The organism is Reichenbachiella agariperforans, assembly GCF_900142205.1.
GTDB lineage: Bacteria > Bacteroidota > Bacteroidia > Cytophagales > Cyclobacteriaceae > Reichenbachiella > Reichenbachiella agariperforans.
The window spans coordinates 1-115343 of sequence record NZ_FRAA01000008.1 but is presented as its reverse complement, the minus strand read 5'-3'; the positions used below and the strand labels follow the sequence as shown (position 1 = coordinate 115343).

Sequence of the window (115343 nt, the reverse complement as noted above, 5' to 3'; positions counted from 1 at the left end):
AGTTGGTCAAAAACCGATCTTTTGAATTTGACAAACCCTTGCGTGGGTGGACCGAACTCAAAGACAAGGGGCTCGGCGTTCGATTTTTACCTATCAACACTAACAATCCACGAAACACTAGGTTCATGCGTGTACAAATCGAGGATCAAGGTTCTGGAGCAGGACTGTTGAATGAAGGCTTTCGAGGAATGGGCCTCAAGGAGGGACTCCCTCATAATTTTAGCATTCAGGTCAGAGGGGGGGACGGTAAGGTCTCAGCCATCCGAATTGAATTATTGGACTCAAAAGGTGAAGTAATCGCTAATAGTCGAGTGGATGGCATCAATAACGAATGGCAAACCCTAACTACTTCATTGACCCCTTCTAAAACGGACGCAAAAGGTACGATGAAAATTTGGTTCGAAGGAGAAGGAACTGTTGACATAGACATGGTTTCCCTTTTCCCAACGGATACGTGGAAGGGAAGAAAAAATGGATTGAGAGCAGACCTAGTGCAATTGCTCGCCGATATGGATCCAGGGTTTTTGCGTTTCCCCGGTGGGTGTATCGTGGAGGGTTTCGATTTATCCCAGCGATATCAATGGAAAAATACAGTTGGGGATGTCGATGAACGGGTAGTGACCATCAACCGTTGGAATTTTGAGTTTGACCATAGACCTGCACCGGATTATTATCAAAGTTTTGGTGTTGGATTTTACGAATACTTCTTGTTGGCTGAGGACTTGGAGGCAGAACCTGTGCCCATTCTCAACTGTGGTATGGCTTGTCAGTTCAATACTGGAGAGTTGGTTCCGCTGGATCAATTGGATCCCTATATCCAAGATGCGCTTGACCTTATCGAATTTGCCAATGGATCAACGGACAGCAAATGGGGGAAATTGCGTGCCGATATGGGACACCCCGAACCATTTAACCTCAAGATGCTCGGTGTAGGAAACGAACAATGGGGTCCACAATATGTAGAAAGGTATGTGCCAATCGTCAACGCTGTTAAAGCAAAGTATCCCGAAATACAGATTATTGCAGCGACTGGGTCAGATGGGTCTATCTTCCCTAATGGCGAAGAGGAGATTGAGTACCTCTGGAAAGAATGGAAAAGGCTGAAACCAGAAATTGTGGATGAGCACTTTTATCGCAATCCTGATTGGTTTATGAAAAATGCGGATTGGTATGACAACTATGAGCGCACAGGTTCTAAACTTTTCGTAGGCGAATGGGCCGCACAAAGTGTAGGTGTAGCTAGCCCAGACAATAAGAACAACTGGGAGACTGCTCTTTCAGAAGCAGCATTCCTAACTGGTCTGGAGCGAAATGCCGATCTAGTTACGATGACCTCCTATGCGCCTCTTTTTGCTCATGCAGAAGGTTGGCAGTGGACACCAGATTTGATTTGGTTCGATAACCTCGATTCATATGGCACGGCCAACTACTACGTGCAGAAGATGTACGCTACCAATCCAGGTACACACGTGATTCCGCTCGAAAAAGACGGCAAACCAGTGACTGGACAGAATGGATTGTACGCTACTGCCACCAGAGATGAAAATGCTGGAGAGTTGATTATCAAAATCGTGAATACTGGCGAAGCAGCAGTTGAGGCCAGCTTTGATGTCGCAGGGGCTACTATAGGTACTGAAGTGACCGCTGAGGTGCTTTCTAGCAAAGAGCTAGAGGCTGTCAATACCCTGGATGAAGGGAATAAAATCAGTCCAAGAACAGAGAAGAAAACATTAGACTCTGAAAAATTGTCTTATCAACTTGAGCCATACTCTTTCACAGTTTTAAGAGTAGAAGCTAAATAAAGGTTTAAGACTACTCCTTTCACTCATTCAATTAGGGACAAAAGGAGTGATTAGTACTGTTTAATAATCAGGAGAAATATATAAAGTAATGAAAAAAGGAATAATCATGTTTGCGGCTTTGTTTGTTTTTGCGCTTGGTGTACAGGCCCAAAAAGCAACCGTCATCATCAATGCGGACCAAGGAGAACATACGATCAACAAAAATATCTACGGTCATTTTGCGGAGCATTTAGGTAGATGTATCTATGACGGGATTTATGTAGGTGATAGCTCAGCGATACCCAATACAGAAGGAGTCCGAACCGATATCATCGATGCACTGATCGAACTGAAAGTGCCGGTACTCAGATGGCCAGGTGGCTGTTTTGCGGATACTTACCACTGGATGGATGGGATCGGTGATCGTGCCGATCGACCGAGCATCGTCAACCAATGGTGGGGCGGTACTACAGAGGACAACAGTTTTGGTACACATGATTTCCTCAACCTATGTGAGCGCATCAATGCAGAGCCATATTTGGCGGGCAATGTAGGAAGTGGACAAGTAAAGGAATTGGCGGATTGGGTGCAGTATGTCAATCACACAGGAGGCAGCCCCATGTCTGACCTGAGAATAGAGCATGGTCGTACCGAGCCATGGAATGTAAAATACTGGGGGGTAGGCAATGAAATGTGGGGATGCGGTGGCAACATGGCACCTGAGTTCTATGCCAATTTATTCAGACAGTACAGTACATTCATGACGGATTGGTCCAACTCTGATGGACTATATAGAATCGCATCTGGTGCGAATGGAGCGGATTATAATTGGACAGAGGTGCTGATGCGTGACATCCCGAAACCACTCATCCAAGGAGTCGCCTTGCACTCATACTCGGTAATCGACTGGGGGAAAAAAGGCCCTGCCAAAGACTTCAGTGAAGAGCTGTATTTTGCTACGATGAAATCAGCACTCTTTATGGAGGAGTTAGTTACGAAGCATATTGCGATTATGGACAAGTATGATCCTGAGCAGAAAGTAGACTTGATCGTGGACGAGTGGGGTGGGTGGTATGATGCACCCGAAAGCCAAACAATGGGCGTATTGTATCAGCAAAATACGATGCGTGATGCCATGATAGCTGGAGCGACGCTCAATATCTTCAATAACCACGCCGATAGAATCAAAATGGCCAACCTCGCGCAGATCGTTAATGTACTACAAGCTGTGATCTTGACCAATGAAGAGAAACTGGTTTTGACACCTACCTACCACGTGATGAGAATGTACAATGTGCACCAAGACGCAACTTTGCTACCGATGGAGTTGACGACTGCTGATTATGAATACAAGGGAGAGAAACTGCCAGCTGTATCGGGTTCGGCCTCTGTAGATAGTGAGGGCGTGATGCATATTTCGTTGGTCAATATCGATTCGAAAGAGTCACAGGCAGTGAGCCTCAAATTACTCGGGACGAATAGTAAAAAAATGAGCGGTGAGATTTTGGCTTCTGACAAATTGCAGGACTACAATTCATTTGAAAATGGAACAGTAATTTCCCCCAAAAGCTTCAAAGGCTTCAAGAAAAAGGGAGACGAGTGGACTGTGACTTTGCCACCATTTTCGGTAGTGGTTTTGGAAGTGAAATAAACAGGAACGAAATCAGTGTAGGAGATGAAGGAGATCGTAAAGGACACGTTTTTAATTTTAGTAATAGTTTTGATCACATCACTGGGGGTATTTACCTCCTGTGATGATGACTCTTCTTCTGGGACGGGAATCAATGTGATTGATCCTGATCAAGATAGTTTAGACTCCAATTTGGGGGATGGCCCCATAGACTTTACACAGTTCAACGACACCTATGGCAGTATTGCCAGTACTGACAATGTATATGACTGGGCACATTACAATGTTCACGATCCGTCCATTATCGATAATGGTGACTTTTTCTACTGCTATACCACAGATGTGGCTTATGGCACATCTGTAAGACCTGGTCACCAGATCAGAAGGAGCAAGAATCTGGTGGAATGGGAGTTTGTAGGCTGGGTAGTTGGAGGTAACAACCCGAACGCACAAGGTGATACAGGTTATCCTCCACTCGGGCTCGATCATATTCATTCCAACGGTGGTGAACCTTTCGATAACTTGTGGGCACCCTATGCGATGAAAGTGGGCGGAGAGTATCGGGTGTATTACTCCATTTCATCAGAGGTGCCACGACTCAGTGCTATTGGTTTGATGGTGTCGGACAATCCGTATGGGCCGTTTGAAGAACGAGGACTCGTAGTGACTTCTCTGAACAATTCCACACGACAAACCAATGCTATTGATCCTACGGTCACGGTGTCTCCATCTGGAGCACACTGGTTCTACTACGGATCGGCATGGGATGGTATCTATCGTATCGAACTAGACCCATCTAGTGGATTGCCAAAGCAAACGGGAGATATAGGAACACGAGTGGCACAAAGAGCCTTTACTGGGAATAGCATCAATGGCAACATCGAAGGGCCCGAAATCATCCACAACGAGGAGTTTGGCAAGTATTACATGTTCATCTCCTACGACTGGTTGCAGACCAAATACAACGTCCGAGTTGGACGATCAGACAGTCCAGATGGCCCATTCTATGACATACTCGGTCGTGACATGAACGACGATGTGGATGATTTGCCAATGATTTTGGCTCCCTACCGTTTTCAGGGGCATTCGGGATGGCAAGGGGTGTCTCACCCCTCGGTATTCATTGACAAAGAATCCAAGGAATTTTACATGGGGCATCAGGGCAGACCTGGCATTGATAGCTATTATATGCTGTTGCATATTCGACAGATTCATTGGACAGAGGACGGTTGGCCGATGGTCAGTCCAGAGCGCTATGCAGCGGAAGAAGAAACTGCTGTGGACGAGAGCGAGATCGCAGGGGACTGGGAGCAGATCGTCATGAACTATCAAGTAGTACCAGGCTATGCAGACGAACAAACATCTCCAGATTTTCAGCAGGGTCTGAGTATAGTCATCCACTCGGACGGCACAGTGTCTGGTACATCTACTGGAACGTGGACTTACGAATCGCCTTGGTTGACATTTGACCTAGAGGGTGAGTCTGCTCCATTCAAACTCAAAGTGGAGCGTGGTAGAGATTGGGAAAATGAGGTCGATGAGACTATCCTTTTCACTGGATTGACTACCGAAGGCATAGCATATTGGGGTAAAAAAATAGTAAAGTAATGAAAAGTATAAAAGCAATCATCGTAGGGGTGGCCATGGGACTGTTGTGTTCGCCTGTATTTGCCCAAGGCATCTACGATATAGGCGTACACGATCCAGTGATGATCCAGGAGGGAGATACCTACTACCTCTATTGTACGGGGAGGGGGATCACCGTTTATTCGTCCAAAGACTTGAAGTCTTGGAAGCACGAACCCAAGGTCTTTGACGCCCCACCGCAGTGGGCTAAGGAAACCGTTACGGATTTTACAGGACATATTTGGGCACCAGATATTTCGTTTTATGACGGCAAGTACTACCTGTACTATTCGGTTTCTTCTTTTGCCAAAAACACATCGGCTATTGGCTTAGTTACCAATGTGACTTTGGATCCCAATAACCCCAACTACCAATGGGAAGATCAGGGAATGATCCTACAGTCTGTGCCTTACCGTGACATGTGGAACGCCATTGATCCCAATATCATTGTGGACGAAGAAGGCTATCCGTGGATGGCATTTGGTTCGTTTTGGGATGGAATGAAAGCTGTGAAACTGATACCTAACCGAACAGCTATCGCTGAACCACAGGAGTGGAAAACCATAGCTAGAAGAGAAAGAAGTTTCGAACTCGATGACAAAAATCCGGGAGATGCTGCCATAGAAGCTCCGTTCATCTTCCAGAAGGATACAAACTATTACCTCTTCGTGTCTTGGGACTACTGCTGTAGAGGAGAAAAGAGCACCTATAAAGTAGTAGTCGGGCGCTCCGATCAAGCCACAGGGCCCTTCGTAGACCGAGAAGGTACACCGATGAATGAAGGCGGAGGTATGCTCGTCGTGGAAGGAAATGACCGCTGGGCGGGGGTAGGGCACAACAGTACCTATACCTTCGGCGAGACAGACTACTTGGTGTTTCATGGCTATGACATGACCCAAGAGGGGCATCCCAAACTGATCATCAAAGAAATCGAATGGAGTGACGATGGATGGCCTAAACAAGTGAAACTAGAAGATTAAATGATGAAAGTGAGCGTACAAGTATTATGGTTGTTAGCAGGAGTGATTTCTCTGGCAGCTTGTGATTCGGGACAAACGAAAGAAAAACAAACAGAAGGAGTAAGGTCGGAGAGGGCAGGAAACCCCATTATACAAGAGGTTTTTACTGCGGACCCAGCTCCCTTTGTAGCTAATGATACCTTTTATATCTATACGGGACATGACCAACAGTCCGAAGGAGGAGAGGGGTTCTTGATGAACGACTGGTTGTTGTTCTCGTCGACAGATATGGTCAACTGGGAGCGCCATGGAGCCAAGTTGCGTACGACTGATTTTGCATGGGCCAATGGGCAAGCTTGGGCAGCGCATACCGAGCAAAAGAACGGGAAATACTACTGGTACGTGACGGTCGAGCATGCGACCATACCAGGCAAAGCTATTGGTGTGGCGGTAGCAGATCACCCTACCGGACCATGGGAGGATGCGATCGGTGAGGCACTGATCACCAATGATATGACCACTCAGACAGATATCTTTTGGGATGATATCGATCCAGCCGTTTTTGTCGATGAGAGTGGGAGTGCCTATATCTATTGGGGCAATACCGTGCTGAAATGGGCGAAACTCAAGGACAACATGATCGAGCTAGATGGCCCAGTACATACGATCTCTGTACCTGAGTTTACAGAAGCGCCGTGGGTTTTCAAGCGAGAGGACTTGTATTATTTGATTTATTCGGCACACTTTCCAGAAGAGATAGATTATGCCATGTCCGATAGTCCAGAGGGGCCTTGGGAGTATAAAGGCAATCTCAACGGTGCTTTGCCCAACTCTCCTACGCATCATGTAGGCGTGGAGGAGTACAAGGGCAACTGGTATTTTGTGTATCACACTGGACAGTTACCGACTGGAGGGGAGTTTCGTCGCAGTGTTTGTATTGATCGCCTTTACTTCAACGAAGACGGGACTATTAAGCCCGTGATAAAAACCGATAGTGGAGTAGGAATCATAGAATAAGGTATGGATCACAATGCCCGTGACTGATTAATACGCTCTGGCATTGTGATCCATTCTCAAAACAAAGCGTTAAGCCATACAATCTACGGGTCTAGAGTTTTTTATTGAATTAACACTTTCTTACTGAGCATTTTCTCGTTTGTTTCTAGTCGATAGTAGTACACGCCATGCGGTACTGATGCAAAATCATAGCTGATGCTGTGGTGACCTGATGTGCATGGCTTATTGAGGATTTGTGTTACTTCCTGTCCTGCGGTATTGTATAGTTTTAGTTTGACATGAGTGGCTTTGGGTAAGCTAAAATCAATTTGTCCGTAGCTGTCTACAGGGTTAGGATAGACTGTGCTGAGACTGTAGGTAGTGTTAGACTCGCTATGAAGGATAGGTGCATTAGCATCATACTCAAGTAAGCTTAACATTTTCTCTCCATAGCGTTTGCCCAGTTCTCGATATCCCGCAGCATCGAAGTGGATGTTGTCATCCTTATCCGAACAGCCACTAGAAGAGATGATGTGCGCATTAGGGATGATCTCAGGCAGTTGAGCGACTATTTTATTCATACTAGCTAAGCTACCCCCTTGATCTTCGTGTACCATTTCTCCAGCGAGTAGAGGGATAGCATTGGCTTCCATATCCAGATCTGATAGCAGGTCATCATATATTTTTTAACTTTAGTCGGCCATTGTGCATCGCCAGCGTTAGATTCTCCTTGATGCAGTAGAATACCTTTGATTACGCCTACTTCTTGCGCTTGTTTGGCTAGACTGAGTAGATGGTTATAAGGGTTACGGTCATAGCTGTCAAGTGCATTTTGAAACCAATCCTCTTTGTAGGTATCTAGATAGTCCTCATAGATGTCCTTATCGAATAATTCGATTCGACACCCACCTACAGCGACATTGACGACACCTACATTGATATGGGAGGGTAGAGATGCTATCAGCGTACGACCAAAGTAGTCTGCGGGTGATAGTCCATTCCAGCACCGGCACAATGGAGGGATCGCAGGGTACCATTCTGTGGCTTGCCGATTGATATTGGAACAATCGACTGCTTGCAAAACCTGAAAGCGGTTGTCTACGGTTTGATCTTGAGAACCTATCGTTCCCTGTCCCTCCATATTGGATTGACCAAAACATAGGTAGATATGAAAATTAGGGTCTTGTGCTTGTGATTGAACTGAGAAAGTGATCAGTCCTAAGGTCAATAATAAGTGTGTAATCTTTATTTTCATGCTTGTAATTTTAGTGGCTAAACTAGCTCTTTGCCTCAGGGGGGATAGGGGATGATTGTAACATATATAGGTTCTTCTGTTTTTAAGGTCTGGTGAAAGGGTTTGATTTGTCAGGGTAAACGCACCGAGACGATTTTAACTATCCCAAAGTGTGGATTAATTGGGGCTCATTTTTCTGTTCCTAGCCCTAAAATTTGGTGCTTTGAGCAGAGTGGGATATCATAACCTTATGAGAATGTATCGCAAATGTGTGGAGTGAGATGTTTTCTGAGAAAGAACTATAGAGTACACTGATTGTGTATACTGATAAATGTTAACGAATAATGAAAGAATCTAATATTCTGGATACGCCTAAGATGTATCCTCAACTGGAAGCAAAGTGCAAAGAGATGGGATTTACAATGCCATCGGATATTTATATTGGGACTTTGCTCAAGTCATTGGTAGCATCCAAACCAAAGTCCAATATTCTCGAATTGGGGACAGGCATTAGCCTATCGCTGGCTTGGATGATAGAGGGACTAGACGAGCAGTCTAGGTTGACGAGTATTGACAATGATCCCAGTCTCATCGAAGTAGCACAAGCGTTTTTTGGAGAAGATGAGCGATTAGATTTAGTATGTGCTGACGGTGCGCAATGGATCAAGCATTACGAGGGAGATAAGTTTGATTTGATCTTTGCGGACACATGGCCAGGTAAGTATTCTGAGTTACTAGAGACATTGAAACTTGTCAAAGTAGGAGGTTTTTATATCATCGATGACATGACTCCACAGCCTAACTGGCCAGCGGGACATGAGGAGAAGGCCATACACTTAACAAAATACCTCGAAGAAAGAGATGACTTTACCATTACCAAAATGAACTGGTCTACAGGAGTGATTCTTTGTACGAAGAGGTGCTGATTAATTGTGTGGCTTTCTATCCAAATTGCCACAGAGATGTACATTATGGATAGAAAATATTCGAACTAAGCAAAATAAAAAAGAGTATAAAAAAAGCGGTGATGCATAGAAAAGTAAAATATATCTGTGCGCTCTAGATTATCATGTTCAGCGAATGGTGAAGCAGGATTTTGATCCTATGGATACTTTCATCTCTACATGGATTCGGCTATACTTGTGTGATTATGACACTTTACAATGAATATGACCGATTATTGGTCGCAGTGGATTGCATTATTTTTGGATTTCATGGGGATCAACTGAAACTGCTATTGATCAAAAGGGATTTTGAGCCAGAGAAGGGGAAGTGGTCTTTGATGGGTGGTTTTGCCAAGAAGTCTGAGAGTTTGGATGATGCTGCTAGTCGTATTCTGATGAGTTTGACGGGGTTGCAAGAGGTTTTTTTAGAGCAACTTTATTGTTTCAATCAAGTCGATAGAGACCCTGTAGAGCGTACGATCAGTGTTACATATTATTCACTTATCAATATCGAGGATCATGACGAGGAATTGAGCAAACAGCACGATGCATCATGGTTTGATTTGGGTGAGATGCCCGACCTGATTTTTGATCACAATGAGATTGTAGACCGTGCCCACCAGCGGCTCAAATATAAAGCGGAGCACTATCCTGTAGGATTTGAACTCCTCCCACCTAAGTTTACCATGCCAGAGCTACAGTCATTGTACGAAGCGATCTTCGAGACGGAGATGGACAAGCGTAATTTTATCAAGCGCATCGATTCGCTCGGTATTTTGGTCAAACTCAACGAAAAGAAGCGTACAACGGGTAAGAAGGGGGCATTTCTATATCAGTTTGATGAAGATAAATACAAACAGCAAATGAAAACGGGAAACAAGTTTCAGATTAAGCCTTGATGGTCAGATGCATGACAGGTGTCCCGTCCTAAGTATTGAATCAAGATATTAGAGTATGAAAAATTGGAGTGTAGCGATAGGGCTAGTAGGGTTGACTTTTTTCGCGAATGCGCAAAAGAATAGCAACGAGATAGAAGTGTACTTTCTCGGAGGGCAGTCTAACATGGATGGCTATGGGTATATCAAAGACTTGCCTGATTCGTTGAAGCGAGCGCAAGACGGGATTTATATTTTTCATGGACACACTGTGCCGGATGATGAAGAAGGAGGTGGAATAGGGAGCTGGCAGGTGCTGAAGCCGGGGCATGGCACTGGGTTTACTGCTGATATGAAAAGGAATAAATATTCGGATCGTTTTGGGTTAGAATTGAGTTTTGCGATGACGATGCAGCAGGCTAAACCTGATAGAAGGATAGCGCTAATCAAATATTCGCGTGGAGGGACTTCTATTGATAGTTTGGCAGCAGATGTGTTTGGGTGCTGGGATCCAGACTATCATGGGGTGACTGGCATCAATCAGTATGATCACTTCCTAGCCACGATGCGTCACGCCATGGCTGATGGGGATATTGATGATGATGGAGTCAAAGATGTACTGGTGCCAAAGGGCATATTGTGGATGCAGGGGGAGAGCGATAGTAATTTGGAATCTTCTGCATACGCGTATTATGATAACCTAAAGCGGTTGATGGATTTGATTCGTGCGACGATGCTTACCGATGACTTACCTATCGTGATAGGAAAGATCTCTGATAGCAACGATGCTTCTAGAGGAGGTAAGGTTTGGAAGTATGGTGAGCTCGTTCAATATGCTCAGGAACAGTTCGTCAAGAAAGATGATCGAGCAGCCATTGTCAGAGAGACTAAACATTATGAGCACTCCGATCCATGGCATTATAAAAGTGTTAATTACATTCAGTTAGGCAATGCTTTCGCTGAGGCCATGTTGAAACTGGAGGAGTGATAGGTTGCGTGTTATCTAGAGGGGGGTATCTGGTTTTGGATGCTTTTTAAGCAAAATAGAAAGCGCTAGTATTGTCAATACAATCCATGTTGCTAACCCTGTATACAGATTGTTTTCAATAGGAAAGTAGGTAGATTGATTTTTAAAGAGTATTCCGAATAAGTTGTTACATCCTAGAATAATACCAATAGGATATATTACCCATAAGTTCAAACGTGCATTTTTGAGGTACAGGTTGTAGAACTTAGGGAGAATGAAAACCCCATACGCAAATACCTGTGGTATAAAAGGGATGTTTAGTACCAGTGTATTTCCGAGGTGAAAAACGCATAGTGCAAATAGCCATGTGTACCACGTTTTTCTTGATTTGAGTAAAAAATAAAGTCCTGCCATCTCGAATAAGGGGATAAAATGATCCGTGATTTCAACCAAGAAGATTGGAACATACTTGAAATATGGAGCCAATAAATGTACACGATCAGAGACGTAATACCCTTCGTAGTACCATCTTAAAATCCCATTGGTTGATGTATTGAAATCCATCCATGGTATTTTAGGAACGCCAGAAGTGAATAAGCCAAAAACGATAACGATAGCGTATAGAGCGATTGCTCTGTCATGTGTTTTCTTGGTGGTGTGTGTTTCGGGTCTGATGGCAATTTTGGCTCTCGAATTAGTAAAGGCTAATATTGGAAAAATTAGTGTCATCATGATTTCGTGGTCTATTTTTCCAAGATTATAGGCAAAACCATCCATGATCAACATGATAAAAAAGGCGACCATGGATGTCAAACGAGTACGGTAACCGATTGTAATGCAAACCATGCAAATCAGCATGGTGATATCCATGATATCAATGAACCAATCAGCTGGGAAATCTGAGAATATATTAAAGAAGTTCCATCGAGTATTTCTGTATAAGGCACTGGGTATGGATTTTAACCAACCCCAATAATGCTCTGAAAATAGTAGGCTATACAATCCAAACAGAATTCTAAAAACGCCTAGTCCATTTTGATTAAAATCAATATGGGTACTGATCAATATGCTATTGCGGGCTGTATGTGCTTTTCTGTCAATCCAGTGTATATATTTTTTCATCTATTACTGTTTGAGAAAAATCTTTGGAGTCTATTTTTAGTTTTCTTGCAATGATTACATTCTCAGAACAATGCTGTTCCTTGAGTTTTTGTCTCCACCAGTTTGTCACCTCTGTGTATTGATCAGTATGCTTGTCGTATGTGAAAAGCCCAAGGTCATTCATGATCATACCTCTCAAATCGTGGATTGGAGCAGGGAATATAAATCGCGTATGATTGAGTTCAATTTCGGTACCTGTTTTTGGATCTATACCGTATAGTTGTCTTTTTTCAAAAGTACATGTCCCATCTTTTCCAATATTTACTTTAGAGCCTGCTGCAGGCATGACCACAGAGGGGTAGATTTCTTTGCTGCTAAAAGCGATTTTAGCTAAAAAAGGAATGCCTAAAAGGAAAGCAAGGGCAGTAACTATAAAAAAGTATTTGTTTGTCGTAAGCTGGGACATGAGGCTACTATATCAAGATCTATTTCTCTTCCAGGTTTAATGTGTGCGAATTTACTATACCTACTTCAGTGTGTTTTCCGTCAGATGATTCGGTAACATACTCTAGTGCTATACCGTCTTTATATAGCTCGTAGACGACTTCCCAACTGTTTTTAGTACAGGTGATGCATTCTGCATTGTAGATGTCTAGTCGCAGTTTTATAGTATTGGATGGGAGTTTAACCATGGTAGGTTCTTTTTCTGTTTCTGGGTTTTTTCGGGTATCAAAATACAATTCGTCATTGACATAGATCAAGGCATAGTTGTTTATTTCATAGAAAATGATACTATACCCATCATCGGAAGGTAGCGGTGCGTCAGCTTTCTCTGTTCCTAATTTTTTAGGATTAGGGACACATGCGATGAGTGTAAAAATAACAATGAGGTATTGAAAAGTTCTTTTGAAAATATTCATGAGACTAGAAATTTTTGGAAAGGTTAAGGCTGATTGAAACGTTTGTTTTGTCATTATTTTCAACATAATACATGTTTTGACGAAAATTCATGCCGAAGTGCATTCCGACTAGATAATTTCCTATAAACTTTGAAAAAGTGCTTTCTAATGTCCATTCATGATCATGTCTGTTTTCATCCTTAATAGTGTCGTAGAAATAATCATCGTTAAAACGGATTCTTTGGGCAGTGAGTTGTAGTATACCTGTAGCAAATACGTATTGAGCATTGAAATAATCCGAAGAGGAGCCAGGACCTATACCAGCACCAAGGATTTGTCCTTTTTGGGTATACCCTTGTTTGACGATATGGTGAGCATACCATGTAGGAGTAGCACGGTATGCGTTACTTTTGGATTGATCTAAGGTCGCATGCTCATAGGTTAATTTGATCAAATCTTTGTTTTTCAAATCTATATATTTGCTAAAACCTAATGTATAGCCTCTTGAATGGTCAGGTTCTGTGCCGTATAGTTTTCCTCCAAAATCATTTTTTGCGAATTCTAGGTACGTTTCAAAACCTACCTCTCTAAAAAACCACCGCATGGTAATCGAACCCATTTGGTCGTACTCATCATTCACTCCATCGACCCCATCATTGTCATCAAAATTGGTAATGAAGACCAATAGATCAAGTGGAACAAAATCCTTGGCTTTTTTGTACAATACTCTATTGAAACCGAGATAAAGACTAGGTAAAAAACTGGGGTTATAGGAAGCAGAAAAACCCGACCAATAGCGATGATTCCATTGAGTGTCTTCGTCGAAATAGTCTGATTTCTTAAGGAGTCCGTAATATATTTTTCCTTCAAATCTTCCGATTTTTGTATTGACAGGTTTATGTGTGCCAATATCAATGTGAGGAATTCCAGAAGAATTATTACTAAGTAGAATAGGGTTTCTCTGTGCTGGACCCCAGACTATGTTTTGTGTAGATGCTCCGATCGTGAATGATTTGTAGACTAGACGTATATCAGTCTGTCCCAGATCAAACTCTGCAAAGCTTTGGTCTCCATATCTTTGGACATAATCAATGCGCTTGTTTGTAAATTGATAGTTGTATGGATTGTTGTCACTGGTCTGTGGAGCTAGCTCAAATGCAGAATTTTGTGAAAAGAATACAATAGGAGCAATAGTGAATTCTAGTAGCCCGTATTTTCCTGCCACGCCTCCTTGGATAGAGCCTGTGTAGCCTTTTCCCTTCCATAGTGCTCCATCATTGTAGCCATGTGCGTAGGTTGAGTTGTAGTGGTTTGTCAGTCGGGCTGGGAGTAGTGAGATTGATTTGTTTTTTTGTTGGTCTAATTGAAAGTTGTCTTTCCAAGGATTCCATGTGATAGAGTCTTTGTTGTATTGGGAGACTATCGTGGGGAAAATATTCATTCGGTTGGATATCCCTTCATTTTTGATTTCTAGAATCCGATAGTATTCTAGGTATTCACTATCAGGGTAGAGGACTTGCGCATGCAGAGTGTTGATGTGAACGATCAGCATGCATAGAGCGAAATAGATAGTGTATCGGTTCATATATGGAAAACTTTATGCGAAGTTAATCAGCTCACAAGGGATTGCAAGCATAGAGTTTATCTAAAGTTAATTTCTACCTAGTGGTTTGTTTACGTATGACACGCCTGTGTTTTTTGGATAAAAACATCATTATCTTCGCGTGGCGAATGGCTATATCATCGATGTTCTATCGAATGTTCAACATAATGGATTAAAATATGAATACCCCCAAAATAACAGTAGTAGTGCCGATTTATAATGTGTCTCAGTATTTAACCCAGTGTATTGACAGCATTGTAAATCAAACTTTGTCTGGCTTAGAGGTGATATTGGTCAACGATGATTCTCCTGATCCGCAGGATGATGTGATTTGTCAGGATTTTGCTAATCGATATGAACATGTGTTGTATGTGAAGCATGAAAAGAACAAGGGGTTAGGAGGTGCGCGCAATACGGGGATTGAACACGCGACAGCAGAGTATATTACATTCATAGATAGTGATGATTGGTTGGAACTCAATATGTTCGAAGAGTTATACAGTGCAGCTGTTAAATCGGATGCAGATATTGCACAATGTTTTTTCTATGAACATTCGGAGGGGAATGTACGGCTACAGCGTGTTAAAGGCTTCAGAAAGCAGGCTGATATTATGCATGCAATCAATGTACTGGCATGGAATAAGATTTATAAAACAAAGCTGTACAAGGATAACAATGTCTATTTTCCTGAGAAAATAGCGTCTCAGGATGTCGCGACAATGACGAGACTGTTATACTTTGTCGATAGTGTAGTTTTGGTGAGAAAGGGGCTGTACAACTATAGAATCAATCGCAAAGGGTCGCTGACATCTAACTATAAGAAGCTACTGACGGATTTGCCAGTTGTATTTCAGATTATTCAGGATTTTTTGGAGCAACATGGGAAGCTAGAGTCAGATAAGAAATTTCTCGAAAAGCGCGTACTTAAGAGTTTGGTTCATCATCTCAATAGAATGAAAAAGGATACAACTATCGCTGAATCTGAAAAAGACGCGTTGATTGCTGAACATATTCAGAATTCGCTAAAGTATTTGAGCCTGAGAGGAAAAGATGAAATCGTAAATCTAGATTCAGCTATTAAAAGACTGACGCGTTATCGAAACAAATTGTACGTTAGATTGTTTTTTACCTGGTAAGGACGGTGAAATGGCCGCTCTAGTTTTGGATCAGCTTGGTTAGTGTTTTGCATGTCTATTTTTCTGAGGCGACCATTCCTTCTTTCAATTCTATAATTTCGTCAGCTACATCAAAGTATTTTTCGTCGTGAGAGATCACGATTACAGTTTTTCCTTTTTCTTTTAAGAATGGAAGAATTTTGTGGTAGAATATTCCCTTGAAGTAGGGGTCTTGATTAGCCGCCCACTCATCAAAGACATAGATTTCTTTGTTGTCTAGCATGTTAGCGATGAGTGCTAGTCTGGATCGTTGGCCATAGGATAGTTTTGTAGAGCTAAATTGATCTCCGTCAATATGTACTTTTTCACCCATCTCTAGCAAAGAGATAAACTCGTTTGCATTAGAGCTGAGGTATTCTTTGTCTATGTGCGATAAATATTCAAACACATGTGAGTCTGCATAATATGCCGAGAACAAGTCTCGGTAACTAATCAAATTTTCTTGACTGATGGGCTCTTCATGGTACTTGATTATGCCATCTGTAGGGATATACAGGCCAGTTAGTATTTTAGAAAAGGTAGTTTTTCCACTTCCATTCCCTCCAATAATGAAGGTGATTTTGTTTTTCTGAAGCCTGAGGTTCAATGGACCAAAAGTGATTGGGTTTTCATGTTGCTGTTCTTGGTATTGGAATGATACCGAGTCAAATGTCAGGATGGGGCTATTCGATTCTATTGATTCAGGGATGTTTTTGTTAGATGAAATCTGATGTTGATCCACTGCTATTCCTAATTTATTGATTTGTTCTAGAGATACTGTAGCGGAGCTTTTCAACCTAAAGAACGCAGCAATTTTGGTAGTGAAAGGGATCAGAAATAGGATGGTTGGTAAGATAGCTTTGAAATGATCAAAATCAATAGGTAGTATCGTGACTCCTGCATACATGAGTAATCCCGAAAAGACAAAAACTAACAAGTCAGATAGTCTATCTGTAGTCTCTAAGAGAACTTTTCGTTTTACCTCGGCATTGTTCCAGTTTCGTAAATTGGAAGATATGACTAGTGAGATGTAGTCTTTTCTTCGAGCACCGTTCAGGGACAATTCCTTCAGGCCTGAGACCATGCTAGATAAATCTCGGTACAAGAAGTTATTGTACTTGGTAGCTCTACGGGTCAATTTCCTTACGAAAGGGAGGGTAGCGGCTATCATGATGATCTGAAGCACAAATGCTAACGTGAAGAAGAAAGTTAGCTGTCCATCTGATACGAACATTACATAGAGCGTAGCGATCACAGTGGTCATAGATACCAAAAACTGTGGGATACGATTGATGAACTCAGATAGAACCGTGATGTCTCGTGTAAGTACAGGTACGATTCGTTCGGAGGAAGCTTCTATATATTCATAGTCTGCACGTAGGATTTTTTCTGATAGCTGCTGGGTTAGTTTTCGAATAACGATGGATGTGATTTTGGCCAAGAAATATCCTGAGGCTATACCTAGAATTGTAGCAGCTAAACTATATGCTAGGATATAAAGAATGAATTCACTGTTGATATTATCTACTGAGTCCAGACCTGTCTTGAGCATCATTATTACTCTAGAGGTACAGAATCCAGATAGCACACCAGTAATTGCACCAGTTATAAACAGACCAATTCTAGTTTTGATTAACGGGAGAATTTTTTGCATTCTTATGTGTTTTGATTAATTCTAGTTATTGTTAGAATTAGAAAATCTTATCATATTCTTTTTTGATCTCGGTAGCGATTTGCTCTTTGGTCATGGCGGACAGATGCTTGCAAAATTTCGTGTTTCGTTTGCTAACGATAGACGAAGGTAAGTATCCGATGAGTTTGTCCAGTTTTGGATCTAGCATTACCCCTCTTAGTAGGACGTTTTGTGTTCTAGGGTGAATATCTGCTAAGTGTTTTAGCTTTCCTTGTCCTAGTTCGAGCCAAGTGTCAATGAATTCGTGAACCTCAGGACTGTTCTTCATAATATTGAAACCAGCATTAGGGAGTGCCCATCTCTTCATCTCCAGACTTAATTTCCAGTTGTGAGAAAAGTATATGCCTAGCCTGTCTGACCCATCTTTTTGGAAGAGAATTTTTTTGTCACCAGTCATATATTGAGTGATGAGACGCTCTAAACTGAGTTCTAGTTGATCCTTGTAGATTAATGTATCTGCATCCACCATCATCACGTACTCAGCATCTGATGTTTTGAAGTGATCTTGAATCATCTTGATCCTACTCCATGTGAATGCCATGTCAGGAATTAATTTTTCTCCGTAATGACAAAATTTATAACCGTGTATCTCACAATATTTTTTCCATATCGGAATAGAGTATTGTGTGTATATGTCAATATGCTCGGTCGAGAGCATGAGAATATCTATCATGATGTATTTGTTTAGTATTTGATACTTACTTTTTGAGCGTATGTTTCTAAAAGAAGTTTTTGAACGGCCATGTCATTCTGTTCATCCAAAAATTGAGACATATATTTCCTTCCATTTTGTGCAATCTCGGCGCAAAGTTGATCATTTTGCTTGGTCCATTCCAATATTTGTTCTAGATCCGATAGGTCATCCTTTAAGGGAAGGTAATGTACGTAGGGTTCTAATTTTTCTTCCATGATCCAAGACTGCCAATAGGGCTTGGGCATGATGGGGACGGAGTTGGATGAAAGTATCCACCGGAGGTTACTGGCTACATCGTTGCCTTCTAAACTAATGATGAATTTGTACTCAAGTTGTTTCTTGATTGTAACCTTTCCTCTTTTCCACTTTGTTAGTTCAGGTTTTTGTTTGGTGGTAGCAAAACCCACGTCATACTTATTGTAGTAGTTTTTGACAAAATCAACACGCTGTTCTTGACCAGTGGTAGCACCTCTCCATATTACGTTGTCTTTTTTCTCTCTCCATGAAAGGTCGTTGGCTTGGCTGGTGGTACATGGATCAGTTAATCTCAGTGACCTGAAGTTATAGATGACGCTGTGTTGGTCGGTAGCCCTTCTGGATTTTCGGATGGCTGGTATTTCTCCAGAAGAACCATGTTCACCGTAGTACAGTGGGTATTTAAAATCAACAGTCAATAGACCTGCTTTATCAAATGGGATGAAAAAATTCATTAGGGAATGCAAGTCTTTGTACCTCTTGTAAAAAGGGAGTACCCGTATATTTTTTATTCTTGGAAGATGAACAATGTGTTGGCAGTACCAGTGTGCAAAGCTGTTTTTATAATCATTATAAGATACCAGATTTAGTTCTATCTTAGACCATTTTGTTAGACTCTTATAATAATTGAAGTCTTTGATGTCAATCTCAAACGTTTTCAAGTTGTTTAGATAAAATTCAACTCTATCATCATGGGAAACCCACATGTCGGGTAGGGAGCCTGTCTTGTTCATAAGAGATTAATAAATCACGCAAAAGTATGAAAAACAAGAGACAATCGGCAGGAACTGTTGTCAATAGGGGGTGAAATAATTAGTTATGTTATAAGATGACTGACTTGTCAAATCAAGTAGGGGGCTTGTGTTTTCATGTAAAACAATATTAAATGCGTTTGGGGTAGATTATGTTTGCGCTTTATTTTAAATACAGCATAAATGAGCAGGATCGTTACCGAAACCATGAGGTTATTAACCTTGAGGAGTACAAATTCAAGTTATTGGATCAAAAGAATGAGTAACAAGCCAAGATCAAAGGCTGTTATATCTTTGTCAGTGTTACCTACTCGATTTAAAGGGCTGACGCCCACGCTCAATTCACTCACTGATCAGTCTGTCCTTCCCGAAAAAATCATTCTCAATTTACCGAAGGCTTTTGAGCGAGACAAGGCTGAGTACATCATTCCAGATTATGTGACTAATCACCCTTTGGTAGAGATTAATTGGATAGAAAAAGACATGGGCCCAGCCACTAAGCTACTACCTACACTTAATTTGTATGAAAACGAGCCTGAGAAATTAATTATCATAGTGGACGATGACCAGCTATATCCAAAGGGTATGGTTGAGAATTATATCAATCAATCTAAGAGCCTCCCCGATGCAGCAATGACTTTGTCTGGTTGGACTGTACCTAGCAGTTTTGATCATGGTGATAAAGTGCAATTGTACGGAGCAATTGTACGTATCTACCGCAAAGATACGTCTGTAGATGAACCCGTGCGTGTAGACTGCTTGCAAGGGGCTGCAAGTTTTGCTGTTAAGCCTAAATTATTTGATAGAGGGGTTTTTGATTTCGATAATGCACCTAGAGAAGCTTTTTTTGTAGATGATATTTGGGTAAGTGGGAATTTGTCCCGTTGTAAATCTCCAGTTTATGTGGTGCCAGCCCCGTTTCGTTACGGTCGATTCGTGTCATTGAGACAATCTGCAGAATTTGGTCTTTCGAGTACAGTCAATGCTGATAATACAAACAATAATAAGCTTTACCGGTATTTTCAAAAAGAGTGGTGGTCTCTAAATCAATAATTTAGTACTCAAATAGACAGTCTATACATGTTCACTTTAGTTGATTGTAATAATTTTTGGAGCCCATCTGGAGGGGGAGTACGGCGATATCATTTGGAAAAGATGGAGTACTTTAAAGATCGGGCTGATGTCAAGTACGTATTTGTCATGCACGATAGTGAGACCTATACTGAACAGATCGGTTCTAACGCATATATCGAACACCTGAAAGTGCCGAAGGTTTTTGGGAACTGGGAATACAGATACCTTACCAATAGTGATCGAATTGCTCCGTTGCTGGTCAAGCATGATCCTGACGCGATCGAGGTAGGCTCACCTTATATTATGCCAAGAATCGTAAATAATGTGGTCACGAAGCATCATTTGAAAGCAAGAGTGTATGGGTTTTGGCATGCAGATTTTCCAGTGACCTATGTGAAGCGGTTTTTGTCGGGATTGCCGTTTTCGTTGGATCAGAGAGGTGAAGAGTTGGCATGGGCATATGCCCGGAAAAACTACAACCGTATGACAGGGGTATTGGCGTCTAGTGAGATCATTCTTGACCGGATGAAATTGAATGGGATAGAAAATACACATTTCGTGCCTCTAGGAGTCAATGAAGTGTTGTTTAACCCTGATAAAAAGGATTTGTCTCTTGTTGAGGAGTTGAAAGCAGGAGATTCTAATCGCTTGGTGATGTTTTTTCCTCACCGATTTTGCAAGGAGAAGGGGTTAGATGTGCTATTAGATGCATACCCAATTCTTTGTGAGAAGTTGAATGTCGAGCCTACACTAGTGTTAGCAGGGATGGGACCAGATATCAAACGGGTACAATTGGCCGCTGAAAAATATGAGCATGTACATTTCAAAGGATTTATCCAGAGCAAAGAAGAAATGGCAACCTATTATGCTAGTGCGGATTTGGGATTTGCACTGAGTGCTTGGGAGACTTTTGGTTTGTCACTGGTGGAAGCGTTAAGTGCGGGACTACCGTTAATTGCTGCCGGTGATGGTGCAGCTAAAGAGCATATTGATCGATCTGGAGCGGGGTATGTGTTAGATACTGTGACACCAGAGAATCTTGCAGAGATGATCGTTGCTTTCGTGAATAGCTCTGAACGAGTCTCGTTCAAGGTTAAAGCAAGAGAATATGCCAAGCACCTCAATTGGAAGAATTGTTTTGACAAGCTACTGAGGATTTACCAAGAGTCATGAGAGGAAGAAAGTATAAAAAAATAGTCATGTCATTAGGGGTAATCCACCATTAAAGTGACACCATAGTAGAAGTCTTGAAAAGCCAGTTTGGTTTGATAGGCTGAAAAATTGGTTTGGTATTTGTCAGACTAATTGGAATTATCACCGTACATAGTACCTGAATGCAGAATATTAGAAAAAAAGTAGTGCTCTTCGCCGATGTGTTGGAAGAGGATTTTGATGGAGTTAGCGTTACTTTAAACAAGATAATTGCAAATTTCCCAAAGGATCGATTTGATCTTTTGATCGTAACGCCACATCCCCCAAAGGATATGAGCGGGATCGATTTCAAGATTTTGATATGCCCTTACATTGGTCTTCCGTTTCAGGAGGGGTATAGATTAGGCCTGCCAGGCAGAATGAAGGGGCTTAAGGCTGAGTTGGATAAATTTCAACCGGATGTGTTGCATTTTACTTCCCCGTCACTATTGGGTCGCTATGCCATCAAATATGCAAAGCGTAATAATATACCAGTGATGACTATCTATCACACGCATTACCCAACCTATTTCAAATATTACCTAGGGAAAATAGGAGATTTCTTTTTGGGTGGTTTGTTTAACCAAGGGATGGCGTGGTATTATAAGAACGCAAATTTGACTCTTGTACCGACAGGACCTGTTCGCAGGGATTTAGAAAAATTAGGAATCAAACGTGATACGATGGCAATATGGGGTCGTGCGATTCATGCCAACCGTTTCAATCCAGAGTTTTATAGAGAAGACTTTTTTAAAGATCGAGTACCTGAGGGTAATAAGACGGTGTTGTTTGTCAGTCGTCTGATCAAAGAAAAGAATGTAGCTGTTTTGGCAGATATGTATCAGCTGTTCGAAAGGAAGAACAAAAAGATCACTATGGTGATAACAGGAGAAGGTCCAGAGAGAGAATGGTTGGAAGAGAGAATGCCGAAGGCACTTTTTACGGGTAAGCTTCGTGGAGATGAATTGTCACAGACCTATGCGTCTGCGGATTTATTTTTCTTCCCATCTGCATCTGAGACTTTTGGTAACGTGGTGTTGGAAGCAATGGCATCTGGTACGCCAGTGGTAGCTGCTGACGCTTGTGGGCCCTCTGATATCGTCAAGAATGGCGTGACAGGATACTTAGCAGCTCCAGGTTCGCTTCGTGGTTTCTACAAGAGGATCTTGACTATACTAGGAGATGACCATCTTCGTGAGCGTATGAGTCGTCAGGCTTTTGAATATGCCAATGCCAAGACGATAGACAACCTGCATGCTGAACTCTGGCAGCACTATGACCGTGTGATCAAAGGGTATAATCTCTGTAAATCGAGACAAGAACAGGCACTAGCCGAAGAAATGGCACTGAGCTATGAGAAGTCCTAAAGGCTGGAAAATATAACTAAGACAAAATAGAAGAGCTGGGATCAATTTTCCAGCTCTTCTATTTTTAGTGCCAAATCTTCCCATGTTTCGGTGGCATCTTCTAGCTGTTTTTGTAATTTTTCATACTGAGCATTCAGTTTGTTTAGCTTATCGAGATCGTTGAAGTGGTCTGGATTGGCCATATCTACTTCTTGTTGCGCTTTCTCAGTTTCTAGCTTTTCTATTTTTGCTTCCACCGCAGATAGTTCTTTATTCAACTTAGAGAGTTGGACTTGATCCACATCCTTGGCTTTTTTCTTTTTCTCTTTTGGAGCAGTGTCTTGTTTCTTAGGGGCAGGAGTTGCTGCTTTAGGTTTTTGGTTTTGGCTTGCCCACCATTTGAATTCATCGTAGGTGCCAGGGTATTCTTTGATCTGTTGATCTTCGAGCCACCAGATTTTGTTGGCTACTTTACTTACAAAGTACCTGTCGTGAGATACGAGTATGAAAGTCCCCTCATATTGCTCTAGTGCCTGTATTAGTATATTGACCGACTGAATATCGAGGTGATTAGTCGGTTCGTCAAGTAGTAAAAAGTTGGCTTCTGAGATCAAGGTTTTTGCTAGGGCAACTCTTGATTTTTCTCCCCCAGATAAAACTTTAATCTTCTTGAATACATCTTCGTCTGAGAACAAAAAGCACCCCAGTACTCCTCTGAGTTCTTGTTCAGATTTTCCAGATCCAAATTGCTTTAGCTCTTCGAGAATTTCATTTTCGATGTTGAGAGACTCTAATTGATGTTGTGCAAAAAAGGCAGGATTGACGTTGAATCCAATTTTGGCCTCTCCTTCCATATTATCATCTCCATCAATCATCCGAAGGAGGGTGGATTTTCCTTTACCATTCGCACCGATAAGGGCGATTTTGTCACCTCTTTCGATGTTGGCACTAGCTTTTGTTAGAATATCAATATCGGGATAGGACTTGGATACTTCGTCCAAGGTGACGACATGTCGACCTGACTGCTTCCCAAAGTTGAACTTGAAGTTGATGGCTACATTGTCTTCGATGACGTCTTCGAGACGGTCCATTCTGTCTAGTGCTTTGACGCGTGACTGTACTTGTTTGGCTTTGGTAGCCTTAGCACGAAATCGCTCAACAAACTTCTCCGTTTGCTTGATTTGCTGTTGTTGGTTGAGGAAGGCGTTTTTTTGTAGCTCGTTTCGTAGCTCTTTCTCTTGTAGGTAGTTGGTGTAATTTCCAGGGTATGCGGTGAGTTTTTGTTGGCTCACCTCGACAATGGTATTGATGGTGTTGTTGAGGAACTCTCTATCGTGAGATACGACGATCACTGCTCCTTCGTAGTTTTTGAGATAATTTTCTATCCACTGAATCGAGGGGAGGTCGAGGTGGTTGGTGGGTTCGTCGAGCATGAGCAACGAAGGAGACTCTAGTAGTAGTTTGGCAAGGATGACACGCATGCGCCAGCCCCCAGAGAACTCTTTGAGTGGTCGCTGCAGATCCGATGTTTTAAATCCGATTCCTTCTAGCACCTCTTCGGCTTTGCTTTGCAGCGTGTAACCATCCTTTGTTTCGAACTCTTCCTGTAGTCTCGCTAGCCTGTCTACCAGTTTGTCCTCATAGTTGGTTTCCATGAGTTTGATTGTCCTATCTATCTCATGTTGGATGTCTATGACGTCCTGAAAGGCTTCCATTACGACGGATAGTATGGAGTCTTCGGACTGAAAGGAGAGCATATCTTGGTTGAGGAACCCTATGCTGCAGTCTTTTGATTTACTGATTTCACCTCCGTCTTTTTTGAGTTGATTGGTGATGAGTTTGAGGAGGGTGGATTTACCTGTGCCATTTAGTCCGATCAAACCAATTTTGTCTTTGGGTTTGATGTGTAGAGATGCTTCTTCGAATAGTGCGCGACTGCCTAAATAGTAGGATAAATTATTGATTGAAATCATGCCGCAAATATGATAAAGATGTTTGACCTATACGGTACTCAAACGGACTAATTGGGAATAGCTTGACTTGCTAGGACATAAAAAAGCCTCGGCAAATACTGCCAAGGCTCAAATTCATCAAGTAGGACAAGCCTTACTTCAATGCGATAGTTTTCTTCACGCTATACACGTCGTTAGATACTGTGTAAGCGTAGTTTCCTGCAGGGTAAGCAGATAGGTCGAATGCTTTGGCATATTTAGCACCTTCTACTTTCTTGTCAGAATAGATCAAAGCACCGTAATTGTCATAGATTCTTACTTTTACTTCTTCACCTTCTAGTTTGTCAAAGATCACGATTACTTTAGAATCAGCAGTCGCTTTAATCTGTACTTTAAGCTCAGGGCTCACTACTTTTTCAGATTTCTCAGCTTTTTCTCCAGCGAAAGCTAGTGAAGAGCATGCTACCATTAGGGTCAGGGCGATTGTTTTGATTGTCGTTTTCATCGTAGTAATATTTTGTTTGTTTGAATTTGATTACGATGCAATGATAGCACAGCCCTACAGCCTACTAAAGCGGAAATCGGTGAGCTTCAAGATTTTTCAGGTGAAGTTAAGCTTTTCTCTGATTGGTGTTTTGAGCAGATATCTGTGTTTTGTTTTTTTGAGATACCGCAAAGTGAGGTAGCAGGGCATTCTTGCGACCTAGTCGTAGAAAATCCCAACTTATATTTTGGCTATCCCGTCTAAAGGCTAAATTGTACACTCAATCTATGAAACCAAAAATGAAGAATCTAATCACCTACCTGCCCCTGTTAGCATGGCTGACGATAAGTAGTTCATGTGCATCAACTGAAACGGGTTCTGAACAACCTGCCGACGAGTCTGATACGATCGAAGAACCGACTGGACAACTGGCGACATTGAAGTTGCCAGAGGGTTTTCGAATCTCAGTGTATGCAGATGGAGTTGAGAATGCGAGATCAATGGCAGTCAGTCCAAGTGGGGTACTCTATGTAGGAACTAAGGATGCGGGCAAGGTCTATGCGATCAAAGATACAGATGGAGACGGTCAGGCAGATGAGGTGATCACGTTACTAGAGGGGCAGAATATGCCAAATGGGATAGCTTTTAGAGACGGTAGCCTATATGTCGCGGAGGTTGATCAACTGACCAGATATGACGATATAGAACAACAGCTGGATGCCTTAGGTGAGGGAACGGTGATTTATGACGATTACCCGTCGGACAAGCATCATGGCTGGAAGTATATTGCTTTTGGCCCGGATGGTAAACTCTACATACCTGTAGGTGCCCCCTGTAATATATGTGAGAGTAAGGACGAAATATACGCCTCCATCACCAGAATGAATCCTGATGGCTCGGATCGTGAAATTTACGCACATGGAGTGAGAAATTCAGTAGGTATCACGTGGGATTCTGCTGGTACACTTTGGTTTACTGATAATGGTCGTGATTTGCTCGGGGATGATATGCCTCCTTGTGAGCTAAACAAGGCGACCAAGCTGGGGCAGCATTTTGGGTATCCCTACTGTCATGGTGGAGATATTGCAGATCCTGAGTTTGGAGCTAAGTTCCCCTGTTCGGATTTTGTGATTCCAGCTCGTAAGTTAGGTGCGCATGTAGCACCGTTGGGATTGAAGTTTTATAATGGAGAGATGTTTCCTCAGGACTATCGTGGGTCTATCATTATCGCTGAACATGGCTCATGGAATCGCTCCAAAAAGGTAGGCTACAGACTCACTCAGGTCAAAGTTCAGGATGGGAAAGCGATTTCTTATGAGCCGTTCGTAGAGGGATGGTTGGATGTAGAGGAGCAGGAGGCATGGGGAAGACCTGTCGATGTATTAGTCCTTGACGATGGGAGTCTGTTGGTCTCGGACGATAAGGCAGGCAAGATTTACCGAATAAGCTACAGCGACTGATGGGACAAGTCAACCACGTGTCAGTGGAGATACAGGCTAGTTATCATACGCTCAATGAACTAACCAGAGACACCAAACATATTTGGCTGGTGTGTCATGGGTATGGACAGCTATCTGAGCATTTTATTGGTCACTTTGACGAGTTAGATGCTGAGACACATCATGTGATTGCGCTACAGGGCTTGTCTAAGTTCTATCTGCCAGGTCATAGGCAAGTGGGAGCGAGCTGGATGACTAAGGAGGATCGGGCAGTTGAGTTGACAAATCAACAAGCTTATTTTTCGTCAGTCATGTCTGTAGCATTAGATAGGCGTGAGGTTGCTGATTATCAAATTCATTTGTTGGGCTTCTCGCAGGGAGTGTCTGCGATATGTAGATTGGCTGCTCACTTGCAGCTGCCACTTGCATCTCTGATACTTTGGGCAGGGAGTTTTCCTCCAGAGTTGCAGGCTTCTGATTTTTCGTTTCTGTCTGGAGAGGAAAAAATATATGGAGTCTTGGGAGATAATGATCGATACTTTGATACTGATCTTTATGCGATTGAAATGGAGAAAGTAGCTATAGCCACTGGAATAGATCCCGAACTGATACCTTATCAAGGAGCGCATGAGTTGAATCCCCAGGTTTTGAACTCCATAGTGTCCAAGTTTTAATCCTACCGTCTATCAAAATGTTCTGGGTAAAACCTTATACCCTCTTTAGTTTGCACGAAGGAAAAAAATCAAAAGTTAGTTATGAAATACATCAAAGCGTTAATGATCCTGTTGGTGCCAGTCATGTCCCTGGCACAAGACCGATGGCAACAAAGAGTAGAATACAAAATGGAGATTGATATGGACGCTGCCTCCAACCGATTCACTGGAGATCAAACGCTGAAGTATTATAATAATTCGCCAGACACGTTGACTCGCGTATATTTTCATCTCTATTATAATGCCTTTCAGCCGGGTAGTATGATGGATGTACGCAGTAGAACTCTGCCTGACCCAGATCGCAGGGTGAAAGATAGAATCTACAAGCTCGAAGAGAATGAAATCGGCTATCACAAGATTGAGTCTCTCAAACAAAACGGGAAGAAACTAAGCTATACCATAGATGGTACGGTTATGATCGTAGATCTCAAGAAGCCCATATTACCTCGATCTACAGCAGAGTTTTCGATGAAGTTCGAGAGTCAGGTGCCGCTACAGATTAGAAGAACGGGTCGGGACAATGCCGAAGGTGTGCGCCTATCTATGGCACAGTGGTTTCCTAAAATCGCCGAATATGATAGAGCTGGTTGGCACACGCACCCATATATAGCCAGAGAGTTTTATAGCCCATGGGGAGATTATGATGTGAAGATCACGATTGACAGTGCCTATAACATAGGGGCTACTGGTGTGCTACAGAATACGAGTGAGGTAGGCAAAGGCTATGGTGCGGGACGTCCGACTGCTGAGAAGATGACCTATCACTTCAAAGCAGAAAACGTGCATGATTTTGTTTGGGCAGCTGATCCAGACTATCAACATGATGTGGTGGATATGAAAGAGGGACTACAGTTTCACTATTTTTATCAGGGAGATACCCTAGTGCAAGAGTGGAAGGATCTACAGGTCTATATGAAAAAGGCACTGCCATTCATCGAAGAGAATTTTGGAGAATATCCGTATCCTGTTTATTCGGTGATTCAAGGAGGCGATGGAGGAATGGAGTACCCGATGGCTACTTTGATCACTGGGCATAGAAGCGCTAGAAGTCTCGTAGGAGTGACTGTGCACGAGATGATGCATAGTTGGTATCAGATGATGTTAGCGACCAATGAGAGTTACTACTCTTGGATGGACGAAGGCTTTACAACCTATGCTTCTAATTTGGTGATGGACTATTTGTTCAACGAAAAATATCCAGCCATTAACCCTCATGGAGCAAATATGAGGGGCTATCGTCGATTGGTAGAAGCGGGTAAGGAAGAATCACTGACGACACATTCAGACTTTTTTAGTACGAATTGGGCCTATGGGACGGCGGCTTATTCCAAAGGAGCGATTACACTCCGTCAGTTGGAGTACGTCGTGGGATCGGAGAATCTACGTGCTGGACTCCTACAGTATTACAAAGAATGGAGATTTAAGCATCCTGATATGTTGGATTTTCAAAAGATCATAGAGAAACAAAGTGGGATTGAGTTGGATTGGTATTTTGATTTTTGGGTAAAAACTACCAAATCGATCGATTATGCGATCACTCAAGTCTATGCGTCAGCAGGAAAAACGAATATCCACCTCCAGCGGATCGGGGAGATGCCTATGCCTGTAGATGTGAAAGTCACTATGTTAGATGGTAGCGAACAATGGTATCACATAGCACTCGGACTCATGCGCGGTGCGAAACCTATCGCTAAGAATGCTGAACAGTTGACCAACTGGCCATGGGTCTACCCATATTATACTTTCTCAATCGACCTGCCATTGGCGCAGATCAAAAGCATACAGATCGATCCTGATGAGTTTACTGCCGATATGGATCCAGAGAACAATGCCTATCCTTTCAAGTCATCAACCGTCGAATTAAAAGGAGTTATTCAAGAATAAACACTAGATTTGACCTTTATCAAATCATAATATGACGTTAAAATTTAAAGAAGTTGGCATTCAAAGCCCCGTGCTAGAAAGTGTAGAGGCTATGGGTTATGAAACTACCACGCCAATACAAGAACAAGCAATTCCAATCATATTGAATGGAAAAGACCTGATCGCCTGCGCACAAACAGGGACAGGTAAGACTGCAGCATTTTTGTTGCCTACCATACAGCAGATTCAGGCTCAGGAAGATCACGGGTCTATCGATGCATTGGTCATCGTACCTACACGAGAGTTGGCAATACAGATCGATCAGCAGATACAGGGGTTAGGTTATTTTGTCAATATCAGTTCACTTGCTATCTATGGTGGTGGAGATGGTACTTCATGGGATGTCCAAAAGAAGGCTTTGGTCAATGGTGCTAACGTGATCATTGCCACGCCAGGTCGTTTGATTGCACACTTGAACCAAGAGTATGTAGACCTGTCTAAGGTGAAGCATTTTATCTTGGACGAAGCAGATCGTATGTTGGATATGGGATTCTATGATGATATCAAAAAGATCATGGAAGGTCTGCCAGCCAAAAGACAAAATTTAATGTTCTCAGCGACTATGCCTCCTAAAATGCGAAAGCTTGCTAAGGAAGTACTGAATGAACCAGAGGAATTGAATATTGCGATCTCTAAGCCAAGTGCTGCGATAGTGCAAGCTGCCTTCATGGTATATGATGGACAGAAATTGGACTTAATTAAACATCTACTCAAGGCAAAACCACTTGAGAGCGTGTTTGTCTTCCTCTCTAAAAAATCAGAAGTTGATAGAGCTGCTGCTGAGATCAAGAAGATAGGTATCAATGCAGAAGCAATCCATTCAGGTCTAGAGCAGTCTCGAAGGGAAGTTGTACTGCAGGAGTTTATCAATAAGAAAATTAATGTTCTCGTAGCGACTGACGTGATGAGCCGTGGGATCGACATCAAAGGGATCGACATGGTGATCAATTACAACGTGCCTGGAGATGCTGAGGATTATGTGCACCGTATCGGACGTACAGGACGAGCAGAGGCCAAGGGTATTGCATTTACCTTCGTCAATGAGGAGGATATGTTTAAGTTCAGCAAAATCGAGGAGCTGATAGAGAAGGATATTAGAAAAGTTCCGCTACCTGAGTATATAGGGGAGGGGCCAGAGTACAACCCAAAGGCGTCATCTAAATTCAGAGGAAGTTCACGTCCAAAGCGAGGTTTTAGTAAGAGAAAGTAGTTAATGCTAAAATAATTAGTTAATCACTTTGCTTGCTAAAAATAATAGGCTAATTTTATTATCAAATAGTGCTAGTAGTACAATTTGTATCTCATTAATTGATAATAAAATTAGTAATGGAAGAATATCATATCGGAGGAAACTATAAGCTGAAGCTATCCTCAAAGAAATTGAAGTCAGGAAAATGCCAAGTGAAGTTCCATGCCTCTTTGGAACAGAAGAAGAATATGTATGGCTATGTTCTAGCAGACTCTGGGGAGACATTGACCAATGTCGTACAGAAGATTTACATGCGCCTCGATCAAATACAGCACAACGGAAATACACATCATATCAACCTATATTCGATCGGTCGTGCCTGTAATAATGACAATGGTATTATTATGTTTGAGGCCTAAATTAGAAGTCACCGTATGGAAGTTGCTAAGCTGAACGAGAATATTAAATTTCTGAGAAAGAATTTTGGGTACACACAGGAGACCTTTGCCAATGCGATTGGTATCAAGCGGTCTTTGGTGGGAGCCTACGAAGAAGGGCGAGCAGATCCACGACTCAATAATTTGCTTCGTATGTCAGAGCTGTTTAATGTGAGTGTTGATACACTGATCAGCAAAGATGTGTCTAAGTTGTCTGACGAGGATTTATATATTACTGGTGATGGTGCAAAAATATTGTCTATAACAGTGGATAGTCAGGAGCGTGAAAATATCGAACTGATACCACAAAAGGCTTCTGCGGGTTATCTTAACGGTTATGCAGATCCAGATTATATCGAGTCATTGCCGAGGTTTCAGTTACCTATGCTCCCGAGCAACGCTACCTACAGAGCTTTTGAAATATCGGGCGATTCTATGCTTCCTTTGCAGCCTGGTACGATTATCATTGGTCAGTATTTGGAGCGTATTTCTGATATTAAGAATGGTAAAACCTATGTACTCCTGAGCAAGGAAGAGGGTGTCGTCTATAAGCGTGTCTTTAACTATGTCGATGAAAATGGTATGCTATTTCTCGTGTCAGATAATAAATCCTATTCTCCGTATCAAGTGGATGCTAAAAATATCATAGAGGTGTGGGAGTCCAAAGCATTTATCAGTATAGATTTTCCAGATCCTAGTTCGTCTACGCCAGAGATGAATATGACTGAACTTACTGCCATAGTTGCCAACCTGCAAAGCGAAATAGTGAAGCTAAAGGAAGACAAGTAACAGTGAGGGGTAAGATGGGCTCTATTATTACTAATCTTCCTGTGATAGATGAATGAATCGATAAGGGTGAAGTCGAATTAAAAGCCTATTTCAGCTTGACACATGAACAACAGTTCGTTGGCCTCTTCGTGATTGTTGATATAGGATGCGCTGCTCTGTAGTTTGAGTGTGTGGCCTGAGATGTACTTGGTCAAATTGAGTGTTACTATCTCTGAATCTGGAGCTATATCGATCCTTTCAGGTCTGTTGATGACGTATCGCCCAGCTATTTCAAACTTGTTTTTGAAAAGGTAACCTGTTGAGAAATTGAAGGCTTCTCCCATATAAAAGTAACGCTGTTCCCCGAATTCATCCTGACCGAAAGCTGCACCATTCACTAAACGTCTGTTGGCGTACTCCGACATGATACTAAATCCATGATACTTGAACATCAGGTCTGCATATATACTACTGATGTCTACATGCGTGTCTAGGAACCTTCCTAATTGACCTCTTTCACGGTTGTTGTTGTCATTGAAGTCGTAGGTGATACCTATGGATAGCTTTGGTTTAGGTTCTCTCATTAGATCTCCACCAAAGTAGTCACCTTTTTTTTGGAACTTTCCAAAGGGTAGAACTTCAGCTCTGACGGTGTATCCATATCCTTGAACATTAGAAGCAGTGATGTTTCGACCTTCTCCCATGGAGATGGATCCTATCTCTCTGATTATCCAGCCGTTCATTTCGTGTTCATGATGTAATTGGAGTCCCATGTCTCGATCCAGATTGTAAAATGCATTGAGTTCACTGCGCTCAGTAAACTGCATCGAGCCAGAGGATATGACTCTTTCTCGGTTACCAGGTAGTTTAGTTTGACCTGCCCAGAGTTCCCAGCCTTCCCTGAACTCCCATTTTAGTACTGCGTCAAGTACGATATTGGCTGCACCATTGTTTTCGTTGTAGAAGTTGCCTTGATCGCGATTAGAGAGTCCTAGTTCGATTTTGTATTGTATGCTTGGGTCGTACAAAAAACCCTTGAATTTGATTCGGTATCTTCTGATGAGGAAGTTGTCTGTATAGTTGCTATTCTCGAGATTCATGAGCCCAGAGTATCTGGACTGAAACCTAACATTGATTTGAGTGCTAAATGACGAGTCTTTAGCAGTGTATCTGATGCCATTTCCTAGTTTGTTGTCTGCAAATCTTTGCGAATATGCGGACGCACTGACACAAAGGAATAACATTCCTAAGATGTATAATCTCATTTTCTGAATTTTGATTAAGCTGCAAGGTTAGATATAATCGGTAACATTGACTTAATATTCAGGAAACATTTGCGTATTGTTACTCAATATGCTTCGCTTAGAAGATGTTGTTAATTTTAGAGTTTTCCTAAGAAAATAAGTGAGAGAGGGAGGATGAAAAATACGACCAATATGTAGAAAAAACCTATGATTTTATATCTCATGGTCATTGATCCGAATTTTTGTGCGTAGATGACAGGTATCTTTTTGATACCAGGGGTCAATAGGAATATAACTGTGCCTATCAGGTTGAAAAGGAAGTGCACCAAGGCGATATTCATAGCTGCTTCTGATTTGTTGACTGCAGCGATGAGGGCGGTAATTGTTGTGCCAATATTCGCCCCTACTATGTAGGGAAATATCTTCTCTAGTTTGATTTTTCCTGTGGCACCTAGTGGGACGATCACTGTAGTGGAGATAGAGCTTGACTGGATGACAGCTGTTAAGATAGCCCCTAAACTAAAGGCGTTGAAGTTGTTTTTGAAGAATACAGATTCGAACTTTTCCCTCATCGTACCAATCATTCGGTTACTGATTGTTTTGGACATAATCTTAATTGATCCAAACAAGCTAGCTGTTGAAAGTAGAATGAGTAAAGGTTTGAAACTAGTGATGCCTATTAAATAGCTATTGATATAATCAAATAAGCCAGAGTGTGTTACTGCTACGTCTGTTGCCGTTTTATTTTTGAAACCTACAAAATGAGTGATGTCTTGTGATAGCTCAGTTAATATGTGATAATTCCATTCGAGAGGGAAAAGGATCGTCACGGTTAGAATGTTAAAAAAATCATGCATGACGCCTGTCGCTATAGCATTTTTAAACTCCTTGTTGTTGGTGATGTAACTGAGCGATACGATGGTACTGGTTAGTGTGGTACCGATGTTAGCGCCCATGACCATAGGTACTGCATTTTGTAGTGGGAGACTGCCTGAGGCGACTATCGCTACGATTAGTGATGTACTGGTAGAACTACTCTGAATTACTGCAGTTATAAAAATCCCTATAAATAGGCTCACAAATGGGTTGGAAATGATGTCTAGCAACCTGATGACTGTGTCATTACCTATGATCTGAAATGTCTCTGTCATCAAGTCTAGCGACCAAAGAAAAATGGTCAAAGAAATTACTAGACTAAGTACAAACTTGATGATACCTTTGGGCGCATGTTCAGATGTTTTTATCATAAGGAAGCGCAAAATTAATATATATGTCGGTGCGCAATGTTAATAAATCATTAACTGTTCTATGGTGATTTTAGGTGATTACGGTGATATGTTAATATTTAAATAAAATGGTACGTGTGAATAATTCTTACATTTGCACGCGTTTGAAATAATCGAATATTTAAAAAGAGAAAGGTGGAATACGGCATTTTTGAGATTTTAAAGCTAATTGGAGCACTCGGGTTCTTTATCTATGGGATGAAGGTCATGAGTGAATCTATCCAAAAGGTGGCAGGGGATAAGTTGAGAGGGGTGATGAGTCTCATTACATCTAATCGTTTTAGTGGAGTGTTGACTGGTTTTTTGACGACTGCTATCATACAGTCATCGTCAGCGACTACCGTGATGGTCGTGAGTTTCGTGAATGCGGGGCTTTTGAAGTTACGTCAAGCGATTAGCGTCATTATGGGTGCTAATATTGGTACTACGATTACGGCTATTTTAATATTATTTCTTGGCTTTTCTAAGTTTAGCATATCTAATTATGCTTTGCCAATTATAGCACTGGGATTCCCTTTGTTGTTTGCGAAGCGAGCTGACCTAAAATATTGGGGTGAGTTTTTTATTGGTTTTGCACTTTTATTTATGGGATTGGATGAGTTGAAACATTCTGTGCCAGATTTGAAAAATAACCCTGAAATTCTAGAGTGGATTGCTAATCTAAATGAACTTGGATTTTTAGCGATTATCATAGCAGTGCTTATAGGTACAATTTTGACGGTAGTAGTTCAGTCGTCTAGTGCCGCTATGGCGATAACGCTGATCATGTGTGACAATGGATGGATTCCGTTTGATATGGCGGCTGCTATTGTTTTGGGTGAAAATATAGGGACTACCATCACGGCTAATCTAGCAGCACTGGTAGGTAACGTACATGCCAAACGAGCTGCACGGGCTCACTTTGTGTTCAATGCTGTGGGTGTAATTTGGATGCTCTTGATATTCAATGTCTATATCAATGCAGTAGATACCTTCATGACGATGACGGATCATGGATCGCCTTTGACCAATGTAGCGGATGTGAAATGGGGATTGACTTATTTTCACATGAGTTTCAATATCATTAATACCTTATTGATGATATGGTTTGTGCCCTACATAGAGAAGCTGGTGATCAAAATGGTGCCATCTAAAGAAGAGGAAGATGATGAGTTTCATTTGGAATTCATTGGTACGAGTTTGATGCAGACGTCTGAGATTTCTCTCCTAGAGGCTAGAAAGGAGTTAACGGTCTTTGGTAAAATCATTAAGAAAATGCATAAGCTGTCTGTAGAGTTAATCACCTCGGATAGCGAGAAAAAAATAGAAAAGCTACTCAAGAAAATTGAGAAGTATGAACAACGTACAGATGATCTAGAGCTAGAAATAGATGATTACCTAGTGAAAGTAGCCGAAGGAAGGCTATCTGCCGCATCGTCTGAGGAGATCCGTGCGATACTCAGCATCACTGGTGATTTGGAGCGTGTAGCCGATATTATCATGCGGATGTCTAAAGACGCTAGCAAAAAGGCAAAGCATAAACTGAACTTTTCGAAGGAACAATTCAAGAATCTTGAAGAGATTATCGGGTTGGTGGATAACGCCATAGATACGATGATGGATAATTTAAATATGTCCTATCGTGATGTAACACTGGATAGCGCGATGCTCATAGAAGAGGCGATTGATGTGAAAACGAAAAAATTGAACAAAGCATATTACAAGAAAATCGAAGAGAAAAACTATGATATACGTACAGGTGTGGCGTATAGGGATTTAGTTTTTGCTTGTGAGAAAATTGGTGATCACTTGATCAATGTGACAGAAAGTCTAGCAGACCTGAAAGCTGACGACTAATACCTAAAGCTACAAGTGAGGTGATAAAAAGGCTGTTTCGTGAGAGGCAGCCTTTTTATATTTTGTAGCGGATTTGAAATTTGATTTCAGATTTGATATGCCCGCTGATTTGTTCGTTGCTGGCACCTATGGATTCAGTTTTGGTGTCGTAGTGGTACCGCCCATATTTAGCCCATAGCGTTATTTTTTTGTGAGGACGATATTGTACGAGAATGTAGCTACGCGTACCCAAGCCTGAGTAGGCGGGAATGGAAAAGGCATAAAGTAGATCTCTTTCATAGACGTACTGTCGGTTTTCATAGTCTTCGGTATCGAATACCGCAAAACGTGTACTGATTTTGAATCGCGCTATTTTGATATTGACATCCTGAATGATGGAAATGCCTTCCGTTTTGTTTCCAGCCAAATTATAGGTGCTGTATTGAACTCTAGACTTGAGACCGAGATAGGTGTTGACATTGAAATCTAGGTTGGCAGCTAATGAGCGTTTAAGTCCTGCCGCTAGTTTTTTGAGCTGGGTTTCTTGTGTGATCGTCAGTTCTTTGGACTGCTGACGATACTGTAGATAGAGGTTGATTTTTCGGTTAGGAGAGTGTTGTGCTTTGACGAGGTATTCATAACCTGTACTAGGTGCTTCGGCTCGATATCTGAGCCATGGAAAATGGAACCTGTCGTAGAATGCAGAAAAAGTCCAGCGTTTGGATGGTGACAGATGGATGCCCCAGTACATACCAGTTTCGTTGATGGTGCGAGAGCTTTCACCAAAAGCATTGCCGTAGAAGGCATGGTAGTTTCTGTCATAGTGGCGATAGACGAAGCTCATGGAGAGTATGGGGGACAGGCTGCTCATCAATCCAGCGACATAGGCTTTTCCGCCAGATTTGGATAGAGCAGCTTCTCCGAACAGGAGCATGTTGTGCCAGTTGTAGTTCGCAAATACGCCCAAGTTATAGTTTTGCTGCCCCTTGAACTCGTGCTGGTTGTAGTTGGTAGGTGACTTGATCAAAGGGACGGAATACTGATTGTTGATGTAGGTGATTCCTCCTTGAAAATTCTTGTTGCCGATATCATTGTAGGTTAGATTGATCCCAAAGGTTTGCTCAGTGATTTGGTGACGTTTGTACCTTTCTGTATGGGTGCGGTGAAAACCTGTCTCTTGTATGCTCGACACGTATTCTTCATAGCTTTCTAGATCACCAGCAGGTTGAATACCTGCGTCTTTTCGCGTATGCGAGTAGAATGGACTGATATCGATGTGTTTGGCTAATGTGTACGTAAAGGCTGCACCTCTCATGAAACCAGACTCGAGTACAGAGCTGTACGGACGAATGCCTGAGTTGCCACGCTTGACAGTGGTAATGGTTTCAGCACCTTTGCCAGGGTTGAACCCTGCTCCGAGTATTAGCCCTTGCCCGAATTGCATCTGGTAGTCTCCCAAACTGATTTTTTTGAAGTTGCCTTTATTCTCTAGAAACAGGTGAAAGGAATAGTAATCAAACCCATACTGCTTTTGTTTATGATCCCAAATTATCTGTTCTCCAGCATCTTTTTCGAAGGTGAATCCGAGACTAAAATCTTTGGTATGTCGTGTCAAAAAACGTCCATAGATTTTGTATGGAGAACCGAGATACCTTCCAGAATCTTGGCGGATATAGCCTTTTTTGTTTTCCAGCGTCCTTTCGGTTCGTAGCAGGAGGTAGGTATTTTCTTCTTTTGCAATGCGTTGTATGAGATTTCCTTGTGTCGCATAGTCTCCTTTGGATCGGACGGTAATGAATGGACGTAGCTGGTCGATGGTTTGGGTGTCAAAATCATCTATGACCTGAAGTTCATAGATGGAGAGTAGTGGGCCATGGTGTGCGATGTAATCTGTGAGGTTGTTGATCTGGCGAATATTGAGTTGATAGAGGCTGTTCAATTCTGATTTGGTGGTGTTGTTGAGGTTGATAGGGTTGAGGTAGAGTTGATAGAGAGACTCGTAGAGATCGTCATAGTTGATGTCTTGATCGGGAACCTGAAACATATCTTCTACGAAAGTCTGTATATCGATCTCTGGCCGTTCGGGTTCTTGTGCCCAGACTGTAAGTGACAATCCCAATATCCATATCGTAGCAACGACTCGCTTCATTCTTTGCGTCTGATTTGGTAGGTGAAGGAGACTTGGTGGATGTTTCCTAGGTCAGGATGAATCCCAAAGGAATAGTCTGCTTTGAGGTGTTTGATATGAAAACCTAATCCGAAATTGCTGATAAAAGGTTCTGTTCGAAAACCCATGCGTAGGGCTAGCACTTTGATGATTTGGTATTCTAGACCTGTTCTTAGTGTGACAGGGTCGTCTAGGTTTTTCTCTACTTCGGCATTGAGCATGATGCTTTCATTGGGACGATAGCTTAGTCCTGTTTTCAGGTATGTCGGAACTAGTTCTTCTGTAGCGGTGGACAGTTCGGCTTGGTTGATGTTCGATATGTGCGCACCAAAATAGAGTTGTTCGCTGATCTTAGCTTTGCCTCCAAAGTCGATCATCATTTGGCTGCTGGTACCGCCATCTTCCACATAGTATTGAAAGTAGCTCATGTTGAGCCCGAGACTCACCAGCCCGAGTTGATAGCTGTAGCCGAGGTTGACGCGTTGTTCGTTTAGCAGGTCTCCTCCATAGCGATAGATACCTAAACCCAAAGTGCCGTTCCAGAGGGGGACAGTTGCTCCTATGGCGATGGTGGATAGTTCTGACAGGCCATATTGGTTTCTATAGGTGCCGAAGACAGATAGATTTTTGACTTCAGCTAGAGCACCTATGTTATTGAAGAGTGCCCATTCGTCAGTGATCGTGACACTAGCACCTGCTAGCGAAGTAGAACGTGCACCTATAGAGTAGTCCCCATTTTGAGCCAGAGTAGACACAGATAGGCATAGCAAGAGTAGCAGGATGAGCGGTTGGTTGGTTTTCATCAATATCTAATTTAGACTATATTCTCTTCTATTTCAAGGCTTAAAGTTTAGATATTTCACAATCTTTGCCGAGAATTACGAGTATATGAGCATAGCACTGAGTAACCTACGTACCCACAAATCTTACGTCTTGACTAATTATGGAGAGAAATTTGAGTTCTCAGTACAGGAGATTATGCCGTATGATGAATTTTTGCTCAAGGATGTCAATACCCTCGAAACTTACTACATGTCAGAGCTTATAGGTAGAGGGAAAGGGAAGGATTTTAGTATCTGGGAGCGGTAGGTTTTTAACCTGAGAATCTGCCACTAACGACCCACTCCTCTTCTAATACGGGTCGTAGATAGATATATGCCCAACAGTCTATCAATCCATGTGTTGTATAGATTGGAATTGAAACCCGTTCATAGTCGTTTTCTTGTGTAGGAGGGTGAGTTATCCCCTCATATTCATCTAGAGATTGTAGCACGTGAGCAATTTGGTTGGTTAGTTCATAGACTTGGCCATACACTTTATGTGATTGATCTATGGAGCGCTTAAGTCCTGGGTAAAAGTCTATTTTATAAATTTTTCCTTGAGCATAGCCTTCTGACACAAAACGTGAATTGCTTCGGAGTAGTGTGGCATAGGGGTTGTCATAAGTTTGCATCAATGTGCCGTAGACGAATAGGTAACAGGGGGAGCTAGGCTGAGTCATAGCGGTAAGCATTATAGTCCAGTATCAAAATTAATCAGGATTTTCGGATTTGATTAATTTGATTATTTTAGCTGTTTAGGAGTAGAAAAACCAATCAAAAAACAGAAACAATGGAGGTAAGAGGATCGGTCTTGATTAGTATAGACGAATTCATGAAAAGTGAACATGTAAGCCAATACGATGCATGGAAAAAACAACTTTCAAAGAATACGCTGCAACTACTGGATAAAGTAGGTCCGCAAAAGTGGTGTCCAGTGGAGGATGGGGTGATAGATCCAACGGTGCAGCTGTGCAAACTGTGTTATGATGATCCTAAAAAAGGAGCGTGGGAATCTGGACGATATAGCGCTAAAGTCTCACTTTCGGGTGTGTATAAAATATTTGTACTGGTGAGTACGCCTGCTTTTATGCTTAAGCGATCGAGTCGCGTGATGACGACTTTTTATAATCCCACTAACATTGAAGTGAAGAATACCACGGACAAATCTATGCTGTTGCACTTGACCGAACTGCCTGTCAACAACGAACTGCTTGAATACCGCATAGGTGGATGGATGGAAAAGGCACTGGAGATCTGTGGTTGTAAAAATCTACAATTTAATATCACGAGCTCATTGTCCAAAGGAGACAAATTCACGGCCTACGATATCAGTTGGGATTGATCGCAATTGCTCTTGTTGAAAATATAGACTTGAGAGGGAAGTTAGTTTTGTAGATACATTACATTTTATTTATCCCTGAACTCCCACTAGTTTTGCGCTCGGAAAAATAAAACTATGGCTGAGTCAGACAAGGAAATAGATAAGGAAGAGCTGGAGCGTTCGATCAAGATGCTCGAGACATTGAGTGAGCGAGGAGAGCTACTGGATGCCTTGCCAGAGGCATTGCGCGTAGATTTGCTCAAAGCTGCAGGCAAACTGTCCCGCCCTGATCGCAACGAATATCGTCTGAGAAAGAAACAAGCCAAGAAAGAAAAGCGCAAGCAGGTCGTAACCAACGACCGAAAAGCCAGGGCTCTATCAGGTATTCGCTCTGCACGGGAGACGCCAGTGTTTGAGGCGCCCAAACAACTGCTCTTGCAGAATATCCCTGCGACAGATGATCGGGTCTTGTCCTCTCCGCGCAATTGCTACGTCTGCAAGAAGGAATATACTAAGCTCCACCATTTCTATGATGCGATGTGTGAGGAGTGTGGGGATCTCAACTACATGAAGCGCTTCCAACGTGCCGATATGACAGGGCAGGTGGTGCTGATCACGGGATCACGACTGAAAATCGGTTACCACATCTGTCTGATGATGCTGCGTTCTGGCGCTACGGTGATCGCGACGACTCGCTTTCCTGTGGATTCGGCCAACCGATTTGCTAGGGAAGAGGACTACCACGACTGGAAGGAGAGGCTGCATATCCACGGGCTGGACTTGCGTCATATTCCTAGTGTAGAATTGTTCGCGAGCTACGTCGAGCAGAATTTTGACCGATTGGATGTCATTATCAACAATGCCGCGCAGACGGTACGACGACCGCCAGGGTTCTATAGCCATATGATGGAGAAGGAATTGCTGCCCTACGAACAACAGTCTAAAGAAGCTCAAGTGCTACTCAAAGATCATCATGCCTGCGTGCGGGATTTGACGGATTATGGCAAGGCGTTGGAAAACAACGATGGTGCCATGCCAGTGACTTGGCATGGACAGGAGCCCGGTGTAGGGATCCGTGCCTCAGCAAAGTTGTCACAGATACCGTACCGTTTTGACAATTCGCTCGAAGCAGCAGAGATATTCCCAGAAGGGGAACTGGATGCTGACCTCCAACAGGTCGATCTTCGCAAGACCAATAGCTGGCGCTTGCGACTAGGAGAGGTACAGACCGCCGAGATGCTCGAAGTACAGCTCGTCAATTCGGTAGCGCCTTTCGTACTGATCAATAACCTCATTGGCCTGATGCGCAAAGACTACACTGGACAAAAGCACATCATCAATGTCTCGGCGATGGAGGGTAAGTTTCATCGATTCAAGAAAGAAGATAGACACCCGCATACCAACATGGCCAAGGCAGCACTCAACATGATGACACATACGTCGGCGAGTGATTTCGCGAAAGATGGTATCTATATGAATGCTGTGGATACGGGTTGGGTGACCGATGAGGATCCTGTCGAGCTGGCGAAGAAGAAAGAAGAACTGCATGACTTTCAACCACCGCTAGATATCGTCGATGGTGCAGCACGTGTGGTGGATCCCTTGCTCGACGGTATCAACTCTGGCAAGCACTGGTGTGGCAAGTTTCTCAAGGATTATTTTCCGATTGACTGGTGATGCAGGGTCAACGCTACTACTACTTGATCGAACTCCAATATCTGGGGTTTCGCTACCATGGCTTCCAAAAGCAACCCAACGTCAAAACGGTGCAGTTGGTGCTAGAGAGGACGCTCAACTATGTCCTTGGACACAAAGATCACAAAGTCCTACCCTCTGGACGTACCGATGCGATGGTGTCTGCCAACCAAGCTTATATAGAGCTGTTTGTCAAGGAAGAACTCGACGAGCAAGTATTTCTCAAAGACTTCAATCATAACCTGCCATCTGATGTACGCGCGATGAGTATCGAACAGGTCGATGCGAAGTTCAATGTGATCCTCAATCCGAAGATCAAGGAGTACCTGTACTTGTTTTCTTTTGGAGAAAAGAACCATCCTTTTGCTGCGCCTTATATCTGCCACATCAATGATCACCTAGACATTGAGCAGATGAAAAAGGGGGCACAGTTGTTTCAGGGACGTCACAACTTCCAAAACTATGTCTACAAACCCTCTGAGATGACCGTGCTAGAGCGAGAGGTGGTGCAGTGCGAATTAGTCAACAACGACATCTATACCGCGAGTTTCTTTCCAAAGCAGAGCTATATGCTGCGTGTATGTGGCCCTGGTTTTATGCGTCATCAGGTGCGGCTGATGGCGGGTGCACTGATCAATCTGGGACGAGGTGTCCATACGATGGAGGAGTTGGAATTATCATTGACACAAAAACGAGAAGAACCCTTTACATTCATTGCACCAGCTTCTGGTTTGATATTGAATTCAATCAAGTTTTAATCGAAGGGCGAAAGTCTGTCTGTTCTGTAGACAGGCTCCTGAATTGCGTGATTCAGGTTAAAGACTTGTTATTTCATATCCGTCCGAAAGAGAATGCCTGCGATAGGTTTTGTGACAGAACGAAGTAATCACAAGTTGACCCTGATTCCTTTTTCATTGCTTTGGATGGCAGCTTCTATAATACGCAAGACGTCTAGTGCCTGCTCAGGTTTTACGATCAAAGGCTCTGTGCCATGGATGGCTGCTGCGATATTGTCATAATATGCGCTGTAGTTGCCAGGCAGTGACTCGATTCTGCCAGAGAAGTGAAGGTCATTGATGTCTGTATTGAGTTTGCCCCACTGCTTTTTGGGTTCGATTCCCCACGCTGAATCATTTGGTGATTTACCAGCTTTGAGATCATCTTCCTGTACGTCCATCCCCCATTTGAGGAATGATCCGAGTGTTCCATGGAGCGTATATCTAGGACCTTCCTCACGCACGAGGTAGCTGGCTTTGAGTGTAACGGAGAGCCCGTCGTATTTCAGGTTGAGCGTGTAGTAGTCGTCTGCTTTGCCATTGCTGCGTTGGATGCCAATTTCCGCAAAGACACTTTGGGGTGTCCCGAACAAATCATAAGCCTGGTCTGCCATGTGTGCACCGAGGTTGTAGAGGATTTCAGCTCCTGTGAGGGATTCTTCCTTCCACGTGTCAGATTTGAGGAAATTTCGGTAGCGGTCAAAGTGTGATTCGAAGCTGACGAGTCGTCCGAGCATTTCGTTTTGTACTACTTTTTTTACCGTGAGGTAGTCACTATCCCATCGCCTGTTTTGGAATACGCTAAGGATGCGTTTTTTCACTTTGGAAAGTGAAATAAGTTCTTCTGCTTCATGACTGTGTATGGTGAAAGGCTTTTCTACCACGACGTGTTTGCCAGCCAATAGGGCTTGTTTGCAAAAGTCAAAGTGTGTGGTGTCAGGCGTATTGACGATCACGAGTTCGATTGCAGGATCAGCGAGTAGTGCTTCGTAGCTTGTGACAATGTTGATGTCGGGATAGATGTCTTTGGAGCCTTTAGGGCTTCTTTCTACTATGGTGTGTAGATCAAAAGATGTGTTGGCTTGTAGGAGTGGGGCGTGAAATACGAGACCTGACATGCCAAAAGAAGCGATACCTGTTTTGATTTTTTCCATGGGCGTAAAGGTATAAAAAAGCTGTCTCAGTTAAGTATCTCACTACAGGTGTAAAATGTCTTACCGAGACAGCTTGAGTTTTGTGGAGCTCAAAAATCAGTTAAGGCTTTTTGAACTCATCTAATTTAGTTTTTCACTATCATTTTTGCGTACGTGCTGCGGCTAGTTTGTACTTGCATTACATAGCTACCTTGTGCTAGGTGGCTGATATTTAGTACGGAACTAGCGGACTGAGCTGCCATGTTGATTACTTCCATGCCCATTAGGTTGACGATACGGATTCTTTCGTCTCCACGAAAGTCTGGAATGTTGACCGTGATTTGGTGTGAAGCAGGGTTAGGGTAGACTTGTAGGTCGAACTCCTCCCCGAGATCAGTTGACAATGCTCTGGCACTGCTGTTGCATGAAACCGCTGTAGGGTTGACTCCAGTGATTTCTACATAGTCGATATTAACCAGTCCATTAGATCCGGTAGCTTCTAACCTAAGTGCTCCCACACCCATGTTGACAGTCGTGCTCACTGATATAGTCTGCCAAGTAGTCCAACTACCTGTCGATGTGAAATTAATGTTGCTCACCACTGTAGAACCATTCACGGATAGTTGTGCAGGACGATTAGAGGTACTAGCATATCTGAAGACAAAGGTATAGGTGCTGGTTGATCCAAAGTCTACGTTCCAGTCTATGCCCTTGCCTGTAACATTGTCTGTATTGGCAAAGCCGGCACCTGTAAACCCTCCATTGTTGGAGTCTACGCTGCCTTCCACCTCACAAAAACCAGTACCACCTTCTTGTATCGTGATGGTTGTATTGGTTCCGATTTGAGAGAAGTTGGCTGTGATATGTTTGTCTCCATCCATCACTACAGTCGCTGTAGTGCCTGTATAGCCACCACTCCAGTTGTTAAATTGCCACCCGCTAGCAGGAGTGGCAGTCATAGAGACTGATGTACCCGCAGTGAATGTGCCGTTGGCTGGACTCACTGATCCTTGTCCATTGATGGTAGTAGTCAAAGTGTAAACGGGATCTTCTGTGCTGCTTCCCAGCTCTATAGCGCCGATATCTAAAGTTCCATTGCCTGATACTCCAGGAGCAGAACAACCCGCATCTACCAATGAACTAGATGATTTCAAATTTAAAAAGCCATTGCCTGTAGGGTTTGCATATGATCCTGGAGATAATGTCTCGAAATCACTACTAGAGACTGATATTGTCCAGTTGGTATCTGTGTCGTCAAATGCATTGCAGCCTGTAGGTGCATCTCCGACGATTCGATCCGTATGGTTTCCGTCTAATGAGATACAGTTTCGGAAAGTGTGCGATGCATTGTCTCTCGTATGATAGTTGTAGTCTCCATTGTCATAAGATGTCAAATTGTAAAACTTGATATTTCCTATGTTTCCGTTATCGGTGAAGCCATGCTTGCCATTGCTATAGGCGATACATCTTCTTAGTTCGTGGTTGACTTGATGCGCTGACGAACCTAGCTTGAAACCGTTTTTATCTCCACCTCCGGAGGTATTTCCATCTGTCAGGGTACCGTTGTGGTGAGCGATACAGTCTTCGAACAAAATCACTCCGATAGGGCCAGTTTCTGATTTGGTATATAAATCCCAACCATCATCGATGTTGTGATGAGAGACACATCTACGGAAGATATTGCCAGTTCCTGAGGTTAATTTAGCTGCAAACCCGTCTGCATCTTCGCTATCACTGTCCGCATTGTCAAAGGCTTCACAATCAACGATCAGATTATTAGAAGGCCATTCGCTGATTTGATCAGCATCGGTATTGTATCTGCTGAGTTGCAGACCTGTGTCATGATTTTTTCTAAAGACACAATGCTCTATGGTGTTGTTGTTGCCAGATAGTAACATGCCATTGTCTCCTGCTTTTTCTATCGTCACACCTTTCCAGTGCCAGTAGTCACCATCTTGGACAATGCCTCGGTTAGAGGATACTTCTATGTCATCGAAGCTTAGTACAGGTACTTCGTTTTGATAGGCAAAGACATGAATGTTGTTGCCAGCAGTACCGTTTTTCTGAATCACAATGGATGAAGCGGTCATCACGTGCGTTCCTCCTCTGAGATAGATATATCCCCCTGCCGATACAGATGCGATGGCTTTTTGGAGGGTTTTGAATGGACTGGAGATAGTTCCAGCGTTGGAGTCATTTCCGTTGGTCGCTACATAGTAACCGTCACCAGTCTCTTCACTCTCTTCTGTAAAGGTTGCCGTGATGTTTTTGTCACTATTGACAGTGACTGATAGCGGGTTGCTATTGCCTGATCCATCACCACTCCATCCACTGAAGTAGTAGCCATTACTTGCTGATGCAGTCAAGGAAATGTTCGTTCCGTCTGCGAAAGTACCATCGCCAGAAACTGTACCTTGTCCAACTACTGACGTGCTGACTGTGTATGTGATATTAGAGGTGATAGGCGTAAAAGTAGCCGTGATCGACTTGTCAGCATTCATTGTGACGGTAGCTGTAGTGCCTGTATAGCCACCACTCCAACTATCAAACTCCCACCCACTATCTGGTGTAGCAGTTAGTGCTACGGTACTTCCTGCTTCGAAGTTTCCATTGGCTGGACTGACTGATCCTTGGCCATTGATGGTAGTGGTCAAGCTGTAGTATGTCGTGCCACCACCTGCATAGACTAGGCTCATGTAGTAAAGGTTGGCTGTATTGTCTTTGGTGAGGGTGTGGCTGCCACTAGCGAGTGTTACAGTTAAGACACCAGAAGATACACTTTGGCTCGTACCGTCTATCTTGAAATCTCCATTGAAAGTGTCGTTGAATACGAGTGTCAAGGTAGCTTCTTCTGTAGTCGTAAATGATATAGAAGTGCTAGACTCTATTTTTAAACACTGCGTCAGTGTCAATCCTCCATAGTTTACAGTTCCTTTAGAATCCGAAAGATTGCCCGAGATGCTATAAAATGAACTACTCGTGCCAGAAGTGGTGAAGTTATGGTCATAGTCTCCTGGATCAACGGGGTCAGTTGGTTCTTCTGGATCAGTTGGATCTTCAGGGTCTTCTGGATCCTCTGGGTCGATGATAGGTCCACCATTTTCCCCTTGAATTCCTTGAAGGTTAGTGTTGTAGCCTGATAGTGCTGATTTGAGCGCTGTATTCACCGCATAAGACGTGTCATCTACTGAGTTGTCAAAAGTAAAGTTAAAGTCTCCACCATTCATACGTCCTGCATATTGCATAACGGTAGTTTTGGCTGCCTCAGGTGTTTGGGCAGTATAGGTGTACATGATAGAAGTCGTGTTGAAGTTGTTGTGGGTGTTGCCACCTTCTGATGACTGTACCGAACTTGGCATGTCATCTGTGATATTATTCACGACATACGCATCAAAATCAACGGTCGAGTTTGGATAGTTGGGATCTCCGTAAGGAACAAAGCGTTTGTGTCCTACCATATAATTGTTAGCTGCTTTGATACTACCGCCATCCTCACTGGAGAAAGTAGCCATATCTCCTGCGTCATTTTGACCAGCATCCTCATCAAAGATGTCAGAGCCTTGCATAGAGGTTAGGATTGGATACTTACAGTTCCTAAAATAGTTGCCTTCTACGACGACCGAAGAACCTTTGGTTGACCCAACCCCATATTTGGAGTTTCCGTCATAGTAGTTGTTGTAGACATGTACGCTGTGATTTCTAATTCGTGGGTGGCGGCTGTCAGAGTGGTCATACCAGTTGTGATGGTAGGAGAGGTATTCAGGGTCTTCTGTGCCGTTACCTAATAGGTTTGATTTTCCAGTATCCCAAAAGTGGTTGTAAGAAAAGGTTACATATCCAGATCTCTTACTGTCTAGTGCACCGTCACCTTTGGCCTGATCTGAGTCTCCGCCAGCGTCACCATAGAAGAAGTCTACGTGATGCACCCAAACGTAGAAGTTGTTTTGCTGTAGACCAATATTGTCACCTTCACCGCTATTGCAGTTCATGGTGCCAATGTTTCGAAGCTCGATGTTATTGGCATTTTTGAGTCGAATACCCCAGCCATCTGCTGTAGCATCGTCACCTATTCCTTCTAGGGTTATGTAACCAGCATCGTTGTTTTTGTTTTCAATAACGATGTCTCCGTTGAGCATGTAGTCAAAGTCGGTAATTTGCCCTACCATTCGTATGATCAATGGTCTGTTGTCTTTGCCTTTCTTGAAACCTTCTAGGATGGTTTGTAACCCTACACAAGGGTTGCTAGTGGCACCTTCGACATCCAAGGAAATGGTGTTTTTGGTCTCCTCGGTGATGTACAAAATCACAGCACCGCTTTTGGGAGTCCCGTCAGCCTTGTAGGCTCCTGGTACTCTGCCGTTGTGAAATGCAAAACCCGTTCGGTCGTGCGCTAGTACTGAGAACGAACTGGATACTGCTCCTGACCCTTCTGATCCCGAAACAACAGGTGTTACTTTGATTGTGTAAGATCCCGCTTTGAGACCAGGAATGTCAGCACGCATATAACTACCATAGCTACGAATCAGCTGGTCGTCGATCTTTTGGTTGGTCACACCTCCACCGCTGTAGTAGACGTTGTAGCTTTCCGCACTGGATACAGGTAGCCACTTGACAGTAGCTGTTTCTAGCCATCCTTCAGCGCTTTGCAGCGTGATGGATTGGGCATAAGTGATGTAGGACAATAGCAGTGCTATTATCATTACAGGTAATCCTTTTTTCATAATAGTATTTAGTTTAATAGTAATAAATGAGGACAGTCAATCCTCTTGTCTTTCATAGTCTTTGAGAGGTATCGGTATGGACATAGTGATCCTGCCATCGTACCTGTCATGGTGATGTATTTTCAGTTGAACCTTATTGATTTTAGAAGCTAATGAAGGCTCTTTTGGTATTGATGCGTAGCATCGGTGTTTTTTTTTATCGCTTTAGCTAGCGCGGATGTAGGTGTTGAGTTCGCCTATTGCGCTTGATAGAGGATGTCCTCGGGGTTAATACATGTGGGTTCATATAAGATATATGTTTGGTTTCTTCTACTAATAGTTGTTAGCATGACAGTTAGCGGTTTGTAGGGTTCCTTTTGAACCTTCTTCCGTTAATTATTGAAACCGAATGCACTTCTACTTCTCTTTGCTACCTCACTAGGCACACAGTGTTATTGTTAGAGGTGAATTGAAAAATTATCTTAATGATTGGTCATGTTTAGGTAGGTGTCTATGCACCACCTGTCCTATAAGAAATTAGTCTCTTCACTTGTCATGCTATGAAAACCAAGGTAGAATTTCCTACCAAATTAGACATATCAATAATCGTCATTTACTATGCAATTATTGATAATCAGTAGGTTATATGAGTGTTTGAGCCTGTTTTTGATTTTGTCCTGTTTTATATTCTTAAAATTATATCTAAACATCAGATGTCTTACAGTAATGGGAGAGAGAGCGAGAAGCAGTAGAATTTTATATTGACTAAATAATTTTTATCTGAATAATACTTTCTCTCGGAGAAGAAAAAGGCCGGCAATTTATATTGTCGGCCCCAATAGTAATTAGTCAACTTAATCAATCATTTCTTTAATATGATTAGCGATCATTGACAGAGATCTGCTTAGTTCTCGAGTATGCAGTTTTAGAAAAGTATATCTGTTGTTTTGAAACTGCCATTAAATCTAATAAATCCTGTGATAAAAACATTTATTACCTAAGCAGTATTCATTTATTATCCATCAAAAATTGAGACATCTTGTAAATTGCGAATTGAATATGCATGTTTGGTTGCATTGGAATATGGTAAAGGACTTGATTAGTTAGAATGAAAATTACGAATTTATTGCTGTTGGCGGTGTTAGCTATTTTTTGTGCTTTTTCGTGTGAGGAGGATACAAAACTGACCGACAAACTCTCACACGTACTACATTATTCCAAGCCTGCGGACAAATGGACAGATGCTTTGCCTATAGGTAACGGTAGTTTTGGCGCCATGATCTATGGCAACCCATGGAGTGATACGATCAAACTGAACCACGACACCTTTTGGCGTGGAGGTCCCTCAGATTGGAACAATCCCGAAGCGAAGCAATATTTCCCTCAAGTCAAACAAGCCCTCAAGCAAGGAGAGCATGACCTTGCGGATAGTCTAGTACGCTACATGCAGGGCAAAGATACTGAGCCTTACCAGCCTTTAGCTGATTTGGTGATTCACTATGCTAAAGACAAGGTCACAGGCTATCAACGATCCTTAGATATTCAGAATGCACTGTATAGCCAAACCTATATGAAGGACGGGAGTTTGATGACCAGTAGAGCGATTGCTAGTTTTCCGCATGATGTCATCGCGTATGAGTTGAAAAGCGAAAAGGAGGGGGGTATATCCTTTGAGGCTGTATTGTCTAGCATAGTATTGAATAGGGTATTTGTAGAGGATGAAATCCTAAAAATTCGCTGCAAGGCTTGGAATGATAGCTCATGGGATAGAGAAGGGATGGAAGCCGAGGTATGGCTGAAAGTGATACATAAAGGCGGTGTATTGAGTTTTACAGATCATTCGGTACAGCTGGAAGGTGCGGATGAAGCCTTGCTGCTTCTTAGTTGTGGTACGAGTTTCAATGGTCGTTTTAAGTCGCCGGGATATGATGGAGTTGATCCAGCGCAGTTGGCCAAGGAGGACATGGATGGTGCGTCGGTTTTCAGTTTTGATGAATTGAATGCTGTACATGTCGCGGACTATCGTCGCATCTATGACCGTGTTCAGCTAGATGTTGCCCAGTCGGACTCGCTCAGTGTTAAGGACACTGATGAGCGTATAGATGCTTTTGCACAGTCGCAAGACCAAACCATGGTCGAGCTTTTGTTTAATTATGGTAGGTACTTGCTGTTGTCTTCTTCTCGTGAAGGTGGGCAGCCAGCCCATCTACAGGGGATTTGGTCAAAGTATATCTATCCACCTTGGCGTTCCAATTATACCATTAATATCAATACGGAGATGAATTACTGGCCAGCGGAGGTCACTAATATGACCGAGACCACAGCGCCATTGCTGTCATTTATTCATGATCTTGCAAAAAATGGAGAGAAGACCGCCGAACAAAACTATGGTCTAGATGGCTGGGTGGCGCATCACAACTCTGACCTGTGGGCACACACAGGGCCAGTAGCAGGTGATCCGATGTGGGCCAATTGGACGATGGGAGGTGCTTGGCTCATGTCTCATGTATTTGAGCATTATTACTATACAGGAGACAAGGCTTTTTTGAAATCTTACCTGCAAGAGATCAAAGGGGTAGCACAGTTTGTGATGGGGATGCTCGAACGAAACGGTGGGGGCTATCTAGAGCCTGCGATGGGTACTTCGCCAGAAAATCAATTTTACAGCACAACTGGCAAAGAAGTCAGCTTGACCAATGGCACTGCTATGGATATTACACTGACTCGTGAAATACTCGTGCGGTGTAGAGAAAGTCTAAAACTATTAGATCCTACGAATTCATTCATTAAGAAATTGGACAATACGATTGCGCAGTTGCGTCCGCTGAAGATAGGAAGCGATGGTACACTATTAGAATGGGACAAACCCTATCAGGAGAAAGATCCACATCACAGGCATGTATCGCACCTCTATGGTCTACACCCAGGCAATCAAATTAATCGCTGGGATACACCAGAGCTTTTTGAGGCATGTAAGCAATCTCTGATCAAGCGTGGAGATGAAGCGACGGGTTGGTCGATGGGATGGAAAATCAACCTATGGGCTAGACTGCTGGACGGAGATCATGCGCTCAAAATAATGAACAATCTCATCAAAACGGCTGATATCGAAGGGGAGAAATGGGACAGGCCAGGCCTGTATGGCAACCTGTTCGATGCGCACCCACCGTTTCAGATAGATGGCAATTTTGGTTTTACGGCTGGGGTAGCCGAGATGCTGATGCAGTCGCACACAGGTGCTATTCATGTATTGCCTGCCTTGCCTGCTGCTTGGCCACAGGGCAGTGTCAGCGGACTAAAAGCCCGTGGAGGGTTTGAAGTGGATTTGGTTTGGTCTGAAGGAAAGATCGAATCAGGAAAGATAAAGGCAAATCTAACAGGAGACTGTCAACTGCGCAGCGAATGGCCTTTGACCATGGAGGGAGCGAAGCGTGTCAAGACAGCCAATGACAACCCTTTGATGGTGACCATCAATCCCGCCAAACCTATTTTTATAGATGATTCTGATCTCAACGTAGTAGATGAAAAGAACTACTATGTGTACGAATGGCAGGCCGAAGCAGGAGAGGTCTATGCTTTTAGTGCCTCCGAATAATGATGAGTAACCTATATTGCGTATTCTTCAAAAGATGGATATTTTGACCCAGTCTAATAGATGAAGTACGCAGAGCAGATGATGAGAATTATAACTTTCTTGGTAATATGGTTAGTTCCTATGACTGCTGTAGCACAGTGGGAACAGGAACTTTCGTTCGAGCAGGTTAGTACGGAGCAAGGGTTGTCTTATAGTCAGGTCAACTGTGTGCTAGAAGACCGTTATGGTTTTATGTGGATTGGGACTGTATCTGGACTCAATCGTTATGACGGCTATCGCTTTGAAAATTTTTATCACAATCAGGAAGATCCTTATTCCCTCCCTAGCAATGCCATCATCTGGCTAGCCAATGGGCCTGATAGTACGGTATGGATCAGCTGTGGGGAAGGGTTGGCTATATATGATCCTGTCACTGACCATTTTGTCGATACCAGACCATGGTTGGATCGACTGGGTGTGGAAAGTGTGGATATATCTAAAGTTCACCATACACCAGGTCAAATTTGGTTTCTGCTTAACGGCAGGAGTTTGGTTCGCTATACTGAGGCTGATGATCAACTGGTGGAGCTGTCTGCATCGCCCTCTAGCTTGATCGAGTTGACGTCAGACAGTATTTCCGACATTAACTCTGATCAGAATGGCAATCTCTGGGTGATGTACAGTAGCGGCCGCATCGATGTGATAGATACTGAGATAGATAAAGTGACTCGAAAATTTGATTTGAGTAAACATACGCTCAGTAATGATTTCTCTCATTTTTTTATAGATAGAGATGATGATTTGTGGATTTATTCTGCAGGAGGAGCATTGGGGCTTTTGTATTTCAATACCACCGATGGGAAGCTAATAGAACTGAACGAGAAGATTCTTAGTAGCAATATCGTGCGCCAGGTTGTTCAAGATGAAAAGGGGTATATATGGATAGGGACGGATCATGGAGGAATCACTCTGGTCAATAAGTCCGACTGGACAACCAAGCGGTATAAGTATCAGGCTAACAATCCTGCAAGTTTAGGAAATAACAGTATCACGACGCTATATAGGAGTAGTCAAGGGATAATCTGGATAGGGAAAAGCCGAAAAGGGCTAAGTTACTTTAACGAAAATGCTGGAAAGTTTATACACTTTAAATACCCAAGCGATGACCTAGCCTACAATGATATACTGAGTCTAGCAGAAGATCAATCTGGTGATATTTGGTTAGGAACCAATGGTCAGGGGTTGATGGTTTTTGATCCCGAAACCAAAAAAATAGAACCCGCCAATGTCCTACGTTCGGATCAGTCGGCTAAACTGCCAGATGTGATAGTGAGTCTATACTATGGTAGTGATGAGTCGCTGTGGATTGGGACTTTTACCAAAGGACTGTACCGATACAAAAATGGGCGTTTGACTAACTATCGAGTTCAGAGCGGCAATGGGATATCCGATGATAATGTATGGAGTATATATGAGGGGTCTACTGGAGAATTGTGGCTAGGGACTTTGCTCAGTGGTATGGATCGTATGGATCCTACTACAGAAGAGTTCAAGAATTATAACATAGCGTCTGGGCTACCTGTCAACTACATAACCAGCATCACGGAAGACAAACAAAATCGTTTATGGATAGCTTCTGGACTGGGATTGAGTGTGTTGGATAAAGAAAACGAAGTATTCAAGAACTATGCATTATCCGATACAGTACCCCACGCTATCAGTAGCAACTCCGTCGTATGCCTGCTCTATGATAGCCACGGTGAGATATGGGTGGGCACACTAAATGGGCTGAATAGATACCTCCCTGAGGAGGATGGTTTTGAAGTCTACACGACAGAAGATGGTTTAGCTTCTGATATTATCATGTCGATTGTCGAAGATGACGAAGGAGGGCTCTGGGTAGGGACAGATCATGGTATTTCTAAAATTGAGCGAAGTAGCGATGGCATTGATGTGCAAAGCTATAGCGAGTCAGATGGGCTGCAAGGGAACTACTACAACGAAAGGGCCGCGATCAAGACGCAGGAGGGAATGTTGGCTTTTGGAGGACAAAATGGACTCAATGTTTTCGATCCCAAAAAGATCATCATCAATGACCGAGCACCTTTATTGGTTTTTACTGGATTTTCTCTCAATAGTCAATTGATCAAACCAACGCGTTTAGTAGAGGGAGATACACTTTTGTCCAAGAACTTGAATGAATTGGATCAAATCGATTTGAACTACGACCAAAACTCATTTGGTTTTGAGTTTGCAGCGCTAACATTTGACCAAGCGGGGGGTAATAACTATGAATATAAACTTGAGGGATTTGATGAGGAGTGGATGAGGGTGTCTGCGGATATTCGACGGGCTAACTATACCAATATCAATCCAGGAATCTATACTTTCAAAGTACGAGCATCCAATAGTCACAACGTATGGAGTGAGGACGATCTCGGTATGAAAGTGGTGATTCATCCACCGTTTTGGCGGACAGGATGGGCGTATGGAGTTTATATTTTGGTCTTGGTTGTCCTGCTGTATTTTACACGACGTGTGATTGTGGAGCGAGAGAGAGAAAAGGCTAAACTAGAGAACGAGCGTCTCGATGCGCAGCGTTTGCATGAACTCGATCTGATGAAACTCAAGTTTTTTACGAACATCAGTCACGAATTTCGTACACCCATATCGCTGGTATTGACTCCTATCGAACGGATGATCAAGAACCCTACCAACATACGGGAGGCGGATTTTCATGTGATTCAGCGCAATGCCAAGCGTCTCTTGACGCTGGTCAATCAGTTGTTGGACTTTAGGAAAATGGAGGCCAATCAGCACACCTTACATTATTCCTCTGGAGATTTGGTCAAGTTTGTGCAGGATGTCATCGATTCGTTTTCGGACCTATCCAAAGAAAACGAAATTCATTTGAGTTTTGAGAGTGACTTGCCACAGTTTTATTGCTCTTTCGACAAGGACAAGATGGACAAGATTCTGTTCAACCTCTTGTCCAATGCCTTCAAATTCACGCTAGAGGGGGGCAAGATAGTCGTGGCATTGGAGCAAAATGACAAAGGACATATCGTGGTGTCTGTGGCGGATACGGGGATTGGGATTCCGCTCGACAAGCAGGAAGCGGTGTTTGAGCGCTTCATCCAGAGTGAAATCAAACCCAATATGATCAACAGTGGCACAGGGATAGGTCTATCGATCACCAAGGAATTTGTGGAGTTGCATGGAGGGACGATCAGTGTCGAGAGCGAAAAGGATCACGGGAGTACTTTCTTCGTGGAGTTTCCATTCAAGCAATTGGATCAGGCACGGATAGAATCAGAGGAGGAAGAGAATCAGCCAAGAGAAAAAACGAAGCATGTAGAAGAGGAGTTTGAGGACAAGAAGAAACCACATGTTTTTTTGGTAGAGGACAATGCCGACTTTAGATTTTACATCAAAGACAACTTGAAGCAGCACTTCAATGTTTCTGAGTCGTTCAACGGCAAAGAGGCCTGGAAGTCCATCGTGACCCAGCACCCAGATATGGTCATCTCGGATGTGATGATGCCTGTGATGAATGGTCTTGACCTGTGCAAGAAGATCAAGAATGACCCACGTACTGCCAATATTCCGGTTATTCTCCTGACGGCCCAAACATCAGAAGAGCATAAGATCCAAGGTTTGGAAGCCGGTGCGATAGAATGTATCTCTAAGCCAGTCAATTTTGAGATATTGGTGAGTACGATCAGTAGTGCACTCAAATTTCAGAAGCGGGTCAATGAATCGAGTCAAAGGCTCACGGCCGAGCCGGACAAAATCGAAGTAGTGTCGCGCGATGAAAAACTGGTCAAGGATGCGCTAGAACTTGTAGAGAAAAACATGTCCAATTCTGAGTTTGGCGTGGAAGAACTAAGCCACGAACTGGGTTTCAGTCGAGGATACTTGTACCAGAAGATGCTCAAGATCACAGGTGAGACTCCTATGGATTTTATCCGAAACATCCGTATCAAGCGAGCCGCCGAACTCCTGAGCAAAAGCCAAATGACGGTATCTGAGGTTGCCTATGCCGTAGGGTACAACAACCCGAAGCTATTTAGCCGATACTTCAAGTCTGTCTATAAGAAGTACCCTTCGCAGTACACTGCCGAGGATTAACATATAGTCGCATGAGAAAGCTAGCGCTGTGATAATGTGACTACTGCGGCAAAGAGATGTCTTGCAAAGCACTCTAGGTATTGGATGGATTTTGATAAGTGCACTAAGACAAAATGTCACCTTTTTCTGAGTTTGTTCGATCGATCGGTCGAGGACTAGTTGTGTGAGGCTGGGATTGCATTGAGTCATGCTAGGGTTTTGTCGAAAACGCCGTTTGTGGCGAATGGAGTGGGTTTTTGAAGGCTCTTTTCAAACACGTGTGTTCAGCGCTTGAAACACCTGTGTTTGGCGCGTCAAACACAGGTGTTTGGATGGTCAATCACCTGTGTTTCAAGAGCCGTTCACCTGATGTCTTTTTACTCCCCACTTTTGGTGTTCAATTTTGACTCGTAGAACAAAAAAACACGAGACTTTTTGCTCTCCCACCTGTTGCAAAACTGTCATCTTGTCCGAAGTAGTGCTCTGCTGGTTTCTGATCTTGTTTTCCGTCAAATCCCCCTAGCCCCCTTTCTCCAAAGGGGAATATGGTTTGGTGTAGGGAGAGTTGTGCTTGTGGGAGGTTTTACTGGCAAAGCAGTCACTCACAGCAGCGGTCTACTCTCACCACCGCCGCAATCCCCCTTTAAGAGGGACATAGTGCGATGAATTATCCATTCACTCACTCTTCATCTGACTATATCTCTGTACCTGAGGAGACTATAGGGGTAGTATTTGTTTACCTCTTAGTGAACATTCGTTACCCTATCGGTGAAATAAATCGATTCAAACTGCGCTATAACAGGCTTTTATAAGGGGGATGACATTTTTGACCCTAGACGGATGCAAAGCATATACTATCTCGAAATGATGATCCACTAATATTGAAAAACCAATTTATGAAAGTGAATCGGTCAACATGATTTTCAATAAATAAAAGAAAGACTATGCTAAAAAATTACAAGCTTAAAGCAATTTGTTTGTGCCTTTTTGCGGTGATGTTTTTGGGTTCGAGCGCTAGCTTGATGGCTCAGAGTCAAATCGTGAAAGGGGTAGTTAGTTCCGGGTCGGATGGTGAGCCATTACCGGGAGTGACAGTGCTTCTCAAAGGCACTTCTACAGGTACCGTGACTGACCTGGATGGTAACTATAGTGTCAATGTGGGCGGAACGACAGATCCAGTGTTGGTATATTCCTTTATCGGTTTTGTCAAGAAAGAGACGGTTGTAGGGGGGCGTTCGGTATTGGATGTTTCATTAGACGAGGATGTGACGGCTCTAGACGAGGTAGTAGTTGTCGGATATGGTGTCCAGCAAAAGAAACTGGTCACTGGAGCGACTGGACAAGTCAAAGGAGATAAACTAACCAACCTGAGTAGTACCGATGCATTGAATGCCATGCAAGGTCAAGTGGCAGGGGTCAATATCGCTGCGACATCTGGACAGCCAGGAGAATCCATGAAAGTAACCATTCGTGGGGTGGGTACGATTGGCAATTCTGGCCCGCTCTACATCGTAGATGGGATACAAACGGGAGACATCTCTTACCTCAACAACTCTGACATAGCCAGTATCGATGTGTTGAAGGATGCTGCATCTGCCGCGATCTATGGTTCGCAAGCAGCCAATGGGGTAGTACTGATTACCACCAAAACGGGTAAGGCTGGAAAAGCACAGTGGACTTTCGATAGCTACTATGGCATCCAAGAGCCAGCCAATCAAATCCGCATGCTCAACAGCCAAGAATATGCAACCATCATGAACGAGGCAGCCATCAACTCTGGCAAGGTGCCTTATTTTAGTTCTGATTCGATTGCCAACATGGGCAGCGGTACCGACTGGATCGATGAGATGATCTATAACAATGCCATCACGCAAAACTATGCCTTGGGTGTATCGGGAGGAAATGAGACCTCTACGTATTCTATGTCTGGTGCGTACACAGGACAAGAGGGGATCATCGGCGGACCGGACGTGTCTAGTTATGAGCGGTTCTCTTTTAGAGTCAATAGTGATCACAAGTTCTTCAAGGATATTGTGACGGTGGGACAACACTTGACTTTCTCATACATGAAAAAGAATGGTATCTCGGTGGGCAACCAGTACAACAACTCCATGAGAGCAGCCTACAATACGAGCCCATTCTTGCCGATGTATGATGACAATGGCGATTACCTCAACAACTCGACGAGTTCGATGTATCAGGGACAAGCGTGGGACCCATGGTTTCCTGGAGAGAGCAACCCGTACGCATCGATGATGCTCAACAACCAAAATGACAACAACAACCAAAAGATGCTCGGAGACTTCTATGTCGAGATTGAGCCTATCGAGGGGTTGAAATTGAGAAGTAGATTTGGGTACGACTACTACGCTTCTGAAGATAGGTCATATAGTCCAGAGTACGAACTGTCCATCTATGCGCAGCGAACGTATGACGCAGCTTCTCAGAGTATGAGCAAAGGATTGGCCTTGACATGGGACAATACCCTTTCTTATGATTTTGAAGTAGGTGAACATGCCGTAACCGTCATGGGAGGTACCTATGCATGGATCAACAACGGGACTTGGATGAATGTGTCCAACTCTGGGCTGACGATTTCGGATTTGGATCATGCCTATATAGACAACACGACGAATACCGATTTGACGAGATTGTCGTATGGCGGTGCGCCAAACGATGAAGACAAACTACAGTCTTATTTTGGTAGGTTATCCTATGCATACAAGGACAAGTATCTTTTGAACGCCACGTTCAGAGCGGATGGTTCTTCCAAGTTTGCCAAAGACAACCGATGGGGGTATTTCCCTTCTGTGTCGGCAGGCTGGGTACTGTCAGAGGAGAGTTTTTGGACTCCAGTGGAAAACATGGTGAGCTTCATGAAATTGAGAGCGAGCTGGGGACAGGTAGGTAACCAGAATATCGATGCTTTCCAGTTCTTGGCTCCTGTGGATATCGGGCAAGCCAACTACTACTTTGGATCAGCTGATTTTGATGCAGCGGGCAACAGCGTAGGGGCTTATCCATCTAGACTATCCAATACCAATTTGAAATGGGAAGTGTCAGAGCAAATGGATTTTGGGTTTGATGCTTATTTATTGGACACTAGACTGGAAGTCAACTTGGACTGGTACAAGAAGACGACCAAGGATTGGTTGCTCGTCAAACCAGTATATGCGACAGCAGGTGCCGACGCACCTTTCTTCAATGGTGGTAATGTGACCAACCAAGGTCTCGAATTGGCTTTGACATGGAGTGATCAGATCGGAGAGGTCAATTATTTTATCTCTGCCAATGGAGCTAAAAACAAGAACGAAGTGTCTGAGGTCCCTACCGATGACGGGATCGTACATGGTTTGACCAATATGCTCTATGACAATGCAACAGAATTTTACAGAAGAGCAGAGAGTGGATACCCTATAGGATACTTCTGGGGCTATGAAACGGATGGTGTTTTCCAAAACGAAGGTGATGTGACCGCTCATACCAACAGTGAAGGTCAAATCATCCAGCCCAATGCAAAGCCAGGCGATTTGATCTACAAAGACCTCAACGATGACGGCAAAATTGATGACGCTGACAAAGACATGGTGGGCGATCCAAATCCGGATTTTACCTATAGCTTGTCTTTGGGTTTTGATTACAAAGGCTTTGACTTCTCTGTATTGGCGTATGGAGTAGCAGGCAATCAAATTGTACAATCTTACCGCAACCATGCGAATGGCTACTCCAACTATACCAAAGCGATCTTGGATAGATGGCATGGAGAAGGGACGTCTAATTCGACTCCACGTGTGACCGAGTCCAATGTCAACTACCAGTTCTCAGATGTTTTCGTCCAAAATGGGGATTTCCTTCGACTCAACAACATCACTTTAGGTTATGACTTTGCAAAACTCATCGACAACCCTGCCATAGGCAAACTGAGATTGTACGCTTCAGTATTGAATGCCTACACTTTCACAGCTTATGACGGCATGGATCCAGAAGTTGGGTATGGATTGGAAAACGGTTCGTCCGGTGTGGATTTAGGGTATTACCCAAGACCGAGAACATACTTGTTGGGCTTGAACTTTAACTTTTAATCTGAAAGAACATGAAGAAACTATATATATATATCATGGCCCTCGGGATCGCAGCGACAGCTTCTAGTTGTTCGGATAGCTTTCTCGATACAGAGCCGATTACGACGATTACGGACGCCAATTTTTATAAAACTGTAGAAGATGCCGATTTGGCTTTGGTGGGATGCTACGATGGCGTGCAGCAGATCTATGCCAATGGCGTGGCGTTTCCGGTAGCCTCAGAGGTGATGTCGGACAACTGCTTCGGAGCGACTGGCAACAACGACGCTCTCGGGTATCAAGTGATGGATGAGTTGGATCTAAGCAGATCTCCAGGAGAGGTCAACTTGCTAGATGCGACATGGGCAGCCTACTACAAGGCTATCTACAGAGTCAATGTCCTTTTGCAGAAAATGGATCAAATCGACTGGACAGGTCAAGAGGACTACAGAAATGTAGTGGAGGCGCAAGCCAGATTCTTGAGAGCCTACTCATACTTTGATATGGTGAGACTATGGGAGCGTGTACCGTTGGTGACAGAGCCTACGGACGAAAACGTGCCACAGTCAGAGCCTGATGCAATCTATGCGCAGATCACCGAGGACTTGCTCTACGCAGCAGAGTTTGGTAGTGAGACCGTAGAGGCAGGTAGAATCAACAAGTGGGTAGCCAAGGCTTACCTCGCGCGTGTCTACATGTTTTATACAGGGTACTATGGTGCTGCTGACCTAGTAGGTCAAGCGACCAAAGCAGAAGTGCTGCAGGGATTAGAGGATGTCATCAGCGAAGGAGCTTATGAGCTCGTGGCGGATTACAAGAATCTATGGCCAGCTGCTTCGTCTACGATCAATACCGCGGGCGATGGCTTGGAGACAACCTACGCAGGCAAGGACAATTCGGAGACCATATTTGCTATCAAGTACAACATCACTTCTGACTATGACGGCAATGTAGACGGCAACCAGTGGCTCGTGATGCTCGGTTTGAGAAGCCAGTCTTTTAGCCCTTATGGCAAAGGATGGGGTGCTTGTACGGTGCTACCAAGTTTGTATAACGCCTATGAAGCAGGGGATACTCGTAGAGAAGCTTCGATCATCGGGATCAACGAAGAAGCGTTGGATTTTGATAATTCAGATCAGCGTGAGTACACTGGCTATACCAACAAGAAGTACACGCCACTCGCCAACCCTGATGGGCAGGATGTGTCTGAGGCCAATGGATCGACCAATTTCCAGATAGGTCAGTACCAAGATTTTGTGGTGATGAGATATGCAGATGTCCTATTGATGGCAGCAGAACTTGGTTCTGGGAGTGCACAGAGCTATTTCGACCAAGTGAGAACTCGATCAGGTTTGGCAAGTAAGCCTGCAACAGTGACCAATATTTTGGAAGAGAGAAGGCTAGAGTTTGCTTTCGAAGGGATTCGGTATTGGGATTTGCTCAGACAAGGTGTCGATGCAGCGGCTAGTAAGCTTGCTTTCAGCGGAACGGTAGAAAACGGAGGAGTAGCTACTCCAAAAACGATAGCAGCTACCAACGTGCAGACCACTAGAGGTCTACTCATGATTCCACAAAATCAGATTACCAGATCAGCAGGTGTCTTGACACAAAATGAGGGTTGGAAATAATTGGAAGTACTAAACACATGAAGATTATGAAAAAAATTATAAATCAATATTTATTCGTCCTCTTGGCTGTTGGTGCGCTGTTGAGTTCTTGCCTCCAAGAAGACTATGTACTGGATGAGATCATGCCAGTAGAGGATCTACAGTTTTCGATCACTCAGAATCCTGAGGATCCGAACATGGTGATCCTGACCAGTGAGACACCTAATGTGACGCCCCTATGGACGACTCCTTCTGGACGGTCTACACGCGTGCAGGACACAGTGAAGATCGCTTTTGCAGGAGTTTATAAGTTCGTCTATGGTGTGCAAAGTGGTGGCGGATATGTCGCTGCAGATACGGTAGAGTTAGAATTGACTACCAATAACTTCGACTATATCAAAGACCCGCTTTGGGTGACTTTGTCTGGTGGTGTGGGCAATTCCAAGACCTGGTATTTGGATTTGGATGCCGAAGGGGTTTCCAAAGGATTCTTGGGGCCACTCTATTTCTACGGTACAGAAAACGGCTGGCTCTTGGAGAACGATGGCTGCTACGGAGCAGACTGTTGGAACTGGAACCCAGATTACCCGGGCAACTCTTGGTTGATGACAGCTGCTGATTTTGGGAGCATGACATTTGATTTGATCAATGGGCCAAATTTGACGGTAGACCACAAAACTCTGGGTCGACAAGAAGCGGGAACATACTTGCTCAATACGGAAAACAAGACGATGAGTACTTCAGACGCATTCATCTTGCATGATTCGGGTCGTGATGGACAGGTAGTCAATTGGGGAGACATTACGGTTTTTTCTTTGACAGAAGACAAGATGCAGCTAGGTGTCTTGAGAGATGAAGCCTTGTCTGGTGAAGGACCAGCAATGTTGGTGTACAATTTCGTGACCAAGGACTATTATGACAACTGGGTGCCAGAAGATCAACCAGATCCAGAGCCAACTTTGCCTGACGGTTGGGCAGATGATGTATCTGCCATTGTAAAAACAGAGATGAAATGGGTACTGTCTGCAGAGACACCTTTCAATTGGGCTGGATTAGATGGTGTCATGCTCAACTCGTGGAATTCTCCGTCGGATTATCCTGATTGGGCTGGTTTTGACGGATCACAGGCAGCAGGTTATGCTGACTTTTCATTGACCATGAACTCCAGCGACAACTCGATAGTCTACGTCGCACCAGATGGGTCAGAATCTACAGGGACATATACCTTGGACGAAAAGGGCATCTACACCTTCGATGGTGTGGCACCATCTTTTGATATTGTGTCTGGTGGGGTCAAGTTTGAAACTACGGCCGACAATCAATTGCGTATCATGTCTTTGGTCAAAGAAGACGATCAATTGGTTGCCATGTGGGTGGGAGCTTTGAACCCAGACAAACCAGAGTACCAGACCTATTTGCTTGAGTTGCAACTCGAAGAAGTTGATAGAGCGACTCAAATAAAGGATATTTTGACAGCACAATCATGGAAAATTGATTCAGACAGGACCTATGATGTGGCTACTTCTTGGGGAGCTGAGCAGGGGCCTATCATGTTTTCTGATTTTGCGACATGGGCTTGGAATCCACTTCCAAGCGAGCACTACTCGGCAGGTGAAGCATCGGTAGATTATGGTTCGATGACTTTCAATACTGACGGGACTGTGTCTGTGGTTCAAAGGAAGCGGGTCTATACGTTTGAGGATCCGGATGATGGGACCTCGGTGCGAGGGGGCCTGCCCGAAGACGGTGATGTCTTGTCGTCTGATACCGAGGAGACCCTGTCAGGTACATGGGTCTTGAATGCGGATGACAACAAGCTGACGTTGAGTATTCCGATGCTTCATCCATGGACTTGCGATTACGCAGTAGCTGATTGGGGCGCGACCAGTATCTATCGTGTCCAAAATGGTGTATTGATGCTACAAGTAATCCGTGACGCAGCGCTATCGGGCGAAAGTGCTGACACGATGACCTATGTTTTCGTACCCGAATAAATCAAAAACGAATACCCTATGGAAACCGTGACATTTGTCATGGTTTCCATTCTTAATTATTTCTCATTTTACAAGTCGAAAGATGGATTGTATGCTGATTATTGACAAAACTAAAATGCTTACCTACCTGTTATTATTCACTTTGTTTTTTTCTGGCACTGCGTGCAAAGAAGATTCTGCTGGCGAGGATATCGATGAGCCAGATGAGGTTACCTTGAGCATTGACCAAGACAGCTATGATTTTTCAGCTGACGGAGGGTCAGACAAGATCCTGATTACCAGCAATGCCAAATGGAAGCTGACCTACGAATCGGATGCTTTTTGCAAACCCACCATTCAATCTGCCATTGGTGACGCAGACGTCACCATCAATGCCACCGCCAATGAGACCACCGCAGCGCGCAGCATGGTCATGACCTTGACCAGCGAGGGAGCGGAGGATGTTGCCATCAGCATCAGCCAAGCAGCAGGCGAAGGAGAGCCCGTAGATCCAATAGAACCGGAAGGTCCAGACTACGTCGATCCTGACAACACAGACATGCGCGACCTTACCTCCATCCAACTGTCACAGCTCATGGGCATAGGTTGGAACTTGGGTAATTCTATGGAAGCCATCAATGCAGGCTCAACACCACCTACTGGAAGCGAAACTACCTGGGGAAATCCCGTAGTGACCAAAGAACTAATCGACGCAGTGAAAGCAGCTGGGTTCAATACCATCCGTGTACCGGTATCCTGGTCGCACATGCTTTCAGATCAATCAACCTACAAAATCAAAACCGAGTGGCTACAGCGAGTAGAAGAAGTAGCCAACTATGCACTGGACAATGAAATGTATGTCGTGATCAATGTCCACTGGGACGGTGGATGGATGGACCACCCTTTTTATTCGGAGCAAGATGCTATCAACGAGAAGCTCGCAGCTTTCTGGAAGCAAATTGCCGTTTACTTCCGAGATTATGATGACCATTTATTGTTTGCCGGTAGTAATGAGGTTCGCAATGAAGCGAATTACAACGCTCCAACAGCAGAAGAGGCAGAGGTACAGAATTCCTTTAATCAGACATTTTTGACTACTGTGAGGGCCACAGGAGGACGCAATACTTATCGCCACCTGATTGTTCAAGGCTTCAATACCAACATTGATCACACGGTCAATGAACTGACGATTCCAGACGATGAGACAGAAGATCGCATGATGGTAGAGGTGCATTACTATGACCCTTACAACTTTTCTCTAGACGAAAATGCCGCGAGTGGCAAACCACTATGGGGCGAGCCCTACAAAGACCAAACAGGTTATGTGGATACTTGGGGACAGGAAGACTGGGTAGAGGAGCAGTTTGGTAAGATGAAAACCAACTTCGTAGACAAAGGCTACCCTGTGCTACTAGGAGAATATGGTGCACTGTGGAGGGATGTGTCAGGTATCTCTGACCCGAACTATCCGAGTCAGTCTGAGCACGATGAGTCAAGGAAGTATTATCTCAACTACGTGACTAAAGCCGCTTTGGACAATGGGATTATCCCAGTCTATTGGGACAATGGACATACCGGAAACAACGGTTTTGCCTTATTCAACAGAAGTAGCACCGAAGTGTCCAACCAAAGTGCATTGGATGGCATCATCAGCGCAGGAGAGGAGTAAAGATTTTAACTAAAGCACCCAACCCAAATCAACTAACCCTCCAAGGGTTTCAAACCCTTGGAGGGTTGTTCTAGAAAATCATGATAAAAAAAAGGCACACACATTTCATAATAGTAGTTTTGATAGGCTTCCTGATGGCATCTTGCCACCAGGCCAAGTCTCCCAGAACTATCCTGTCTTTCAACGAAGACTGGAGTTTCTCACTGGCTGACAGTACGCTAGATGCGAGCAACCCGTCCTATGACGATGCAGACTGGAGAGTTCTCGATGTTCCACACGATTGGAGCATCGAAGGGGAGTTTTCCGAAGATCATCCAGCGACTGCTGGTGGGGGAGCTTTGCCCGGAGGGATCGGTTGGTACCGCAAGAGCTTCCAACTCGATGTTTCCCAAAAGGGAAAACAGGTATACGTGCAGTTCGACGGGATCTACATGGACAGTGAGGTGTGGATCAATGGTACTTACCTCGGCAAGCGCCCCTTTGGCTACATATCCTTCGAGTACGACCTGACACCTTATTTGAACTTCGGTTCGAAAGAAAATGTCCTAGCCGTCAAAGTCAACAATGCCAATCAGCCCAACTCTAGATGGTATTCGGGAAGTGGAATATATAGAAACACACGTTTGGTGATCACCGATGCGATCCATGTCACACAGTGGGGGACGTATGTGACTACTCCAGAGGTGACGAGTGAGTCTGCTACGGTGAGCTTGGAGACTACTGTGCTCAACCCAGGTACTCAACCGGCTGATGCGGAAGTGTACACTCTCATCAAGAATCAAAAGAATCAAGTAGTCGCCAATACCATGTCGTCTACCAAGTTGGTAGCGGGTAAGAATACCGTAGCACACAGTGTGACGATCAAGTCCCCAGAGCTGTGGAGCATAGACTCTCCCCATCTATACACGGTCGTGACCGAAATCAGAACAGGAGGGGAGCTCACGGATCACTACGAGACCCCTATGGGTGTGCGTACTTTTACTTTTGATCAGAAGAAAGGTTTCATTCTCAACGGCGAGTCAGTCAAAATCAAAGGTGTATGCATGCACCACGATTTGGGGAGCTTGGGTTCTGCCATCAACACGCGAGCGTTGGAGCGTCAGCTGGAGATTTTGCGGGGCATGGGCGTCAACGCCATCCGAACCTCGCACAACCCACCTGCACCAGAACTGCTCGGCCTTTGCGACCAGATGGGCTTCTTGGTGATGGACGAGTCATTTGATATGTGGAGCTTGAAAAAGTCACCTTATGACTATGCACAGTACTGGGACGAATGGCACAAAAGAGATTTGGAGGATTTCATCCAAAGAGATAGAAACCATCCCAGTATCATCATGTGGAGTACAGGCAATGAGATATTGGAGCAATGGGGAGATCAAGGGCCGATCATAGCCAAAGAGCTATACGATATCGTCAAAGCACTCGATGCGACCAGACCCATTACTGTGGGGATGAACCCACCGGTCAACATGACCAATGCAGGGGTCACGACACAGTTTGAAGTGAACTACAATTCCATTTCAAAATCAGATGGGATCGATGTGATAGGCTACAACTATGCGCACCAAACATACCCTCACCATCAAGCTAATTTTCCTGATAAGCCATTCATCGCTACAGAAACGACATCAGGGTTGATGACGAGAGGATATTATGACACACAGTCCGATACAGTCAAAAGATGGCCGATTCGTTGGGACATTCCATTCGATCAGGGCAATCCGGGCAATACTGTATCCGCGTATGACCAGGTCAGTGCTCCCTGGGGATCTACGCACGAGGAAACTTGGCAAGTGATCAAAAATGACCCGTCGTTGTCTGGGATGTTTATCTGGACGGGTTTTGACTACATCGGCGAACCGACCCCATACACATGGCCTTCGCGCAGTTCATATTTTGGAGTGATTGATTTGGCGGGATTCCCCAAAGACGTTTACTACATGTACCAGAGCGAATGGACCGATCAGGATGTCCTGCATGTTTACCCGCACTGGAACTGGACCGGTCGTGACTCGGTGGATGTGTGGGCGTACTACAACCATGCAGATGAGGTAGAGCTTTTCTTGGACGGAAAATCACTCGGTACAAAATCAAAAGAGGGCGAAGACCTCCATGTGATGTGGAGAGTAGCTTATGCGCCAGGGCAATTGAAGGCAGTTTCTAGAAAAGGTGGTCAAGAGGTTTTGACTCAAGTCATTGAAACAACCAATGAGGCAAGTCAAATCGCGCTCACCGCTGATCGACAGACCATCACTGCGGATGGCAAGGATTTGAGTTTCATCACGGTAGAGGTGCAAGACGACCAAGGCCGTACAGTGCCTGTGGCAACTGACCTCATCCAGTTTGCGGTTGCAGGCCAAGGCAAGATCGTCGGCGTGGACAATGGCGATCCGACGAGCCACTTGTCGATGAAAGGAAACAAAATGCGCGCCATGGCAGGAAAATGCTTGGTGATCGTCCAGTCGGGCAAGAGTGCAGGACAGATCACACTCACGGCCTCTGGTGAGGGATTGACGACTAGTTCACTAGTCATAGAAACGAAATAAGGAATAACAATAAGGGTAAATAAAGACTCGTGACATGAGTGAAAAAGGAAAAATGATGAAGAATATTTTGGTTTGGGGAGCACTGATCTGCGCGATATACGCCTGCGGAGAGACTTCCAAAAGCTATGAGCAAGTAGAAAACGGCGTAGTGGTATATCCTACAACGGGAAGTGCCAAAGGTCTCAAAGTGACTTTCGTGACCGACGATATCGTCAAGGTAGAAGCATCGGCCACTACGGCATTTGATACCACGACGAGTTTGGTCGCTGTGCCGGAGCAGGTGTCTGTACCGATTGACATCAAAGAAGCGGATGGCACGTTGACGCTAGCGACTGACGAACTCATCGTGACCATCAATCAAGCTACGGGGCAAGTGTCTTATGCAGATGCAGAGGGCAATCCGATCATGTCCGAACAGAACGAAGGCAGAGCTTTCGAAGCGATCACTGTCGAAGGCAAAGCGGGTTACACCATGAGTCAGAAGTTTGACTCACCGGAGGACGAGGGGATCTATGGTCTCGGACAGCACCAAGCCGACGAGATGAACTACAAGGGCAAGAATGAAGAGCTGTTCCAGTATAACACCAAGGTGTCGATTCCATTCGTGATGTCCACGGAGAACTACGGTATCTTGTGGGACAACTACTCATTGACGAGATATGGTGATGAAAGACCATACACGAACATCGATCAGTTCAAACTTTACGACAAGACAGGCAAAGAAGGTGGCTTGACGGCTACCTACTATGACGACCAAAATTCAGAACACGTATTCGTCGAAAGGGTAGAAGATATCATCGATTACGAGAACCTCACTACGGTAGAGAACTTCCCAAAGGACTTTCCTTTCGCGAATGCGAAAATCGTATGGGAAGGCCAAATCGAAGGAAGCGAAAGCGGTTTGTTTAGGTTCCTGTGCTACTACGCGGGATACACCAAACTATGGATCAACGGTGAGCTGCAGTTCGAGAAGTGGAGAACCGCTTGGAACCCATCGGTTGCCAAGTTCAGTGCAGACCTCAAAAAAGGAGAGAAGAACGACATCAAGCTGGAGTGGATTCCAGACGGAGGTGTATCATACATCGGGTTGAAAGCATTGTCTCCCGTAGACGAAGCGGCACAAAAGCAGATTGCATTCAGCTCAGAGATGGGACAGAACATTCGCTACTATTTCATGGCGGGTGACAACATGGATGACGTGATCAGCAAGTACCGCACCGTGACCGGCAAAGCGCAAGTGATGCCGAAGTGGTCGATGGGTTTCTGGCAAAGTAGAGAAAGATACAAGACGCAGGACGAATTGCTTGGTGCACTGGGCGAGTTCAGAAAACGTCACATTCCGATAGACAACATCGTGCTGGACTGGTCATACTGGCCTAAGACAGAGTGGGGTAGCCATGATTTTGATCTAGAGAGATTCCCAGACATCACTGGGATGATCGATAAGATTCACGAGCAAAATGCCAGAGTGATGATCTCTGTATGGCCTAAATTCTACCACAACACCGAGCACTACAAGCAGTTCGATGCGCAAGGTTGGATGTACAAACGTGCGGTGGAAGACAGCGTAAAGGACTGGATTTATCCGGGATACATTGGGTCGTTCTACGACGCATATTCGTCAGGAGCACGCAAGATGTTTTGGGATCAAATCCATGACAAGCTCTACACCAAAGGCTTTGATGCTTGGTGGATGGATGCATCCGAGCCAGATATCTTGTCCAATGCAAGCATCAAATACAGAAAGGAATTGTCAACTCCTACAGCGCTAGGGCCATCGACGGAGTATTTCAACGCCTACGCACTACAAAATGCGAAAGGCATCTACGAGGGGCAACGTTCGGTCAACAACGACGAAAGGGTGTTCATCTTGACTCGTTCGGGCTTTGCGGGTATCCAGAGATTCGGAGCAGTGACATGGAGTGGAGACATCGGTACACGATGGGAAGACATGAAGGCGCAGATCTCAGCAGGGATCAATTTTGCCATGTCGGGTTTGCCATATTGGACGATGGACGTGGGTGGATTCTGCGTGGAGAAACGCTACGAGAGAGCCACCGAAGGGAGCGAAGACATGAAAGAATGGAGAGAGCTCAACACGCGTTGGTTCCAGTTCGGTGCATTCGTGCCGTTGTTTAGAGTACACGGTCAGTACCCGTTCAGAGAGGTGTACAATCTCGCACCTGAGACGCATCCAGCCTACAAATCGATGCTGTACTACAACAAGCTGCGATACAAAATGATGCCGTATATCTACTCGCTGGCGGGTTGGACGTACACCAAGGACTACACGATCATGAGAGGCTTGGCGATGGATTTCTCGGCGGACAAGAAGGTCTATGATATTGGAGATCAGTTCATGTTTGGACCGTCATTGATGGCTTGTCCAGTCTATGCCTATGGCGCGAGAGACAGAGAAGTCTATTTGCCAAAATCAGCGGGATGGTACGATGCTTACTCAGGGGAGTATTACACAGGTGGACAGACAATCACGGCACAAGCGGAGTACGAAAGAATGCCGCTTTTCGCGAAAGCGGGATCGATCGTGACTTTCGGTCCTGAGATCGAGTACACGACACAGAAGCCAGCCGACCCGATCACGGTCGTGGTGTATGCCGGAGCGGATGCTTCGTTTGATCTATACGAGGATGAAGGAACGAACTACAACTACGAGTCGGGCAAGTTCACTTCCATCAACTTGAAATGGTCTGAGTCTACGAAGACCTTGACGATCGGTGAGCGCGAGGGCAGTTTTGACGGCATGCTGGAGAACAGGACTTTCCGTATCAAAGTGATCAACAAAGACAACAAAGGCAACATCGACGACTTGTCAGGATACGAGGAAGTGAAGTATTCGGGACAGCCTGTATCGGTGAAAGGATAAAAGAGGAGGGTAGAAGGTCCTCACTAAACCTGGCAGGTTTCGACCATTGAGCCAAATGAAGTTCTAAGTGCCTTGTTGCTGTAGAATGGCATAAACCTGTCGGGGTTTGAACTTGGTGAGATGCGAAAAGTGCCCTATGATGAAAATGACAACCCAATCAACCTATTTAAGTCATAAAGAAAAGTAACATGAAATTTGTTTTGTATTCATTGGTAATGGTTTTCTCATGCCTCTCCGCGCTTGGACAAAGCACGGAGACGGCACGGGAATCCCAAATTGACAGCCTCATCGCCTTGATGACGCTGGAGGAGAAGGTAGCGATGTGTCATGCACAGTCCAAATTCAGTTCGCCTGGAGTACCTAGACTCGGTATCCCCGAGATCTGGATGTCGGATGGGCCACACGGTGTGCGTGCTGAGATCAACTGGGACAACTGGGGCTATGCCGGCTGGACCAACGATTCGATCACTGCATTTCCGGCGCTGACGGCTCTGGCTTCTACCTTCAACCCGGAGCTATCTGCGGCCTATGGAGTGGCTGTGGGTGAGGAGGCGCGTTACCGCAAAAAGGACATACTCCTCGGGCCTGGCGTCAACATCTACCGTACGCCGCTCAACGGGCGAAACTTCGAATACATGGGCGAGGATCCTTATTTGGCCTCCCAAATGGTGGTGCCTTATATCCAAGGTGTACAACAAAATGGAGTAGCTGCCTGCGTCAAACACTATGCGCTCAACAACCAAGAACTATGGAGAGGACACATCAACGTCCACGTGAGCGACAGAGCCCTGCACGAGATCTATCTGCCAGCCTTCAAAGCAGCAGTGGTAGAGGGCGAAGCTTGGTCGATCATGGGGGCATACAATCAGTTTAGAGGGCAGCACTGCTGTCACAACGAGCTGTTGCTCAACGATATTTTGAAGACAGACTGGGGCTTTGATGGTGTAGTAGTTACCGACTGGGGTGGTGCACATGACACCAAACAGGCTGCCGAGTACGGTCTCGATATTGAGATGGGAACTTGGACTAACGGCCTGACAGCTTCCAAGGCGCTAGCCTATGACAATTACTTCCTGGCGAGCCCGTTTTTGAACCAGATCAAAGCAGGTGATTTGTCAGAGGATTTGGTGGATGACAAGGTGCGTAGAATCCTACGTCTGATGTATCGCACCAACATGGATGCGACCAAACCACTGGGCCGTGTCAACAATGCCGAGCATCACGCTGTGGCAAGACAAGTAGGGACCGAAGGGATCGTTTTGCTGAAAAATGAAGGAGACTTCTTCCCAATTGACCCCAATCAGAAACTGAAGATTGCCGTGATCGGTGAAAATGCCACTCGTCAGATGACGCTGGGTGGAGGCTCTTCGGAGCTGAAGGCGCAGTTTGAGATATCGCCTTTGCAGGGATTGCGTGAGCGCTATAGGGAGGCGGAGATCGTACACAGCATGGGGTATGCTTCGGGTGCGCCGGCTTATGGTCGTGCGTTGCCTTCTCCGTATGATGCGGACTCATTGAAAGCAGCTGCGCTAGCAGTGGCTAAGGATGCAGATGTCGTGTTGTTCTTTGGTGGGCTCAACAAGAACCACTACCAGGACTGTGAAGGCGGGGACCGTTTGCAGTATGGCTTGCCTTTCGGGCAGGACGAATTGCTCCACGAGTTGGCTGCTGTCAATGCCAACCTCGGGTTGGTCCTCATCAGTGGCAATGCAGTCGCCATGCCTTGGCTGCCAAAAGTGAAAGGCGTGATGCAAGGTTGGTACCTTGGCAGTATGGCTGGATATGCACTGGCTGACGTGATCAGTGGGGATGTCAATCCGTCGGGTAAGATGCCTTTTTCGATCCCGAAGCAGCTGAAAGACAACGCTGCGCATAGCTTTGGAGAGATGTCATACCCTGGTGACAGCATCGATCAGTATTACAAGGAGGATATTCTTGTGGGCTACAGATGGCACGATACCAAGAAGGTCACGCCGCAGTATGCTTTTGGGTACGGGTTGTCTTATACGGATTTCGCTGTGTCAGCGATCAAGACGGACCGGACAAAGTATCGTTTGACGGACGAAATCACGGTGTCTTATGCTGTCACGAATACCGGCAAAACTACAGGTGCAGAAGTGGTACAAGTCTATGTCGGAAAACCTAAATCCAAAGTCAATCGAGCCAAGAAGGAATTGAAAGGCTTTGATAAAATCACAGTAGAAGCAGGGCAGTCTGCAACAGGCTCGCTGACGATACCTGTGTCCGATTTGGCTTACTACGACGAGAAGAGCTCAGATTGGAAAGTAGAATCAGGTAGTTATGTGCTTTACATTGGGAATGCTTCGGATCAAATCCAAAGGGAAATAAAAGTACAGATTAAGTAAAGTGTAGTTCGTACACTTTACTTAATCTCACTATATTTATTGCTTGAAATTCTAAAACAAACAAAAGACTACAAGCATGTTTAAAAGAAAGATGATTGCATGGATGGCGATGATAGGATTGTTCTATTCTTGTCAGCCCTCTGTAGATACTACCTCCAACCAAGTCAGCAGCCCAGATGGCACGTTGGTACTGACGGTGGCACTATCCGAAACAGGGAATGCTAGCTACTCAGTAACCAAAGATGGCACTGCCGTCCTAGAGACATCCCAACTGGGTGTACGCAGACAGGATGGGGAATTTACTGCAGGACTGAAATTGACCGCTTCATCGGAGAGCAAATCGATCAAGGATAGTTATACGCTCAAAGTAGGGAAGAGACGAGACAACCAGTATCTTGCCAACCAAAAGGTTTTCACTTTCGCGAATGCACAGGATCAAATCATGGAAGTGATCTTCCAACTCTCAGATGATGGAGTGGCTTTTCGTTACCATTTTTTGGGAGAGACTGGAGAGCAGAAGTTCATCACGGACGAACTGACGACTTTCAATTTGCCAAACGATGCCCGTGCATGGTTGCAACCATGCGCAGATGCCAAGACGGGCTGGGCACAGTGCAATCCGTCTTATGAGGAAAATTACTTGATGGATATATCAGTGAATCAAGCCAGTCCTACCAAAGCAGGCTGGGTGTACCCTGCGTTGTTCAAGACAGGAGACAACTGGGTGATCATCTCCGAAGCAGGGCTGGACAAAAACTACTGTGCGACGAGACTCGAACCAAAATCTCCAGAAGGGGAATACAAGGTAGGTTTTCCACAAGATGCAGAGCAGATATTTGATGGGGAGTTGTATCCTGAGTCGACTTTGCCATGGTATAGCCCGTGGAGAGTATTGGCGATTGGTTCGCTCAAGACCGTGACCGAGTCTACGCTGGGAACTGATGTCGCGACTCCTGCGATTGCAGGGGATTTCTCATGGGTAGAGCCAGGACGTGCCTCTTGGAGCTGGGTACTACTCAAGGACGATATGACCAACTACCCCGTATCCAAGCAGTTCATAGACTATGCCTCAGACATGGGCTGGGAGTACTGCCTCATCGATGCGCTCTGGGATACGCAGATCGGCTATGAAAAGATTCAAGAGCTGGTAGACTATGCAGCGACCAAAGACGTAGGCTTATTGCTGTGGTACAACTCAGCAGGCAATTGGAATGAGACTTTTCAGACCCCAAAGGATATGATGCTGACTCCTGAGTCTAGAATGGCAGAGTTTAAGCGTATCAAAGAGATGGGTGTCAAAGGAGTGAAGATTGACTTCTTCGGTGGAGACGGTCAGTCGGTGATTGAGTATTATCACGAGATATTGACGGATGCTGCAGAGGCGGGAATCATGGTCAACTTTCACGGCTGTACTTTGCCTCGTGGCTGGCAGAGAACTTATCCTAACCTCGTCTCTATGGAGTCGATCAAAGGGATGGAGTTTATCACTTTCGATCAAAAGGATGCAGATGTAGCAGTGCCACATTGTGCGATGTTGCCGTTCACTCGAAACGTATTCGATCCGATGGATTTCACGCCCGTGGCATTCTCGGAGATACCGAACATCAAACGTTTGTCCTCCAATGGTTTCGAATTGGCTTTATCGGTACTATTCGTGTCGGGTGTGCAGCACTATGCAGAGACGGCAGAGGGTATGCAGGCCGTTCCAGAGTTTGTGCGTGAGGCAATGCGCGCCGTACCTGTCAAATGGGATGAGACCGTATTTGTCGATGGATTCCCTGGCAAGCAGGTCGTGATGGCCCGTCGCAGTGGCAAGAACTGGTTCATCGCTGGTATCAATGGGGAAACCGAAGAAAAGGCGTTGACTTTGGATCTTTCTTTTGTCAAAGGACTCCAAGGAACCATGATCAATGACGGCATGACCAACAGAGACTTGGTGCAAGATCAAATCACTGTTGCTGAAGACGGCCAATTGCCAATTATTTTGAAACCCAACGGTGGTTTCTTGATTCAGCTTTCAGAGTAATCATTCTTCTCGTGAAGGGGGAAATAATAATAAATCTCAAATGAAGTTTGTTATAAACTTGGGCGTGATGCTGCTCGCGAGGAGCAGCATCAGTGCTTAAAAAAGGCTTGCCAGAGTCTTAGAAAGAGGTGCTGCCTCTAATAACATCCGCCTGAACAAGCGTGACGGGTAAAGTAAGCGAACGCTATTTTATTCGTGATGGCGGGGTTCAGCGCTTCTCTCATTACATTCTAATTCCAAAAGGTGTCAGGGTAAAGGAATATTGTGGAATTTTACTCGAATTTACTTTTTGTCAGATGAAAATATTGCTTGTTGAGGATGAAGTGCAGGTGGTTTCATTTCTGAAAATGGGACTCGAAGAACATGGTCACAGTGTTTCGGTAGCTTTGGATGGACAGTCGGGGTTCGAGATGCTCGTGGGGCATGAGTATGATTTGGTGCTGTTGGATATCATGCTGCCAGGCATCAATGGTATGGATTTTTTGCGTCAAGCACGTGAAAAGAAGATTCAAACGCCCATCATCATGTTGACTGCCCTAGGCACTACCGAAAACGTCATATCTGGACTGGAAACAGGAGCGGATGATTACTTGGTCAAGCCCTTCAAGTTCGAAGAACTGATCGCGAGGATAACTGCCGTGACACGGCGTAGTGCTACCCGAGAGAAGGTAGTCGATGATCACATCTTGAGCTTTGCGGATATAGTGGTCGATGATCACCTCAAATCAGTCAAGCGCAACGGAGAAAAGATCAATTTGACCCATACAGAATATCGGTTGCTGTGTTGTTTGATTCGCAACAAAAACAGGGTGTTGACTAGGGAGCAACTGCTCAATCAGGTTTGGGGGATTGACTTTGAGTTGACGACCAATGTCGTAGATGTCTATGTCAACTACCTGAGAAAGAAGATTGAGAAGGAAGCGAAAGACCGCATCATTCATACTGTGGTGGGGATAGGTTATGTGCTCAAAATAGAGGACTTATGATACGCCTGCGTGTAGCGATATTGTTTTCCTTTTTGACGGGGCTTGCCTTACTTTTCTTTATGTCCTTGGTGTATTTCACCTCTAAGGACAACATGGAAGATAATTTTTTTGATGACCTGATGGACAAAGCGAATCTCGAAGGGGAAGTGCTTTTGGAAAAGGATGAGTTGGCAGCAGAGATATACCAAGAGATCATTCTGAGTCATTCGGTCAAACTCACCGAGGAGCGGCTCTATGTAATCCCTGTGTCCGATACTTTGGGATCGATAGCTGAGGGCGTACTGGAGCGAGAGGTGTTGCGTGAGACGCTTCGTCATGGCGAACACCGCTACTACAAAGACACGCAGCAGTGGGTGAGCTTGTTTTATACGGACAATCAGGGGGACTTTATTATTCTACTCACGGCGGTAGATGACGAGAGCGAAGAGGAACTAAGTGATCTAGTCAGCAGCATGTTGTCCGGGTTGGTTTTGACGATGATCGTTCAGTTTTTGGTGGGGTGGTTTTTTGCCAAGAACATTACCTTTCCTATCGTAACGCTAGCGGCTCAACTCAAGGAAATCAATGCCAGCAAGTTGTCCAGTCGTGTAGTGGTCAGTGAGAGAAACGATGAAGTTCGTCAGCTGGAAGTGACGCTCAACGAGATGTTGGACAGGTTGGAAAAGGGTTTTGACCTCCAGAAGAAATTTTTGGCGAATGCCTCTCACGAATTGAAAACGCCCCTCACCATCATTAGTGGGCAGTCGGATGTCGCGCTACAGCGCACCCGGACGGTCGAAGAGTATCAGGGGTTTCTACAAGTGGTGATGACCGAAACGGATAAACTAGCACAGATCATAGCGGACCTGATCCAACTCACAGAGGTGAGTACAGGAGGGAGCAAGTACTTTGAGAAGACAAGTTTTAGGGTCGAGGATGTCATATTGGAGCTGCAGGCTTTTATGTTTCGCTACCTCGGCCAGGACCGCATCAAGGTAAACTACGAAAGTGAGGAGGAGTCATGCCAACTCGTAGGGAACAAAAACTGGTTGATTATCGCCTTTTCTAACATCGCTAAAAACGCCTTGAAATTTTCGGATAACCAAGCGGTCTTGCTTCATATCGGGTTTGATGCCAAGGATCATACGGTATCTATCGCCTTTGAGGATAGGGGGATAGGCATTCCGAAGGAGGATTTGCCCATGATTGCTGATCCGTTTTTTAGAGCCATGAATGTCGGTGCGATTCCAGGCTCTGGGATAGGACTGTCTATCGTCAATGAAATCGTCAAGCTACACGAAGGACAGATGCATATCACCTCCGAGTTGGGGGTCGGGACGACGGTCAGGGTCGTGCTCCCTCTCGCAGAAGGCTAACTTCTAATCGATTTCTAATCCATCTCTCAGTGCTTTATCAGACCCATGTGGCTTCTTCGTGTCAAGAAATTCTACATGATGATCAACAAGCATTTTTTCAACCAGAACAGAGCCAACAGCCCATTCACTACGGAGGATTGGATGTTGGCTTTGTTGGTATTGATAGAGTCTGTGGTGATAGCCTGTGGGATTATTTCTTTGGTTTACCTATAAAACAATACAATCATGAAGGCACAATACAAAACATACACGAAGAGAAGCATGGCTTATTCTATTCTCACAGATATGGTAAAAGCAGTCAAGGAGGTCTTCTCCAAAAAGAAAAAAAACAAGAAGAAGAACAGCAAGAAATTCTATTAGGATTGTATAGTCTGGGGTAGGGGGCTATCTGATTTGATACACCTCAAACCAAATAGATTCTGAGTGAGTTATGTCTTTGGGTCAATAATGTAAGTGACTAGTCAATGGTTGCTTTTTGTCCACTAGCTATCGACCAAATCCAGCGCAAACCTCACCACACGTTGTTCTGGAGGGATTCGAGGTTGGTCAGTGAACGGACGTAGGCGCAGTGATGTCCTTGCCGACGATGATCTCTTCGAGAGTGACATCTAGTGCATCGGTGATGCTGAGCCCATATTTAGCTTCTTTGACTTTGATGTTACGCAGCTGGATGTTTTTGATTTTCTTGTCTGGATGACCTTGTATCACGATGGCCGATTGATTGGCGGACTGGCAGGTGACATTGGAGATGTAGATGTCGGAGACCTGTGAGGGGTACTCGCCACTGCCTTCGTTGTGGTAATTGGAGGTGATGTAGAAGCAGTCCTCGACTTCTAGGAGACTGACTCGATCCATGTGGATGTTTTGGATATATCCGCCTCGATCGGTATTGGTTTTGAGATATATGCCACGCTTGAGGTATCCACTGGCTTGGCAGTCTTGGACGTAGACGTTGCGGACGCCTGCGGCCATTTCACTGCCCACGACGAGGGCATGCAGCCCTTGGAATCGGCAGTTGCGCACCACGATGTTCTCGCTGGGTGTGATGCTGTTGGCCCTGCCCTCGTGATCGCGTCCTGCTTTGATGGCGATGTTGTCGTCGGCGTTGTTGAAGTCTATGTCCTCGATCAGTACGTTGCGGCTGTACTCTAGATCGATCCCGTCGTTGTTTTTGTTGTGTGCATCATAGGAGAGGCCTCTCATCGTGATGTTGGAGCATCGCAACATGTGTAGGCACCAAAATGGTGAGTCTTCGACGTGTATTCCTTCGATGAGGATGTTTTTGCAATCAAAGAATTGCAGGAGTTGTGGCCTGAGGTAGTGCCCCTCGCCAAACTGTCGCTCAGTGATCGGAGTGGAGGCGTGGTTCATGTCACGACTGTGTTGTTTGTCTGCCTGTTCCTTTTGTTTCCAATCCATCCACAGATGTCCCTCTCCATCGATGGTTCCCTCACCAGTGATCGCGATGTTTTCGGCTTGGTAGGCGTAGATCATGGGGCTGTAGTTGTAGAGCATGGTGCCTTCCCAGCTCGTGATTACCATTGGGAGGTAGTCTGCAGGGTTCGAACTGAATCGAATCTTGGCGCCTTGGTCAAGGTGTAGCCTGACATTGCTCACGAAGTGGATCGGTCCGTGGAGGGTATAGGTGCCCGCAGGTACGACGATGGTGCCTCCTCCTTTTTTCTTGCAGGCCGCCATGGCTTTGGCGAATGCCAAATGGTCGTCACTGATCGAGTCACCTTTTGCGCCGAAGCGCGTCACCTTGGTGGTGTAGGAGGGGAATGTCGGTACAGAGATCTCAGAGAGGATGCCGTCTATGGCAGCCTTGGTTTCGGAGGGTTGTCCCTGACTTTGTGCAAAGCAACACAAGAGTAGGGCAGTCGTCAAGAGTCGTATCATGATACTAAGGGTTCAGAATGAGTTTTTTGGTGATCACTTCAGTGTCTGTTTGGATTAGTACGAAGTATATCCCAGCATCGAGCACTAGGTTGAGGGACATGTTAGAGTGATAGTTGCCGGGCTGTCGGAGCATCACTTGTCCAGTCTGGTTGACAAGGTGTACCGAGCGAATGACTTGGGTCGTCCCTGTGGAGATCTGTAGTACCGAATCGTGGAGGGGATTGGGATAGAGCATGGCTTGATTCGGAGCGAGCGGTGATTCGAGTATGATCTGGACAGTGAGTGTGCCCGATAGACTGTCATTGGCGGTGTTACCTGCTGTCTTGGCCCAGTAGGTGAATATTCCTTCTACTGTAGGTGTGCCGCTGAGTGTTGTCGTTTGTTCGTCTGGATTATCTGTTGCAGTGATACCTTCGGGCAAGCCGGTCACAGAGACACCTGTGGCATTCTGCCACGTGAGCACGATATCGGCGATGGCTTCACCGAGTTCGATATGTTGGGTGGTGTCGCTCTCTGTGTCTACTAGCAGCAGGGCAGGTGTTTCGTTGTTTTCGTAGTTGGTGTCTCCTCCGCTCAGCTGCGCCTCAGTGAGGGACGCTACGAGGCTGTGGAGGTACATTTCTACATTGGTGTAGAACGCACTCATGTCGTAGAGATTCCGGTCCGAAGCATCATCCTTGTCCAGTCCGTGAGTCGTCTCCCAGTCATCGGGCATGCCGTCTAGGTCAGTGTCCGTCGGTGCAGTAGACGAATCGTAGGTCGACCATCCACCGACATCTGCTTGTGTATCGATGAGTCCGGGCTTGGTGTCTCCTGTAGTAGACCCGAGATATGTGGTCGTACCGTTGCGCGCTTCATTTGTGATCCTCGTGTCGTGTATGTCACGGGACAAACTTGCTCCAGCATGATCCAAAACTCTATCAAAGGCATCTTCCGCACTATGTGTGGTGATTTGTCCATAGGCAAATTCCACCTCTGATTTGACATCTGCATCCCTCAAGTTTCCGCTGGGATTTATACCCTGCCAGTTGTCTTGGGTGACGGTCTCGCTACCATGCATGTAGTTGCCGTCGACATAGAAATATCCATGTGTGCCACTGAGGTTGCTGTTGCTACCATTGTCTGCATCAGGTTGGAAGATTTGATACTGTCTACTGCTGTTGGTCGCCGGTCCGGATCTGTAGTAGTTGTTGACGAAGTTGAAGCTTCCGCCTTCGCCTGCATAGCCACTGTTGGCTCCCCAGTTGTAGATGACGTTGTTTCGAAAATCGACCAACTCTAAGTCAGGCCTGCCCGTGTATCGACTGCCGTTCATGCGTGGGTTTCGGCTGTCGTGATGTGCGAGGAGGTTGTGGTGAAACGATGCGCCTTGTCCACCCCAGATGCCGCCATAGCCGTGCGTGCCTTTGTCATGCACGGAGATCCGTAGACTTTCTGAGAGGATACACCACTGTAGGGTGAAGGCCTCATTGTCGTAGAACGAACCGCACTCGTCAGTACTCCAGCTGAGCGAACAGTGGTCGATGATGATATTGCGCTGATTGCGTCCCCAAATGGCGTCTCCTTCGTAGGCTTTCTCATCTCCCATGCGGGTACTGATGTAGCGGATGATGATGTTGTCAGCAGAGATCTGCAGGCTATAGTTTTTGAGACAAATGCCCTCGCCAGGAGCTGACTGGCCAGCTATCGTAAGGTCACCGTTGGTGATTTTGAGTGCACTCTGTAGTTCGATAATGCCCGATACAGCGAATACTACAGTACGTGGCCCGCTTTGTTTGATGGCCTCTCTGAGACTACCGTCTCCTGAGTCGTCGAGGTTGGTGACGTAGATGACCTCACCTCCACGACCTCCCGTCGTGAACCGCCCGTGTCCTTCTGCACCTGGAAAGGCTGGCGCGAGGGTATTGATAATCTGACTCGATGCAGTACCGATCGTACAGCACATGAATATACCTAGTAAAATAGCTCTCATCTTTCTTTGTTTTGTGATTAGGTACCCGTTTGCAGGACTGGGTTTGTCTACAAGGAGCAACCGGATCAGGCAAGAATACCTAGACCACTAAGCTACCGAATAGGAAACAAGCACTTTGAAAATCAACTATCCAATAATTGAACGACTCTATTCATTAATGAACATCAAGTAGTCTTGGAGAGGAGACTGTGTGTGTTTCCAAGGTGACGGTTAGTCCTTGCCAAGTGGTGGGTAATGTATGCTAGCGTTTTTGTCGCTTTCTCATGCGTTTTTAGTGGATGAGGGGGCATTTCGGGAGGCTGTTGGGCGAAAATGTATCGTTGCCCTCGCTCCGAGCGAATCGGTACAAGTCTACAGTAATTGGAGATTTTGGTTGATGCATCGATACCTTCGCAGGGTATAGACTAGACTCGTCCTCGTCTGTGACGAGGATGGCATGGCTCACTTGAGCAGCTGTAGATATGATCATGTGAGCGGAATGTCACATGACAAATGCTCACTACCTTCATATTTTAGAACATTTCGGTCGCAATGCATTTGCGACCGAGCGGGCTCTCCATACATGCAAGTATGAATAGTTTGACTCTCAAGGTGAAAAGGTTGTTTATTGTTGTCGTGTATATTATAATTGCGACAACAAAACAGATGAAATGAGGAAATTAGATTTTGCATCTCTTCAAGTAAGGGATTTAGAAGTGTCAAAGGCCTTCTACACCAATAAGTTAGGGTTTGAGTTGTCAGAAATGAGTAATCAATACGCCTGCGTTTTTAAGTTCAACAAAGGCGAAGCAAGTTTTGCCATACGAACCCCCATTGGAGACATAGAAGGAAAAGAACTGGGGGTTGGTGCTTCACTTTGGTTTGCGATAGACGGAAAAATCGAAGCACTACAAAGCCAACTGACTCAAAAAGGGGTTACTCTTTTAGGTGAAATCAACCATACACCGTTTGGAAAAACAATCATGGCAAAAGACCCTGACGGATACATCATTACATTTTTGGAAACAAAATGACTGTAAATGATGGATAGAGCACGGAAAAATTGGGTAATCGTCGCATCAAAAGATCACGTCAAAGTGGCAATGGCACAAGAAATCGCTCAAACCTGTCACGGGAAATCTTCGCCATTAAAAAGAATGAAGAAAGGAGACTTTGTGATTTTTTATTCGGGAAAGCAAACCATGGGCAAACCAGAGAAAAGCCAAGAGTTTACTGCATTAGGAAAGATCATTGATGATGAGATCTATCAATTTCAAGTTTCAGAAGACTTTTGTCCTGCTAGACGAAAGGTCGAATTTATCCCTAGCAAAGACATTTCTATCCTTCCTTTGATTGATGATCTGGAGTTTATTCAAAACAAAAAAAAGTGGGGTTATCCATTTAGATTTGGTTTCTTTGAAATCAACCAACACGACTTTGATACAATCTCATCACATATGCTCCAAGATCATTATGCCTAAAGAAATCGAATTCATTTTTAAAAGCCCTGACGATAGCCCGGGCTATTTACTAGGCCAACTCACAATGTTGTGGCAGAGAAAACAAAAAAAAGTATTAGACCCTTTAAACCTGACGCAAACACAATTTGTGCTTTTGGCAGCATTAGGATGGCTATCCAAGGTCAGTGACGCGGTAACGCAAATTGACATTGCTAACCAAAGTAATACGGACAGGATGATGGTGTCCAAAGTTTTGAGAACCCTAGAAGAAAAGAAATTTATCAGTAGGCAAGAACACCAAACAGATACAAGAGCCAAAGTAATCACCCTGACACATGAAGGGGCTAAAATCCTACAAAAAGCATTGACAGCAGTGGAAAATACCGATTCAGAATTCTTCTCCGTTTTGGGGGAAAGATTGCCTTCATTCAATCAGTATATGGCAAAATTGACCGAACAAAATAAAGATCATTAGTCAATCCAAATGCTGCAATCAGGCCTTTTAGCCTAGACTCGTCCTCGTCTGTGACGAGGATGGCATGGCTCACTTGAGCAGCTGTAGATATGATCATGTGAGCGGAATGTCACATGACAAATGCTCAAACTACAATCATGTTCTCCGAAAAAGTTCTGACCTCTCCAACCTAAGCTTAGTTCGGCTCCCATGTTGCCTTACCTCAGGGTCGAGGTAAGCTTAGGTTCACCCTGAAGTAAGCTTAGGTTGGGGCTCTGGTAAGCTTACCTTCAGGCTCAGGTAAGCTTAGCTTTTGTTCAAAGGTCATAAAAGCCCAACAATAGTGGGTTTTACCTGGTTTTCAAATATTGAATCTTTGGTAGCCATACCATCCAAACAAACACCCGACCAAGAATTTCCCACCTTCCAACAGGACAAGAATAGTAGTTGGCGTTTTCAAACTAGTGGAAAATTACAATGGGGTCATGGGGTAGTTTGCCGAGGGATACTTGATTATTTCAGTGAGGGAGCGAGAGCATTGATGACTTCTTGCATTTTCTTGTCTGAGTAATTGCCAGAGGTGAAGTGTATGATTTTGCCTTCTGGGTCTAAAATGTAGAAGTAGGGGATTTTCGAATCATTAAAATCCAATTTGGTTTTGTATTCGATCAGTGTACCCTCATAGAAGAGGACGTGAGGCTGGATCAGCGGATCGACAGACGCTTGCGTTTTTTTCATCACTTTCTTGTAGGCGGGTCGTTTCGCTCCAGTAAACATCGGGATGAAATAGGTGTTGATGTCGTAGTGAAAGGCAAATGGGCTTGTCGATTTTTGGATAAAGTTGGTGTAGATAGGCGAAAACCATTTGCCGAGATCTTCTTCTGCTTTTTTGGAGTAGGCGATACACAGCAGGGTGTATTTGCCCATGGTATGATCGGGTATTTCTATGAGCTGGTGCGTGAGCGACTCGGTAGACATCTCTGGGAAGGGATCTCCCACTTGGGCATAGGTATTGAGGCTGATCGTTAGGAGTACTAATGTTATGAATCTCATAGATATGATTTTATATTTTTTCTAAAAGTAAAAATATAAAATACTTTAAGGATCGGACTTGTATTATTAGAATTTAGTCAGGCTAAGTTCTACTTTTGGGCTGAAGTAAATGGATTTTTAACAGTACAAAAGTATATAAAATGAGAATTTGGTATTCGTGTAAAGTAAAGTACGGTAAGGTCGATGAAGAGGGTGTGATGAAACAGACCACAGAGGCTTTTTTGGTGGATGCGTTGACTTATACAGAGGCAGAGTCCCGTATCTACGAGGCAATGGAGAGAGATGTGAGCGGTGAGTTTTCTGTCAATAGCATTACGAAGACCAATATCGGAGAACTGCTGCATCTAGAAGATGCGGACTATTGGTACAAAGCCAAAGTATCCTATTCGACAGTGGATGGTGATAGTGACAAGGAGGTCAAAGTCAACACCTACTTTTTGGTGAATGCGGAGGATCTCAAACAGGCATTTGAGCGAGTGAGCGAAAGCTTAAACACTATGCTGGTACCTTTCGAAATCCCATCGATCGCGAAGACGAATATCGTCGAGGTGTATCCATATGACGCAGATGAAGAAGCGATCCCGGATAACCTGACACCAGTGTCCGAACTGGAAGAGGAAGAGGTCGAGGAAGAAGTGGAATAGAACGGAGTTTTATCCAGATATGAAAACGCCCTAGTTGATTAGATCAACTAGGGCGTTTTTGTTTCTTCCTGCTTCTTAGCTCTTTTTGCTGGCATTGAACAGTTTTTGTTTCTCTTCTTTGGAGAGGCTTTCATAGCCAGACTGTGAGATTTTGTCTAGGATAGCGTCGATTTCTGCCTGATCGGCGATGTTGTGTCCTGTACTGGATGTCGCAGATGACGAACTACGACTGCTGCTTTGGCTCTTGGTTTTCTTATGGGTGACTTTGATCTTAGGCTGTCGAACAAATAGACTTTTGAAAAAGCGCATAATGCTGCCGATCCAAATCCCCCAGTCAGTACCCGACTGCAGTTGTTTGATGTATAAGAAGCCGATCAGTGCCCCACCTAGGTGGGCGATATTGCCGCCAGCATTGCTACCCACTGCGCCCAAGAATGAGATGACGATGTAGAACCCTGCGATGTATTTGATCTTCACAGGGCCGATGAACATCAGGTGGAACGTGTAGTTGGGCAGCAGTGTCGCTGCGGCCACTGTGATCGCATAGACTGCTGCGGATGCTCCGACCATTCCGTTGAAGTTGGACCTCTCTATATAGTACGGGATCAGGTTGTACACCATCAGGTAGATGAGACCGCCCGCCAGTGCGCCGAGTACATATAGGTTGATCAGTTTTTGATTGCCGATATACTCTACGATCAACCGACCAAACCAGTACAGCACCAGCATGTTGAAGAGAATGTGAAGGATACCTGTTAAATCATGCGCAAAGGCATAGGTGAGTAGCGTCCAAGGTCTCGTCAAAAACGTTGCAAATGCAGAAGGGATGGTGAATTGGTCTATGATAAAGTTGGAGACCGAATCTATCCCAGCGATCTTCCCGAAGAAATTGAGTACAGCGAGTACTATAAATACCGAAATGTTAATAATGATGATCTGCGGAAGGGCATTGTTAGGTCTCTTCCATGCATTCTTAAAATCATCCATCAAATTGTCCATAGCGTTACTTTACTTTAATAAAAATCTCGGCCATTCCTAGCCCAGTATTTCAACAATATAAATGCGATCAACATCCCACTGAGGTGGGCAAGGTGGGCGACATTGTCTCCTCCGGTACGATTGATCTCCGAATATAGTTCATACGCTCCATAGAAAAATACCAAATATTTGGCTTTGATAGGGATCGGAGGAAACAGCAACATGAGTTCAGTATTAGGGAACAGCATCCCGAATGCCATGAGTATCCCAAAGACTGCACCCGACGCACCGACCATGGGGATGTTAGACATCTCATTGTAGATCTGGTTGACAATGCTCACTGCCTGGCTGGCGAAGGAGAGGTTGTCAGGGTTGTCGTAGTAAGTATCCGCAAAATCTCCGAGCTTGACCATGTCATAGCCATCTGCATAGTTATGAATATAGATGTAAAACTCCTCTGGGTTTGGATGATCGACGAACTGTTCGGTGTCTGTGCTAAAACGGCCCTTTTCTACCGTATCAGCTACGCCATAGAGGAGACCAGCTCCTATGCCCGTGATGAGATAGAATAACAAGAACTTCTTGGCACCCCAGACGCGCTCCAGCATAGGACCAAAAATCAGCACGGCGAACATGTTGCCAAACAAGTGCATGAAACTGGCGTGCAACCACATGTAGGTTACATACTGGAAGATGAAGAACCCATCTGAGAAGATGTAATGGACACCAAATAAGTGAGACAGGTTGAAATTAAGAAAAGAACCGATCAGAAATACCCCGATATTGATTATCAGGATGTTCTTCACCATAGGAGTTAGATTAAACATCTATTTGTACTTAAAAAATTCTACAATTTTTTCGAGCCCCAAGATAACAAAAGTCGGTGTACCATTGGGTGTATAGTTAGGCTGGCTGCAGGCAAACAAACGGTCTATGAGGGTTTTGAGTTCTAATGTCTCTTTGGAAATTTTGGTTCGACTCGCAGATCGTTTGGCCATGGCACGGGCGATACTCTCCTGGGTGTTGAGTGAGAGTTCGGATTTGTTGTACTTGAACTGCTCGATCAGTCCTTCGAACAGTTCTTTTTCGTTGATGTGCTGTACATCAGCGGGGACACCATTGATGGCGATGCTTTTGTCTCCGAATACTTCAAATTCAAAACCCAATGCCATGATTTCTTTTTCTAACTCCATCACGAGCGAAAAGTCAGCAGGGCTCAGATCTAGACTTACCGGAAAGAGACTTTTTTGCGTCATCCCTGTTTTGTTTTCTAGCGTCCCGAGATAGTTTTCGTAGAGGATGCGCTCATGTGCTAGGGTAGCATCCAGTATCATGACGCCTGATTTGACTTGCTTCATGACGTATTTTTCATGCATCAGTACAGGGTCAGATGTCCCTGAGGTCGGCGCATCATGGCTGGATGATAGGGTGGAAGCGATCTCCATCTGTACCTTTTCGCGAGGTTCGTCGGGGATGCTCTGGTCAAAGCCTGCCATTTCCTCTTGTCGGATTTCGGCAGGAGATAGAGAAGATTCGTTGATGGCACTCTCATAGAGGCTCTCCCATCGGACGGACTTTCCTTGTTTCTGATCCAAAGACTTGAAATTGCCATAGCCTGAATCTTTGTGTGTGGCACCCGATTCGAATCTTTGGGTGTGTACGGCGAAGTTTTCGAAGTTGACATCCGTCTCAAAGTCCAAAGAGGGCGTGACATTGTGTGCGCCTAGTGCCTGCTTGACGGCTGATTTGATGATGCCGTAGACGCTGCGCTCATCCTCGAATTTGATTTCGGTCTTGGTTGGGTGTACGTTGATATCGATGCGGGCTGGATCCATTTCGATGAAGAGTGTATAGAACGGATGCTGATCATCTTTGATTAAGCCTTCGTAGGCACCTTGCACCGCGTGGTTGAGGTAACTGCTCTTGATGAATCGGTTGTTGACGAAGAAGAATTGTTCGCCACGTGTCTTCTTAGCGTGTTCCGGTTTGCCGATATACCCCGTTACTTTAAACCACTCGGTCTCCTCTTGGCAGGTGATGAGCTGGGTTTGATAGTTTTTCCCAAAGAGGTGCACGATGCGCTGGCTAAGTTTCCCTGCGGGAGCATTGTAGACCTCTTTGTCGTTTTGGATCAAAGAAAAACCAATCTGTGGGTTCGCTAGTGATATCCGCTGAAACTCGTCAATGATGTGTCGCATCTCGACAGAGTTACTTTTGAGGAAGTTTCGTCTGGCGGGTACATTGTAGAACAGGTTTTTGACCGATAGTGTCGTGCCTTGGTTCATCGAGTCAGGGCCTTGGCTCTTGACTTCAGACGCTTCTATGATGATAGAGCTGCCTAGTTCTGCATCAGTTGTTTTGGTTTTGAGTTCTACGCGTGCGACTGCCGCGATAGAGGCTAAGGCTTCTCCCCTAAATCCCATGGTTAGGATATTGAATAGATCCTCTGATTTTCGGATTTTGGAAGTCGCATGTCGTTCGAAACTCATGCGAGCATCTGTTTCGCTCATGCCTTTGCCATCGTCGATGACTTGGATCAGGTTTTTGCCTGCGTCTGAGACGATGAGTTGTATTTTGGTACTGCCTGCATCCACGCTGTTTTCGAGTAGTTCTTTGACTACAGAGGCAGGGCGTTGGACGACTTCTCCAGCCGCTATTTGGTTGGCGATCGCATCAGGTAATAAGTGGATGATATCAGGCATTAATCTCTAGGCGCTTTTCGTTTTCTAAGGCGAAAATAGAAATATAATGGGGAGAGTAGTAGGAAAACATAGAATACATCATTGCCAAAAAACAACCAGCCAACCACGAGTGCAAATATGGCCATCGCCAGTCCGAGTTGGACGATAGAGGTCTGACCAGACCGACGTTCTCGCTTGCCGAAAGCGGCCGATATACTTGATTGATACTCGATAGATGAGCCCTCTTCTCCTTGTCGGTTGAGTCGCTCACGTGCCGCTTTCATCTTGCCTTCTATTTCTTCCTTGATCGGGTCATAATATCTAGGCTCGATGTGAAATCGACTGTATCTGGAGGTTTTGATGAATGACGGTATTTTCATAGTGAATTGAGGTATTCGTCGTTAAAAATATGTGGCATTGTTTATGTTATTCTCTAATTTATGATAGATTGTTATTTAAACAAAAATTCAATTTGTTGTCCACAACCCACCTCTCTTAGGTTCTTGCGCTTACCAGAGCAAAGTTACTTAGAATATAATTTATTACGTCGATACATGAAGCAGGTTGGTCTGATCGTTTTTCTTTTTTTAGGTCTCAGTATATGGGGATACGCCGCAGAGGTAGGGACATCTGCGGACAGGGATTCCTTGTATGTGACGTGGAACAAGACCAAATCAGCACTGCCAGTAGTCTATATGAACCTACCAAGGTTCGAGGATGCGCATGATCGTTCTGTGGTCATGAACCTGGCCCTGAACTATGGAATAGGTGCTATCTACATCAGTGACGGTGATAGAGCGCAAGTCAAAAAATGGATACAGGTTTTGGAAAGAGAGGCAGTGGTCGCTACACTCGTAGCAGCCAAAGCGAGTGGTGTATTCGAACTTCCCTTTGATGGACTGGGAGAGATGCCTGAGGATGAAATCGTATCTTGTTTGACAGACCTTGATTTGGTTCGTCAGCTGGCAGAGGCTAATGCTGCCACGCTCCAAGACATGGGGGTAGATGTATTGCACTATGATCAATTGCCAGTCTATTTTGATGATTTGGATGTACAAAAGACATTGTTGTATTGGTCTGTTTTGAAGGATAGTGGAGTGAGTTTGTCGTTTGGCAATGGCACGAGAGCTTTTGTTTCCAAGTACCGGGAACAGATAAATTGGGAAAATGTACTTTGGTTAGAGTCTGGTGCTGTGGCAGATCATGTCTTGACCAAGAAAAAGCCGAGCCGAGCGTTTAGGAAGCAAACGAAGTTTGAGGGGCTGGTCATCGAGTCGCTAGACCGAAAAAGCCTGGAGGATCATAAAAAGAACCAATGGAATAGAGGAGTCGATGTACTCTGGTCGACCGTGAACAATGGTAGCCCATACCTAGTCGAGCAATTGTTGCACAGTGAGGTGGCGAAGAAGAGTTATTTTAAAACTGCGGTTAAAAAGTACTACCAGCATTGGCATTCCATTCAATTAAAACCCAATACGATATACCCCACTACAGAACGGTTCTCTGATCGCATGATCTATGCTTTTAAATCCAAGGCTATCACCCTGATCAAAGACGAAGTAGGCTACTTCCCGATACAGAACCTCATGGGGTATCCGGTTTATTCTTTCTCATCCCATGAACACCAGTCAGTGATGGGGCACACGATGGATTTGTACAAGTCAGGCCAGCACTATTCGTTAGATGAGTTGTCGGCGTATTGTCCAGATAGTGCGGAGGTTAATATCCCTCTGCATAGTCATGTGATTGTAGACTTATCGAGTGTTTTTCGGGTTAGTGAGATCCAGTATTATGTATCGCTGATAGAGTCACTAGCGGACACTTACCAGATTGGAGTGATCTATCAGGGCCATTGGTCAAATCTGCGGTATCTCATGGGGTTAGAAACCTTGCTGTGGACGCCTGAACATGACAGTCAAAGCATGGAACTCATGGTGCAGGTGGCTTTTGGTGCTGTGGATGTTTCGGGAACTTTGCCTGCTTATTTGGGTAGCACATCAGAAAGGATGGGAGTATCTAAAAAGTCTTTGGGCAGGTTGCAGTACATGGATCCGGTACTGTTGGGGATTGACGTGAGAAAGCTTGATCAAATCGATAGTATTGTAGCGGAAGGAATCAAAGATCAGATGTTTCCGGGGTGTCAAATCATGATGGTCAAAGATGGTGCTGTTGTTTATCAAAAGTCTTTTGGTTATTTGACGTATGACAGCTTGGTGCCAGTAGCATGGGATCATATCTACGATATAGCCTCGATCACCAAGACGGCAGCTACTGTGCCGATGATCATGCAAGAGGTGGCACAGGGGCATTTGGATTTAAATGGTCGGTTGGGGGATTTCTCTGCGAGGTTTAGCGAAACGGATAAGTCCGATTTGATCGTCTCGGATATGCTGACGCATCAATCAGGCTTACGTTCTTATCTACCGTTTTGGAAGAATTCCGAATTCTTGATCGACAGTGCTGCGTTCTATTACAAAAAGGAGATCAAAAGAAAGAAATATGAATACATGTCGGTTAATTGGGAGGATTCTATCTCTACATGGATCGGTAGCTCGACCTACAATAGCCTGAAAAATCCAGACAACACGTACCGCTATCTATATAGTGATCTGGGTTTCATGATAATGAAAGATGCCGTGGAGGAGCGAGAGAAAATGGGGTTCGATAGATTGGTGGATAGCCTATTCTATAACCCGCTCTCTATGGACCACACTTCTTACAATCCTTTGCGCTATTTTTCGGCAGATCAAATCGCACCGACCGAACAGGATGATTCGTTTCGTCATGACCTACTGAGAGGTCAAGTACATGATCGCAATGCTGCCTTGCTTGGAGGTGTGAGTGGTCATGCGGGCTTGTTCTCCAATAGCAATGACCTAGCGAAGTACATGCAAATGATGATGCAAGGAGGTTACTATGGAGGTAAACAGTATTTTGATCCAGCTTTGGTACAATTATTTACAGAAAAAACGGATCCTAAATATAGTAGAGCCTTAGGATGGGATAAGCCACGTCAGGCAGTAGGAAACACCTCTAAATATGCCTCTGAACGATCATTTGGGCACTCAGGGTTTACAGGTACATTGGTTTGGGCTGATCCTGAAAACGACCTAGTCTATGTGTTTTTGTCCAACCGTGTCTATCCCGACCCTAATAATTACAAACTCATCAAGAGTAATACACGTACTAAGATTCACGATTTGATGTATGAGTCGATATTATCAGGACAGAAGGTTGTGAATCATCAGATGTAGAAGCATTTTTGGTGCTTAATATCGCAGACCGTGGAGGACGATACATCACGTACGGGACAAAATATAAATTTATGAAAATTGGAATAGTCTGTTACCCAACCTACGGTGGATCGGGTGTGGTAGCAACTGAATTAGGGAAGGCGCTGGCGCAAGAAGGTCATAAGGTTCATTTTATCACTTATTCACAGCCCACTCGATTAGATTTCTTCAATGAGAATCTGTTCTATCACGAAGTAGATATTAAACCTTACCCCTTGTTTCAATACCCGCCATACGAGATTGCATTAGCAAGCAAGATGGTGGATGTAGCCAAGCACGAAAAGCTTGATTTATTTCATGTACATTATGCAGTGCCACACGCTTCGGCGGCCTTTATGGCACGAGAGATTTTAAAAACTGAGGGGTACGATATTCCGTTCATTACCACTTTGCATGGTACAGATATTACCATCGTGGGCAAGGATGCATCTTTGGCTCCAGTAGTAACTTTCTCTATCAACCAGTCCAATGGTATCACTTCGGTCTCCGATGACTTAAGGCGGGATACATTGGAGCATTTCAACATCCAAAAGGATATCAAAGTGATACCTAACTTTATAGACCTCAAACGATTTAAAAAACAGAAGAAGGATCATTTCAAAAAAGCGATCTGCCAGAATGATGAAAAGCTCATCGTACACACGTCCAACTTTAGAAAGGTTAAACGTGTCGAAGATGTAATTAAGGTTTTTTGCAAAATTCGTGAAAAGATACCTGCTAAGTTGCTATTGGTGGGAGATGGTCCTGAGCGTACTCATATTGAGGCATTGGCACGAGATACGGTGTGCCAGGGTGATGATGTGCGTTTTCTGGGTAAGCTAGAGGCAGTGGAAGAAGTGCTGAGTGTCAGTGACTTGTTTCTGATGACCTCCGAGAAGGAGAGCTTTGGACTCGCAGCGTTAGAGGCGATGGCGTGTGAGGTGCCTCTGGTCAGTACAGATGCTGGAGGGTTGCCCGAACTCAACAAAGATGGCGATTCTGGGTATATCTGTAAAGTTGGAGATGTAGATGCCATGGCCGAAGCGGCACTAAAAATCCTAGACGATGCGAACCTTCCCGGTTTTAAGCAAAGAGCCTTGGCTAGAGCCAAAGTTTTTGATCTTAAAAACATACTTCCGATGTATGAAGAGTTTTATATTCAGACAGTTAAAGATTATAAGCAGGTTGTAGTATCTTAATTTGAGCGAAAAGGAAAAACTAGTTTGGATTAATTTCGTATTTGCTCATATATTTGATCAACACAACAATAATTCACCGAAATGCCTAAAACTTCTGGGAGTGGAAGGATTTTTAAAAATCCTGTTCTTGAGAAACTAACCCGAACACACATCGCAGCGCCTCTTGTCGCGTTTTCTGCAGTTTCTACTTATTTGCTTTATCAAGCAGTGGTCGCCAAAGGAATAGGGGGACTACAGGTATTGGTTTGGTTTTTGGGAGGCTTATTGCTCTATAGTCTGGTAGAGTATATCATGCATCGATTCGTATTTCACATGCCTGAGACGACCCCCGCTCGTAAGAAATTTGTCTATACAGCACATGGCGTGCATCATGATTTTCCAAGAGACAAAGATAGGCTAGCTATGCCTGTTCCTGTGAGCCTAGCACTCTCAGCGATATTGTTTTTTGTATTTCGTTTTGCAATGGGCGATTTCGTTTATGCCTTTTTGCCAGGGATATTGATGGGGTATGCTTCTTATCTCTGGGTACATTATATGGTTCATGCTTTTCAGCCCCCTAAGAATGCCTTTAAAATTTGGTGGGTGCATCATGGGATACATCACTACAAGCAGCCGCATAGAGCATTTGGTGTGAGTACACCGCTTTGGGATATTATTTTTGGTACTATGCCAGAGCAACAGAAATAAAAAAATCTACACCAAAGAAAAGCCCGCATATATCTGATACATGCGGGCTTTTCTTTGATTAGTTACTTATTCGTGTTTCTTTTTAGATCATCTATGTTGTCGGTTTTCTTCTTGGGTTTGCCCGCTTTCGGCTCTAAAAGTATCTTGAAAGTGTGATCTCGTACGAACATGACCAGGTCATGAACTAGTGAAGCAAATATGGGGCGTCTTCCGGCCATCTTGTTGGGATTGAAAAGGAAAGTTTAAGTTTTTTTTAAATTAATCAATAAATGCTAAAACCCTAAACAATAATATTAGTTTTATTGAAAGGGTCAGTTTAACTCACATATATGCAAGGATACCGTTTTACGGATTTTATACCGCCAGATAAGGAAAACCAAAGCACTTTTGATAGCTTGTGGAATATCTTTAGAGAGTTATTACTCATTACTTCGGGAGATCCAAATGAAGCTTTGAGCTGGTTGACTAACTTAGATAAGCAATACAACGTCTCGACGGAGAATTATGGGATTGGTGATTTTATCCAAGAACTAAAGGACAAAGGCTATCTAGATGATAAGCCTGGGGAAGGTAAATTGAAAATTACTGCCAAAACGGAGAGTGACTTTCGAAAGAGTGCATTGGAAGAAATCTTTGGGAAACTCCGTAAATCAGGACAGGGAAGTCATCAGGCTTTCGTCAATGGTCAGGGAGATGAAAAAGGCGTAGATATGCGTGAGTTTCAATTCGGGGATTCGCCTGACAATATAGCGATGACGGATAGCATTCGAAATGCACAGATTAACCATGGTTTTTCGGACTTTACGCTTACAGAAGATGATTTGGAAGTGGTGGATAACGAATACAAAACTCAGACATCTACCGTACTCATGATTGACATCAGTCACTCTATGATTCTCTATGGAGAGGATAGAATCACGCCTGCCAAGAAAGTTGCGATGGCCTTGTCCGAGTTGATCCTCAAAAAATACAAGAAGGATACACTAGATGTGATTGTGTTTGGTAACGATGCTTGGCGAATTGATATCAAGGATTTGCCATACCTCAGCGTAGGGCCTTATCATACCAATACCGTAGCGGGTCTCGAACTAGCGATGGATATTTTGCGAAAGCGTAAAAATCAAAACAAGCAAATCTTCATGATTACAGATGGTAAGCCCACCTGTATGAAAGTTGGGATTAAATACTACAAAAACAGTTTTGGGTTGGATCCCAAGATTATCAATAAAACCTTGAATTTAGCGGCGAGCTGTCGCAAATTAAATATACCTGTCACTACATTTATGATTGCGTCCGACCCATATCTCAAAGAGTTTGTGAGGGACTTTACTGCTGCAAATAATGGCAATGCCTATTACAGTGATTTGCAGGGATTGGGACATATAGTGTTTGAAGACTTTAAGAAAAATAGAAGGAAGAACTACAGATGGTAAAAGCATACGAAAAACTTGATCAAGATTCGAAATTGGCAATCAAGACCTTAGGGGAGTTAAAGAAGAGTGGTTATGAGGCGAGATCGATCAAAGACGAGTTGAGAGAGAACCTGATACAATCGATCAAGGATCAAGTCAATGTGTTTGAGGGGATTTTGGGGTATGATGACACGGTCATTCCTGATGTGGAGCGAGCGATTCTTTCCAAGCATAATATCAACCTGCTAGGACTCAGAGGGCAAGCCAAAACACGTATGGCTCGTCTGATGGTGAACTTGCTCGATGAGTATGTGCCAGTGGTGGAGGGGAGCGAACTCAATGATGATCCTTTGCGTCCATTGTCCAGTTTTGCCCACCAGTTGATCGAGGAAAAAGGAGATGGTACACCTGTGTCATGGTTGCACCGAGATGAGCGTTTCACAGAGAAGCTCGCTACGCCAGATGTGTCTATTGCGGATTTGATAGGCGACGTAGATCCTATCAAAGCAGCGGCACTCAAGTTGCCCTACTCGGACGAACGTGTGATACACTATGGTCTGGTGCCTAGATCGCATCGCTGTATTTTCGTGATCAACGAATTGCCTGATTTGCAACCGCGAATACAGGTAGCATTATTTAATATTCTACAAGAAGGAGATATTCAGATAAGAGGCTTTAAGCTAAGGCTTCCTTTAGAAATTCAGTTTGTGTTCACAGCTAACCCTGAGGACTACACCAATAGAGGGAGTATTGTGACACCGCTCAAAGACCGATTAGGGAGTCAGATCATCACGCATTACCCTAAATCCATACATACTGGTTTGAAAATCACAGAACAAGAAGCCAAATCTGCTAACCTAGAACATGTACAGGTCAATGAGATTGCGAAACTGCTCATAGAGCAAATAGCAGTAGAGGCGCGAACGAGCGAATATGTAGATGTCAACAGTGGTGTGTCAGCACGACTAACGATATCGTCTTACGAAAACTTGGTCTCTAGTATAGAGCGACGTTTGCTTCGCAACAATGAGAAAGAAGGGAGTGTGCGGATTACCGATTTTATTGGTGTGATCCCATCGATCACGGGCAAGATAGAACTGGTTTATGAGGGTGAACAAGAAGGTCCAGGTATCGTAGCGCACAACTTGATAGGCAAAGCCATCCGTACGTTGTTTACCGACTATTTTGAAGATCCAGATGAGGTACGTAAGAGTCGAGAGAAGGTCGATCCGTACAAGAAGATTGCAGAGTGGTTTGGTGAGGAGAATGTGATCGATGTACTGAATGACTACTCTGAAAAAAACTACCGAAAGGAACTGGATAAAGTGCCAGGTCTCGGTGATTTGGTTAAAAAACAGATCAAAGGACTCAAGGATGAGTCTCTTCGTTATTTCTTAATGGAATTTGTGCTGTTCGCATTGGTTGAGTACAGTTACCTGAGCAAGCATACTTTGGACAATGGGATGCGAATAGATGACCTGATTGGAAGTATGTTTTCCGGGTTTGAGGAAGACGAGGAGAATATATAGGTTCTGCTGAAAAACGCTTGTTTTCGGTTCCTAAACATCTTTTTGTTACTTTGACTCCAGTCTCCAAATAACAATTACATAGACACAAAAAAAGCCTCTGATTCGAATCAGAGGCTTTTTTTGTATCGTTGAGTTATCCGAGATTAACCAATAGCTTTTGCCATAGTCTCTCCGATATCTGCTGGGGAGTTCACTACGTGAAGACCACATTCTGCCATGATTTTCATCTTAGCTTCTGCAGTATCGTCGGCTCCACCGATGATGGCACCTGCGTGTCCCATTCTTTTTCCTTTTGGTGCAGTTTGTCCTGCGATGAATCCAACTACTGGCTTTGGATTGCCTTGTGCTTTGATCCATTGTGCAGCTTCTGCTTCGTAGTTACCACCGATCTCACCGATCATGACGATACCGTCAGTCTCTGGATCGTTCATTAGCATTTCTACAGCTTGTTTGGTAGAGGTTCCGATGATCGGATCACCACCGATACCGATAGCGGTAGAGATGCCGAGTCCTGCTTTTACGACCTGATCAGCCGCTTCGTAGGTCAAAGTCCCTGACTTGGATACGATACCGATTCTACCTGTTTTGAATACGAAACCAGGCATGATACCTACTTTAGCTTCTCCTGGTGTGATGACACCTGGGCAGTTAGGTCCGATCAAAGTCAAATCTTTTCCTGAGATGTATTCTTTGGCAGTGATCATGTCTTTCACTGGGATACCCTCTGTGATGGTGATGATTACTTTGATACCTGCATCAGCAGCTTCCATGATAGCATCAGCAGCGAATGCTGGTGGTACGAAAATGATGGATACGTTTGCGCCAGCTTGGTCTACAGCATCTTTGACCGTATTGAATACGGGTCTATCTAGGTGTGTTTGACCGCCTTTTCCAGGAGTTACTCCACCTACGACATTGCTACCGTATTCGATCATCTGAGAAGCGTGAAACGTGCCTTCAGTACCTGTGAAGCCTTGAACTATGATTTTAGAATCTTTATTTACTAATACACTCATTCGATTTCAATTTTGTGCAAAAATAGGATATTATATGTCTTAAACAAGCCGAATCGCCCTATAGATGGCAGCTAAATTTATTGGTTACAGTTTGGCGTTAAACCCCTACCTACTTTTATAGAAAGTAGGTACTTCAGCTTGTACTGTTTGTCCAGTTAGTCGCTGATAGGCGACTGCCATGTGTTGATCGATAAACTCACGTACACAGCCGTCTCCGCCATTGGATTTGAGGATCACATCTACGAAGGAGAGCACCTCATCAGATGAGTCTGCTGGACAGGCTGAGATACCGACTTTTTCCATAGCAGGGATGTCGTTGAGGTCATCACCGATAAAAGCAACTTGATCGTAAGTCAGACCGAGTTGGGTCAGCCACTGGGAGAGAATGATGTCTTTTTCTTCTTGTCCTGCATAGACATATTGTATGCCGAGCATCTGTGCACGAGCCTCTATAGCTGCTGCCGTAGAGCTGTGACTGATGATAGCAACTTCTATCCCTTGGCGAATGAGCATCTTGATGCCAAGGCCGTCTTTGGCGTTGAATTTTTTGAATTGGCTGCCATCATCCATGACATTGATACTGCCGTCAGTGAGCGTGCCATCTACATCCAGGACGAGCATTTTGATTTTGGAGGTATCTATCATGGAGGCAATAATAGGTCAAATCAACATAAGATTAGATATGCCCAAGGTGAGAACCTTGCTTTTCGATGTTAAATGTTCAGGGTACGAAATCAATAAATGACCATTCATGTATATTCTTTGGCGATTGAATGGTGAAGTGCTTTAAATTACTATTCTAACTCAAAATATGAAATATGAATACGCGAATCAATCACGTCTTATGTCTTTTCGTAGGACTTACGACAGCCTTACTCTCTTGTCAGCCGCAGGAGGAAGAGACCTCTGAGACCAAGCCGGCATTAAACCTTTCTTTTATCGATGAAAATACGCCTGTAGGGGATGATTTTTTTAGACATGCCAATGGGGTATGGCTGGACTCTACGGAGATACCATCAGATAGATCGGGATGGGGTAGTTTCCACGAGCTATTCGAGTACAACGAGGAGGTGTTAGAGTTTGTACTAGCACAAGCCACCAAAGGAGAAGTCTATTCAGCGAATAGTAACGAGATGAAAGCAGCGGGTTACTACGCCGCAGGGATGGATTCACTACAAATAGAGCAACTTGGCGCCAAGCCATTAGAAGGTATATTGGCTCAAATCAATGCGGTATCAGACACCCAAAGTATGCAGGATGTATTAGCTGTATTACACAGAAGAGGGGTCAATCCTTTTTATGGAGAGTACGTCGGGATCGATGACAAAAAATCTGATCAGTACCTGCTGTCAGTAGTACAATCTGGACTGGGGTTGCCAGACAGAGATTATTACTTCAGAGAAGATGCGAATGGTCAAGATATTATCACAGCTTATAAAGTCTATATGGCTCGATTGCTCACGCTAGTAGGTGAAGATTCTGCGGTTGCAGTAGACAAAGCCGAAGCTGTTTTGGCTTTGGAAACCAAACTCGCAACGGAATCCATGACCCGACTACAGCGTCGTGACTCGGAGTTGACTTACAACAAGATGACCATGGCAGAGTTTCAAGAGATGTGTGATTGGCTCGATTGGGCGAGCTTTTACGAAGCGATGAAAGCACCGAATGCGACTGATATCAATGTGAACCAGGTAGACTATATGAAAGCCCTGCCTGGTATAGTAGCTGACACGGAGTTAGAGACGGTGAAGGATTACATGAAGGTTAGGTTGATTAGCAGTAGTGCATCGTATCTGTCACATGATTTTGTGCAAGCAGGGTTTGATTTCTATAGCAAAAAGCTGTCAGGACAGGATGAAATGAGGCCGAGATTGAAACGTGTGATCAACGAAACCAATGGTGATTTGGGAGATGCCCTGAGCAAGCTATATGTCAATGAGGTTTTTCCTCCAGAGGCGAAAGAGAAATGTTTAGAGATGGTCAATAATATCAAAGCAGCCTTGCATGTGCGTATCGATAGCCTGGACTGGATGGGCGAGGAAACCAAAAAGGAAGCACATGAAAAACTAACGAAACTGAAAGTCAAAATAGGGTATCCTGATACTTGGGATGACTATAGCAATGTAGAGATTAGCAAGGATGGCTACCTAGAGAACCACTGGAATGCGGCGATCTTTAGCAATGACAAAAACCTCGGTCGCCTGGGGCAGCCTATCGATCAGGATGAGTGGCTGATGGCAGCCTCAGTGGTCAATGCCTACTACTACCCTCCAGCGAATGAGATCGTATTTCCAGCGGGAATTTTACAACCTCCATTCTACAACTATAAGGCTGATGATGCAGTCAACTATGGCGGGATAGGTTCGGTAATAGGACACGAGATTACGCACGGGTTTGATGATGAAGGGAGAAAGTACAACTCAAAAGGAGAACTCAGTGACTGGTGGACGGCCGAAGATGCAGCGCGTTTCGAGGCAAGAGCCGCAGTGCTAAAGGAGCAGTTCGATAAGCTGACGGTGCAGGATACACTCAATGTGAACGGACAGTTGACGCTAGGAGAGAATATTGCAGATCTTGGTGGAGTGAATATCGCCTATGATGCGTTGCAGATGCAATATGCAAAGAATGGTAGACCTGATTCGATCGATGGATTGTCACCAGAACAAAGGTTCTTTTTGTCATACGGTACCATCTGGAGATCAAAATACAAGCCGCAGTTAGAGCAGAGATTGCTGATACAAGATACACATGCACCAGCCAAACATAGAGTCAATGGACCATTATCGAATATGGAGATTTTCTATCAGGCATTTGATATTAAGGATGGAGATGTCCTCTACAAAAATGTAGACGAAAGAGCGCATATCTGGTAGGGGTAGTGGATGTCTCAATTTAGAAGGGACGGCTAAAATAATATAGAATGGCGTTGATTGCTGAGCAGTCAACGCCATTTTTTTATATTAGACTATTCGCTACAGATCTGGGATTTTTTCTCTCAGATAAGGACCTAGGATGGATATATCCGTTTAAATTCGAAAGAAATAAAAAACCTGTTTGAAGCCCCATATCTATGAAAGACGATATTTTAGTTTCCCCATATTTCGAGAAAAATCCTTCGCTTTATGCATTCCTTCCCATGTTGTACATGGTGTGGGCGGATGCAGTATTGACCTCTGCTGAGATAGCTAAGGTTAGAGAACTCATGGATGAGCAAGATTGGTTGCAGGCGGATGAGCGAGCATTTATTCTGTCTCATCTAGATCCTCAGAATCCTCCTTCACCGAGAGAGCTCAAGAGCTGGCTTGTAGAGATTCGCCGTATCTCGGACCAGTTGAGTCCCAAAATGCGTAACTCACTCGTAGACATTGGACTAAAGTTAGCCGAGTTGAATACGGCAGATGGAGACTCCGTTGCGCTTGATAAAACGCGGGAGTCATTGACGCAAATCGAACAAGCACTCGGCGTGATATCCAATGAAGCAGCCTATCACCTACGATCCGCACATAGAGAGACTGCAACCAGTAATCAAACAACTGAGCAGACTTTTGATGTGGAGACCTTAGCGGATTTACTGGATGGAAAGGACAAAGAAATTATTGCCGCCGTGAAGGCCGTTATATCGCAACCTGATTTTGCCTATCTGGAGACAGATAACCTATCGGAGTATCGGGAGAAAGTACTGGACTGGTGCAAGACTCTTGCTGAAAATGGTTTCGGAGGAATGGCCTATCCAGAAGCCTATGGTGGAGGTGGAGATATGCGATCTTATTTCAGTATCATGGAGACGCTGTCTTATCATGATCTTAGTCTGGTGATCAAGTTTGGCGTGCAGTTTGGATTGTTCGGGATGAGTATCCATTTTTTGGGTACGCAAAAGCATCATGTGAAATATCTGCCTGCTGTAGGTAGCCTAGCATTGCCAGGCTGTTTTGCGATGACAGAGACGCACCATGGATCCAATGTGAAAGGCATAGAAACGACTGCTACCTACGATCACAGCACACGAAGTTTTGTGATACATACACCTCATGAAGCAGCCTGCAAGGAGTACATCGGCAATGCAGCTGTTCATGGTGAAATGGCGACTGTCTTTGCCAAGTTGATGATAGATGAGGTAGACTATGGTGTCAATGCATTTTTGGTACCGCTGCGTGATCCACAGAAACAGACATTACCGGGAGTCAAAATAGTGGATTGTGGTCGAAAAATGGGACTTAATGGCGTGGACAATGGTCGAATTTGGTTTGATCAAGTCTCGATTCCTTACGAAAACATGCTCGATCGTTTTGCTTCGGTCAGCGAGGATGGGCAGTTCGATAGTCCGATTACCAGTGACAACCGTCGTTTCTTTACCATGCTAGGCACTTTGGTCGGTGGACGAATCGGTATCCCAAGATCGGGGCTGAGCGCGATCAAGTCTGGATTGGCCATTGCTATCAAATATGGAGACCAACGCCGACAGTTTGGACCTGAGAACGAGGCGGAGGTACCGATCTTGAACTACCGGACACATCAGCGGAGATTGATGCCACTACTGGCCAAAACCTATGCTTTGCATTTTGGGCTGCAGTATCTGACGGAGCGCTTTTTGGCACGAACGGATGACGATATGCAGGAAATCGAGGCACTGGCTGCCGGACTGAAATCCTTCTCGACTTGGCACACGACTCAAGGTCTGCAAGAGTGTCGTGAAGCCTGTGGAGGAAAAGGTTATCTTTCCGAAAACCGCATAGACAGACTCAAGAACGACACGGATGTCTATACGACTTTTGAGGGTGATAATACTGTCCTGATGCAGCTGGTCGCAAAGAGTAGACTCTCGGAGTTCAAAAAGGAGTTTTCGGACATCAATCTCTTTGGGATCATCGGGTATATCGCCGATCAGGCGAAAACATCGGTCACTGAGCGTAACCCTATCACAGTGCGTAACACCAATAAAGAGCATTTGTTGGATTTTGAGTTCCACCTAAGTGCTTTTCGTTACCGTGAAAAAGAGATACTCTCCTCTGCTGCACGACGTATCAAACATCATATAGATGAAGGAATGGATTCCTTTGATGCATTTAATCAGACACAAAACCACATGTTGACGGTCGGGTCAGCCTATGTCGAGCGGGTTGTGCTAGAGCAGTTTGTTGCGCAGGTCGAAAGAACCAATGACCAAGGGGCAAAGGCTGTGTTGACGCAGTTGTGTCAGCTTTTTGCGCTGACGCAGATTGAGAAACACAAGGGTTGGTATCTAGAGAATGGATACATGGAAGGAATCAAAACCAAAGCCATCCGTAGAGAAATCAACGAGCTCTGTGCGGAAGTCAGAGAAAATGCCGTGCCTTTGGTGGAGGCGTTTAGGATTCCAGACAGTTGCCTCGCAGCACCTATCGTCGTAAATAAAGCCTGAAACATATCACGTTCAAAGTGCGCTAGATGGAATACTCAGATGGTCTGATGATTTCTTGAGTCTGCTCCTGATTATTCCATCTGATTCTATAATTTTGGCCTTCATGAAAATCAGGTTCATTTATCTTATCATCCTATTCTTAGTTGGGGTGCGTTTTGGGGCTCAGGCACAGGACGAACGAAAAACCTATCTAGGTGTCAAAGGCGGGTACAATACCTCTATGGTTAATGTGTACCATTCCTTCAATGGCTATGAAATAGATCAAGGACTGAAGCATGGCTATCAGGCGGGAATCGTGGTGATGAACTTTCTTCGAAACCATATCGGGATTCAGGCAGAGCTGAATTATACGCAGAAGGGATATATCCAGCGTTTTTCTGAAAATAAACCCGAGTTAGGTTCTACGTTGAATAGTAGTCAGTTACGCTTCGTTGCATATCCAGAAGGGGCTGTGACACAAGAGCCTGATTTCGAATCGACCTTTGACTATATAGAGTTACCTTTCTTATTCAATCTCCATACAGGCAAAAATCAGTTTCATGTATTCTTCAACGCAGGATGTTATTTTGAGTACTTGCTCAAAGTGGAGTCTTCTCCTTTGCCTACAGATACGGAGGGGGTTGATTTTCACCCTTATGACGAGTCTCGTGATCCGTCTTACGGCTATGGTTTTAGAGGAGGGATTGGGTCGTTCTATGAATCCCGATTGGGGACATTCATGCTCGAAGCGAGCTTTAGCTACGATCTGAGTAACTATATCGATCCTGTTACTTACAGTTCTGGAGAGCCGACCTTATCCAACCACATGATGCTTGGCGTGACTTTGGGGTATTTGGTGTCTTTTGGGGCGTTGTAGGTTAAGGGCTGATTTTGTGGTTTTTGTATCTATACGGTCTTCTGACTACTTCAGTATTTTTTTATTTGTCTAGTAGGCTATGGCTTTTTTCGTTTATTTTCTTTAAATTATTCCAGCAGCATTTATTAAAATATCCTTTCTTAATTGTTTAGGACAGGATGTAGGGTAAGACTAAATTGAAGAAATAGCGGTTTTTTTAGAATCGTGTAGGCTTCATGTGTTTAGTCACGAAATGTGCTGAATACATTCACTTTCAATAGTTGAAGTATTTCAGAAACTGCAGGCCATTGTCTCATGATAGGGTTAATGCAGAATGTAAAACTTCTATAAATTTTTAACAAAGACTATGAAAGAAAATGAAAGTCACGAAAATAAACTGTTTTATTCTGTTAGGGATGATGTTGAGCTCGATTGTCATCTATGCTCAATGCCCAACAATTAATCAAATCAATGAAGGCGATGGGGCTCCTGAGTACACCTATATTGTTACTGGGGATGATTGTGATGTCGAGAACGGCGGGAATACAATTACCCAAGGTTATAACGATGGGGTGGAATCTTTGTTGACTATTGCATCTGACGCTTCGCTCACGATTAATGAGGATTTTGAGGTCTATGACAGTGTCAAAGTCTACGGGACATTAATCGTCAATGGTGATATGACAGTAGCGTCACGAGATGGAGCTAGTGGAGTACTGTATGTAGCGCCAGGGGGTAGTGTGACTGTCAATGGAGACTATACGAATGGAGGAGAAGATGCCGTTTTGATCATCATACCACTCGATGAAGGAGATCCAGGTAATACCAATGTGGAGGGAGAAATGACCGTAAATGGCACCTATACTAATAATGATGGAGGAACTACAACTGTCGCAGATGGAGGGACTATGCAAACCGACTCTTGGGATCAGGAGGGGGGAGATGTTTATGTTTCGGGCGGAGATGGCGTAGATTGTGCTACAGGTTGCTGTGGAAGTGGTTGCGCGGCGTTGCCTGTTACTTTGGTGGGCTTTTCAGTAGACCAAGACGGAGGTGATGCAATATTGAGATGGTCTACGGCTCAAGAGCTCAATAATGACTATTTTATCATTCAAAAAAAACGTATAGATGAAGAGAGTTTTCGTGATTTGGCTAGGGTAGTAGGTGCTGGTACAGTGAATCATCAGATGGAGTATGAGTATGTAGATTTTGATTTTGAGCAAGACTCTTATTACCGTCTAGTTCAAGTGGATTATGATGGGCAATCAAAAAAGTTTAGAACACTGTATTTGAGTAATGATTTGGCTCATAAGGGTGCAAAAATGTTGATTTATCCTAACCCTTCTAGCGGCGCATTCCATTTGAAAGGAGAAACATCGCTATCTATGAGAGTGATTGATATGTCTGGGACTATAATCTATGAAGATCCGCATGTGTCTACTACACATGCGGAAACAAATCTTAATCATGCGATAGCTGATAGGTCGGGTAGTTTTTTTGTAACGTTTTATGATCAAAATGATGCTTATACCCAGACAATTATCAAACACTAATTTTGACCAAAACATAGTAACGGTTACCCATCGCCACTAAAAGCAAAAAGAACCTAGATAGGTTCTTTTTGCTTTTAGTGGCGATGGGTATGTATGATTCTGATGAAAATAAGTCCTATTTCTAAACCAGTCTGTAAAGTTGGGGGTAAAAATCAATATTCGATATTCATAATAGATGGTTATTTTATAAAAAAACAATAACGAATTTCGAACAATGAATATTGAATAACGAGGTGGTCTACTATCTCTCCCCCAGAAATACGGAGCGATCCCTGTTTCTATGTGGTTGGACTGAAATAAAGGTTAGCGGTTGTTGGAGATGCGGGCAAAGATTGAAGAACTTGCATTTTTTAGAAAACATCCAATCTGGGTGGTTAATCGTTGAGCGTAAAATGGCAGATCATATAGGGGATTTTTATCCAGATCAAAGATGGACAAGTGAGGGAGAACCTGAGCTAGGAGTGGGTGTAGTAGTTGAGGTTAGTAAAAATCGGGTGCAATTGTATTTTCCTGCATCAGGGGAGACGAGACAGTATGCTTTGGACGGAGCGCCGCTGCGACGAGTCGTTTTCAAATCAGGAGATACTGTGGTAGATGCTAATCAGCGTCCTTTTGTGATCGAGCGGGTACAAGAAAACACCGACCTGTTACTGTACATAGGGAAAGAAGGCGTTTTGTCGGAGGCTGATTTGGGTGATGTGTCTGTGACACATGGTGTGGACGACCGTTTACTGATCGGTGACGTAGAAGCACCTAGTGTCTTTGCACTCAGAAGAAAAACATTGGCATACGATCACCAGCGTAGGATTTCTCCTATCAATGGGTTCGTAGGTGGACGTATAGACCTCATTCCGCACCAGTTGTATATCGCACATGAGGTCAGTTCTCGTTATGCGCCACGCGTATTGCTGTCGGATCAAGTAGGCTTGGGCAAAACGATAGAGGCGTGTTTGATTCTGCATCGTCTGCTGTTGAGTGGGCAAGTCTCCCGTGTACTGATATTGGTACCAGATTCTTTGGTGCATCAGTGGTTTGTGGAGATGCTGAGACGTTTCAATCTATGGTTCCATATTTTTGATGAAGAGCGATGTGCTTCATTGGACGAAAGTGCACCTGATGGCAATCCTTTCTTAGATGATCAATTGGTGATTTGTAGTACGTCATTTTTGGCTAACTCTCAGGTGCGTGCGCGCCAAGCGATCTCAGCAGACTGGGATATGCTGGTGGTGGACGAAGCGCATCACTTGGAGTGGTCTCAGACGCAAGCAAGTCCCGCCTATGCTATCGTAGAGATGCTGAGCAAGGTCGCCAAAGGGTTGTTGCTACTGACCGCCACGCCGGAGCAACTGGGTGTGGAGAGTCATTTTGCGAGACTCAGGTTGCTAGATCCAGATAGGTATGCAGATTATGAGGAGTTCATCAACGAGTCACAAGATCACAAAATGATCGCCAACATCGTGGAAGATTTGTCTCTAGGAAATGCTATGAAGCAGAATGATAGAGCCTTGCTAGAAGCGATGTTTGGAAAAGAACGAGTGGCTAAGGTAGAAGAAGGACAAATTGTCGCAAAAAATCAACTGATAGAAGACTTGCTTGACCAACACGGTCCTGGGCGAGTGGTGTTTAGAAATACGCGTGCTGCCATGAGTGGTTTCCCGACACGTGAGGCGCACTTGATTCCTTTGACCGCCGTGGACAATCACGAGGAGTGGATACAGCGCATGACGAAAGAATATGCAGTGGATAAGCAAGTGGAGACGGGGGAAGGAACAAAGCAACGGTTTTGGTTTTCGGAAGATCCACGGGTCACGTGGCTGGTTGCTTTGCTTGTACAATTGAACCCTGCCAAAGTGGTCTTGATCTGTCGCAGCAAAGCGAAAGTGTTGGCATTAGAAAAAGCGTTGGGAGAACTCAGTAGTGCCAAGGTCGGGGTGTTTCATGAAGACCTCACGATCGTACAGCGTGATAGGAATGCCGCGTGGTTTGCGGAGACAGATGGCGCGCAGATATTGCTGTGCTCGGAGATCGGTAGCGAGGGGCGCAACTTTCAGTTTGCGCATCACTTGGTGTTGTTCGATTTGCCAGTGCACCCAGAGTTGTTGGAGCAGCGGATTGGTCGTTTGGATCGTATCGGACAGTCTGACGATATCCAGATCCATGTGCCGTATCTCAAAGGAAGCCCACAAGAAGTGCTGGTGCGGTGGTTTCATGAGGGGTTAAATGCCTTTGAAGAAAACATAGAAGGTGGCAATCAGATCGGGCAGCTGTTTAGCGATCGTTTGGTCGCTGCAACGTTGGCTGCTACGGATAGTAATACGCAACTAGAGTTGCTCATTGATGATACAGCTGCCTACCAGAAGGAGCTCAAGCAAACCTTGGCCAATGGTCGTGATCGATTGCTCGAAATGAACTCATTCAGGCCAGCGGTGGCGGACCAGCTCGTACAGCAAATCCATGAAGCGGATCAAGATCTATCGCTTGAACAATACATGACCGAAGTATTCGAGCACTTTGGGATCGAGATGGAAGACCTGGCACCTCGTACTTATTTATTGCATCCAGTACGAACGAATGCGGAGGTATTTCCATCCATTCCTGATGAGGGGATATCTGTCACTTTTGATCGAAAGCGGGCCTTGAGCAGAGAGGATTTGAGCTTCATCAGTTGGGATCACCCGATGGTAACTGGCGCGATAGATATGGTACTGAGTATGGGTACTGGAGGTACTGGTTTTGGCGTGCTGCGAGGGACAGAAGGGACTGGGATATTGCTAGAGGCCACCTTTGTACTAGAGACAGCGGGTAGATCAGGCGTACATGTTGATCGTTTTCTGCCGAGTACACCCTTGCGAGTAGTGGTCAATCACTCAGGAGATGAGGTCACGGGAGATTATTCGGTAGACATGTTTCGCCAGCAGTTGATCCCTGGACGGATAGATGATCTCCTTGATAATGAAACGCTGGTGGATGCCATTATCCCAGAGATGATCAAAACTGCTACAGAGGTAGCAGAGCAGATGAAAAAGGAGGCAATAGAAGGGGGGCTCCAGCGGATGAACCAAACATTGGATCATGAAATCGGTCGATTGGCCTCCCTGTACAAGCGAAACAAAGCCATCAGGCAGGATGAAGTTCGTACGGCGTTGGAAGAGAAAGAGGTCTTGACTACTTTGATCGGGGATGCACGCATTCGTATGGATTCGGTGCAGTTGATTAGAGAAGGAGGGGACTGATCGAAGAATGCAAACGCCGTGGTGGTGGGTGTTCGTTCAGTAGCAGTGTAGTTATATCGCAAAAACAGTCGGATGATATGTGGGTAATATTTGGAGTGGTTTCATTGTTGGCATTGGGGGTATATGACTTACTCAAGAAAGTCTCGTTGAACAACAATGCCGTTTTACCCGTCTTGTTTTTCTCTACAGTAGCTTCTGCTTTACTCTTTGTGCCACCACTTGTGCTTTCTCATACCGTAGCGGGGTTCGAGCAGTATGATAATTTCTACATTCCTGCGGTTAGCCTCAAAGTCCATTTGTTGATTATCGCTAAGGCATTGATCGTTGTGTCATCGTGGATTCTATCCTTCATGGCACTCAAAAACCTCCCCATCAGTATCGTCTCACCGATACGCAGTACAGGTCCAGTGTGGACGTTGCTCGGGGCTATCGTGATCTATGGCGAAACGTTGACGACTCTCCAGTGGATCGGGATGATGGTTGCCTTGGTGTTCTTCTACTTTTTTTCCATCGCGGGCAACAAGGAAGGAGTCGATTTCAAAACCAACAAATGGGTTTGGTTCATCTTTCTAGCGACCCTCATCGGGACCTTCAGTACACTCTATGACAAGTACCTGATCGCGCACTACAACCGCTTGGCGGTGCAAGCCTACTTTTCCTTTTATCAAGTGCCGATCATGCTGCTGGTGCTGTGGCTTTTTTGGTATCCCAAACGAAAACAACTCACCCCCTTTCAGTGGCGGCATGCGATACCGCTGATAGGAATCGTACTGGTCTTGGGGGACTTTGCTTACTTCTATGCGTTGACTTATGAGGACTCATTGGTGTCGATCTTGTCTCTGCTACGCAGGAGCAGCGTGATCATTTCCTTTGGGGTAGGAGCAGTACTATTCAAAGAGAAAAACATCTTGTACAAATCTCTGATACTACTGGGGATCATTGCAGGTATCGTGCTCATCATGTTTGGGAGCTAGGTAGAGACCAAAGTATAAAGTTGAAAAATCAGGAACTGGGAGGAGATTGAAAGCGGCGAATGTTATTGTTGAGATTGCTATGTTGGTTTTGATAAGTGACGTGATTTTGGCGTAGTTTAGGTGCGAAAATAGCGTTTGGAGCGTGATATGCTGACGATGAGAAAATAGTTTTAGCTATTTGAGACAGGGCAGAGGAGGTTAGTCAAGAGACTTCTTTTGTGACTGGCTAGATCCACTGACAAGCGTTTTTTTAATGCCTAAAAGAGCATTATTCAAGCAAAGCAAAGATGTATTTACTAGGGTACGAGATAGGCAGTACGACGATTAAAGTCGCTCTGATTGACACAGAGGATACTAAGGTCGTCGGTGTAGATCAATATCCAGAGCATGATTCGATGATACTGTCGCGCCATAGCGGATAGGCAGAGCAGCATCCTGAGTCTTGGTGGCAGGATCTCTGCACCGCCACCCGAAATATCCTGTCACAAAATCAAATCAATCCACGAGATATTAGAAGGCGTCAATCAAGCCATGCAGGATGCTTTGGAACTGGCAGCATAGATGGTTTGGTTTGTATTCTGATCTTCAAATAGCTATCTCTCATTACGAAAAAAATGCAGCAAAGAGCCTCACAAATAACCCATATCACACTAGAAAGTATTCATGCTGTTAAAAGCTTTTGACAGCATGAAAGAGGAGGAATAAAAAAGGAATGAAAGTATTCAGAGACACTTTTAGTAGAGGTCATTTACAGAGTGGAGTATTTTTCGACTTTCCTAACGAACGAATCTGAGTATCCTACTTTCCGAAGGGTATCCATGCCACGTAGTGCTTCTACTAGCGTTTGAAATTCTCCGATGTAGTAACGATCCAAATGATCCTTTCCTTCAGATTTTTCAACATGACTGATGTCTAGATGATCAAAGAATATTTTATTTGGCTTTTTCCCCCTTGGCATAGCCAAAATTTGAATTGTAAATGGCAGTCGATCTTCTTTTTCTACCACCTCGACGGGTTCTGTTTTGATAGTATCGATTGGTATTTCGACTAGGAGGGTGTCTACAATCAGCGTATCATATGCTGTGGAGTCTTCTACGATAGTGTCTGTTACGATTGGGATTTCTTCGTAGCTGAGGGTGGTACTATAGATATCTGCATATTTTTCTTTCTTTGAACTGACATAAAAACTTTCTCCACTGGGATAGGTGGAAAAATAAGCATCAAAAGCAGTACTGTTGATAACGGGACCTAAATTGACAGGAACAGACCAGTTGAGCCATGTGCTATCTAGACGTTTGGTCATAAAGAGGTCGAAACTACCATATCCGTCATGCCCATCACTAGAGAAAAACAAGGTCTCATAGTCATCACATAGGAAAGGGGATATTTCACCTTCGGGGGTATTGATTATCGTATCCAAGTGAATAGGGCCGAGCCATTTGTTTCCTTCTAGTCGATAGATATACAAATCTTCATTTCCATAGGAGTCATTTTTGTTGGAGGATTCTATGATGACATCTTTATTGGAGGGAACAAAATAGCCCTGAAAGGAGCCTATTCGTTTAAATTTTAAATTTAGCTCTAAAGGGGGTTGCCACTTGCCGTTTTTTTTCTCTGAAACAGAAATACCATAGTCCCATCTTAGTGGATTTGAATAGGTGTTTTGTACGTAGATACTACTGTCATTATTTCCTACTCCTAGTATGATATTATTGTATTGATTATTGAGTTGATTTAAACTAACAGCCGTGTCCCAGACGCCTGACTGGTCTCTTTGACTATACCAGATGTCTTGAGCACCTAGCTCCCCACCGATATTTCCTTCATAGAAAGTTCTGACAAAGTATAGTGTATTGCCATCACGACTTAATAGGGGAGAGACCTCTTCGGATGTTGAGTTTATAGTAGACTCCATTTTTTTGGGTTCAGAAAAAATAAGTTCTTGTCCTAAAACTGTACTATGGAGTGAAAACAATAGTATTGTGAATATGATGTATCTCATTTTTACCAAATAGGGGAGTACCTTTTTTTATTTTTTAGTTGAATTCCAAGAATGATTTCGTGACTACTAGAGTTTTGTCCGTTATCAGATGTTTTGATTTCGTAAGAATACCCAAAGCTATATTTATTGTTCATCATAAAGCCTAACATAGAGATGATTGACCCATCATTTCTGTACGATAATCCGCTATATAAATTTTGATCATATCGAACTCGTATACCTACGTCAAATAGGAAGGGAAATACGGTTGAATATCTGAGGTATGCATTTGGGATAAGCTCTATTTTAGGCCAAGGGTTTAATCGGTATCCGCCGAGTAGGTTATGCAAGAGACTCGATGAATAGCGGAGGTTGTACGCATCCCCATTGATAAGTATATAAGCGGAATTGATTATCGAATAACTTATATAAAACCGATCAGAATAGGCGGAAATGCCTGAGTTCAACTTTAGGTAAGTGTTTCTGTATTGATTGTGGAGATATTCTTGATAGATAGCGTCGTTTTGAGGTCTCAGTACAAATAAGTTTGAAATGTCGACATTGGTATTGTATACACCAAAGGAAAACCCCAGTGATAAATACATTTTACTACTGACGGGTACGTGAATCGCTGTGGAGGTCATTATTTCTATTTGATCTATTGCTCCGATCTTATCACTAAAAACGTATCCTCCTATACCTATTTTTGTTCCTTTGGTAGTATATGGGGACATATCACTGACTCGTACCGAGTTGTACTTGTGAGGGTTGTTTTTGTCTAGTTTGATTACTCCACTGCCACTGATAAATTGTGTTTTTGGAGCTCCTTCATATCCAATCCATTGTTGCCTTGTTCCCATCCTGATATCAATGAAGTCGTTTGCTCCATTCAAGGCTGGTGCAAACACGGGCATTAATTGGTAATACTGGCCAATGACAACATTGCTTTGACTGGCAGCATCTAAGGTGATTATTAGTAACAAAACCTGTATGATTAGGTGTTTCATTAAAATGCCTTTTTTGATTCTATTATTTCGTGTCATAAAGAGGCTGTTTATAATATGGTTACAAAACCTTTGTAGGTTTTCGCTTTGTTATCGATGATTACTTCTATTTGATAGAAGTAGGTTCCAGTAGGCAGTCTATCTCCTCTGTATTTTCCACTCCATGGGGTTTTATATCCTCTAGATTCAAAAATCAACCTCCCTGACCGATCAAAAATGACTACTTTGTTGTCATCAGATAGATTCAGATTTAGAATCTCCCAAGTGTCATTTTCATTGTCTCCATTGGGCGTAAAGGCTGTAGGGATAATCAAGCGTGATTTCTCATTTTGCTCGATGGATATTACGAAATCTTGAATAATGGTAGCCCCACCTTTGTCTACAGATTGAATGGAAATCTCGTAACTACTTTGATCAGACATATAAAATACCTCATTGGTGTACAAGGTCTGTCCAGATAGTAAGAATAGGTCGGAATAGTCACCATCAACGATTGTATAAATATGATTGTCGATTATATCTTCATCCACAGTAGTTAATTCTCCTATGACTGTTTCAATTGGGCTAAGCTCAATTACTCTGTTGTAATCTAGATGGAGGTGCGTAGGGGGGTCATTTTCATCAGTTACATAAATAGTAAATGTTTTATCGTATGAAGCTCCATTGCTATCCGTTGATCTAATGATCAAATCGTAACTGCTTATGTTTTCAAAGTTGAAAACCATATTGGAGCTCAATACATCTCCTGTTATACTAAACAGAGATGCATTTGTACCCAACAATGAATAAGTAAACGTCTCATTAATATCTAAATCTTCGCTATTGAGTAGTCCTATTTCTGTTCCCGATACTGCATTTTCCATGATTGTGGTGTCAGATAAGTATATATCTGTAGGAGGGCGAAATTTGCTATTTACAGTGATCGTAAATATTTGTTGAATATTTACTGTACCGTCAGTCGCATTGAGCGAAAAGTTATAATCACCAGTGTCACCATTGTCAGGAGTCCCCGAGAGCGTGGCTGTACCGTTTCCATGATCTGTAATATTTAACCAAGTAGGTATAACAGCAGCGGTGATAGATACAAGATCTCCATCATTATCTGAAGTTGTAATCGTGTAACTATAGAGTGTGTTAGCATCTACCGTAGTAATTGGCGTAGAAGTGAATACCGGAGCATCGTTGACTGGAGTGATGGTAATGGTTACGGTAATGGTATTCCCATCACTTGTTCCATCATTCGCTTTATAAGCGAAGCTGTCAGTAGTCGTTTCAGATCCGTCATGTATGTACTGGAAAGTACCATCACTATTTAAAGTCAATGTACCGTGTGAAACATCTGTAGCCAGTTTAGCCGTCAAGGCATTACCTTCTACATCAGTATCATTGGCCAACACGCTGTTTGCCCCACTTGTCAGGACAGTTGCTGTTGCACCTTCATTGACAGCTATGATATCTGCTATTGCTACAGGAAGGTCGTTTACCGCTAAGACACTTAGCGATAAAGTAGCATCATCGGTATTGACACCATCTGTAACAGAATAGCTAATGATAGGAACAATGCCATTATAATTAGTTGCAGGAACGAAGACATAGCTTCCGTCTGCATGTATGGTCACACTACCGACTGATAAGTTTGCGGTCTCACTTGGATTATAAGTGATACTTTCGACTTCAAACGATTCAATGCTCACAACATCACCGTCAGCATCACTTGCATTATTGAGCAATCCTGAAGCCTGTGCAATGGTCAAAGTGATATCTTCATCTGTGGTATTGCTGTTGTTATTTGCAGTAGGAGCAGTGTCAGTATCCGTATTACTCACGGAAATCGTTATATCTGCCCATCCATCAAAGTTGTCATCTGACAGCGCATCAATGATAGCAATAGTGGCGTCATAGGTAATTACTCCGTCGATAATATTATCCGCTACTCCTGTGATGGTCACTGTCTGTGCTACATTCCAGTTAGCTGGGGTAAAGGTCAGAGTGGCTGGAGCTACCGTTCCTTCTCCAGTATCACCAGAAGTGATGCTAATTACCACATCTGTATCCGGTTCGCTCATCAGTTTTACTGTGAAATCATCTGTAGTCCCTGACTCGGAAGTTGATGCTGTGGTTTCTGATACTTCAAATCCAGGAGAGTCATCATCTGCATTTTCTACAGCTACGGTTTGACTAGCGAGAGGATCAAAGTTATCATCGGAGCTAGCGTCTACTACCGCAATGGTCACATTATATGTTTGAGTGCCATCTATGATGTTGTCATCCACACCAGTGATGGTCACCGTTTGAGCTGTATTCCAAGAGGTAGCAGTAAAAGTGAGCGTAGCAGG

Annotated in this window: 83 protein-coding genes (1 of these 83 running past the window's edge); 52 read left to right on the top strand and 31 right to left on the bottom strand. The window is 44.2% G+C overall.

Features of this window, described 5'->3' with window-relative positions:
- The 5 genes from BUB99_RS17310 to BUB99_RS17290 form a co-directional block, all read left to right on the top strand.
- On the top strand, window positions 1–1802 hold the 3' portion of the coding sequence (locus BUB99_RS17310; protein WP_073124737.1) for an alpha-L-arabinofuranosidase C-terminal domain-containing protein. Its footprint begins 214 nt before the window's first position; the window shows 1802 of its 2016 coding nt (coding positions 215–2016); the start codon falls outside the window, past its left edge; the stop codon is at window positions 1800–1802.
- 88 nt (window positions 1803–1890) lie between these two features.
- Window positions 1891–3432 (top strand): alpha-N-arabinofuranosidase, encoded by a 1542-nt coding sequence (locus BUB99_RS17305; RefSeq protein WP_073124639.1) that lies wholly within the window; start codon window positions 1891–1893, stop codon window positions 3430–3432.
- Window positions 3433–3456: 24 nt separating this feature from the next.
- Window positions 3457–5019: an arabinan endo-1,5-alpha-L-arabinosidase gene (locus tag BUB99_RS17300; protein ID WP_084190628.1), complete on the top strand. Its 1563-nt coding sequence runs from the start codon at window positions 3457–3459 to the stop codon at window positions 5017–5019.
- Window positions 5019–6017, top strand: coding sequence for an arabinan endo-1,5-alpha-L-arabinosidase (locus BUB99_RS17295; RefSeq protein WP_073124636.1), 999 nt, complete (start codon window positions 5019–5021; stop codon window positions 6015–6017). The genes BUB99_RS17300 and BUB99_RS17295 overlap by 1 nt, the downstream gene beginning before the upstream one ends.
- A complete protein-coding gene (locus tag BUB99_RS17290) occupies window positions 6018–7013 on the top strand; it encodes a glycoside hydrolase family 43 protein (RefSeq protein WP_073124635.1) in 996 nt (331 codons plus the stop codon).
- 101 nt (window positions 7014–7114) lie between these two features.
- On the opposite strand, the gene BUB99_RS20725 is transcribed toward BUB99_RS17290, so the two are convergent.
- Window positions 7115–7609 (bottom strand): T9SS type A sorting domain-containing protein, encoded by a 495-nt coding sequence (locus tag BUB99_RS20725; protein ID WP_317041719.1) that lies wholly within the window; start codon window positions 7607–7609, stop codon window positions 7115–7117.
- Window positions 7579–8247: a sialate O-acetylesterase gene (locus BUB99_RS17280; RefSeq protein ID WP_073124631.1), complete on the bottom strand. Its 669-nt coding sequence runs from the start codon at window positions 8245–8247 to the stop codon at window positions 7579–7581. The genes BUB99_RS20725 and BUB99_RS17280 overlap by 31 nt, the downstream gene beginning before the upstream one ends.
- A gap of 323 nt (window positions 8248–8570) precedes the next feature.
- Between BUB99_RS17280 and BUB99_RS17275 the strand changes: the two genes are divergently transcribed.
- The 3 genes from BUB99_RS17275 (at window position 8571) to BUB99_RS17265 (ending at window position 11033) form a co-directional block, all read left to right on the top strand.
- On the top strand, window positions 8571–9152 hold the full coding sequence (locus BUB99_RS17275) for an O-methyltransferase (RefSeq protein WP_073124629.1): 582 nt from the start codon (window positions 8571–8573) through the stop codon (window positions 9150–9152).
- A 224-nt stretch (window positions 9153–9376) separates the two neighbouring features.
- Window positions 9377–10069 carry an NUDIX hydrolase gene (locus tag BUB99_RS17270; protein WP_216009872.1) on the top strand — a complete coding sequence of 231 codons (693 nt, stop codon included), beginning with the start codon at window positions 9377–9379 and terminating at the stop codon, window positions 10067–10069.
- A 55-nt stretch (window positions 10070–10124) separates the two neighbouring features.
- Entirely contained in the window at window positions 10125–11033 is a 909-nt protein-coding gene (locus BUB99_RS17265) for a sialate O-acetylesterase (protein WP_084190627.1), read from the top strand.
- Between the two features lie 15 nt (window positions 11034–11048).
- Here BUB99_RS17265 and BUB99_RS17260 read toward each other — a convergent pair whose 3' ends face one another.
- From BUB99_RS17260 to BUB99_RS17245, 4 genes are read right to left on the bottom strand one after another with little or no spacing between them, the layout of a single operon-like run.
- Window positions 11049–12134, bottom strand: a complete 1086-nt coding sequence (locus BUB99_RS17260) for a hypothetical protein (protein WP_073124628.1) — start codon at window positions 12132–12134, stop codon at window positions 11049–11051.
- Complete coding sequence (locus BUB99_RS17255; RefSeq protein WP_073124626.1) at window positions 12109–12579, bottom strand: hypothetical protein; 471 nt, start codon at window positions 12577–12579, stop codon at window positions 12109–12111. The genes BUB99_RS17260 and BUB99_RS17255 overlap by 26 nt, the downstream gene beginning before the upstream one ends.
- Window positions 12580–12598: 19 nt before the next feature.
- Window positions 12599–13033 (bottom strand): hypothetical protein, encoded by a 435-nt coding sequence (locus tag BUB99_RS17250; RefSeq protein ID WP_073124624.1) that lies wholly within the window; start codon window positions 13031–13033, stop codon window positions 12599–12601.
- Between the two features lie 4 nt (window positions 13034–13037).
- Window positions 13038–14597, bottom strand: coding sequence for a capsule assembly Wzi family protein (locus tag BUB99_RS17245; RefSeq protein WP_084190626.1), 1560 nt, complete (start codon window positions 14595–14597; stop codon window positions 13038–13040).
- Between the two features lie 197 nt (window positions 14598–14794).
- On the opposite strand from BUB99_RS17245, the gene BUB99_RS17240 reads away from it, so the two are divergent.
- A complete protein-coding gene (locus BUB99_RS17240; RefSeq protein ID WP_073124620.1) occupies window positions 14795–15751 on the top strand; it encodes a glycosyltransferase family 2 protein in 957 nt (318 codons plus the stop codon).
- Window positions 15752–15806: 55 nt separating this feature from the next.
- Here the strand turns inward: BUB99_RS17240 and BUB99_RS17235 are convergent, their stop codons facing one another.
- The 3 genes from BUB99_RS17235 to BUB99_RS17225 are packed head-to-tail and all read right to left on the bottom strand — an operon-like array spanning window position 15807 to window position 18866.
- Entirely contained in the window at window positions 15807–17423 is a 1617-nt protein-coding gene (locus BUB99_RS17235; RefSeq protein WP_073124618.1) for a cyclic peptide export ABC transporter, read from the bottom strand.
- A 37-nt stretch (window positions 17424–17460) separates the two neighbouring features.
- Window positions 17461–18135: a putative nucleotide-diphospho-sugar transferase gene (locus tag BUB99_RS17230; RefSeq protein WP_073124616.1), complete on the bottom strand. Its 675-nt coding sequence runs from the start codon at window positions 18133–18135 to the stop codon at window positions 17461–17463.
- A gap of 11 nt (window positions 18136–18146) precedes the next feature.
- Complete coding sequence (locus BUB99_RS17225; RefSeq protein ID WP_170863833.1) at window positions 18147–18866, bottom strand: glycosyl transferase family 90; 720 nt, start codon at window positions 18864–18866, stop codon at window positions 18147–18149.
- A 555-nt stretch (window positions 18867–19421) separates the two neighbouring features.
- Between BUB99_RS17225 and BUB99_RS17220 the strand changes: the two genes are divergently transcribed.
- From BUB99_RS17220 to BUB99_RS17210, 3 genes are all read left to right on the top strand, one after another.
- Window positions 19422–20216, top strand: a complete 795-nt coding sequence (locus BUB99_RS17220) for a hypothetical protein (protein ID WP_073124612.1) — start codon at window positions 19422–19424, stop codon at window positions 20214–20216.
- Window positions 20217–20318: 102 nt separating this feature from the next.
- Complete coding sequence (locus tag BUB99_RS17215) at window positions 20319–21410, top strand: glycosyltransferase (RefSeq protein WP_170863832.1); 1092 nt, start codon at window positions 20319–20321, stop codon at window positions 21408–21410.
- A 161-nt stretch (window positions 21411–21571) separates the two neighbouring features.
- On the top strand, window positions 21572–22795 hold the full coding sequence (locus BUB99_RS17210) for a glycosyltransferase family 4 protein (RefSeq protein ID WP_073124608.1): 1224 nt from the start codon (window positions 21572–21574) through the stop codon (window positions 22793–22795).
- Between the two features lie 41 nt (window positions 22796–22836).
- On the opposite strand, the gene BUB99_RS17205 is transcribed toward BUB99_RS17210, so the two are convergent.
- Together BUB99_RS17205 and BUB99_RS17200 are read right to left on the bottom strand one after the other, a co-directional pair.
- Entirely contained in the window at window positions 22837–24747 is a 1911-nt protein-coding gene (locus tag BUB99_RS17205; RefSeq protein ID WP_073124606.1) for an ABC-F family ATP-binding cassette domain-containing protein, read from the bottom strand.
- Window positions 24748–24880: 133 nt separating this feature from the next.
- Window positions 24881–25231 carry a T9SS type A sorting domain-containing protein gene (locus tag BUB99_RS17200; RefSeq protein ID WP_073124604.1) on the bottom strand — a complete coding sequence of 117 codons (351 nt, stop codon included), beginning with the start codon at window positions 25229–25231 and terminating at the stop codon, window positions 24881–24883.
- 278 nt (window positions 25232–25509) lie between these two features.
- Here BUB99_RS17200 and BUB99_RS17195 point away from each other — a divergent pair, with 278 nt between their 5' ends.
- The 6 genes from BUB99_RS17195 to BUB99_RS17170 all read left to right on the top strand — a co-directional run bounded on the left by BUB99_RS17195 (window position 25510) and on the right by BUB99_RS17170 (window position 31700).
- Window positions 25510–26670, top strand: coding sequence for a PQQ-dependent sugar dehydrogenase (locus BUB99_RS17195; protein WP_073124602.1), 1161 nt, complete (start codon window positions 25510–25512; stop codon window positions 26668–26670).
- A complete protein-coding gene (locus BUB99_RS17190) occupies window positions 26670–27323 on the top strand; it encodes an alpha/beta hydrolase (RefSeq protein ID WP_073124600.1) in 654 nt (217 codons plus the stop codon). The genes BUB99_RS17195 and BUB99_RS17190 overlap by 1 nt, the downstream gene beginning before the upstream one ends.
- 81 nt (window positions 27324–27404) lie before the next feature.
- Window positions 27405–29246, top strand: coding sequence for a M1 family metallopeptidase (locus BUB99_RS17185; protein WP_073124598.1), 1842 nt, complete (start codon window positions 27405–27407; stop codon window positions 29244–29246).
- Between the two features lie 31 nt (window positions 29247–29277).
- On the top strand, window positions 29278–30495 hold the full coding sequence (locus BUB99_RS17180; RefSeq protein ID WP_073124596.1) for a DEAD/DEAH box helicase: 1218 nt from the start codon (window positions 29278–29280) through the stop codon (window positions 30493–30495).
- A 116-nt stretch (window positions 30496–30611) separates the two neighbouring features.
- Complete coding sequence (locus BUB99_RS17175) at window positions 30612–30893, top strand: hypothetical protein (protein WP_073124595.1); 282 nt, start codon at window positions 30612–30614, stop codon at window positions 30891–30893.
- 15 nt (window positions 30894–30908) lie between these two features.
- Window positions 30909–31700, top strand: coding sequence for an XRE family transcriptional regulator (locus tag BUB99_RS17170; RefSeq protein WP_073124593.1), 792 nt, complete (start codon window positions 30909–30911; stop codon window positions 31698–31700).
- A gap of 77 nt (window positions 31701–31777) precedes the next feature.
- On the opposite strand, the gene BUB99_RS17165 is transcribed toward BUB99_RS17170, so the two are convergent.
- Both BUB99_RS17165 and BUB99_RS17160 read right to left on the bottom strand, forming a co-directional pair.
- A complete protein-coding gene (locus BUB99_RS17165; RefSeq protein ID WP_073124591.1) occupies window positions 31778–32944 on the bottom strand; it encodes a porin in 1167 nt (388 codons plus the stop codon).
- 116 nt (window positions 32945–33060) lie between these two features.
- The gene (locus BUB99_RS17160; protein WP_073124589.1) at window positions 33061–34170 is read right to left on the bottom strand and encodes a Na/Pi symporter; all 1110 of its coding nucleotides are present in this window, start codon (window positions 34168–34170) and stop codon (window positions 33061–33063) included.
- 174 nt (window positions 34171–34344) lie between these two features.
- Here BUB99_RS17160 and BUB99_RS17155 point away from each other — a divergent pair, with 174 nt between their 5' ends.
- Entirely contained in the window at window positions 34345–36045 is a 1701-nt protein-coding gene (locus BUB99_RS17155; RefSeq protein ID WP_073124587.1) for a Na/Pi cotransporter family protein, read from the top strand.
- 55 nt (window positions 36046–36100) lie between these two features.
- Here BUB99_RS17155 and BUB99_RS17150 read toward each other — a convergent pair whose 3' ends face one another.
- Window positions 36101–38173: a helix-hairpin-helix domain-containing protein gene (locus BUB99_RS17150; protein ID WP_073124586.1), complete on the bottom strand. Its 2073-nt coding sequence runs from the start codon at window positions 38171–38173 to the stop codon at window positions 36101–36103.
- Entirely contained in the window at window positions 38170–38994 is an 825-nt protein-coding gene (locus BUB99_RS17145; RefSeq protein ID WP_073124584.1) for a PorV/PorQ family protein, read from the bottom strand. The genes BUB99_RS17150 and BUB99_RS17145 overlap by 4 nt, the downstream gene beginning before the upstream one ends.
- A gap of 85 nt (window positions 38995–39079) precedes the next feature.
- Here BUB99_RS17145 and BUB99_RS17140 point away from each other — a divergent pair, with 85 nt between their 5' ends.
- Entirely contained in the window at window positions 39080–39280 is a 201-nt protein-coding gene (locus tag BUB99_RS17140) for a hypothetical protein (protein ID WP_073124582.1), read from the top strand.
- Window positions 39281–39284: 4 nt separating this feature from the next.
- Here BUB99_RS17140 and BUB99_RS17135 read toward each other — a convergent pair whose 3' ends face one another.
- On the bottom strand, window positions 39285–39692 hold the full coding sequence (locus BUB99_RS17135; RefSeq protein WP_073124580.1) for a gamma-glutamylcyclotransferase family protein: 408 nt from the start codon (window positions 39690–39692) through the stop codon (window positions 39285–39287).
- Window positions 39693–39802: 110 nt separating this feature from the next.
- Between BUB99_RS17135 and BUB99_RS17130 the strand changes: the two genes are divergently transcribed.
- The 3 genes from BUB99_RS17130 to BUB99_RS17120 all read left to right on the top strand — a co-directional run bounded on the left by BUB99_RS17130 (window position 39803) and on the right by BUB99_RS17120 (window position 42786).
- Window positions 39803–40354, top strand: a complete 552-nt coding sequence (locus BUB99_RS17130) for a hypothetical protein (protein WP_073124578.1) — start codon at window positions 39803–39805, stop codon at window positions 40352–40354.
- A gap of 114 nt (window positions 40355–40468) precedes the next feature.
- Window positions 40469–42010 carry an SDR family NAD(P)-dependent oxidoreductase gene (locus BUB99_RS17125; RefSeq protein ID WP_073124577.1) on the top strand — a complete coding sequence of 514 codons (1542 nt, stop codon included), beginning with the start codon at window positions 40469–40471 and terminating at the stop codon, window positions 42008–42010.
- Window positions 42010–42786: a tRNA pseudouridine synthase A gene (locus tag BUB99_RS17120; protein WP_073124575.1), complete on the top strand. Its 777-nt coding sequence runs from the start codon at window positions 42010–42012 to the stop codon at window positions 42784–42786. Before BUB99_RS17125 ends, BUB99_RS17120 begins: the two co-directional genes overlap by 1 nt.
- Before the next feature lie 128 nt (window positions 42787–42914).
- Here BUB99_RS17120 and BUB99_RS17115 read toward each other — a convergent pair whose 3' ends face one another.
- Window positions 42915–43958, bottom strand: coding sequence for a Gfo/Idh/MocA family oxidoreductase (locus tag BUB99_RS17115; RefSeq protein ID WP_073124574.1), 1044 nt, complete (start codon window positions 43956–43958; stop codon window positions 42915–42917).
- A gap of 125 nt (window positions 43959–44083) precedes the next feature.
- Window positions 44084–48658, bottom strand: coding sequence for an InlB B-repeat-containing protein (locus BUB99_RS17110; protein ID WP_073124572.1), 4575 nt, complete (start codon window positions 48656–48658; stop codon window positions 44084–44086).
- 1087 nt (window positions 48659–49745) lie between these two features.
- Here BUB99_RS17110 and BUB99_RS17105 point away from each other — a divergent pair.
- The 13 genes from BUB99_RS17105 (at window position 49746) to BUB99_RS20280 (ending at window position 78174) form a co-directional block, all read left to right on the top strand.
- Complete coding sequence (locus tag BUB99_RS17105; RefSeq protein WP_073124570.1) at window positions 49746–52232, top strand: glycoside hydrolase family 95 protein; 2487 nt, start codon at window positions 49746–49748, stop codon at window positions 52230–52232.
- A gap of 78 nt (window positions 52233–52310) precedes the next feature.
- Window positions 52311–56342 (top strand): hybrid sensor histidine kinase/response regulator transcription factor, encoded by a 4032-nt coding sequence (locus BUB99_RS17100; protein WP_073124732.1) that lies wholly within the window; start codon window positions 52311–52313, stop codon window positions 56340–56342.
- 1001 nt (window positions 56343–57343) lie between these two features.
- Complete coding sequence (locus BUB99_RS17095; RefSeq protein WP_221407525.1) at window positions 57344–60403, top strand: SusC/RagA family TonB-linked outer membrane protein; 3060 nt, start codon at window positions 57344–57346, stop codon at window positions 60401–60403.
- Between the two features lie 11 nt (window positions 60404–60414).
- A complete protein-coding gene (locus BUB99_RS17090) occupies window positions 60415–62010 on the top strand; it encodes a RagB/SusD family nutrient uptake outer membrane protein (protein ID WP_073124567.1) in 1596 nt (531 codons plus the stop codon).
- Between the two features lie 26 nt (window positions 62011–62036).
- On the top strand, window positions 62037–63983 hold the full coding sequence (locus BUB99_RS17085) for a hypothetical protein (protein ID WP_073124565.1): 1947 nt from the start codon (window positions 62037–62039) through the stop codon (window positions 63981–63983).
- A gap of 115 nt (window positions 63984–64098) precedes the next feature.
- Entirely contained in the window at window positions 64099–65631 is a 1533-nt protein-coding gene (locus tag BUB99_RS17080; RefSeq protein WP_139281078.1) for a cellulase family glycosylhydrolase, read from the top strand.
- A 134-nt stretch (window positions 65632–65765) separates the two neighbouring features.
- Window positions 65766–68177: a beta-galactosidase GalB gene (galB, locus tag BUB99_RS17075; RefSeq protein WP_221407524.1), complete on the top strand. Its 2412-nt coding sequence runs from the start codon at window positions 65766–65768 to the stop codon at window positions 68175–68177.
- A gap of 34 nt (window positions 68178–68211) precedes the next feature.
- The gene (locus tag BUB99_RS17070) at window positions 68212–71061 is read left to right on the top strand and encodes a TIM-barrel domain-containing protein (RefSeq protein WP_221407523.1); all 2850 of its coding nucleotides are present in this window, start codon (window positions 68212–68214) and stop codon (window positions 71059–71061) included.
- Window positions 71062–71249: 188 nt separating this feature from the next.
- Window positions 71250–73427, top strand: a complete 2178-nt coding sequence (locus BUB99_RS17065; RefSeq protein ID WP_073124560.1) for a glycoside hydrolase family 3 C-terminal domain-containing protein — start codon at window positions 71250–71252, stop codon at window positions 73425–73427.
- Between the two features lie 76 nt (window positions 73428–73503).
- Window positions 73504–75453 carry a glycoside hydrolase family 97 protein gene (locus BUB99_RS17060; protein ID WP_073124559.1) on the top strand — a complete coding sequence of 650 codons (1950 nt, stop codon included), beginning with the start codon at window positions 73504–73506 and terminating at the stop codon, window positions 75451–75453.
- Window positions 75454–75749: 296 nt separating this feature from the next.
- Window positions 75750–76439 (top strand): response regulator transcription factor, encoded by a 690-nt coding sequence (locus tag BUB99_RS17055; protein ID WP_073124557.1) that lies wholly within the window; start codon window positions 75750–75752, stop codon window positions 76437–76439.
- Entirely contained in the window at window positions 76436–77794 is a 1359-nt protein-coding gene (locus BUB99_RS17050) for a sensor histidine kinase (RefSeq protein ID WP_084190622.1), read from the top strand. The genes BUB99_RS17055 and BUB99_RS17050 overlap by 4 nt, the downstream gene beginning before the upstream one ends.
- Window positions 77795–77823: 29 nt before the next feature.
- Entirely contained in the window at window positions 77824–78174 is a 351-nt protein-coding gene (locus BUB99_RS20280; RefSeq protein WP_139281077.1) for a hypothetical protein, read from the top strand.
- Window positions 78175–78340: 166 nt separating this feature from the next.
- On the opposite strand, the gene BUB99_RS17045 is transcribed toward BUB99_RS20280, so the two are convergent.
- The 3 genes from BUB99_RS17045 to BUB99_RS20275 all read right to left on the bottom strand — a co-directional run bounded on the left by BUB99_RS17045 (window position 78341) and on the right by BUB99_RS20275 (window position 82134).
- The gene (locus BUB99_RS17045; RefSeq protein ID WP_084190621.1) at window positions 78341–79693 is read right to left on the bottom strand and encodes a glycoside hydrolase family 28 protein; all 1353 of its coding nucleotides are present in this window, start codon (window positions 79691–79693) and stop codon (window positions 78341–78343) included.
- 4 nt (window positions 79694–79697) lie between these two features.
- Window positions 79698–81665 (bottom strand): T9SS type A sorting domain-containing protein, encoded by a 1968-nt coding sequence (locus BUB99_RS17040; RefSeq protein WP_139281076.1) that lies wholly within the window; start codon window positions 81663–81665, stop codon window positions 79698–79700.
- 271 nt (window positions 81666–81936) lie between these two features.
- Window positions 81937–82134 carry a hypothetical protein gene (locus tag BUB99_RS20275; RefSeq protein ID WP_139281075.1) on the bottom strand — a complete coding sequence of 66 codons (198 nt, stop codon included), beginning with the start codon at window positions 82132–82134 and terminating at the stop codon, window positions 81937–81939.
- A gap of 181 nt (window positions 82135–82315) precedes the next feature.
- On the opposite strand from BUB99_RS20275, the gene BUB99_RS17035 reads away from it, so the two are divergent.
- Genes BUB99_RS17035 through BUB99_RS17025 form a run of 3 tightly spaced genes read left to right on the top strand, consistent with a single transcriptional unit; the run spans window position 82316 to window position 83579 of the window.
- Window positions 82316–82678 carry a VOC family protein gene (locus BUB99_RS17035; RefSeq protein WP_073124553.1) on the top strand — a complete coding sequence of 121 codons (363 nt, stop codon included), beginning with the start codon at window positions 82316–82318 and terminating at the stop codon, window positions 82676–82678.
- Window positions 82679–82684: 6 nt separating this feature from the next.
- Window positions 82685–83125, top strand: coding sequence for an EVE domain-containing protein (locus BUB99_RS17030; protein WP_073124551.1), 441 nt, complete (start codon window positions 82685–82687; stop codon window positions 83123–83125).
- Complete coding sequence (locus BUB99_RS17025; protein WP_073124549.1) at window positions 83118–83579, top strand: MarR family winged helix-turn-helix transcriptional regulator; 462 nt, start codon at window positions 83118–83120, stop codon at window positions 83577–83579. Before BUB99_RS17030 ends, BUB99_RS17025 begins: the two co-directional genes overlap by 8 nt.
- A gap of 492 nt (window positions 83580–84071) precedes the next feature.
- On the opposite strand, the gene BUB99_RS17020 is transcribed toward BUB99_RS17025, so the two are convergent.
- Window positions 84072–84611 carry a hypothetical protein gene (locus BUB99_RS17020; protein WP_073124547.1) on the bottom strand — a complete coding sequence of 180 codons (540 nt, stop codon included), beginning with the start codon at window positions 84609–84611 and terminating at the stop codon, window positions 84072–84074.
- Between the two features lie 140 nt (window positions 84612–84751).
- On the opposite strand from BUB99_RS17020, the gene BUB99_RS17015 reads away from it, so the two are divergent.
- Window positions 84752–85255: a DUF4494 domain-containing protein gene (locus tag BUB99_RS17015; RefSeq protein ID WP_073124545.1), complete on the top strand. Its 504-nt coding sequence runs from the start codon at window positions 84752–84754 to the stop codon at window positions 85253–85255.
- 75 nt (window positions 85256–85330) lie between these two features.
- Here the strand turns inward: BUB99_RS17015 and BUB99_RS17010 are convergent, their stop codons facing one another.
- The 4 genes from BUB99_RS17010 to BUB99_RS16995 are packed head-to-tail and all read right to left on the bottom strand — an operon-like array spanning window position 85331 to window position 89294.
- A complete protein-coding gene (locus BUB99_RS17010) occupies window positions 85331–86254 on the bottom strand; it encodes a rhomboid family protein (RefSeq protein ID WP_073124543.1) in 924 nt (307 codons plus the stop codon).
- 14 nt (window positions 86255–86268) lie between these two features.
- A complete protein-coding gene (locus tag BUB99_RS17005) occupies window positions 86269–87060 on the bottom strand; it encodes a rhomboid family intramembrane serine protease (protein ID WP_073124541.1) in 792 nt (263 codons plus the stop codon).
- Entirely contained in the window at window positions 87061–88935 is a 1875-nt protein-coding gene (mutL, locus tag BUB99_RS17000; RefSeq protein WP_073124539.1) for a DNA mismatch repair endonuclease MutL, read from the bottom strand. It abuts the gene before it with no gap.
- Window positions 88935–89294, bottom strand: coding sequence for a hypothetical protein (locus BUB99_RS16995; RefSeq protein WP_073124538.1), 360 nt, complete (start codon window positions 89292–89294; stop codon window positions 88935–88937). Before BUB99_RS16995 ends, mutL begins: the two co-directional genes overlap by 1 nt.
- Window positions 89295–89468: 174 nt before the next feature.
- Here BUB99_RS16995 and BUB99_RS16990 point away from each other — a divergent pair, with 174 nt between their 5' ends.
- From BUB99_RS16990 to BUB99_RS16970, 5 genes are all read left to right on the top strand, one after another.
- Window positions 89469–92168, top strand: a complete 2700-nt coding sequence (locus tag BUB99_RS16990; protein WP_073124536.1) for a serine hydrolase domain-containing protein — start codon at window positions 89469–89471, stop codon at window positions 92166–92168.
- Window positions 92169–92239: 71 nt separating this feature from the next.
- The gene (gene bshA, locus BUB99_RS16985) at window positions 92240–93385 is read left to right on the top strand and encodes an N-acetyl-alpha-D-glucosaminyl L-malate synthase BshA (RefSeq protein ID WP_073124535.1); all 1146 of its coding nucleotides are present in this window, start codon (window positions 92240–92242) and stop codon (window positions 93383–93385) included.
- Between the two features lie 81 nt (window positions 93386–93466).
- On the top strand, window positions 93467–94072 hold the full coding sequence (locus BUB99_RS16980) for a sterol desaturase family protein (protein WP_073124533.1): 606 nt from the start codon (window positions 93467–93469) through the stop codon (window positions 94070–94072).
- A 329-nt stretch (window positions 94073–94401) separates the two neighbouring features.
- Window positions 94402–95505, top strand: a complete 1104-nt coding sequence (locus BUB99_RS16975; RefSeq protein ID WP_073124531.1) for a vWA domain-containing protein — start codon at window positions 94402–94404, stop codon at window positions 95503–95505.
- Window positions 95499–97013 (top strand): magnesium chelatase, encoded by a 1515-nt coding sequence (locus tag BUB99_RS16970; protein WP_073124529.1) that lies wholly within the window; start codon window positions 95499–95501, stop codon window positions 97011–97013. Before BUB99_RS16975 ends, BUB99_RS16970 begins: the two co-directional genes overlap by 7 nt.
- Window positions 97014–97156: 143 nt before the next feature.
- Here the strand turns inward: BUB99_RS16970 and sucD are convergent, their stop codons facing one another.
- Together sucD and BUB99_RS16960 are read right to left on the bottom strand one after the other, a co-directional pair.
- A complete protein-coding gene (gene sucD, locus BUB99_RS16965; RefSeq protein WP_073124527.1) occupies window positions 97157–98029 on the bottom strand; it encodes a succinate--CoA ligase subunit alpha in 873 nt (290 codons plus the stop codon).
- A 105-nt stretch (window positions 98030–98134) separates the two neighbouring features.
- Complete coding sequence (locus BUB99_RS16960; protein WP_073124525.1) at window positions 98135–98674, bottom strand: KdsC family phosphatase; 540 nt, start codon at window positions 98672–98674, stop codon at window positions 98135–98137.
- A gap of 173 nt (window positions 98675–98847) precedes the next feature.
- Between BUB99_RS16960 and BUB99_RS16955 the strand changes: the two genes are divergently transcribed.
- The 7 genes from BUB99_RS16955 (at window position 98848) to BUB99_RS20695 (ending at window position 110444) form a co-directional block, all read left to right on the top strand.
- Window positions 98848–100902, top strand: coding sequence for a M13 family metallopeptidase (locus tag BUB99_RS16955; protein ID WP_073124523.1), 2055 nt, complete (start codon window positions 98848–98850; stop codon window positions 100900–100902).
- Between the two features lie 197 nt (window positions 100903–101099).
- Window positions 101100–103427: an acyl-CoA dehydrogenase family protein gene (locus BUB99_RS16950; RefSeq protein ID WP_073124521.1), complete on the top strand. Its 2328-nt coding sequence runs from the start codon at window positions 101100–101102 to the stop codon at window positions 103425–103427.
- Window positions 103428–103530: 103 nt separating this feature from the next.
- Complete coding sequence (locus BUB99_RS16945; protein WP_073124519.1) at window positions 103531–104283, top strand: porin family protein; 753 nt, start codon at window positions 103531–103533, stop codon at window positions 104281–104283.
- 356 nt (window positions 104284–104639) lie between these two features.
- Window positions 104640–105815, top strand: a complete 1176-nt coding sequence (locus BUB99_RS16940; RefSeq protein ID WP_073124517.1) for a T9SS type A sorting domain-containing protein — start codon at window positions 104640–104642, stop codon at window positions 105813–105815.
- Between the two features lie 392 nt (window positions 105816–106207).
- Window positions 106208–109048, top strand: coding sequence for an RNA polymerase-associated protein RapA (gene rapA, locus BUB99_RS16935; RefSeq protein WP_073124515.1), 2841 nt, complete (start codon window positions 106208–106210; stop codon window positions 109046–109048).
- A gap of 77 nt (window positions 109049–109125) precedes the next feature.
- Window positions 109126–110022, top strand: a complete 897-nt coding sequence (locus tag BUB99_RS16930) for a DMT family transporter (protein WP_073124513.1) — start codon at window positions 109126–109128, stop codon at window positions 110020–110022.
- A 287-nt stretch (window positions 110023–110309) separates the two neighbouring features.
- Complete coding sequence (locus BUB99_RS20695) at window positions 110310–110444, top strand: hypothetical protein (protein ID WP_262501923.1); 135 nt, start codon at window positions 110310–110312, stop codon at window positions 110442–110444.
- Between the two features lie 326 nt (window positions 110445–110770).
- Here the strand turns inward: BUB99_RS20695 and BUB99_RS16925 are convergent, their stop codons facing one another.
- The 3 genes from BUB99_RS16925 to BUB99_RS16915 form a co-directional block, all read right to left on the bottom strand.
- Window positions 110771–111937 carry a PD40 domain-containing protein gene (locus BUB99_RS16925; RefSeq protein ID WP_170863831.1) on the bottom strand — a complete coding sequence of 389 codons (1167 nt, stop codon included), beginning with the start codon at window positions 111935–111937 and terminating at the stop codon, window positions 110771–110773.
- An 89-nt stretch (window positions 111938–112026) separates the two neighbouring features.
- Window positions 112027–113010 (bottom strand): PorP/SprF family type IX secretion system membrane protein, encoded by a 984-nt coding sequence (locus BUB99_RS16920; RefSeq protein WP_170863830.1) that lies wholly within the window; start codon window positions 113008–113010, stop codon window positions 112027–112029.
- Window positions 113011–113057: 47 nt separating this feature from the next.
- Window positions 113058–115343, bottom strand: a 2286-nt coding sequence (locus BUB99_RS16915) for a tandem-95 repeat protein (protein WP_139281074.1), incomplete at its 5' end; no start/stop codon positions are given.

What these genes read in the sequence shown, in the direction of transcription:
- BUB99_RS16995 (WP_073124538.1), bottom strand. Translation starts at nt 89,294, where the DNA reads ATGAAAATACCGTCATTCATCAAAACCTCCAGATACAGTCGATTTCAC.
- BUB99_RS16970 (WP_073124529.1), top strand. Translation starts at nt 95,499, where the DNA reads ATGGTAAAAGCATACGAAAAACTTGATCAAGATTCGAAATTGGCAATC.
- BUB99_RS17150 (WP_073124586.1), bottom strand. Translation starts at nt 38,173, where the DNA reads ATGAAGCGAGTCGTTGCTACGATATGGATATTGGGATTGTCACTTACA.
- BUB99_RS16945 (WP_073124519.1), top strand. Translation starts at nt 103,531, where the DNA reads ATGAAAATCAGGTTCATTTATCTTATCATCCTATTCTTAGTTGGGGTG.
- BUB99_RS17040 (WP_139281076.1), bottom strand. Translation starts at nt 81,665, where the DNA reads ATGAGAGCTATTTTACTAGGTATATTCATGTGCTGTACGATCGGTACT.
- BUB99_RS17205 (WP_073124606.1), bottom strand. Translation starts at nt 24,747, where the DNA reads ATGATTTCAATCAATAATTTATCCTACTATTTAGGCAGTCGCGCACTA.
- BUB99_RS17230 (WP_073124616.1), bottom strand. Translation starts at nt 18,135, where the DNA reads ATGATAGATATTCTCATGCTCTCGACCGAGCATATTGACATATACACA.
- BUB99_RS16920 (WP_170863830.1), bottom strand. Translation starts at nt 113,010, where the DNA reads ATGAAACACCTAATCATACAGGTTTTGTTACTAATAATCACCTTAGAT.
- sucD (WP_073124527.1), bottom strand. Translation starts at nt 98,029, where the DNA reads ATGAGTGTATTAGTAAATAAAGATTCTAAAATCATAGTTCAAGGCTTC.
- BUB99_RS17190 (WP_073124600.1), top strand. Translation starts at nt 26,670, where the DNA reads ATGGGACAAGTCAACCACGTGTCAGTGGAGATACAGGCTAGTTATCAT.
- BUB99_RS17255 (WP_073124626.1), bottom strand. Translation starts at nt 12,579, where the DNA reads ATGTCCCAGCTTACGACAAACAAATACTTTTTTATAGTTACTGCCCTT.
- BUB99_RS17260 (WP_073124628.1), bottom strand. Translation starts at nt 12,134, where the DNA reads ATGAAAAAATATATACACTGGATTGACAGAAAAGCACATACAGCCCGC.
- BUB99_RS17300 (WP_084190628.1), top strand. Translation starts at nt 3,457, where the DNA reads ATGAAGGAGATCGTAAAGGACACGTTTTTAATTTTAGTAATAGTTTTG.
- mutL (WP_073124539.1), bottom strand. Translation starts at nt 88,935, where the DNA reads ATGCCTGATATCATCCACTTATTACCTGATGCGATCGCCAACCAAATA.
- BUB99_RS17225 (WP_170863833.1), bottom strand. Translation starts at nt 18,866, where the DNA reads ATGAATTTTTTCATCCCATTTGATAAAGCAGGTCTATTGACTGTTGAT.
- BUB99_RS17130 (WP_073124578.1), top strand. Translation starts at nt 39,803, where the DNA reads ATGGAGGTAAGAGGATCGGTCTTGATTAGTATAGACGAATTCATGAAA.
- BUB99_RS17140 (WP_073124582.1), top strand. Translation starts at nt 39,080, where the DNA reads ATGAGCATAGCACTGAGTAACCTACGTACCCACAAATCTTACGTCTTG.
- BUB99_RS17015 (WP_073124545.1), top strand. Translation starts at nt 84,752, where the DNA reads ATGAGAATTTGGTATTCGTGTAAAGTAAAGTACGGTAAGGTCGATGAA.
- BUB99_RS16955 (WP_073124523.1), top strand. Translation starts at nt 98,848, where the DNA reads ATGAATACGCGAATCAATCACGTCTTATGTCTTTTCGTAGGACTTACG.
- BUB99_RS17100 (WP_073124732.1), top strand. Translation starts at nt 52,311, where the DNA reads ATGATGAGAATTATAACTTTCTTGGTAATATGGTTAGTTCCTATGACT.
- BUB99_RS16930 (WP_073124513.1), top strand. Translation starts at nt 109,126, where the DNA reads ATGTGGGTAATATTTGGAGTGGTTTCATTGTTGGCATTGGGGGTATAT.
- BUB99_RS17025 (WP_073124549.1), top strand. Translation starts at nt 83,118, where the DNA reads ATGCCTAAAGAAATCGAATTCATTTTTAAAAGCCCTGACGATAGCCCG.
- BUB99_RS17050 (WP_084190622.1), top strand. Translation starts at nt 76,436, where the DNA reads ATGATACGCCTGCGTGTAGCGATATTGTTTTCCTTTTTGACGGGGCTT.
- BUB99_RS17290 (WP_073124635.1), top strand. Translation starts at nt 6,018, where the DNA reads ATGATGAAAGTGAGCGTACAAGTATTATGGTTGTTAGCAGGAGTGATT.
- BUB99_RS17070 (WP_221407523.1), top strand. Translation starts at nt 68,212, where the DNA reads ATGAGTGAAAAAGGAAAAATGATGAAGAATATTTTGGTTTGGGGAGCA.
- BUB99_RS17045 (WP_084190621.1), bottom strand. Translation starts at nt 79,693, where the DNA reads ATGATACGACTCTTGACGACTGCCCTACTCTTGTGTTGCTTTGCACAA.
- BUB99_RS17265 (WP_084190627.1), top strand. Translation starts at nt 10,125, where the DNA reads ATGAAAAATTGGAGTGTAGCGATAGGGCTAGTAGGGTTGACTTTTTTC.
- BUB99_RS17185 (WP_073124598.1), top strand. Translation starts at nt 27,405, where the DNA reads ATGAAATACATCAAAGCGTTAATGATCCTGTTGGTGCCAGTCATGTCC.
- BUB99_RS17125 (WP_073124577.1), top strand. Translation starts at nt 40,469, where the DNA reads ATGGCTGAGTCAGACAAGGAAATAGATAAGGAAGAGCTGGAGCGTTCG.
- BUB99_RS17170 (WP_073124593.1), top strand. Translation starts at nt 30,909, where the DNA reads ATGGAAGTTGCTAAGCTGAACGAGAATATTAAATTTCTGAGAAAGAAT.
- BUB99_RS17270 (WP_216009872.1), top strand. Translation starts at nt 9,377, where the DNA reads ATGACACTTTACAATGAATATGACCGATTATTGGTCGCAGTGGATTGC.
- BUB99_RS17055 (WP_073124557.1), top strand. Translation starts at nt 75,750, where the DNA reads ATGAAAATATTGCTTGTTGAGGATGAAGTGCAGGTGGTTTCATTTCTG.
- BUB99_RS17060 (WP_073124559.1), top strand. Translation starts at nt 73,504, where the DNA reads ATGTTTAAAAGAAAGATGATTGCATGGATGGCGATGATAGGATTGTTC.
- BUB99_RS17250 (WP_073124624.1), bottom strand. Translation starts at nt 13,033, where the DNA reads ATGAATATTTTCAAAAGAACTTTTCAATACCTCATTGTTATTTTTACA.
- BUB99_RS17105 (WP_073124570.1), top strand. Translation starts at nt 49,746, where the DNA reads ATGAAAATTACGAATTTATTGCTGTTGGCGGTGTTAGCTATTTTTTGT.
- BUB99_RS16940 (WP_073124517.1), top strand. Translation starts at nt 104,640, where the DNA reads ATGAAAGTCACGAAAATAAACTGTTTTATTCTGTTAGGGATGATGTTG.
- BUB99_RS17195 (WP_073124602.1), top strand. Translation starts at nt 25,510, where the DNA reads ATGAAGAATCTAATCACCTACCTGCCCCTGTTAGCATGGCTGACGATA.
- BUB99_RS17030 (WP_073124551.1), top strand. Translation starts at nt 82,685, where the DNA reads ATGATGGATAGAGCACGGAAAAATTGGGTAATCGTCGCATCAAAAGAT.
- BUB99_RS16950 (WP_073124521.1), top strand. Translation starts at nt 101,100, where the DNA reads ATGAAAGACGATATTTTAGTTTCCCCATATTTCGAGAAAAATCCTTCG.
- BUB99_RS20275 (WP_139281075.1), bottom strand. Translation starts at nt 82,134, where the DNA reads ATGATCATATCTACAGCTGCTCAAGTGAGCCATGCCATCCTCGTCACA.
- BUB99_RS17110 (WP_073124572.1), bottom strand. Translation starts at nt 48,658, where the DNA reads ATGAAAAAAGGATTACCTGTAATGATAATAGCACTGCTATTGTCCTAC.
- BUB99_RS17085 (WP_073124565.1), top strand. Translation starts at nt 62,037, where the DNA reads ATGAAAAAAATTATAAATCAATATTTATTCGTCCTCTTGGCTGTTGGT.
- BUB99_RS17035 (WP_073124553.1), top strand. Translation starts at nt 82,316, where the DNA reads ATGAGGAAATTAGATTTTGCATCTCTTCAAGTAAGGGATTTAGAAGTG.
- BUB99_RS16980 (WP_073124533.1), top strand. Translation starts at nt 93,467, where the DNA reads ATGCCTAAAACTTCTGGGAGTGGAAGGATTTTTAAAAATCCTGTTCTT.
- BUB99_RS17010 (WP_073124543.1), bottom strand. Translation starts at nt 86,254, where the DNA reads ATGGACAATTTGATGGATGATTTTAAGAATGCATGGAAGAGACCTAAC.
- BUB99_RS17235 (WP_073124618.1), bottom strand. Translation starts at nt 17,423, where the DNA reads ATGCAAAAAATTCTCCCGTTAATCAAAACTAGAATTGGTCTGTTTATA.
- BUB99_RS17305 (WP_073124639.1), top strand. Translation starts at nt 1,891, where the DNA reads ATGAAAAAAGGAATAATCATGTTTGCGGCTTTGTTTGTTTTTGCGCTT.
- BUB99_RS17020 (WP_073124547.1), bottom strand. Translation starts at nt 84,611, where the DNA reads ATGAGATTCATAACATTAGTACTCCTAACGATCAGCCTCAATACCTAT.
- BUB99_RS16960 (WP_073124525.1), bottom strand. Translation starts at nt 98,674, where the DNA reads ATGATAGATACCTCCAAAATCAAAATGCTCGTCCTGGATGTAGATGGC.
- BUB99_RS17245 (WP_084190626.1), bottom strand. Translation starts at nt 14,597, where the DNA reads ATGAACCGATACACTATCTATTTCGCTCTATGCATGCTGATCGTTCAC.
- BUB99_RS17275 (WP_073124629.1), top strand. Translation starts at nt 8,571, where the DNA reads ATGAAAGAATCTAATATTCTGGATACGCCTAAGATGTATCCTCAACTG.
- BUB99_RS17295 (WP_073124636.1), top strand. Translation starts at nt 5,019, where the DNA reads ATGAAAAGTATAAAAGCAATCATCGTAGGGGTGGCCATGGGACTGTTG.
- BUB99_RS17095 (WP_221407525.1), top strand. Translation starts at nt 57,344, where the DNA reads ATGGCTCAGAGTCAAATCGTGAAAGGGGTAGTTAGTTCCGGGTCGGAT.
- BUB99_RS17240 (WP_073124620.1), top strand. Translation starts at nt 14,795, where the DNA reads ATGAATACCCCCAAAATAACAGTAGTAGTGCCGATTTATAATGTGTCT.
- BUB99_RS17175 (WP_073124595.1), top strand. Translation starts at nt 30,612, where the DNA reads ATGGAAGAATATCATATCGGAGGAAACTATAAGCTGAAGCTATCCTCA.
- BUB99_RS16975 (WP_073124531.1), top strand. Translation starts at nt 94,402, where the DNA reads ATGCAAGGATACCGTTTTACGGATTTTATACCGCCAGATAAGGAAAAC.
- BUB99_RS17115 (WP_073124574.1), bottom strand. Translation starts at nt 43,958, where the DNA reads ATGGAAAAAATCAAAACAGGTATCGCTTCTTTTGGCATGTCAGGTCTC.
- BUB99_RS17160 (WP_073124589.1), bottom strand. Translation starts at nt 34,170, where the DNA reads ATGATAAAAACATCTGAACATGCGCCCAAAGGTATCATCAAGTTTGTA.
- galB (WP_221407524.1), top strand. Translation starts at nt 65,766, where the DNA reads ATGGCATCTTGCCACCAGGCCAAGTCTCCCAGAACTATCCTGTCTTTC.
- BUB99_RS16925 (WP_170863831.1), bottom strand. Translation starts at nt 111,937, where the DNA reads ATGGAGTCTACTATAAACTCAACATCCGAAGAGGTCTCTCCCCTATTA.
- BUB99_RS17005 (WP_073124541.1), bottom strand. Translation starts at nt 87,060, where the DNA reads ATGTTTAATCTAACTCCTATGGTGAAGAACATCCTGATAATCAATATC.
- BUB99_RS17135 (WP_073124580.1), bottom strand. Translation starts at nt 39,692, where the DNA reads ATGACTCAGCCTAGCTCCCCCTGTTACCTATTCGTCTACGGCACATTG.
- BUB99_RS20695 (WP_262501923.1), top strand. Translation starts at nt 110,310, where the DNA reads ATGTATTTACTAGGGTACGAGATAGGCAGTACGACGATTAAAGTCGCT.
- BUB99_RS17200 (WP_073124604.1), bottom strand. Translation starts at nt 25,231, where the DNA reads ATGAAAACGACAATCAAAACAATCGCCCTGACCCTAATGGTAGCATGC.
- BUB99_RS17210 (WP_073124608.1), top strand. Translation starts at nt 21,572, where the DNA reads ATGCAGAATATTAGAAAAAAAGTAGTGCTCTTCGCCGATGTGTTGGAA.
- BUB99_RS17090 (WP_073124567.1), top strand. Translation starts at nt 60,415, where the DNA reads ATGAAGAAACTATATATATATATCATGGCCCTCGGGATCGCAGCGACA.
- rapA (WP_073124515.1), top strand. Translation starts at nt 106,208, where the DNA reads ATGGCAGATCATATAGGGGATTTTTATCCAGATCAAAGATGGACAAGT.
- BUB99_RS17220 (WP_073124612.1), top strand. Translation starts at nt 19,422, where the DNA reads ATGAGTAACAAGCCAAGATCAAAGGCTGTTATATCTTTGTCAGTGTTA.
- BUB99_RS17120 (WP_073124575.1), top strand. Translation starts at nt 42,010, where the DNA reads ATGCAGGGTCAACGCTACTACTACTTGATCGAACTCCAATATCTGGGG.
- BUB99_RS17065 (WP_073124560.1), top strand. Translation starts at nt 71,250, where the DNA reads ATGAAATTTGTTTTGTATTCATTGGTAATGGTTTTCTCATGCCTCTCC.
- BUB99_RS17145 (WP_073124584.1), bottom strand. Translation starts at nt 38,994, where the DNA reads ATGAAAACCAACCAACCGCTCATCCTGCTACTCTTGCTATGCCTATCT.
- BUB99_RS17165 (WP_073124591.1), bottom strand. Translation starts at nt 32,944, where the DNA reads ATGAGATTATACATCTTAGGAATGTTATTCCTTTGTGTCAGTGCGTCC.
- BUB99_RS17215 (WP_170863832.1), top strand. Translation starts at nt 20,319, where the DNA reads ATGGAGTACTTTAAAGATCGGGCTGATGTCAAGTACGTATTTGTCATG.
- BUB99_RS16990 (WP_073124536.1), top strand. Translation starts at nt 89,469, where the DNA reads ATGAAGCAGGTTGGTCTGATCGTTTTTCTTTTTTTAGGTCTCAGTATA.
- BUB99_RS17180 (WP_073124596.1), top strand. Translation starts at nt 29,278, where the DNA reads ATGACGTTAAAATTTAAAGAAGTTGGCATTCAAAGCCCCGTGCTAGAA.
- BUB99_RS17080 (WP_139281078.1), top strand. Translation starts at nt 64,099, where the DNA reads ATGCTTACCTACCTGTTATTATTCACTTTGTTTTTTTCTGGCACTGCG.
- BUB99_RS20725 (WP_317041719.1), bottom strand. Translation starts at nt 7,609, where the DNA reads ATGGTACACGAAGATCAAGGGGGTAGCTTAGCTAGTATGAATAAAATA.
- bshA (WP_073124535.1), top strand. Translation starts at nt 92,240, where the DNA reads ATGAAAATTGGAATAGTCTGTTACCCAACCTACGGTGGATCGGGTGTG.
- BUB99_RS17280 (WP_073124631.1), bottom strand. Translation starts at nt 8,247, where the DNA reads ATGAAAATAAAGATTACACACTTATTATTGACCTTAGGACTGATCACT.